Annotated in this window: 116 protein-coding genes, 4 tRNA genes and 1 pseudogene (1 of these 121 cut by a window edge); 82 read left to right on the top strand and 39 right to left on the bottom strand. The window is 69.3% G+C overall.

The window, feature by feature from the left end; translation table 11 throughout:
* Both ACZ5SK_RS40235 and ACZ5SK_RS40230 read left to right on the top strand, forming a co-directional pair.
* On the top strand, positions 1–287 hold the 3' portion of the coding sequence (locus tag ACZ5SK_RS40235) for an ABC transporter ATP-binding protein (RefSeq protein WP_334577874.1). The gene continues 715 nt to the left of window position 1, outside the view; only the last 287 of its 1,002 coding nucleotides appear in the window; its start codon lies off the left edge, out of view; the stop codon is at positions 285–287.
* Positions 274–1,212, top strand: a complete 939-nt coding sequence (locus ACZ5SK_RS40230) for an ABC transporter permease (RefSeq protein ID WP_334577873.1) — start codon at positions 274–276, stop codon at positions 1,210–1,212. Before ACZ5SK_RS40235 ends, ACZ5SK_RS40230 begins: the two co-directional genes overlap by 14 nt.
* Positions 1,213–1,243: 31 nt before the next feature.
* Here ACZ5SK_RS40230 and ACZ5SK_RS40225 read toward each other — a convergent pair whose 3' ends face one another.
* From ACZ5SK_RS40225 to ACZ5SK_RS40215, 3 genes are all read right to left on the bottom strand, one after another.
* Positions 1,244–1,831, bottom strand: a complete 588-nt coding sequence (locus ACZ5SK_RS40225) for a flavodoxin family protein (protein WP_334577872.1) — start codon at positions 1,829–1,831, stop codon at positions 1,244–1,246.
* Between the two features lie 72 nt (positions 1,832–1,903).
* The gene (locus ACZ5SK_RS40220) at positions 1,904–3,160 is read right to left on the bottom strand and encodes an amidase (protein ID WP_334577871.1); all 1,257 of its coding nucleotides are present in this window, start codon (positions 3,158–3,160) and stop codon (positions 1,904–1,906) included.
* Between the two features lie 23 nt (positions 3,161–3,183).
* Positions 3,184–3,684, bottom strand: a complete 501-nt coding sequence (locus ACZ5SK_RS40215; RefSeq protein ID WP_334577870.1) for a DUF6668 family protein — start codon at positions 3,682–3,684, stop codon at positions 3,184–3,186.
* Positions 3,685–3,903: 219 nt separating this feature from the next.
* Here ACZ5SK_RS40215 and ACZ5SK_RS40210 point away from each other — a divergent pair, with 219 nt between their 5' ends.
* Positions 3,904–5,430, top strand: coding sequence for a tetratricopeptide repeat protein (locus ACZ5SK_RS40210; RefSeq protein ID WP_468577387.1), 1,527 nt, complete (start codon positions 3,904–3,906; stop codon positions 5,428–5,430).
* Positions 5,431–5,536: 106 nt separating this feature from the next.
* Here the strand turns inward: ACZ5SK_RS40210 and ACZ5SK_RS40205 are convergent, their stop codons facing one another.
* The 9 genes from ACZ5SK_RS40205 to ACZ5SK_RS40165 form a co-directional block, all read right to left on the bottom strand.
* Positions 5,537–6,496, bottom strand: a complete 960-nt coding sequence (locus ACZ5SK_RS40205; RefSeq protein ID WP_334581207.1) for a M28 family metallopeptidase — start codon at positions 6,494–6,496, stop codon at positions 5,537–5,539.
* A 185-nt stretch (positions 6,497–6,681) separates the two neighbouring features.
* Positions 6,682–7,185: a VOC family protein gene (locus ACZ5SK_RS40200; protein WP_334577868.1), complete on the bottom strand. Its 504-nt coding sequence runs from the start codon at positions 7,183–7,185 to the stop codon at positions 6,682–6,684.
* Between the two features lie 93 nt (positions 7,186–7,278).
* Entirely contained in the window at positions 7,279–8,310 is a 1,032-nt protein-coding gene (rarD, locus tag ACZ5SK_RS40195) for an EamA family transporter RarD (RefSeq protein ID WP_468577385.1), read from the bottom strand.
* A 144-nt stretch (positions 8,311–8,454) separates the two neighbouring features.
* A complete protein-coding gene (locus tag ACZ5SK_RS40190) occupies positions 8,455–9,309 on the bottom strand; it encodes an SDR family oxidoreductase (protein ID WP_457495273.1) in 855 nt (284 codons plus the stop codon).
* Positions 9,310–9,566: 257 nt separating this feature from the next.
* Positions 9,567–10,646 (bottom strand): 2-oxoacid:ferredoxin oxidoreductase subunit beta, encoded by a 1,080-nt coding sequence (locus tag ACZ5SK_RS40185; protein ID WP_334577865.1) that lies wholly within the window; start codon positions 10,644–10,646, stop codon positions 9,567–9,569.
* A complete protein-coding gene (locus ACZ5SK_RS40180) occupies positions 10,639–12,585 on the bottom strand; it encodes a 2-oxoacid:acceptor oxidoreductase subunit alpha (RefSeq protein WP_334577864.1) in 1,947 nt (648 codons plus the stop codon). Before ACZ5SK_RS40180 ends, ACZ5SK_RS40185 begins: the two co-directional genes overlap by 8 nt.
* A 263-nt stretch (positions 12,586–12,848) precedes the next feature.
* Positions 12,849–13,520: a response regulator transcription factor gene (locus ACZ5SK_RS40175; protein WP_079660474.1), complete on the bottom strand. Its 672-nt coding sequence runs from the start codon at positions 13,518–13,520 to the stop codon at positions 12,849–12,851.
* Positions 13,521–13,855: 335 nt separating this feature from the next.
* Positions 13,856–15,265 (bottom strand): sensor histidine kinase, encoded by a 1,410-nt coding sequence (locus ACZ5SK_RS40170; RefSeq protein ID WP_457495274.1) that lies wholly within the window; start codon positions 15,263–15,265, stop codon positions 13,856–13,858.
* Positions 15,266–15,391: 126 nt separating this feature from the next.
* Complete coding sequence (locus tag ACZ5SK_RS40165; protein WP_468577382.1) at positions 15,392–16,630, bottom strand: sensor histidine kinase; 1,239 nt, start codon at positions 16,628–16,630, stop codon at positions 15,392–15,394.
* A gap of 183 nt (positions 16,631–16,813) precedes the next feature.
* Between ACZ5SK_RS40165 and ACZ5SK_RS40160 the strand changes: the two genes are divergently transcribed.
* The 11 genes from ACZ5SK_RS40160 (at position 16,814) to htpX (ending at position 28,213) form a co-directional block, all read left to right on the top strand.
* Complete coding sequence (locus ACZ5SK_RS40160) at positions 16,814–17,209, top strand: NADH-quinone oxidoreductase subunit A (RefSeq protein ID WP_334577860.1); 396 nt, start codon at positions 16,814–16,816, stop codon at positions 17,207–17,209.
* Positions 17,200–17,877: an NADH-quinone oxidoreductase subunit B gene (locus ACZ5SK_RS40155; RefSeq protein WP_334577859.1), complete on the top strand. Its 678-nt coding sequence runs from the start codon at positions 17,200–17,202 to the stop codon at positions 17,875–17,877. The genes ACZ5SK_RS40160 and ACZ5SK_RS40155 overlap by 10 nt, the downstream gene beginning before the upstream one ends.
* Positions 17,874–19,436, top strand: coding sequence for an NADH-quinone oxidoreductase subunit C (locus ACZ5SK_RS40150; protein WP_468577380.1), 1,563 nt, complete (start codon positions 17,874–17,876; stop codon positions 19,434–19,436). The genes ACZ5SK_RS40155 and ACZ5SK_RS40150 overlap by 4 nt, the downstream gene beginning before the upstream one ends.
* Positions 19,433–20,401: a complex I subunit 1/NuoH family protein gene (locus ACZ5SK_RS40145; protein ID WP_334577857.1), complete on the top strand. Its 969-nt coding sequence runs from the start codon at positions 19,433–19,435 to the stop codon at positions 20,399–20,401. The genes ACZ5SK_RS40150 and ACZ5SK_RS40145 overlap by 4 nt, the downstream gene beginning before the upstream one ends.
* A 2-nt stretch (positions 20,402–20,403) precedes the next feature.
* Positions 20,404–20,964: a NuoI/complex I 23 kDa subunit family protein gene (locus tag ACZ5SK_RS40140; protein WP_334577856.1), complete on the top strand. Its 561-nt coding sequence runs from the start codon at positions 20,404–20,406 to the stop codon at positions 20,962–20,964.
* Entirely contained in the window at positions 20,961–21,638 is a 678-nt protein-coding gene (locus ACZ5SK_RS40135) for an NADH-quinone oxidoreductase subunit J family protein (protein ID WP_334577855.1), read from the top strand. The genes ACZ5SK_RS40140 and ACZ5SK_RS40135 overlap by 4 nt, the downstream gene beginning before the upstream one ends.
* A complete protein-coding gene (gene nuoK / locus ACZ5SK_RS40130; RefSeq protein WP_079660466.1) occupies positions 21,638–22,039 on the top strand; it encodes an NADH-quinone oxidoreductase subunit NuoK in 402 nt (133 codons plus the stop codon). The genes ACZ5SK_RS40135 and nuoK overlap by 1 nt, the downstream gene beginning before the upstream one ends.
* Positions 22,036–24,030 carry an NADH-quinone oxidoreductase subunit 5 family protein gene (locus ACZ5SK_RS40125; RefSeq protein WP_334577854.1) on the top strand — a complete coding sequence of 665 codons (1,995 nt, stop codon included), beginning with the start codon at positions 22,036–22,038 and terminating at the stop codon, positions 24,028–24,030. Before nuoK ends, ACZ5SK_RS40125 begins: the two co-directional genes overlap by 4 nt.
* Before the next feature lie 6 nt (positions 24,031–24,036).
* The gene (locus ACZ5SK_RS40120; RefSeq protein WP_334577853.1) at positions 24,037–25,611 is read left to right on the top strand and encodes a complex I subunit 4 family protein; all 1,575 of its coding nucleotides are present in this window, start codon (positions 24,037–24,039) and stop codon (positions 25,609–25,611) included.
* Positions 25,608–27,146, top strand: coding sequence for an NADH-quinone oxidoreductase subunit N (locus tag ACZ5SK_RS40115; protein ID WP_457495277.1), 1,539 nt, complete (start codon positions 25,608–25,610; stop codon positions 27,144–27,146). Before ACZ5SK_RS40120 ends, ACZ5SK_RS40115 begins: the two co-directional genes overlap by 4 nt.
* Before the next feature lie 203 nt (positions 27,147–27,349).
* On the top strand, positions 27,350–28,213 hold the full coding sequence (gene htpX / locus ACZ5SK_RS40110; RefSeq protein ID WP_468577378.1) for a zinc metalloprotease HtpX: 864 nt from the start codon (positions 27,350–27,352) through the stop codon (positions 28,211–28,213).
* A gap of 984 nt (positions 28,214–29,197) precedes the next feature.
* Here the strand turns inward: htpX and ACZ5SK_RS40105 are convergent.
* Together ACZ5SK_RS40105 and ACZ5SK_RS40100 are read right to left on the bottom strand one after the other, a co-directional pair.
* Positions 29,198–29,647, bottom strand: a complete 450-nt coding sequence (locus tag ACZ5SK_RS40105) for a replication initiator (protein ID WP_334577850.1) — start codon at positions 29,645–29,647, stop codon at positions 29,198–29,200.
* Positions 29,648–29,720: 73 nt separating this feature from the next.
* Positions 29,721–30,122, bottom strand: a complete 402-nt coding sequence (locus ACZ5SK_RS40100; protein WP_334577849.1) for a YccF domain-containing protein — start codon at positions 30,120–30,122, stop codon at positions 29,721–29,723.
* A 117-nt stretch (positions 30,123–30,239) separates the two neighbouring features.
* On the opposite strand from ACZ5SK_RS40100, the pseudogene ACZ5SK_RS40095 reads away from it, so the two are divergent.
* Positions 30,240–30,473 (top strand): annotated as a pseudogene (locus ACZ5SK_RS40095) (YccF domain-containing protein); the annotation flags it as partial.
* Positions 30,474–30,597: 124 nt separating this feature from the next.
* The gene (locus tag ACZ5SK_RS40090; protein ID WP_334577847.1) at positions 30,598–31,161 is read left to right on the top strand and encodes an SMI1/KNR4 family protein; all 564 of its coding nucleotides are present in this window, start codon (positions 30,598–30,600) and stop codon (positions 31,159–31,161) included.
* Positions 31,162–31,437: 276 nt separating this feature from the next.
* Here the strand turns inward: ACZ5SK_RS40090 and ACZ5SK_RS40085 are convergent, their stop codons facing one another.
* Complete coding sequence (locus tag ACZ5SK_RS40085; protein WP_468577375.1) at positions 31,438–32,712, bottom strand: APC family permease; 1,275 nt, start codon at positions 32,710–32,712, stop codon at positions 31,438–31,440.
* A 192-nt stretch (positions 32,713–32,904) separates the two neighbouring features.
* Between ACZ5SK_RS40085 and ACZ5SK_RS40080 the strand changes: the two genes are divergently transcribed.
* Positions 32,905–33,171, top strand: a complete 267-nt coding sequence (locus ACZ5SK_RS40080) for a GlsB/YeaQ/YmgE family stress response membrane protein (RefSeq protein WP_079660458.1) — start codon at positions 32,905–32,907, stop codon at positions 33,169–33,171.
* Between the two features lie 76 nt (positions 33,172–33,247).
* Here ACZ5SK_RS40080 and ACZ5SK_RS40075 read toward each other — a convergent pair whose 3' ends face one another.
* On the bottom strand, positions 33,248–33,736 hold the full coding sequence (locus tag ACZ5SK_RS40075; RefSeq protein ID WP_334577845.1) for a YajQ family cyclic di-GMP-binding protein: 489 nt from the start codon (positions 33,734–33,736) through the stop codon (positions 33,248–33,250).
* Positions 33,737–33,972: 236 nt separating this feature from the next.
* On the opposite strand from ACZ5SK_RS40075, the gene ACZ5SK_RS40070 reads away from it, so the two are divergent.
* Positions 33,973–34,054, top strand: a tRNA-Tyr gene (locus ACZ5SK_RS40070).
* A gap of 100 nt (positions 34,055–34,154) precedes the next feature.
* Here the strand turns inward: ACZ5SK_RS40070 and ACZ5SK_RS40065 are convergent.
* Complete coding sequence (locus ACZ5SK_RS40065; protein WP_334577844.1) at positions 34,155–34,454, bottom strand: hypothetical protein; 300 nt, start codon at positions 34,452–34,454, stop codon at positions 34,155–34,157.
* A 98-nt stretch (positions 34,455–34,552) separates the two neighbouring features.
* Between ACZ5SK_RS40065 and ACZ5SK_RS40060 the strand changes: the two genes are divergently transcribed.
* Complete coding sequence (locus ACZ5SK_RS40060) at positions 34,553–34,783, top strand: hypothetical protein (protein ID WP_334577843.1); 231 nt, start codon at positions 34,553–34,555, stop codon at positions 34,781–34,783.
* Positions 34,784–34,805: 22 nt separating this feature from the next.
* On the opposite strand, the gene ACZ5SK_RS40055 is transcribed toward ACZ5SK_RS40060, so the two are convergent.
* Both ACZ5SK_RS40055 and ACZ5SK_RS40050 read right to left on the bottom strand, forming a co-directional pair.
* Positions 34,806–35,462: an SDR family oxidoreductase gene (locus ACZ5SK_RS40055; RefSeq protein ID WP_319334160.1), complete on the bottom strand. Its 657-nt coding sequence runs from the start codon at positions 35,460–35,462 to the stop codon at positions 34,806–34,808.
* A 176-nt stretch (positions 35,463–35,638) separates the two neighbouring features.
* Positions 35,639–36,955: an amidohydrolase family protein gene (locus tag ACZ5SK_RS40050; RefSeq protein WP_361708088.1), complete on the bottom strand. Its 1,317-nt coding sequence runs from the start codon at positions 36,953–36,955 to the stop codon at positions 35,639–35,641.
* Between the two features lie 257 nt (positions 36,956–37,212).
* On the opposite strand from ACZ5SK_RS40050, the gene ACZ5SK_RS40045 reads away from it, so the two are divergent.
* The 7 genes from ACZ5SK_RS40045 to ACZ5SK_RS40015 all read left to right on the top strand — a co-directional run bounded on the left by ACZ5SK_RS40045 (position 37,213) and on the right by ACZ5SK_RS40015 (position 40,318).
* Positions 37,213–37,285 (top strand) — tRNA-Thr (locus tag ACZ5SK_RS40045).
* A 46-nt stretch (positions 37,286–37,331) separates the two neighbouring features.
* Positions 37,332–37,404, top strand: a tRNA-Met gene (locus ACZ5SK_RS40040).
* A gap of 88 nt (positions 37,405–37,492) precedes the next feature.
* Complete coding sequence (gene rpmG / locus ACZ5SK_RS40035) at positions 37,493–37,657, top strand: 50S ribosomal protein L33 (RefSeq protein WP_003948671.1); 165 nt, start codon at positions 37,493–37,495, stop codon at positions 37,655–37,657.
* 181 nt (positions 37,658–37,838) lie between these two features.
* A complete protein-coding gene (locus tag ACZ5SK_RS40030; RefSeq protein WP_334577841.1) occupies positions 37,839–38,327 on the top strand; it encodes a MaoC family dehydratase N-terminal domain-containing protein in 489 nt (162 codons plus the stop codon).
* Positions 38,328–38,334: 7 nt separating this feature from the next.
* Positions 38,335–38,763 carry a MaoC family dehydratase gene (locus ACZ5SK_RS40025; protein WP_319334151.1) on the top strand — a complete coding sequence of 143 codons (429 nt, stop codon included), beginning with the start codon at positions 38,335–38,337 and terminating at the stop codon, positions 38,761–38,763.
* Between the two features lie 217 nt (positions 38,764–38,980).
* Positions 38,981–39,178, top strand: a complete 198-nt coding sequence (locus ACZ5SK_RS40020; protein ID WP_334581418.1) for a hypothetical protein — start codon at positions 38,981–38,983, stop codon at positions 39,176–39,178.
* An 84-nt stretch (positions 39,179–39,262) separates the two neighbouring features.
* Positions 39,263–40,318, top strand: coding sequence for a UDP-N-acetylmuramate dehydrogenase (locus ACZ5SK_RS40015; RefSeq protein ID WP_334577840.1), 1,056 nt, complete (start codon positions 39,263–39,265; stop codon positions 40,316–40,318).
* A gap of 103 nt (positions 40,319–40,421) precedes the next feature.
* Here ACZ5SK_RS40015 and ACZ5SK_RS40010 read toward each other — a convergent pair whose 3' ends face one another.
* Positions 40,422–41,054 (bottom strand): NAD(P)-dependent oxidoreductase, encoded by a 633-nt coding sequence (locus ACZ5SK_RS40010; RefSeq protein ID WP_334577839.1) that lies wholly within the window; start codon positions 41,052–41,054, stop codon positions 40,422–40,424.
* Between the two features lie 98 nt (positions 41,055–41,152).
* Here ACZ5SK_RS40010 and ACZ5SK_RS40005 point away from each other — a divergent pair, with 98 nt between their 5' ends.
* Positions 41,153–41,740 (top strand): TetR/AcrR family transcriptional regulator, encoded by a 588-nt coding sequence (locus ACZ5SK_RS40005; RefSeq protein ID WP_361708080.1) that lies wholly within the window; start codon positions 41,153–41,155, stop codon positions 41,738–41,740.
* 4 nt (positions 41,741–41,744) lie between these two features.
* On the opposite strand, the gene ACZ5SK_RS40000 is transcribed toward ACZ5SK_RS40005, so the two are convergent.
* Complete coding sequence (locus tag ACZ5SK_RS40000) at positions 41,745–42,776, bottom strand: adenosine deaminase (protein ID WP_334577837.1); 1,032 nt, start codon at positions 42,774–42,776, stop codon at positions 41,745–41,747.
* 124 nt (positions 42,777–42,900) lie between these two features.
* Positions 42,901–44,127: a pyridoxal phosphate-dependent aminotransferase gene (locus tag ACZ5SK_RS39995; RefSeq protein ID WP_319334140.1), complete on the bottom strand. Its 1,227-nt coding sequence runs from the start codon at positions 44,125–44,127 to the stop codon at positions 42,901–42,903.
* Positions 44,128–44,368: 241 nt separating this feature from the next.
* Here ACZ5SK_RS39995 and ACZ5SK_RS39990 point away from each other — a divergent pair.
* The 11 genes from ACZ5SK_RS39990 (at position 44,369) to ACZ5SK_RS39940 (ending at position 58,572) form a co-directional block, all read left to right on the top strand.
* Positions 44,369–44,441, top strand: a tRNA-Trp gene (locus ACZ5SK_RS39990).
* A gap of 116 nt (positions 44,442–44,557) precedes the next feature.
* Positions 44,558–44,845: a preprotein translocase subunit SecE gene (gene secE, locus ACZ5SK_RS39985; protein WP_079660434.1), complete on the top strand. Its 288-nt coding sequence runs from the start codon at positions 44,558–44,560 to the stop codon at positions 44,843–44,845.
* A gap of 80 nt (positions 44,846–44,925) precedes the next feature.
* Positions 44,926–45,783, top strand: coding sequence for a transcription termination/antitermination protein NusG (gene nusG / locus ACZ5SK_RS39980; RefSeq protein WP_319673714.1), 858 nt, complete (start codon positions 44,926–44,928; stop codon positions 45,781–45,783).
* Positions 45,784–45,942: 159 nt separating this feature from the next.
* On the top strand, positions 45,943–46,377 hold the full coding sequence (gene rplK, locus ACZ5SK_RS39975; RefSeq protein WP_019072313.1) for a 50S ribosomal protein L11: 435 nt from the start codon (positions 45,943–45,945) through the stop codon (positions 46,375–46,377).
* Positions 46,378–46,460: 83 nt separating this feature from the next.
* Positions 46,461–47,186, top strand: coding sequence for a 50S ribosomal protein L1 (gene rplA / locus ACZ5SK_RS39970; RefSeq protein ID WP_334577836.1), 726 nt, complete (start codon positions 46,461–46,463; stop codon positions 47,184–47,186).
* Between the two features lie 131 nt (positions 47,187–47,317).
* Positions 47,318–48,253, top strand: coding sequence for an SCO4651 family lipoprotein (locus tag ACZ5SK_RS39965; protein ID WP_334577835.1), 936 nt, complete (start codon positions 47,318–47,320; stop codon positions 48,251–48,253).
* 92 nt (positions 48,254–48,345) lie between these two features.
* The gene (locus ACZ5SK_RS39960) at positions 48,346–49,167 is read left to right on the top strand and encodes an SCO4651 family lipoprotein (RefSeq protein WP_334577834.1); all 822 of its coding nucleotides are present in this window, start codon (positions 48,346–48,348) and stop codon (positions 49,165–49,167) included.
* A gap of 295 nt (positions 49,168–49,462) precedes the next feature.
* Positions 49,463–49,993: a 50S ribosomal protein L10 gene (gene rplJ, locus ACZ5SK_RS39955; protein WP_079660430.1), complete on the top strand. Its 531-nt coding sequence runs from the start codon at positions 49,463–49,465 to the stop codon at positions 49,991–49,993.
* Positions 49,994–50,120: 127 nt separating this feature from the next.
* On the top strand, positions 50,121–50,501 hold the full coding sequence (rplL, locus tag ACZ5SK_RS39950) for a 50S ribosomal protein L7/L12 (RefSeq protein ID WP_079660429.1): 381 nt from the start codon (positions 50,121–50,123) through the stop codon (positions 50,499–50,501).
* Between the two features lie 575 nt (positions 50,502–51,076).
* On the top strand, positions 51,077–54,562 hold the full coding sequence (gene rpoB, locus ACZ5SK_RS39945) for a DNA-directed RNA polymerase subunit beta (protein ID WP_334577833.1): 3,486 nt from the start codon (positions 51,077–51,079) through the stop codon (positions 54,560–54,562).
* 110 nt (positions 54,563–54,672) lie between these two features.
* A complete protein-coding gene (locus ACZ5SK_RS39940) occupies positions 54,673–58,572 on the top strand; it encodes a DNA-directed RNA polymerase subunit beta' (protein ID WP_319673709.1) in 3,900 nt (1,299 codons plus the stop codon).
* 101 nt (positions 58,573–58,673) lie between these two features.
* Here the strand turns inward: ACZ5SK_RS39940 and ACZ5SK_RS39935 are convergent, their stop codons facing one another.
* Positions 58,674–59,951, bottom strand: coding sequence for a hypothetical protein (locus ACZ5SK_RS39935; protein ID WP_334577832.1), 1,278 nt, complete (start codon positions 59,949–59,951; stop codon positions 58,674–58,676).
* A 146-nt stretch (positions 59,952–60,097) separates the two neighbouring features.
* On the opposite strand from ACZ5SK_RS39935, the gene ACZ5SK_RS39930 reads away from it, so the two are divergent.
* The 5 genes from ACZ5SK_RS39930 (at position 60,098) to tuf (ending at position 65,743) form a co-directional block, all read left to right on the top strand.
* Positions 60,098–61,117 carry a glycosyltransferase family 2 protein gene (locus ACZ5SK_RS39930; RefSeq protein ID WP_334577831.1) on the top strand — a complete coding sequence of 340 codons (1,020 nt, stop codon included), beginning with the start codon at positions 60,098–60,100 and terminating at the stop codon, positions 61,115–61,117.
* Positions 61,118–61,373: 256 nt separating this feature from the next.
* Positions 61,374–61,745, top strand: a complete 372-nt coding sequence (gene rpsL, locus ACZ5SK_RS39925; protein ID WP_003948652.1) for a 30S ribosomal protein S12 — start codon at positions 61,374–61,376, stop codon at positions 61,743–61,745.
* 3 nt (positions 61,746–61,748) lie between these two features.
* A complete protein-coding gene (gene rpsG, locus ACZ5SK_RS39920; RefSeq protein ID WP_189712345.1) occupies positions 61,749–62,219 on the top strand; it encodes a 30S ribosomal protein S7 in 471 nt (156 codons plus the stop codon).
* A 39-nt stretch (positions 62,220–62,258) separates the two neighbouring features.
* Positions 62,259–64,385, top strand: coding sequence for an elongation factor G (gene fusA / locus ACZ5SK_RS39915; RefSeq protein WP_334577830.1), 2,127 nt, complete (start codon positions 62,259–62,261; stop codon positions 64,383–64,385).
* Between the two features lie 164 nt (positions 64,386–64,549).
* The gene (gene tuf, locus ACZ5SK_RS39910; protein ID WP_334577829.1) at positions 64,550–65,743 is read left to right on the top strand and encodes an elongation factor Tu; all 1,194 of its coding nucleotides are present in this window, start codon (positions 64,550–64,552) and stop codon (positions 65,741–65,743) included.
* Positions 65,744–65,852: 109 nt separating this feature from the next.
* Here the strand turns inward: tuf and ACZ5SK_RS39905 are convergent, their stop codons facing one another.
* Positions 65,853–66,320, bottom strand: a complete 468-nt coding sequence (locus ACZ5SK_RS39905; protein ID WP_334577828.1) for a hypothetical protein — start codon at positions 66,318–66,320, stop codon at positions 65,853–65,855.
* Positions 66,321–66,498: 178 nt separating this feature from the next.
* On the opposite strand from ACZ5SK_RS39905, the gene ACZ5SK_RS39900 reads away from it, so the two are divergent.
* Positions 66,499–67,629 (top strand): acyltransferase family protein, encoded by a 1,131-nt coding sequence (locus tag ACZ5SK_RS39900; RefSeq protein WP_334581206.1) that lies wholly within the window; start codon positions 66,499–66,501, stop codon positions 67,627–67,629.
* On the opposite strand, the gene ACZ5SK_RS39895 is transcribed toward ACZ5SK_RS39900, so the two are convergent.
* The 8 genes from ACZ5SK_RS39895 to ACZ5SK_RS39860 all read right to left on the bottom strand — a co-directional run bounded on the left by ACZ5SK_RS39895 (position 67,617) and on the right by ACZ5SK_RS39860 (position 74,542).
* A complete protein-coding gene (locus ACZ5SK_RS39895) occupies positions 67,617–68,210 on the bottom strand; it encodes a Uma2 family endonuclease (protein ID WP_334577826.1) in 594 nt (197 codons plus the stop codon). The genes ACZ5SK_RS39900 and ACZ5SK_RS39895 overlap by 13 nt on opposite strands.
* Before the next feature lie 49 nt (positions 68,211–68,259).
* On the bottom strand, positions 68,260–69,099 hold the full coding sequence (locus ACZ5SK_RS39890; protein WP_361708062.1) for a helix-turn-helix domain-containing protein: 840 nt from the start codon (positions 69,097–69,099) through the stop codon (positions 68,260–68,262).
* A 407-nt stretch (positions 69,100–69,506) separates the two neighbouring features.
* Entirely contained in the window at positions 69,507–69,791 is a 285-nt protein-coding gene (locus ACZ5SK_RS39885; RefSeq protein WP_334577824.1) for a hypothetical protein, read from the bottom strand.
* 175 nt (positions 69,792–69,966) lie between these two features.
* Positions 69,967–71,262, bottom strand: coding sequence for a YrhB domain-containing protein (locus tag ACZ5SK_RS39880; RefSeq protein WP_334577823.1), 1,296 nt, complete (start codon positions 71,260–71,262; stop codon positions 69,967–69,969).
* A 9-nt stretch (positions 71,263–71,271) separates the two neighbouring features.
* Positions 71,272–71,568, bottom strand: a complete 297-nt coding sequence (locus tag ACZ5SK_RS39875) for a YrhB domain-containing protein (protein WP_334577822.1) — start codon at positions 71,566–71,568, stop codon at positions 71,272–71,274.
* Entirely contained in the window at positions 71,569–73,299 is a 1,731-nt protein-coding gene (locus tag ACZ5SK_RS39870; RefSeq protein ID WP_334577821.1) for a putative T7SS-secreted protein, read from the bottom strand.
* Positions 73,299–73,979 carry a hypothetical protein gene (locus ACZ5SK_RS39865; RefSeq protein ID WP_468158610.1) on the bottom strand — a complete coding sequence of 227 codons (681 nt, stop codon included), beginning with the start codon at positions 73,977–73,979 and terminating at the stop codon, positions 73,299–73,301. Before ACZ5SK_RS39865 ends, ACZ5SK_RS39870 begins: the two co-directional genes overlap by 1 nt.
* Complete coding sequence (locus tag ACZ5SK_RS39860; RefSeq protein WP_468577363.1) at positions 73,976–74,542, bottom strand: hypothetical protein; 567 nt, start codon at positions 74,540–74,542, stop codon at positions 73,976–73,978. Before ACZ5SK_RS39860 ends, ACZ5SK_RS39865 begins: the two co-directional genes overlap by 4 nt.
* A 500-nt stretch (positions 74,543–75,042) precedes the next feature.
* Here ACZ5SK_RS39860 and rpsJ point away from each other — a divergent pair, with 500 nt between their 5' ends.
* From rpsJ to truA, 31 genes are all read left to right on the top strand, one after another.
* Complete coding sequence (gene rpsJ / locus ACZ5SK_RS39855) at positions 75,043–75,351, top strand: 30S ribosomal protein S10 (protein ID WP_003948644.1); 309 nt, start codon at positions 75,043–75,045, stop codon at positions 75,349–75,351.
* Between the two features lie 17 nt (positions 75,352–75,368).
* The gene (gene rplC, locus ACZ5SK_RS39850) at positions 75,369–76,013 is read left to right on the top strand and encodes a 50S ribosomal protein L3 (RefSeq protein WP_334577818.1); all 645 of its coding nucleotides are present in this window, start codon (positions 75,369–75,371) and stop codon (positions 76,011–76,013) included.
* A gap of 8 nt (positions 76,014–76,021) precedes the next feature.
* Positions 76,022–76,681 (top strand): 50S ribosomal protein L4, encoded by a 660-nt coding sequence (rplD, locus tag ACZ5SK_RS39845; RefSeq protein WP_334577817.1) that lies wholly within the window; start codon positions 76,022–76,024, stop codon positions 76,679–76,681.
* Entirely contained in the window at positions 76,681–77,100 is a 420-nt protein-coding gene (gene rplW, locus ACZ5SK_RS39840) for a 50S ribosomal protein L23 (protein WP_334577816.1), read from the top strand. Before rplD ends, rplW begins: the two co-directional genes overlap by 1 nt.
* A gap of 40 nt (positions 77,101–77,140) precedes the next feature.
* A complete protein-coding gene (rplB, locus tag ACZ5SK_RS39835; RefSeq protein WP_334577815.1) occupies positions 77,141–77,977 on the top strand; it encodes a 50S ribosomal protein L2 in 837 nt (278 codons plus the stop codon).
* Between the two features lie 12 nt (positions 77,978–77,989).
* Positions 77,990–78,271 (top strand): 30S ribosomal protein S19, encoded by a 282-nt coding sequence (gene rpsS / locus ACZ5SK_RS39830; protein ID WP_018528354.1) that lies wholly within the window; start codon positions 77,990–77,992, stop codon positions 78,269–78,271.
* A 42-nt stretch (positions 78,272–78,313) separates the two neighbouring features.
* Complete coding sequence (rplV, locus tag ACZ5SK_RS39825) at positions 78,314–78,661, top strand: 50S ribosomal protein L22 (protein ID WP_003974262.1); 348 nt, start codon at positions 78,314–78,316, stop codon at positions 78,659–78,661.
* Positions 78,661–79,500: a 30S ribosomal protein S3 gene (gene rpsC / locus ACZ5SK_RS39820; RefSeq protein ID WP_334577814.1), complete on the top strand. Its 840-nt coding sequence runs from the start codon at positions 78,661–78,663 to the stop codon at positions 79,498–79,500. The genes rplV and rpsC overlap by 1 nt, the downstream gene beginning before the upstream one ends.
* Before the next feature lie 5 nt (positions 79,501–79,505).
* Positions 79,506–79,925, top strand: a complete 420-nt coding sequence (gene rplP / locus ACZ5SK_RS39815; protein ID WP_006140905.1) for a 50S ribosomal protein L16 — start codon at positions 79,506–79,508, stop codon at positions 79,923–79,925.
* Positions 79,925–80,149 carry a 50S ribosomal protein L29 gene (gene rpmC, locus ACZ5SK_RS39810; protein ID WP_003998824.1) on the top strand — a complete coding sequence of 75 codons (225 nt, stop codon included), beginning with the start codon at positions 79,925–79,927 and terminating at the stop codon, positions 80,147–80,149. Before rplP ends, rpmC begins: the two co-directional genes overlap by 1 nt.
* Positions 80,149–80,436, top strand: a complete 288-nt coding sequence (rpsQ, locus tag ACZ5SK_RS39805; RefSeq protein WP_079660412.1) for a 30S ribosomal protein S17 — start codon at positions 80,149–80,151, stop codon at positions 80,434–80,436. Before rpmC ends, rpsQ begins: the two co-directional genes overlap by 1 nt.
* Before the next feature lie 125 nt (positions 80,437–80,561).
* Positions 80,562–80,930, top strand: coding sequence for a 50S ribosomal protein L14 (gene rplN, locus ACZ5SK_RS39800; protein ID WP_003998823.1), 369 nt, complete (start codon positions 80,562–80,564; stop codon positions 80,928–80,930).
* Between the two features lie 2 nt (positions 80,931–80,932).
* Positions 80,933–81,256 (top strand): 50S ribosomal protein L24, encoded by a 324-nt coding sequence (gene rplX / locus ACZ5SK_RS39795; protein WP_030039760.1) that lies wholly within the window; start codon positions 80,933–80,935, stop codon positions 81,254–81,256.
* Positions 81,256–81,813, top strand: a complete 558-nt coding sequence (gene rplE / locus ACZ5SK_RS39790; RefSeq protein ID WP_030788262.1) for a 50S ribosomal protein L5 — start codon at positions 81,256–81,258, stop codon at positions 81,811–81,813. Before rplX ends, rplE begins: the two co-directional genes overlap by 1 nt.
* Before the next feature lie 5 nt (positions 81,814–81,818).
* Complete coding sequence (locus tag ACZ5SK_RS39785; RefSeq protein WP_030890724.1) at positions 81,819–82,004, top strand: type Z 30S ribosomal protein S14; 186 nt, start codon at positions 81,819–81,821, stop codon at positions 82,002–82,004.
* A 209-nt stretch (positions 82,005–82,213) separates the two neighbouring features.
* Positions 82,214–82,612 carry a 30S ribosomal protein S8 gene (rpsH, locus tag ACZ5SK_RS39780; RefSeq protein ID WP_055592171.1) on the top strand — a complete coding sequence of 133 codons (399 nt, stop codon included), beginning with the start codon at positions 82,214–82,216 and terminating at the stop codon, positions 82,610–82,612.
* Positions 82,613–82,636: 24 nt separating this feature from the next.
* Positions 82,637–83,176, top strand: coding sequence for a 50S ribosomal protein L6 (rplF, locus tag ACZ5SK_RS39775; protein ID WP_334577813.1), 540 nt, complete (start codon positions 82,637–82,639; stop codon positions 83,174–83,176).
* Between the two features lie 3 nt (positions 83,177–83,179).
* The gene (gene rplR, locus ACZ5SK_RS39770; protein ID WP_334577812.1) at positions 83,180–83,563 is read left to right on the top strand and encodes a 50S ribosomal protein L18; all 384 of its coding nucleotides are present in this window, start codon (positions 83,180–83,182) and stop codon (positions 83,561–83,563) included.
* Between the two features lie 36 nt (positions 83,564–83,599).
* A complete protein-coding gene (gene rpsE / locus ACZ5SK_RS39765) occupies positions 83,600–84,208 on the top strand; it encodes a 30S ribosomal protein S5 (protein WP_010354225.1) in 609 nt (202 codons plus the stop codon).
* Positions 84,208–84,390, top strand: coding sequence for a 50S ribosomal protein L30 (gene rpmD / locus ACZ5SK_RS39760; RefSeq protein ID WP_060901490.1), 183 nt, complete (start codon positions 84,208–84,210; stop codon positions 84,388–84,390). The genes rpsE and rpmD overlap by 1 nt, the downstream gene beginning before the upstream one ends.
* Before the next feature lie 2 nt (positions 84,391–84,392).
* Entirely contained in the window at positions 84,393–84,848 is a 456-nt protein-coding gene (gene rplO, locus ACZ5SK_RS39755) for a 50S ribosomal protein L15 (protein WP_079660409.1), read from the top strand.
* 258 nt (positions 84,849–85,106) lie between these two features.
* A complete protein-coding gene (gene secY, locus ACZ5SK_RS39750; RefSeq protein ID WP_334577811.1) occupies positions 85,107–86,420 on the top strand; it encodes a preprotein translocase subunit SecY in 1,314 nt (437 codons plus the stop codon).
* On the top strand, positions 86,420–87,082 hold the full coding sequence (locus ACZ5SK_RS39745; RefSeq protein ID WP_334577810.1) for an adenylate kinase: 663 nt from the start codon (positions 86,420–86,422) through the stop codon (positions 87,080–87,082). The genes secY and ACZ5SK_RS39745 overlap by 1 nt, the downstream gene beginning before the upstream one ends.
* Positions 87,083–87,186: 104 nt before the next feature.
* Positions 87,187–88,023, top strand: coding sequence for a type I methionyl aminopeptidase (gene map, locus ACZ5SK_RS39740; protein ID WP_361708037.1), 837 nt, complete (start codon positions 87,187–87,189; stop codon positions 88,021–88,023).
* A gap of 305 nt (positions 88,024–88,328) precedes the next feature.
* The gene (infA, locus tag ACZ5SK_RS39735) at positions 88,329–88,550 is read left to right on the top strand and encodes a translation initiation factor IF-1 (protein WP_003948620.1); all 222 of its coding nucleotides are present in this window, start codon (positions 88,329–88,331) and stop codon (positions 88,548–88,550) included.
* Positions 88,551–88,623: 73 nt separating this feature from the next.
* Positions 88,624–88,737, top strand: a complete 114-nt coding sequence (gene rpmJ, locus ACZ5SK_RS39730) for a 50S ribosomal protein L36 (protein ID WP_003998809.1) — start codon at positions 88,624–88,626, stop codon at positions 88,735–88,737.
* A 215-nt stretch (positions 88,738–88,952) separates the two neighbouring features.
* The gene (gene rpsM, locus ACZ5SK_RS39725; RefSeq protein ID WP_057584669.1) at positions 88,953–89,333 is read left to right on the top strand and encodes a 30S ribosomal protein S13; all 381 of its coding nucleotides are present in this window, start codon (positions 88,953–88,955) and stop codon (positions 89,331–89,333) included.
* Positions 89,334–89,403: 70 nt separating this feature from the next.
* On the top strand, positions 89,404–89,808 hold the full coding sequence (gene rpsK, locus ACZ5SK_RS39720; RefSeq protein ID WP_010354218.1) for a 30S ribosomal protein S11: 405 nt from the start codon (positions 89,404–89,406) through the stop codon (positions 89,806–89,808).
* 124 nt (positions 89,809–89,932) lie between these two features.
* Positions 89,933–90,955, top strand: coding sequence for a DNA-directed RNA polymerase subunit alpha (locus ACZ5SK_RS39715; RefSeq protein WP_003966937.1), 1,023 nt, complete (start codon positions 89,933–89,935; stop codon positions 90,953–90,955).
* Positions 90,956–91,116: 161 nt separating this feature from the next.
* Positions 91,117–91,611, top strand: coding sequence for a 50S ribosomal protein L17 (gene rplQ / locus ACZ5SK_RS39710; protein WP_334577808.1), 495 nt, complete (start codon positions 91,117–91,119; stop codon positions 91,609–91,611).
* Between the two features lie 89 nt (positions 91,612–91,700).
* Entirely contained in the window at positions 91,701–92,558 is an 858-nt protein-coding gene (truA, locus tag ACZ5SK_RS39705; protein ID WP_361708031.1) for a tRNA pseudouridine(38-40) synthase TruA, read from the top strand.
* Between the two features lie 28 nt (positions 92,559–92,586).
* Here truA and ACZ5SK_RS39700 read toward each other — a convergent pair whose 3' ends face one another.
* Positions 92,587–93,462 carry a hypothetical protein gene (locus tag ACZ5SK_RS39700; protein WP_334577806.1) on the bottom strand — a complete coding sequence of 292 codons (876 nt, stop codon included), beginning with the start codon at positions 93,460–93,462 and terminating at the stop codon, positions 92,587–92,589.
* A 399-nt stretch (positions 93,463–93,861) separates the two neighbouring features.
* Between ACZ5SK_RS39700 and rplM the strand changes: the two genes are divergently transcribed.
* The 3 genes from rplM (at position 93,862) to glmM (ending at position 96,481) form a co-directional block, all read left to right on the top strand.
* On the top strand, positions 93,862–94,305 hold the full coding sequence (gene rplM / locus ACZ5SK_RS39695) for a 50S ribosomal protein L13 (RefSeq protein ID WP_020132189.1): 444 nt from the start codon (positions 93,862–93,864) through the stop codon (positions 94,303–94,305).
* A gap of 44 nt (positions 94,306–94,349) precedes the next feature.
* The gene (gene rpsI, locus ACZ5SK_RS39690; protein ID WP_079660402.1) at positions 94,350–94,871 is read left to right on the top strand and encodes a 30S ribosomal protein S9; all 522 of its coding nucleotides are present in this window, start codon (positions 94,350–94,352) and stop codon (positions 94,869–94,871) included.
* A 251-nt stretch (positions 94,872–95,122) separates the two neighbouring features.
* Positions 95,123–96,481, top strand: a complete 1,359-nt coding sequence (glmM, locus tag ACZ5SK_RS39685) for a phosphoglucosamine mutase (protein WP_361708026.1) — start codon at positions 95,123–95,125, stop codon at positions 96,479–96,481.
* A 31-nt stretch (positions 96,482–96,512) separates the two neighbouring features.
* Here glmM and ACZ5SK_RS39680 read toward each other — a convergent pair whose 3' ends face one another.
* Entirely contained in the window at positions 96,513–97,451 is a 939-nt protein-coding gene (locus tag ACZ5SK_RS39680) for a DUF389 domain-containing protein (protein ID WP_468577357.1), read from the bottom strand.
* Between the two features lie 16 nt (positions 97,452–97,467).
* On the bottom strand, positions 97,468–98,436 hold the full coding sequence (gene coaA / locus ACZ5SK_RS39675) for a type I pantothenate kinase (RefSeq protein WP_334577803.1): 969 nt from the start codon (positions 98,434–98,436) through the stop codon (positions 97,468–97,470).
* 174 nt (positions 98,437–98,610) lie between these two features.
* On the opposite strand from coaA, the gene glmS reads away from it, so the two are divergent.
* The gene (gene glmS, locus ACZ5SK_RS39670; RefSeq protein ID WP_334577802.1) at positions 98,611–100,458 is read left to right on the top strand and encodes a glutamine--fructose-6-phosphate transaminase (isomerizing); all 1,848 of its coding nucleotides are present in this window, start codon (positions 98,611–98,613) and stop codon (positions 100,456–100,458) included.
* An 87-nt stretch (positions 100,459–100,545) separates the two neighbouring features.
* Positions 100,546–100,881 (top strand): hypothetical protein, encoded by a 336-nt coding sequence (locus ACZ5SK_RS39665; protein WP_334577801.1) that lies wholly within the window; start codon positions 100,546–100,548, stop codon positions 100,879–100,881.
* 57 nt (positions 100,882–100,938) lie between these two features.
* On the opposite strand, the gene ACZ5SK_RS39660 is transcribed toward ACZ5SK_RS39665, so the two are convergent.
* A complete protein-coding gene (locus ACZ5SK_RS39660; RefSeq protein ID WP_334577800.1) occupies positions 100,939–102,666 on the bottom strand; it encodes a M16 family metallopeptidase in 1,728 nt (575 codons plus the stop codon).
* Between the two features lie 6 nt (positions 102,667–102,672).
* Complete coding sequence (locus ACZ5SK_RS39655) at positions 102,673–103,626, bottom strand: hypothetical protein (protein WP_361708021.1); 954 nt, start codon at positions 103,624–103,626, stop codon at positions 102,673–102,675.
* A 147-nt stretch (positions 103,627–103,773) separates the two neighbouring features.
* On the opposite strand from ACZ5SK_RS39655, the gene ACZ5SK_RS39650 reads away from it, so the two are divergent.
* Both ACZ5SK_RS39650 and ACZ5SK_RS39645 read left to right on the top strand, forming a co-directional pair.
* A complete protein-coding gene (locus ACZ5SK_RS39650; protein WP_334577797.1) occupies positions 103,774–104,145 on the top strand; it encodes a holo-ACP synthase in 372 nt (123 codons plus the stop codon).
* A gap of 45 nt (positions 104,146–104,190) precedes the next feature.
* Entirely contained in the window at positions 104,191–105,630 is a 1,440-nt protein-coding gene (locus ACZ5SK_RS39645) for an NAD(P)H-hydrate dehydratase (protein ID WP_334577796.1), read from the top strand.
* 59 nt (positions 105,631–105,689) lie between these two features.
* Here ACZ5SK_RS39645 and ACZ5SK_RS39640 read toward each other — a convergent pair whose 3' ends face one another.
* Entirely contained in the window at positions 105,690–105,914 is a 225-nt protein-coding gene (locus ACZ5SK_RS39640; protein WP_334577795.1) for a hypothetical protein, read from the bottom strand.
* Positions 105,896–110,647: RHS repeat domain-containing protein (locus tag ACZ5SK_RS39635; protein ID WP_468577354.1), on the bottom strand; the 4,752-nt coding region annotated here is incomplete at its 5' end. The genes ACZ5SK_RS39635 and ACZ5SK_RS39640, both read right to left, overlap by 19 nt.

The following is a 110,647-nucleotide window of genomic DNA, read 5'->3' as shown; positions in this document are numbered from 1 at the left end:
AGGGCTCGGTGGCGGACCTCGCGGCGGGGACCCGCGGCCGGCTGGTCGTGACGACCCCGGACCCGGCGGACGCGGCCCGGGTGCTGAAGGAGCAGGGCGTGGGCGACGTCGTCGTCGCCGAGGACCGGGTGAGCGCGGAGGCTCCGCCCGCGGAGCGCGAGCTCGCCGACCTGAACGCCGCGTTGGTGACGGCGGGGGTCCGCGTTCGCGGCTTCGCCGTCGAACGGGCCTCCCTGGAGGACGCGTTCGTGGCGCTCACGGGGGAGGGGTTCGATGTCGCGGGCTGAAGCGGAAGTGAGCAAGACCCGGAGCGGAACTTCCCGCGAGGATTCCTCGTCGACCCGCACCAGGTCCTGGACCTGGACGTTCGGGCTCCTGCGCAGCGAGTTGCTGACCACCTTCCGGCGCTGGCGCACCCTCGCGCTGCTGGCTGTGCTGGCGGCCGTGCCGGTCCTGGTCGGGATCGCCGTGAAGATCGAGACGAGCGACGGCTCGTCCGCGGGTCCCGGTGGCGGCGGGGGAGGGGGCGGTGGGGGCGGCGGCCCGGCGTTCATCTCGCAGGTCACCAACAACGGCCTGTTCCTGGTCTTCACCGCGCTGGCCGTGACACTGCCGTTCTTCCTGCCGATGGCGATCGGTGTGATCGCGGGCGACGCGATCGCGGGAGAGGCGAACGCGGGCACGCTCCGCTACCTCCTGGTCGCCCCCGCCGGCCGCACCCGCCTCCTCCTGGCCAAGTACGCGACCGTCATGATCTTCTGCCTGGCGGCCACGCTCGTGGTCGCCCTCTCGGCGCTGACGGTCGGTGCGCTGCTCTTCCCGCTCGGCGACCTGACGACGATCTCCGGCACCCGGATCGGCTTCGGCGACGGTCTGCTGCGTGCGCTGCTGATGGCCCTGGTCGTCGCCGTGTCCCTGATCGGCGTGGCGGCGCTCGGACTGTTCGTCTCCACGCTGACGAGCAGCGGCATCGCGGCGATGGCGACGACCGTGGGCCTGCTGATCACGATCCAGATCCTCGACCAGATCCCCCAGTTGCACGCGCTCCAGCCGTACTTCTTCTCGCACTACTGGCTGTCCTTCGCCGACCTCATGCGCGAGCCGGTCTACTGGGACGACCTCCAGAAGAACCTCGGCCTGCAGGCCCTGTACGCGGCGGTCTTCGGCTCGGCGGCCTGGGCGCGCTTCACGACGAAGGACGTCACCGCCTGACAGAGCGTTGCCGGCCGAGGCCCAGGGCGTGTCAGACCGTCTCGTGGGCGAACCGGGCGAGGGGCGCCTCCTGTGCGAAGAACGTCTTCGCGCGTGTCAGCGCCTGCGTGTCCTTCCGGATGTCGCCCGGCTTGCTGCCGTTGCCGAGCAGCACTCCGCCGAAACGCATCCGCAGGTACGCGGCCGAGTTGTGGAGCGTGCCGATGAGCGGATCGGCGACCACGGGCTGGTCGTCCGCGAGCACGGACACGCCCCAGAGGGTGCGCCCGGCGAGCGTCGCCTTGAAGTCGACGCCGGGGGTGCGCAGCCAGCCCGACCAGTGGTCCAGATAGCGCTTGGTCTGGCCGGACACCGAGTACCAGTACAGCGGGGACGCGATCACGATGTCCGTCGCGGCGAGCGTGGCGTCGAGCAGCAGCGCCGGGCTGCCCTCGGTGGGGCGGATGTGGTCGCTGTCGTGGCGCAGGTCCTCGAAGTCGGGCAGCGGGTGCCGGGCGAGGCTGATCCAGCTCTGCTCGATGTCGGAGGGCAACTGCTCGGCGGCCTCGCGGGCCAGCAGCTCGGTGTTGCCGTCCGGTCGACTGCTGCCCAGCACGAACAGGAAACTGCGGTGCGTCATGATCCGATCCCCCAAGAGTAGTCGGCGTGCGACGCTAGTCTGCCTCTGCATTATATGTTCATGCAAGTAATTTTAGAGTGGGGCCTGCGGGACCTGGGGGAGGGGCGCGCTCTTTGCGACCGCCAGCAACGTCGCCTCCGCGCCGTGGGCCGCGACCGCCTGCAACCCCACCGGACAACCGTCCGCGCCGACCCCCGCCGGAAGGCTGATCGCCGGGTGCCCGCTGAGGTTGAACGCCCAGGTGAGCGCCGTCGAGTAGCGGTCGCCGGGGCCGTCGTGACCGTGCGCGGCGGTCGGGGTCGTCGGCGTCAGCAGCAGGTCGGCACGGGAGAAGAAGCCGGACAGCAGCCGGTCGTTCACCTCCCTGACCCGTGCGGCCGCGCGGAGGTCGGAGTCCGGCGTGCGCAGCGCGAGCCAGGCCGGCCCGGGGTCCTCCAGACACAAGGGCGTGTCATGGACCGGCAGCCGTACGACACCGGCGGCGGCCAGGTGTTCAGCGGCGGCACGGGCGAGGGCGAGCGGCTCGGGGTCGGGCGCGGCGAAGCCCAGATCGGGGGAGAAGACGGCGAGGGGCGGAGCGGAAACCGCAGTCCCCACCCCTTGCACCGGAGTCGTCCCTTGCACGGGAGCCGCCCCTTGCATCGGAGCCGCCCCTCGCACGGGAGCCGTCCCTTGCACCGGCGTCGGCGTCGAGGGGCGCCCCGAGGACGCCGCCTCCGGGGCCATGACCCGCCAGTACGCCTCGGCGTCCACCGCGTACCGAACGAGGACGCCGGGCGCCGCCAGACCCGTACGGTCAGGAGGCGGCCGGTCCTCGGCGGGCGCTCGCCCGTTCGTCGTCTTCAGGCCGATCACGCCGCACCACGCGGCCGGGATGCGTACCGAGCCCGCGCCGTCGCTGCCGGTGGCCAGGGGGACGAGGCCGGCGGCCACCGCCGCCGCGGAGCCGGCCGAGGAACCGCCGGGCGTGCGGTCGGCACGCCAGGGGTTGACGGTGCGGCCGTGGGCGCCGAGGCCCCAGGTCTGCCAGGGAGTGCCCGGTCCGGGGACGGCGGTCGCCCCGACGGGCACGCATCCGGCGGCGATCAGCGGGGCCGCCGTACGCAGCCCGTGACGGCCCTTCACGCCGATCGGCACCCCGGCCAGCGGCAGGCTCTCGCCCGCGGCGATCCGTACGTCGACTTCACGGGCCCACGCCCGCGCCCGCTCCTCCCACACCGCGGCGAACGCGCACAGGGAGCGGTCGACCCGGGCGATCCGTCCGAGCGCCTCGCCTACGACGTCCACGGCCGGCAGCCGGCCGGCCCGCACGGCCGCGGCGATCTCCACGGCCGGCGGCCACGCCGCGGGCGTCACCCCCCGGTGAGCCGGGCCAGCGCCGCCGTCTCCCGGGGCGGGCTGCCGCCCAGGTCACCGAGGCGCCAGTCCGTCACCCAGGGGACGCGGTACACGTCGATGAGCGATTCGATCACCCGCGCCCGCTGGACGAGCGGCCGGGGCAACCGGCCGGGCGCGTCCGCGACGAGGACCACCGCGTCCAGATCGAGCCCCTGCGGAGCCTCCCCGCGCCGGAAGACGTCCACCGCCCGCAGGACGGACTCCAGCCCCGCCGCATGCGTGCGGGCGACCAGCAGCACGGACGGCGGATCACCGGCGCCGGGCCACTCCCGCCCGCAGTCGTGGCCGCCGTACACCGCGGCGAGCGTGGAGGCGCCGGCCCCGCCGTGTGCGGCGACCCAGGAGAAGCGCCGGGGCGTGGCGGTGGAGACGTACGGCATCGGAACCGGATCGGGCGCGGCCACCGGCCCCCGGATCCAGATCTCCGGCCCCCGTTGCCCGTCCGTCGTCCGCATGAACCGTGCCCCTCCCAGTCGTCGCCGTCCCTCCGGGGCGCCGCCCTGATCCTGGCTGGTCCTGGGGCGGCCCCGGCCGCGAGGCGTGGGTTCCTGGAACGAGGCTGTGACGTCGCGGTGACGTGAGGACCGGGAGCGCTCGGAGAGACTCAACAGTACGTGTACTCGTACACGGACCTGGACGACCGGATCGTGACGACGCATCCGAGTGAGGAACCGATGTCTCGACTCAGCCGCGAGAAGAAGCGGGAACAGAAGCACGCCGGCCGGCCGGCCGCCGTGGTGGCGCCGCTCGACGTCCATGTCCGCGGGGGCGGGACGGCGACGATAGGCGGCGTACCGGTCGCGGCGGTCGACGGCGAGGAGATCCAGCGCGCCGTGCTGAGCCACCTGCACCGCATCGCCCTCGCCACCGGCCACCCCGTCCTCGCCACGGTCCACGACGAACGCATCGGCTACGTCGTCCCCCTGCGCGTGGACCCCGACGGCTCCAGCCACTTCACGGCGCAACCCTTGCGTACGACTGCGGCCCCGGGCGCGCAGATCAGCGACCCCGCCCCAGCGGCCGCCCCCGCCCCCGTCGAGGACGAGGAGCCTGTGCGGCCGCGAAACGACGAGGCCACGCACTTGCTGCGCCAGGTACCCGAGCCGGTACGGGACGCGGCGCCGACGTTCCCGTTGCGCGCGATCCCGGAGTCGGCGGCCGAGCAGGGACCGCAGTCGGCGCCGGTACCCGATTCGGCGCCCACGTATGCGATCCGGGTGGTCCCGGAACCTCGGGACGACATCCCGGCCCCCGGGACGGTCACCGCCCCGACGGGCGTGTTCGGCCCACCTCCGACGATGGACGACCAGCCGAACAACGAGCCGCCGAACCCGGACGCCGACCCCACCTCGCCCCCCAACTCAACCCCGACTTCGCCCCCCACGTCGACGCCGACTCCGATCCCCACGTCGACCCCCACCTTGAACCCCACGTCGACCCCGGCCCCGCCCGCGACGCCGCCCTCAACCCCGCCCCTGACCTCGACCCCGCCCCTCGCCTCCGCCCCTGCCCCGATCCTCAGCCCAACCCCGCTCCTTGCCTCGGCGCCGATCCCGCTTCCGTTGCCGGTCCCCGCCTCGCCCCCCGTATCCCCGGCCCCCACCCCCCTCCTCCCCGACGACCTCGTCTCCGAATCGGCCTACGACCTCGACTCCAAGCCCACCCCCGCCCGTGGCTTCGACGCGGTGGCGGAGGCGGTGCTCGGTGACGATCCCCGGACCCTTCAGGGCGACGACGGCGGCCCCGCCCTCCTCGGGGAACCGATGGCGCGGGTCAACGAGGCCGTGCGGGCCGGCCGGATAGACGCGGCGGCCGCTCTCGCGGAGCAGACGGTGCTGGAGGCGTCCGGGACGCTGGGGCCGGAGCACCCCGAGGTGCTCCGGTTGCGCGAACTCGGCGCGTACATCGCCTACTTGGCGGGCGACCCGCTCCGCGCCTTCCACGTCTCCCTCGACCTGGCCCGGATCCGCCGCAGCGCCCGGGACGGCGAGGCCGCGTACGGCAACGTCCAGAGCGCGGCGGCGGCCTGGCGCGCCGTACGCGACCCCGTGCAGGGGCTGAACCTGGGGACCGAACTCCTCGGCCTGTGGACGGAGCTCACCGCCGAGGAGGGCCCGGCCGCCGAAGACGTCGAGCAGCTGGAGTCGGCCCGCGCGCGCATGCTCCGCCTGGCCGAACGCGCCCGCAGCTCGGGCGCGTAGCGGCCTCGGCCGCCGATCGGCATCGGTTCGTTCCGATCAGAAGGAGCCGGTCGGAAGGAGCCGATCAGAAGGAGCCGATCAGAAGGAGCCGGTCGGAAGGAGCCGGTCAGGAGGACAGCGCCCAGACCGCGTAGGCGACGGCGTCCGCGTTGCGGTCCAGGGCGGTGTCGTTGATGTTGGCCGTGGTGTCGCAGGAGGAGTGGTAGCAGCGGTCGAAGGCCTGCCCGGCCGTACCGCCCCACTTGGCCGCCTGCGCCGCCGTCTTGACGTAGTCGGCACCGCTGAACAGGCCGCCCACCGGGACGCCGGCGTTCTTGAAGGGAGCGTGGTCGGAGCGGCCGTCGCCCTCGGTCTCGATCTCCGTCGCGACGCCCAGGCCCGTGAAGTAGTCCTTGAAGGTCTTCTCGATGGTCGGGTCGTCGTCGTAGACGAAGTAGCCGGGGTTCGGCGAGCCGATCATGTCGAAGTTGAGGTAGCCGCTGATGCGGGCGCGGTTCGCCGAGGACAGGTTGTTGACGTAGTACTTGGACCCGACCAGGCCCAGTTCCTCCGCGCCCCACCAGGCGAACCGCAGGTGTTTGGTGGGCTGGTAGCCGGCCCGGGCCACGGCCAGGGCCGTCTCCAGTACGGCTGCTGAGCCGGAGCCGTTGTCGTTGATCCCGGCGCCGGAGGTCACGGAGTCCAGATGGGACCCCGCCATGACGACCTTGCCGGTGTCGCCGCCGGGCCAGTCGGCGATGAGGTTGTAGCCGGTGCGGCCGGAGGAGGTGAACTGCTGGACGGTGGTGGTGAATCCGGCGGCGTCCAGCTTGGCCTTCACGTAGTCGAGCGAGGCCTTGTAGCCGGTACGGCCATGGGCGCGGTTGCCGCCGTTGGCGGTGGCGATGGACTGCAACTGCGTCAGATGCGCCTTGACGTTGGCCACGGAGATGTCGGGAGCGGCGGCGAGAGCGGCGGACCCGTGCGCAGGTGCGGGCGCCGCGCCGACTATCGATCCGCAAGTCAGGAGCATGACAATCGAGACGGCGCCGACGGCCGCCGTACGCCCGGAAACGGGAAGCTTCATGGCGGGGAGCTGCATGTGGGGGGGCTCCGAATTCCTCGGGAATCGCCGGGTCACAGGGATTCCACAGTGAATGGGGTTCCAGGATGGTGAACGGGGAGCCAACTCCGCGTCAAGAGCGGTATCAGGACACGGGGTTCACATACCGGACATCGAGAGCCCCTCCGGGTCTCCGGCTTCCCGCTCGGCTAATTCACGCAGAACTCGTTGCCCTCCGGGTCCTTCATCACCACCCACGCTCCGGACGGCTCGTTCACCTCCCGCACCACGCTCGCCCCCAGCGCCTTCAGCCGCTCGACCTCCCCGGCCCGCAGGTGCGCACCGGGATGCAGATCGAGATGCAGCCGGTTCTTCACCGTCTTCGGCTCCGGCACCCGCTGGAACAGCAGCCGCCGCCCGAGACCGGTCCCGCTGTCGGGGTCGTACGGGTCGGCGGGGTGGCGTACGGCGATCAGGTCCCGGAAGGCGGGACGGCCGTGGAACTCCACCGTCGCAGCGCCCGGCAGCGCGCCGAGCTCGAGCAGCCGCTCGATGAGCGCGCTGTTGTCCTCGACCGCGTAGTGCAGCGCGGCGGCCCAGAAGTCGGCCTGGGCATGCGGGTCGGCGGAATCGACGACGACCTTCCAGTGCACGGGCGCGGGTACGGCCTCGGAGGCTGACGGTGTCTCGGATGCGGCGGGAGTCTCGGTCATGCAGCCACTTGTAGCAGGACCACGCCGGGTCGGCCTCCCGCACGCCGTACTCCGCCCGACTCGGCGATCGGGATCCCCGCCGAGAAGCGCGGCCTACGGCCTGGCGGCGGGGGTAGCGGGGGCGGCGGCCGCCGCGCCCTCGGCCTTCCGTACGGCGTCGTCCGGGGTGTCGAGGGCGTCGAGAGCGTCGAGGGCCTCCTGGGCGTCGGCGATGCCGGTGGCGAGGGCGCGGGCCGCCCGGCGCGAGGTGCGCAACGCGTCCCCCGTGAGCAGCACCAGCGCCAGCCATACCAGCGCGAAGCCGGCCCACCGCTCGGGCGGCATGTCCTCCCCGAAGTAGAGGACGCCGAGGATGAACTGCAGGACGGGCGCGAGGTACTGCAGCAGCCCCAGGGTGGACAGCGGTACGCGGATCGCCGCCGCGCCGAAGCAGACGAGGGGGAGCGCGGTGACGATGCCGGTGGAGGCGAGCAGGGCGGCGTGTCCGGCGCCCTCGGTCGTGAAGGTGGCGTCGCCGTGCGCGGACAGCCACAGCAGGTAGCCCAGCGCGGGCAGGAACTGGACGGCGGTCTCGGCGGTCAGCGACTCGACCCCGCCCAGGTTGACCTTCTTCTTGACCAGCCCGTAGGTGGCGAAGGAGAAGGCGAGGACCAGGGAGATCCACGGCGGGTGGCCGTAGCCGATGGCCAGAACCAGCACCGCGGTGAAGCCGACGCCGACCGCCGCCCACTGCACGGGCCGCAGCCGCTCCTTGAGGATCAGCACGCCCATCGCGATGGTGACCAGCGGGTTGATGAAGTACCCGAGGGACGCCTCGACGGCATGGCCGCTGTTCACGGCCCAGATGTAGACGCCCCAGTTCACGGTGATGAGGGCCGCGGCGATCACCACGAGACAGAGCCGGCGCGGCTGTCGCAGCAGCTCACCGGCCCACGCCCAGCGCCGTACGACGAGCAGCGCGGCGGCGACGAAGGCGAGGGACCACACCATGCGGTTCGCGAGGATCTCGGTCGCCCCGGCGGGCTTGAGCAGGGGCCAGAAGAGGGGCACCAGCCCCCACATCCCGTATGCCGCGAAGCCGTTCAGCAGACCGGTCCGGCCCTCACTCCTCGACATCCCGGCCACGGGGTCCCTCTTTCTCACGTTCAGGCATGCGTGGTCGAAGGTAACGCCGAGCACCCCCGTCTGTCATGTCCGTATCGCAATACGGTCATGACAGGCGGGGGTGGGGTGACTCAAGGGACCCGCACGGAAGTCCTCAGGGGAGGGTCAGCCCTTGAGCGCCGCCGTGATCGCCTCGGCGAGCGGGGTGGTCGGGCGGCCGGCGAGGCGGGCCAGGTCACCGCTGGAGACGACCAGCTCGCCCTGCTCGATCGACGCGTCCACGCCGGCGAAGACCTCGGCGAGCGGCTCGGGCAGCCCCGCGCCGGTCATGATGCCGATCAGCACCTCGGTCGGCACGGCGTTGTAGGTGATCTCCTTGCCGGTCTGCTTGCTCAGCTCGGCCGCGTACTCGGCGAAGCTCCACGCCTCGTCGCCGCCCAGCTCGTACGTCTTGTTCTCGTGGCCCTCGCCGGTCAGCACGGCGACGGCGGCGGCCGCGTAGTCGGCGCGGGAGGCGGAGGAGACCCGGCCCTCACCGGCGGCCGCGACGACGGCGTTGTGCTCCAGCACCGGGGCGAGCTGCTCGGTGTAGTTCTCGTGGTACCAGCCGTTGCGCAGCAGCGTGTACGGCAGGCCGGAGGCGAGCAGCGCCTTTTCGGTGGCGCGGTGGTCGTCGGCCAGCGCCGCGGTCAGGGTGCCCGAGGCGCTCGTGTACGCGAGGAGCGCGACCCCGGCGGCCTTCGCGGCGTCGATGACGACCTGGTGCTGGGCCGGGCGGCCCTTGTCGAACTCGTTGCCCGAGATCAGCAGCACCTTGTCGCCGGAGGCGAAGAGGCTGCCGAACGTCTCGGGGGCGTTGTAGTCGGCGACGGCGAGCTTGACGCCGCGGGCCGCGAGGTCGGAGGCCTTGGCCTCGTCGCGGACGACGGCGGTGATCTGCTCGGCCGGGACCTTCTCCAGCAGCTGCTCGACTACGTGGCGGCCGAGGTGTCCGGTGGCTCCGGTGACGACGATGCTCATGGCTTCAGGAACTCCTAGTGCGGATGCGGGGGTCTTCCACTAACCCTAGGAGGTGCGCTTACTCAACGAAAGTACCCACTTTGAAGTAAGCCACTTACGTCGAGGTAAGTGTGAGGAGGGGCGTCGAGTGAGCAGCGGCGCCGAATGAGCAGAGGCAAGCACCGAGCCGGGTCCACGTACCCGAAGAGGCCCGGGAGAAGAGGCCCGGGACTGGAGGAGCTCCAGTCCCGGGCCTCACTGCCGGTCGGCCTCCCGCGTCAGCCGACGACCGTCCAGGTGTCCCCGCCCGCCAGTAGCGCCGCCAGGTCGCCCTTGCCGTGCTGTTCGATCGCCGTGTCGAGCTGGTCGGCCATCTGGGTGTCGTAGACCGGCCGCTCGACCGAGCGCAGCACACCGATCGGCGTGTGGTGCAGGCTGTCCGGATCGGCCAGGCGCGACAGGGCGAACGCGGTGGTCGGGGACGCGGCATGCGCGTCATGGACCAGCACGTCCGCCTCGTTCTGCGGGGTCACCGTGACGACCTTCAGATCCCCGGTCGCCGCATCGCGCACGACCCCCCGCGCGCCGTCCGCCCCGAACCTGATCGGCTGCCCGTGCTCCAGCCGGATCACCGCCTCCTCGGCCGACGCCCGGTCCTTCAGCGCCTCGAACGCACCGTCGTTGAAGATGTTGCAGTTCTGGTAGATCTCGACCAGCGCCGTGCCCGGGTGGGCGGCGGCCTGGCGCAGCACCTCCGTCAGGTGCTTGCGGTCGGAGTCGATGGTCCGGGCGACGAAGGAGGCTTCGGCGCCGATGGCCAGGGAGACCGGGTTGAAGGGCGCGTCCAGTGAGCCCATCGGCGTCGACTTGGTGATCTTGCCGACCTCGGAGGTGGGCGAGTACTGGCCCTTGGTGAGGCCGTAGATACGGTTGTTGAAGAGCAGGATCTTCAGGTTCACGTTGCGGCGCAGGGCGTGGATGAGATGGTTGCCGCCGATGGACAGCGCGTCGCCGTCGCCGGTCACCACCCACACGCTCAGATCGCGCCTGCTGGCGGCCAGCCCGGTCGCGATCGCCGGGGCCCGCCCGTGAATCGAATGCATCCCGTAGGTGTTCATGTAGTACGGGAAGCGCGACGAGCAGCCGATGCCCGAGACGAAGACGATGTTCTCCTTGGCCAGGCCGAGTTCGGGCATGAAGCCCTGGACGGCCGCCAGGATCGCGTAGTCACCGCAGCCGGGGCACCAGCGCACTTCCTGATCGGACTTGAAGTCCTTCATGGACTGCCTGGCCTCGGCCTTGGGGACGAGCGAGAGCGCCTCGATCGTGTCCGTGCCTTCCGCTGAGGTCTCAGCCATCGATGGCCTCCTTGAGCGCCGTGGCGAGCTGCTCCGCCTTGAACGGCATGCCGTTGACCTGGTTGTAGGAGTGGGCGTCGACCAGGTATCTCGCCCGGACGAGGGTGGCGAGCTGGCCGAGGTTCATCTCGGGAATGACGACCTTGCCGTAACGCCCCAGGACCGTGCCGAGGTTGCGCGGGAACGGGTTCAGATGCCGCAGATGGGCCTGCGCGATGGCCTCCCCCGCCGTCCGCAGCCTTCTAACGGCCGCGGTGATGGGCCCGTAGGTGGAACCCCAGCCGAGCACCAGGGTGCTCGCCCCGTGCGGATCGTCGACCTCCACATCCGGGACGTCGATGCCGTCGATCTTGGCCTGGCGGGTGCGGACCATGAAGTCGTGGTTGGCGGGGGCGTAGGAGATGTTCCCGGTGCCGTCCTCCTTCTCGATCCCGCCGATACGGTGCTCCAGCCCCGGCGTGCCCGGGATCGCCCACGGCCGGGCGAGGGTCTGGGGGTCACGCTTGTACGGCCAGAAGACCTCGGTGCCGTCGTCCAGCGTGTGGTTCGGCCCCTGCGCGAACTGCACGCGCAGATCCGGCAGCTCGTCCAGCTCGGGGATGCGCCACGGCTCGGAGCCGTTGGCGAGGTAGCCGTCCGACAGGAGCATCACCGGCGTGCGGTAGGTCAGCGCGATCCGCGCGGCTTCCAGCGCTGCGTCGAAGCAGTCGGCGGGCGTGCGGGGCGCGACGATCGGCACCGGCGCCTCGCCGTTGCGCCCGAACATGGCCTGGAGCAGGTCGGCCTGCTCGGTCTTGGTCGGCAGACCGGTCGACGGCCCGCCCCGCTGGATGTCGATGACCAGCAGCGGCAGCTCCAGCGAGACGGCGAGCCCGATGGTCTCGGACTTCAGCGCCACGCCGGGCCCGGAGGTGGTGGTGACGGCGAGAGACCCGCCGAAGGCCGCCCCGAGCGCCGCGCCGATCCCCGCGATCTCGTCCTCCGCCTGGAAGGTCCGCACACCGAAGTTCTTGTGGCGGCTGAGCTCGTGCAGGATGTCGGAGGCCGGAGTGATCGGGTACGACCCGAGGAACAGCGGCAGATCAGCCTGCCGGGAGGCGCTGACCAGGCCGTACGCCAGAGCCAGGTTCCCGGAGATGTTCCGGTAGGTGCCGACGGGAAAGGCCTTCGCGGCCGGGGCGACCTCATAACTGACCGCGAAGTCCTCGGTCGTCTCCCCGAAGTTCCACCCGGCGCGGAACGCGGCGATGTTGGCGGCGGCGATGTCGGGCTTCTTCGCGAACTTCGACTTCAGGAACTTCTCGGTGCCCTCGGTGGGCCGGTGGTACATCCACGACAAGAGGCCGAGCGCGAACATGTTCTTGCTGCGCTCGGCCTCCTTGCGGGTGAGGTCGAATTCCTTCAGTGCCTCGACGGTCAAGGTGGTCAGCGGGACCGGATGGAGCTGGTAACCGTCGAGGGATCCATCCTCCAGCGGCGAGGCCGCGTACCCCACCTTCTGCATCGCCCGCTTGGTGAACTCGTCCGTGTTGACGATGATCTCCGCACCCCGCGGCACATCGGCGATGTTCGCCTTCAGCGCGGCCGGGTTCATCGCCACCAGCACATTGGGCGCGTCACCGGGGGTCAGGATGTCGTGGTCGGCGAAGTGCAGCTGGAACGAGGAGACGCCGGGCAGGGTGCCGGCGGGCGCGCGGATCTCGGCGGGGAAGTTCGGCAGGGTGGAGAGGTCGTTCCCGAAGGAAGCCGTCTCCGAGGTGAAACGGTCACCGGTGAGCTGCATACCGTCACCCGAGTCACCCGCGAACCTGATGATCACCCGGTCGAGACGGCGTACGTCCTTCGTCCCGTCCGGTTGGCGCTGTTCTCCCACGACGGCCGCGTCCGCTCCGCCGGTTCCGTCGGCCTGTTCCGCTGGGCTGCTGACCTGACTGGTCACTGAACTGGACCTCCCTCGAGGTGGCTGTCCCGGAGGGGCCTTCCCGAAGACCCTCCATGGATCAACCCTACGTCGGTAAGGGTCGCCTTCCCTCGGCCATTTCGTGTGACTGTCAGCTGACTGTCAGCGCCCCGACACGGCCCGGCACCCCCGTTGCCATGATTTCCCGCCCCCCGGCGTCGTACTGGTTAGACGCACCGGCCAGAAGACGTGGTCACCCGAGACGCGTGGTCACCCGTGACGACTGGCACAGTGCCACTTCGTCATGAGTTGAGATAGGTGAGGACCGCGAGAACGCGACGGTGATCCCCGTCACTCGGGGACAGGCCGAGCTTCAGGAAAATGTTGCTGACGTGCTTCTCCACCGCCCCGTCGCTGACGACCAGCTGCCGGGCGATCGCGGAGTTCGTGCGCCCCTCGGCCATCAGCCCCAGGACCTCCCGCTCGCGCGGGGTCAGTCCCGCCAGCACGTCCTGCTTCCTGCTGCGCCCGAGCAGCTGCGCGACGACCTCCGGGTCCAGGGCGGTGCCGCCCTGCGCGACCCGCACCACGGCGTCGACGAACTCCCGCACCTCGGCCACCCGGTCCTTGAGCAGATACCCGACCCCGCGACTGGAACCGGCCAACAGTTCGGTGGCGTACCGCTCCTCCACGTACTGCGACAACACCAGCACCCCGAGCCCCGGATGCGCCCTGCGCAGCTGTACGGCGGCCCGCACCCCTTCGTCGGTGTGAGTGGGCGGCATCCGTACGTCCGCGACGACGACATCAGGCAGCGCACCCTCGTCGTCCAGCTCGGTAATGGTCTTGACCAGCGCCTCCGCGTCCCCGACCCCGGCGACCACGTCATGCCCCCGGTCGGTCAGCAATCGGGTCAGCCCCTCCCGCAACAGCACCGAATCCTCGGCGATGACCACCCGCACCCTGTCCTCCACGCTCCTCGGCCCCCCAGCCGTCCACCCGTCGGTCGAACCAGTCAAGCATTCCAGCTTCTGGCTCGTCTGCACCCGACAACAGTGGTGCCAGACCCGAGGACGGCGCGAATACAGCCACGACCCACCCACTTTCGGCCGATCCGCAGCTCGGGAACGGGGCCCTCGGCCGGAGGGGGCCGGCCCATTCAGCCCGTCCGGCGTGTGAGGACGAGGCCCCTCAAGGGCCGACAGCGGGGGGGCGGGGGGCTGGGGGCGCAGCCCCCTTGGGACGGATGGGAACGGCTAGGCGCGGCGGGGGCGAGAGAAAACCGCCCCCTCAGACCACTTCCGCCCCCTCAGACCCCTTCCGCCCGCCAGGGCAACTCCGCGGTGATCCGAGTGGGCCCGCCCACCGGCGAGTCCACCACCAGAATCCCGTCCACCGAGTCCAACCGCCCCGCAAGCCCGGCCAACCCCGACCCACCCCCGGCCCCCCCGCCGGAGGCATCCGCTCCGCCCACCCCGTCATCCACCACCTGCAACATCAACCGATCCTCCACCCGCCACACATCCACCGCGGCCGACCGCGCCCCACTGTGCTTGCTGATGTTCTGCAGCAGCTCCGACACGGTGAAGTACGCGATCCCCTCGATCGCCGGCGCCGGCCGCTCCACCAGATCCACCTCCACCCGCACCGGCACCACGCACCGCGACGCCACCGCCGACAACGCCGCGTCCAGCCCCCGGTCCGTCAGCACCGCCGGATGAATCCCCCGCGCCAGATCCCGCAGCTCCTGCAGCGCCGTCTTCACCTCACCGTGCGCGTCGTCCACCATCCGCGCCGCCGCCTGCGGATTCTCCCGCAGCGTCTCCTTCGCCACCCCAAGATCCATCGCCAGCGCCACCAGCCGGGCCTGTGCCCCGTCGTGCAGATCGCGCTCGATGCGCCGAAGATCGGCGGCCGCCGTGTCCACCACGACGCCCCGGTCCGACTCCAGCTCCACCACCCGCGCCCCCAGCGACGACGGCCCGAGCAGCCCGTGCACCAGCAGCCGGTCCACCGTCGTCAGAGCCCGCACGATCCACGGCGTGGCCAGCGTGATCAGCAGGCCCACCAGCGCCGTCACAGCGATCTCGAACGGGTTGTCGAGGTAGACGCTGTGCTGCTCGTCGCCGTACAGCTGAAGCCCGCCCTGACCGCCGTACATCGGGAAGACCCAGAACCACAGCGGATACGTCAGCATGCTCCAGCCGAACGACCACACCGTCACGGTGACGCCGAAGGAGAACACCGCCCACGGGAACTGCACCACCGCATACAGCACGTTCCGCCACGACGTGCCGCTCTTGAGAACGGCGCCCATCCAGGCCATCGGGCCGCTGCCGCGCGGCCGCAGCGGCTCGGGCGCGTCGACCTCCAGGCCGAGCAGCCCGCGCGCCCTCGCACGCTCCACCGCCCCGAAGCCCCGGCATGCGGCGAGCCCCGCCGCCAGCACCGGAACACCGAGGAACGTCACCAGCAGGCCCGCGCCCAGCGACAGCATCGTGACCGCGAAGGTGAACAGCACGACGCCGATCGGCAGACCGAGCAGGATGTAGAGGAGCTCACGCCAGTGGCGGGCCGTGAGCGGCTCACGCAGCCCCGACGGCAACAGATGCCGGCGCTCCCCGTCCCGGCGCCCGGACTCGGGTCCGTGCTCGTCGTACCGGTCGTACTGGTCGTACTCGTCGTAGTACTGCCCGTACTGCCCGTACTGCGTGGCCATCGGCGTCGTCCGTTCTACTCGTTCGTACCTGCACGTCGCGCAGCTGTCGATCCGTACCTCCAACCCTCCTCGGCGGCGGGCCCGCGGACCATGGAGGCCGTCGGCCTCTTGGACGGGGGGTTTTCCCTACCTCCCACGGTCGCCGGCTCCCCGGTCCCGCCAGGGGAGTTCCGCGGTCACCGTCGTCGGACCGCCCGCCGGCGACTCCACGACGAAGATCCCGTCGACGGCGTCCAGCCGCTCCGCCAGCCCGCGCATCCCCGACCCGCCGTCGAGCCGTGCGCCGCCCCGGCCGTCGTCCCACACCTGGATGAGCAGCCGGTCGTCCGACCGCCACACGTCCACCGATGCCGACCGGGCCCCGCTGTGCTTGCTGATGTTCTGCAGCAGCTCCGAGACGGTGAAGTAGGCGATGCCCTCGATGGCCTGCGCCGGCCTGGACGTCAGGTCGGCGGTCACCTTCACCGGCACCGTGCAGCGCGAGGCCACCGACGACAGTGCCGCGTCCAGCCCCCGGTCGGTCAGGACGGCCGGATGGATCCCGCGCGCGAGGTCCCGCAGCTCCTGCAGCGCGAGCTTCACCTCGCCGTGCGCCTCCTCCACCATCGCCGCCACGGCGTCGTCGGCCTGCCCCTCCAGCAGCTTCTCCTTCGCCAGACCCAGCCCCATCGCCAGATTGACCAGCCGGGCCTGCGCCCCGTCGTGCAGATCACGCTCGATGCGCCGCAGATCGGCGGCCGCCGTGTCCACCACGACGCCCCGGTCCGACTCCAGCTCCGCGATCCGCCGCTCCAACTCGTCGGAGGGCGACAGCAGCCCCCGCACCATCGCCCGGTCCACGTTCGTCAGCCCGCGCGCCAGGAACGGCAGCACCGGCCACAGCACGAACAGCGAGGGCACGACCACGCTGAACGTCAGAACCCCCCAGGGCAGCCGGACGAGGTCGTACAGCACCGTGCGCCAGGCCACCGGATCCTTCAGCGCCAGCCACATCCGCTGGAAGAAGCCGCCCGCCCTGCGCAGCGGCAGCGGGCTCGGCTCGTCGACCCGCACCCCGAGCAGCCGACGCGCCCGCCCGCGCTCGAACCGGCCCATCAGCCGCGCCCCCGCCAGACCGAGCGCCAGCAACGGGAACCCGACCACGGTGACGGTCATCGCGGCCCCGGTGACGATCACCGTCATCACATACGTGAACCCCAACAACGACATCGGCAGGTTCGCCAGAAGATGCGCGATCTCCTTCCATGTCTGCGAGTCGTAGGCGAAGCGGGCCGGCGGCGGACGATCGTCGTCGTGCCCCGTTCCACCCTGGAGGCCCTGGAGGCTTTGAAGACCCTGACGGGAGGAGGGCTGGGAAGTGGTCATATGGGCTAGCGTGCCGCGCCGCGGGCCGCCGCGCCATGAGGTCATCCGCCTCCGTCGCCTGGGGAAAACCCCCGCCCCGCATCCCGAAGCGTGACGGGCTGCTTACCGTCCCTTTATCAGGGCCTAGACTCCCGTCCGTACAGATCGTCGAAGACGCTGAGGTCAGGGAGCGAGGGGACGGACGTGCGGGAACCGAGCGTCGAAGTCGCGGCGGACTACTTCCAGTCCTATTCCGTCGTCGGACTGCTCGCCCTGGTCGGCGTGCTGTTCGTCGCCGTCGCCTTCGGCGCGGGACGCCTGCTGCGCCCGGTGGTCCCCACCCCCGAGAAGCTCCTGACGTACGAGTGCGGCGTCGACCCGGTCGGCGAGGGCTGGGCCCACACCCAGGTCCGCTACTACGTCTATGCCTTCCTCTACGTGATCTTCGCGGTCGACTCGATCTTCCTCTTTCCCTGGGCGACGGTGTTTGCTGGAGACGGGTACGGCGCGACGACGCTCGTCGAGATGTTCATCTTCCTCGGCTTCCTGGCCGTGGGCCTGCTGTACGCATACAAGAAGGGCGTCCTGACATGGACGTGACCCCAGAAGCGACTTCCCCGACCGTGACTTCTCCGGAAGCGACGTCCTCCGGGCCGGTGCTGCTGCCCGAGCCGAAGCGCCTGGGCACCCTGGCCCGCCTCGCCCCCGAGCCGATGAAGGTGGTCCTGAACTGGGGCCGCCGCTACTCGCTCTGGGTCTTCAACTTCGGCCTCGCCTGCTGCGCGATCGAGTTCATCGCCGCGTCGATGGCCCGCCACGACTTCATCCGCCTCGGCGTCATCCCCTTCGCGCCCGGCCCGCGCCAGGCCGACCTGATGGTCGTCTCCGGCACGGTCACGGACAAGATGGCCCCAGCCGTGAAGCGCCTCTACGAGCAGATGCCCGAGCCGAAGTACGTCATCTCCTTCGGCGCGTGCAGCAACTGCGGCGGCCCCTACTGGGACTCCTACTCCGTGACGAAGGGCGTCGACCAGATCATCCCGGTGGACGTCTACGTCCCGGGCTGCCCCCCGCGCCCCGAAGCCCTGCTCCAGGGCATCCTCAAGCTCCAGGAGAAGATCGCGCGCGAGTCCCTGGACGACCGCTACGCCACGCCCGCCCCCCGCCCGGCCGCCCCCCGCCCCTCGACGGCGGCCCTGCAGAGCGCCCTGGTACAGCCGCCCCAGGCCCCGTCTCCTCCGGCGCCGGGGGAGAGGGAGGGCCGATGAGCACGGTCGGCTGGCTCCCGGCCCCCGCCGAGGAACTCTTCGGCCCGCAGGCCACGGCCGAGGAGTCCTACGACGTCCTGACGGTGGACGTCCCGCCGACGTCCTGGACCGCTGCGCTGCGCGTCGCCCGCGACCGGCTGTCCTGCACCTACTTCGACTGGCTGAGCGCGGTCGACGAACCCGGCACCGGCTTCCGAGTATCGGCCCACCTGGTCGCCCTGTCCCCGGTCCGCCGCCTCCTCGTGCGCACGACGATCCCGCACGAGGCGCCGACCCTCGCCTCCGCCGTCGACGTCTACGCCGGCGCCGCCTGGCACGAACGTGAGACGCACGAAATGTTCGGCGTCGACTTCGAGGGCCACCCCGCCCTGAACCACCTCCTCCTCCCGGAGACCTTCGAAGGCCACCCCCTGCGCAAGGACTTCGTCCTCGCGGCCCGCGTCGCCAAGGCCTGGCCCGGCGCGAAGGAACCCGGCGAGTCCGAGCACGGCGGCCCCAAGCGCCGCCAGATGCTCCCCCCAGGCGTCCCCGACCCGAACGAATGGGGCCCCCTGAAGGGCCAACTCCCCCCCGCCCCGGCCCGCCCGACCCGAGCAGCGGCAGGACGCCCGGCCGGCGACCGCCCGGTCCGCCGCGCCCGCACCACAGCAGAGGGCTCAGCAAGCCAGACCCCGACGCCGACACCCCCGACCGAGACAACCGCAACACCCTCAACCGGCCCCCGCCGCACCCGAAGCGCAACCACGGGTTCGGCATCACAGAGGGCGGCGACCGCGGGGCCTGCGGCGACCGCGGGGCCTGCGGGGCCTGCGGGGCCCGAGTCTGCCGCAGACACGACGTCCGCCACGGAACCGACGTCCGCCGAGCCCCCGGCGCCTTCGCAGCCCCCGGCCGGCCCCCGCCGCGCCCGAAGCGCAACCGCGGGTTCGGCGTCACAGCGGGCAGCCGCCCCGGAACCCGCAAGCGCTGTGGAAGCCGCGGAGACTGCTGGAGCCGAGGGCGCCGCGGAGGCGGGACCCACGGTCCCCGAGTCGACCCCGCAGCCCCTGGCCGGCCCCCGCCGCGCGCGCAGCGCCTCCCAGGGCTCGGCCTCCCAGCGCCCCCAGCCGCCGACGACCTCACCGGACACCCCCACCCGCCCCGCCACGCCCCACCGCAGCTCCGACGCCCCCTGGCATCACGCCCGCCCAGCATTCGACGAGCCAAAGCCGGACCCGAAGCCGGAGCGGCAGCAGAAGCCACATCCGGAGCCGGACCCGAAGCCGGACCCCAGGCGCGGAGTGTCGTCGGAGCCGGAGCCTGGGCGCGGAGTGTCGTCGGAGCGGGAGCCCGGGCGCGGAGTGTCGCCGGAGCCGGAGCCGGAGCCGGAGCCGGAGCCCGGGCCGGACCCGGAGCTCAGGAATGGGGCAGAGCCCCAGCCGGAGCCCAGGAACGGCGCACAGCCCGTGCAAGAGCCAGAGCAGTCCCGTGCCGAGCAGTCGGCCACCGGAGGGAAGCCGGCGCCCGTCGAAGAGACCGAACGCCCCGCCCCCGACGACCCCGCAGGAGGCCAGCAGTGAACGACGCTCTCGACGTCGCCCTGCGACTTCTGGTCGTGTTCGTCGTCTTCCTCACTTTCCCCCTGATCGTCGGCCAGACCGAGCACAAGGTGATGGCCCACATGCAGGGCCGCCTGGGTCCGATGTACGCGGGCGGCTTCCACGGCTGGGCCCAGCTCATCGCGGACGGTGTGAAGTTCGCGCAGAAGGAGGACATCGTCCCCGCGGGCGCGGACCGCCGTATCTTTCAGCTCGCCCCTGCCGTGGCCCTCCTCCCGTATCTCCTCGTCCTTCTCGCCATCCCCGTCGGCCCCGGAGAGGGCGCCGTCGGCCAGGTCCTGGACGCGGGCATCTTCTTCGTGCTCGCCGTGATGGGCGTCGGAGTCCTCGGCTCCCTCATGGCCGGCTGGGCCAGCGCCAACAAGTTCTCCCTCCTCGGCGGCCTGCGCACCGCCGCTCAGCTCCTCGCCTACGAGCTCCCGATGCTGCTCACCGCCGCCTCGGTGGCGATGGCGGCCGGCACGGTCTCCCTGCCCGGCATCGTCGACGCCTTCGAGTGGTGGTGGCTGCCCTGGCAGATCACCGGCGCGATCGTCTTCTTCGTCGCCGGCCTCGCCGAACTCCAGCGCCCGCCCTTCGACATGCCGGTCGCCGACTCGGAGATCATCTTCGGCGCGTACACCGAGTACACCGGTCTTCGCTTCGCTCTCTTCCTCCTCGCCGAGTACGCCGGAATCGTCGTCCTGTGCGGGCTGACCACCGTCCTCTTCCTGGGAGGCTGGCACGGCCCCGGGGGCGCCGACGGCCTCGGCTGGGTCTGGACCCTCCTCAAGACGGCCGTCCTCGCCTTCGTCGTGATCTGGCTCCGCGTCACCTATCCCCGCCTGCGCGAGGACCAGCTCCAGAAGCTCTCCTGGACCCTCCTCGTCCCCCTCTCCCTCGCCCAGATCGCCCTCACCGGCGTCGTCAAGGTGGTGATCCAGTAACCATGGCCCCCATTCCCGGTAGTGGCCTCGCCAAAGGCCTGGCCGTCACCCTTCGCACGATGACGCGCAAGACCGTCACCGAGCAGTACCCGGACGCCCAGCCCGACCTCCCGCCCCGGACCCGGGGCGTCATCGGCCTGTTCGAGGAGAACTGCACGGTCTGCATGCTGTGCGCCCGTGAGTGCCCCGACTGGTGCATCTACATCGACTCCCACAAGGAGACGGTGCCGCCCGCCGCCCCGGGCGGCCGTGAGCGCAGCCGCAACGTCCTCGACCGGTTCGCCATCGACTTCTCCCTGTGCATGTACTGCGGTATCTGCATCGAGGTGTGTCCTTTCGACGCCCTGTTCTGGTCCCCGGAGTTCGAGTACGCCGAGACCGACATCCACGAACTCACCCACGAACGCGACAAGCTCCGCGAGTGGATGTGGACCGTCCCGGCCCCGCCCGCCCTCGACTCCGCTGCCGAGGAGCCAAAGGAGATCGCGGCAGCCCGCAAGACGGCCGAGAAGCTGGCGGCGGCCAAGGCCGAGCCGAACGAAGCCCAGGGAGGAGCATCGTGACCCTCTCTCAGGCGCCCCACGGCTTCCTCTCCCCGACCGGCGTCGAGATCGCCTTCCTGCTGGTCGGCCTGGTCACCTTCGGCGCAGCCCTCGTCACCGTCACCACCAAGCAGCTCGTGCACGCCGCCCTGTGGCTCGTGGTCACCCTCGGCGGTCTCGCTGTCGAGTACCTCCTGCTCACCGCCGAGTTCATCGCCTGGGTGCAGGTCCTCATCTATGTCGGTTCCGTCGTCGTCCTCCTCCTCTTCGGTCTGATGCTCACCAAGGCCCCCATCGGCCGCTCCTCGGACGCGGACTCCGGCAACCGCTGGGCCGCCCTCACCGTCGCCGTCGCTGCCGCGGCCGCCCTGATCTGGGTGGTCGTCGACGCCTTCCGCGCCACCTGGATCGACCTGGACGGCCCCGCCGCCGGCTCCACCGAGGTCACCGGAGCGAGCCTCTTCCAGAACTGGGTGCTTCCCTTCGAGGCCCTCTCCGTACTTCTCCTCGCGGCACTGGTCGGCGCGATCGTCCTGTCCCGCAAAGCGAAGGCGGAGTCGAGCTCTCCCCCTGTGAACGCCCGGCCCACCACCAAGAGTTCCCCTCCGGTCACGGAGAGTTCCGAAAAATCTGGGAGCCCCTCGGCCGTCCCGGACAGCCGCGCGAACCCGACCGAGCAGGAAGGCGCCCGCTGATGCACCTCGCCTATCCCGCCGTCCTCTCCGCCCTCCTCTTCTGCACCGGCCTGTACGGCGTCCTCGCCCGCCGCAACGCGATCCTGGTCCTGATGTCGGTCGAGCTGATGCTCAACGCCGTCAACCTCAACCTGGTCGCCTTCGACGTCTGGCTCAGCAAGGCCGCCGAGGAGACCCTCCACTCCGGCCAGGCCCTGACCCTGTTCACCATCGCCATCGCCGCCGCCGAGATCGGCATCGGCCTGGCGATCGTCCTCGCCGTCCACCGCAATCGCGGCACCGCGGACATCGACCGGCTCCGCGACACCGCCGAGGGCCACGAGAGCCCCGGAGCCGACGGCCCCGACAGCGACACCCCCGCGACCGGAACGGCCACCGAGAAGGCTGAGGCCACCGCGTGACCACGACCACCCTCGCCGTCCTCGTCCCCCTCCTTCCGTTCCTCGGCGCCGCCGCCGGACTGCTCCTGGGCCGCACCACCCCCGGATTCGTCCGCCCCCTCGCTGTCCTGCCGACCCTCGCCGCCCTCGTGCTGGCCGCGGTCGTCGCCGTACGCCAGGGCGGGGAAGCCTCCGTCGACGCGGCCACCGAGCTGACCCCCACCGGTTCCGTCCCCGTCGAACTCGCCCTGCACATCGACGGCTTCGCCGCGCTTGTCGCCGTCCTGGTCGGCATGGTCGCCATCTGCGTGCAGATCTACTCGACCGGCTACCTGCGCGAGGACCCGCGCTACCCCTCCTACGCCGCGCTCGTCTCCCTGTTCACCTCCGCGATGCTGCTGGTCGTCTACTCCGGCGATCTGATCGTGCTGCTGGTCGGCTGGGAAATCATGGGCATCTGCTCCTACTTCCTGGTCGGCCACTACTGGGAGACCCCGGAGGCCCGCGCCGCCTCAATCAAGGCCTTCCTGGTCACGAAACTCGGCGATGTCCCCTTCCTCATCGGCCTGTTCGCCCTCGCCACCGACGCCGGCTCCTTCGAGATCACGAAGGTCCTCAGCACCGTCGCCCACGGCGGACTCGACCATCCGACTGTCGTCGCCCTGCTGCTCCTCGCGGGTGTCGCCGGCAAGTCCGCGCAGTTCCCGCTGCACACCTGGCTCCCGGACGCGATGGCGGGCCCCACACCCGTCTCCGCACTGATCCACGCCGCGACGATGGTCGCCGCCGGTGTCTACTTCATCGCCCGCCTCCTCCCGGTCTTCGAGGCCTCCTCGGCCGCGATGCTGGTCCTCGCCGTGATGGCCGCCGTGACGATGGTCGGCTCAGGCCTGGCCGCGCTCGCCCAGGACGACATCAAGCGCGTCCTCGCCTACTCGACGATCGGCCAACTCGGCTACATGACCGGCGCCCTCGCCGTCGGCGACCGCGGTGCCGCCGTCTTCCATCTCCTCTCGCACGGTGCTTTCAAGGCGCTGCTGTTCCTCGCCGCCGGCGTGATCATCCATGCCGCCGGAACCAACTCGCTGGCCGCCATGTCCCGCATGAGCCACCTGCGCGACCGCATCCCCGACGCCTACTGGACGATGACCGTCGCGCTCCTCGCGCTCGCCGCGATCCCGCCGTTCAGCGGCTTCTTCTCCAAGGAGTCCGTCCTCGGCGCCGCCGAGGACGCCATCACCGGACACAGCGAGCACGTCCCCGGCGCTGCTGGTTGGCTCGTCCTCGTCGCCGGCCTGCTCACCGCCTTCCTCACGGCCGCCTACGCGGCGCGTCTGTGGCTGCTGGCCTTCTGCGGCCGGGGCGCCGAAGCCCCCGACCACGGACGCCAGCCCCTGACCATGACCGTGGTGCTGTGGGTGTTGGCCATCCCGTCGCTAGCCCTCGGCGGGTTCGCCTACCGCACGCTCCCCGACTGGTTCGACGGCAACGATCTCGCGCCGACCCTCACCACCTCCGTCCTCGGCACAGGCGTGGCCCTGGCCGGCGGACTCCTCACGTATGGGGCCTGGCGCCACCTCACCGGACTCGCCGCGCGCGTCCCCATCGGCGCGGTCGCCGCCCATCCCGAGGGCGACGCGGCCCAGGTCGAGGCCGAGGCCATCGCGACGCACGCGCCCGCCTACGGAGACGTGGCCTCCGCCCCCGACCCGGCGGACCCCGGGCGGCTCCTGCTCGGCCCGCTGCACCGCCACGCCGCCGCCGGCTTCCACCTCGACGCCGTCTACCAGGCGCTGTTCGTCCGCCCCGTGCAGGCCGGTGCGAGCCTCGTGCGCTTCCTCGACCGCGAGGTCGTCGACACCTACGTACGCGGCGCGGGCGCCCTGCCCCGCTGGCTGGGGGCCGCCGTACGGCGCGCCCAGACCGGCAACGTCCAGACCTATGTGAGCGCGCTGCTCGCCGGCACCGTCGTCCTGGCGGTCGCCGCCCTTCTCGTAGCCTCGGGAGCGTGAGCAGGCGTGATCGATATCAACGAGTCCGTGATGCAGTTCCTTCTGGCGTTCATCGTGGTCGGTCCGCTCCTCGGCGCCGCCGCCGCTCTCCTCCCGGCCCCGCCCGGACTGAAGGGCAGGTCACCCGAGCAGGCCGTGCTCCGGCACGGCGTGACCGTGACCGGCGTGATCCTCATCGCGGCGATCGTCCTCGCGCTCGGCTTCGACCACGACCATCCCTCGAAGATGCAGGCCAGCACGGACATCAGCTGGATCCCCGCACTCGACGTGCGCATCCACCTCGGCATCGACGGCATCTCCCTCCCCCTGCTGGTCCTGACCGCGCTGCTGACCTTCCTCTGCGCGCTCTACTCCTACTTCAAGATGCCTGCGGGCCCGTCCCCGAAGGCCTTCGTCGCTCTCGTGCTCGTCCTCGAGTCCGGCACCCTCGCGACCTTCGCCGTCCTCGATCTGCTGCTGTTCTTCCTCGCCTTCGAGATGGTCCTCATCCCGATGTACTTCCTCATCGCCCGCTGGGGCGGCGCAGGCCGGACCCAGGCGGCCTGGAAGTTCATCCTGTTCACACTGCTCGGATCCGTGGTCATGCTGCTCGGCCTGCTCCTGATCGGAATCAAGGCGGGCACCTTCGACATGGTGGCACTCGCCACTGACAACGGCCGGTCGCTGACTACATCCGTGCAGGTCATCGCTGTTCTGGCGATCGGGATCGGGCTCGCGGTCAAGACGCCGATGTGGCCCCTGCACAGCTGGCTGCCCGACGCCCACACCGCCGCCCCGACCGTCGGCTCGGTCCTGCTGGCCGGCGTTCTGCTGAAGATGGGCACATACGGGTTCGTCCGGATTCTTCTGCCGATTGCGCCCGACGGCTTCCGCACCTTCGCGCCCTACCTCGCCGCGTTCGCCGTCGTCGGGATCATCTACGGATCCCTCGCCTGCCTGGCCCTCGCCAAACAGGGCGCGAAGGGCGACCTGAAACGCCTGATCGCCTACTCCTCCGTCGGTCACATGGGCTTCGTCCTGCTCGGCATCGCGACCATGACCCCGACCGGTGTGAACGGCGCCCTGTTCGCCAACATCGCCCACGGCCTCATCACCGGCCTGCTCTTCTTCCTGGTCGGAGCCCTGAAGGACCGAACGGGCACGACCGATCTGGACACCCTCGCCGAGCAGACCGGCGCCGCCCTGTACGGCAGGACCCCCCGCCTCGGCGGCCTCCTCGCCTTCGCGGCCGTCGCCTCGCTCGGCCTGCCGGGACTCGCCGGGTTCTGGGGCGAGATGCTGGCCCTGTTCGGCGCCTTCGACCCCGCCGACGACCTCAGCCGCCCCGCCTTCCTCACCTTCACGGCGGTAGCCGCGTTCGGCACGCTGCTGACGGCCGCCTACCTGCTCACCGTGGTCCGCCGGGTCTGCATGGGCACCGTCCCGCAGGACGCCCCACACCTCGCCGACGTGCAGACCTACGAGTTCGCGGCCTGGACCCCGCTCGTCGCCCTCACCGTCGTCGCCGGCCTGTGGCCCAAGGCCCTCCTCGGCCTGACCGACCCGGCCGTGCAGCAGCTCCTCGCAGGAGGCACCCGATGAGCTCCTTGGTCCAGCCTTCGGTCGCCCAGCCCCTGGCCGAGTCGGTGGTCCAGTCCGTCGACTGGCAGGCCATCGCGCCGCCCACCCTCGCGGCGGTCGTCGCGCTCGTGGTCCTCGTCGCCGACCTCTTCGTCGGCGAAGCCCGCAAGCCGCTTCTCGGCTGGCTCTCCGTCGCGGGCCTCACGGCCTCCGCGGCCCTCCTCCTGCCCCTCCTGGACGGCGACCGCTCCACCTTCTGCCTCACCGGCGACCCCAGCGCGTGCAGCTACACCGCCGACCGCTTCACCCTCGTCATCCAGTTCCTGGTGCTCGGCGGAGCACTGCTGGCGGCCCTCCTGTCGGTCACCGCCCTGAAGGACGCGCGCGGGAGACTCCCCGAAGGGGAGTTCTGGTTCCTGCTGCTGTCCTCCGCCGCCGGCGCCGCCCTCCTGCCCGCCTCCCGCGACCTCGCCACCCTCGTCGTCGCCCTGGAGGTCGCCTCCCTGCCCGCCTTCGCCCTCGTCGGCATCAGGCACGGCGACCGCAGGTCCTCCGAGGCGGCCCTGAAGTTCTTCCTGTCGTCCGTCACCGCGACCACCGTCAGCCTCCTGGGCATCAGCTTCGTGTACGCGACGACCGGAACCCTGTACCTGACCCAGGTCGCCGACCGCATCCAGCACGTCGACGGCCAACTGCACACCCTGGCCCAGACCGGCGTGGTCCTCACCCTCATCGGCTTCGCCTTCAAGACAGCCGCCGTCCCCTTCCACTTCTGGGTCCCCGACACCTACGTCGGCGCCCCCCTGCCCGTCGCGGCCTACCTGTCGGTCGTCGGCAAGGCCGTCGGCTTCTCCGGCCTCATCCTCGTCACCGTCATCGGCTTCCCCTCCTACGCCGACGTCTGGGGCCCCGCCCTCGCCGCGCTGGCCGCCCTCACCATGACCGCCGGCAACGTCGGCGCCCTCCGCCAACAAGCCACGCGCGCGTACAGCGCCGTACGCCTCCTCGCCTGGTCCTCCGTCGGCCAGGCCGGCTACCTCCTCGTACCGATCGCCGCCGCCGCGTACTCCGACGACGCCGAACACGCGATCGGCTCCACCGTCGCGTACGCCCTCATGTATGCCGCCGTGAACCTCGGCGCCTTCGCGGTGGCCGCCCTGGTGGGCCGTACGAGCACGACGAACCGGATCACCGACTACCGGGGCCTCTACGCCAGAAACCCCGCGGCAGCCCTCCTTCTGGCCTTCTTCCTGCTCTGCCTCGCAGGACTGCCGCCCGGCATCATCGGCCTCTTCGCGAAAGTCACCGTCTTCTCCGCGGCCGTCGACGCCGGCCTCGGCTGGCTCGCCGTCGTCATGGCCGTCAACGTGGTGATCGCCCTGTACTACTACCTCCAGTGGACGGCCCTGCTTTTCCGTGCCCCCGAGGGAGAGTCGGAGAAACACCGCGTCCCCGCCCCCCTCACAGCCGCGATCACCCTCACCGCGGCCCTCGGCATCGCCCTGTCCGGAGCACCCCAACTGGTCCTGCGCTTCGCCGACACCGGCCTCTTCTGAGCCTCCACGCGCGCGTACACCCCGTCCGCACCCGGACGGCCCACGCCCCTGCCCCCCAGGCACAAGGGAACTAGTGCCTCCCGCCTGGCGTTGACCAGTACGGGAAGGTGCACTGGATGTGACACCACGGCACCAGTGCCACCGGAGAACAGCAAGATCCGCAAGCAAAGGGTTCCCCTGCTGCACGACTTGGAGGGCGTACCGTGCACCGCCGGCACAACGGGCTCAGGACCGCAGTACTCCTCGGGGGACTGTCCGCACTCATCATCGTCATCGGCAGCTTCTTCGGCCGCACCGGGCTCGTCGTCGCAGTCCTGATCGCGCTCGGCACCAACGCGTTCGCGTACTGGAACAGCGACAAGCTGGCGCTACGCGCGATGCGCGCCCGCCCGGTGAGCGAGTTCGAGGCCCCCGCCCTCTACCGGATGGTCCGCGAGCTCTCCACCCAGGCCCGCCAGCCCATGCCCCGCCTGTACATCTCCCCGACCGAAGCGCCCAACGCCTTCGCGACCGGCCGCAACCCGCGCAACGCCGCCGTGTGCTGCACGGACGGCATCCTGCGCCTCCTCGACGAGCGCGAACTGCGCGGCGTCATCGGTCACGAGCTCAGCCACGTCTACAACCGCGACATCCTCATCTCCTCGGTCGCCGGCGCGCTCGCCTCCGTGATCATGTTCCTGGTCAACTTCGCCTGGCTGATCCCGATCGGCCGCTCCGACGACGATGACGGCCCCGGCATCCTCGGCATGCTCCTGATCATGATCCTGGGCCCGCTCGCCGCAAGTCTCATCCAGCTCGCGATCAGCCGCTCCCGGGAGTACGAGGCGGACGCCTCGGGCGCCCAGCTCACCGGTGACCCACTGGCCCTCGCGAGCGCCCTGCGCAAGCTGGAGACGGGCACCAAGCAGCTTCCGCTGCCCCCTGAGCCCCGCATCGAGACCGCGAGCCACATGATGATCGCGAACCCCTTCCGCCCGGGTCAGGGAATCTCCAAAATGTTCTCGACGCACCCGCCGATGGCGGACCGCATCGCCCGGCTCGAGAAAATGGCTGGTCGCCACCATTGAAGACCATCCTGAACGTCATCTGGCTGATCCTGAGCGGCTGAAGCTTCGGAAGAGAGACTTTTCCACGCCGACAAGGCAGCGTTCACGCGACTCCAGGTGCCGTCTGACGCCCAGGTGTTGAATTGCTTCGAGGCTTGGATCGTGGCACCCGTTTCCTTGGGCACGTTGGGCCACGACTTACCGGCCCGTGCCGTGCCTTGTGGAAGATCGCCTCTACAGAACGATGGACCGTGCCCCCGTGCCCCTCGGGCAGTAGGGGACACCACCGCGCCTGTCATCAGGCACCGCGCCCGTGATGGTGACCTTCAGTTCCAGCATGGACAAGACGGCCGCTAGTTGCGCTGGAGCCATGTCCGGTAAGGACTTCTTCGCCATGCTCGCCGGCGCGCAGCCGCAGGACTGCCGGCTGGTGTCTTTGGGCGCGTTACCGGTTGCACCGGTAGATCCATCGTTGGCCGCTACTGAGCTTCGCTGTTTCGGCGAGCTTGCGTCGTAGCTCTGCTCTTTGTTCCTCGGTCAGGATCCGAGGCAAGTCGATCCTGACTGAGTCTCCCCAGAGGGGATCGCCGTTCTCGTCCTTCCTGGCATGCTTCCCACTTCCCAGGTCTTGCCGGAGCGTGCAGTGGTCACTTCGCTGACGAGGCGAATGGTGGCTTTCCGCAGGTTGAGCCCCTCGCCGACCACTAGGTCGTACACGCGCTTGACGACCTTTGCCTCGTCCCCGTCGTTCACCACGTACGAGCCAGGAGTCCCCTTGTTGGCGATGCGGTAGCCGCAAGAAGCGCGCCCACATCTTCTTGCGCCCCTCGGTGGTGGTGTTGTCGTAGTCGTCGGCGACGACGGAGACGAAGACGCCGATGTCTTCCAGAGCCCAGACCCAGAGCCAGACGGCACGGCCCTTGCGACCGATCACACGGCCGTCCGGCACGACCACGATGCCGAAGGGACGCGGGGTGTGCTTCTATCGGGCGCGTCGACTCCTAGTCAGTCGGCCGGCCCCGGGGCGGTGGCAGCGGCTGCCGGGGGTTTGTCTGAACTCCCAAGGTAGCGCGTGTTTCTGACGTTGCGTCGGGTTTTCTGCGGGTTCGTCCGCCGAAGTGTCTGTGGTCCGAACGGAACTCGCAGGATGGACCCGCGCGGTGGCAGAAGAGGGCGTTTGTCTGGGAGCCAGATGGCCTTCGTCTCAGTCACTGGATCCACGCCCGTTGTTGCGCCGGCTCCCGGCTCAACGCCCGCGTATCGCCACCGGGCACCCGTGATCGTGTCGGAAATGCCGGTGTGGCCGACGTGGTGAGCGCGTTCGGCGCGGAGTGCTGCGTAGGTGGTGGAGCAGGCGCGGGATTTGGTGAGGATGTGGTCCCGGCAGCCGAGGGTGTGGGTCCTGGCCCGGAGGCGGCGAGACTCGTACTCGGGAGACGGCCGAGCCGCCAACACACGCGCAGGAGAACGCGAACGTGTTCGCTCACGGGTACCTGGGTCGATGCCGTCCCAGTAGGCGACTTTGTGGTCAGCGTTCGCCGAACCGCTGATCTGTCGGCACAACCTCGCGCCCCAGCGGCATGAGCGAGATCGGGATCAGCTTCAGATTGGCCCACCCGAACGGGATCCCGATGATCGACAGGAACAGCGGGATGCTCGTGACGAGGTGAGCCAGAGCCAGCCACCAGCCCGCGAAGATCACCCAGATCACGTTCCCGATGAACGACCCGGCTCCAGCGCCCGGCCGCTCCACAGTGGTGCGGCCGAACGGCCAGATGACGAAGCCGGCGATACGCAGCGACGCGATGCCGAATGGGATGGTGATGATCAAGACGAAGCAGATGATCGCCGCGATCAGGTAGCCGATCGCCATCCAGATGCCACAGAAGACGAGCCAAATGATGTTCAACAGCAGGTTGAAGAGCTTCATGGTCGGTACCTCTCCAGGTCAGTCCATCGGCATGCCTGCTGTCACCAGTATCAGCCGGTCAGGCGTTCAGGCGGAACCGCAGCGCCCTTGTGGCGTGATCGGGAACGTACGGAGACCATCCCGCTCGGTATCGCCGCCTTTCGGATCGGGATCTTCGCTCTCTCGCTGTCGGCTACACGACGGTCGAGCGCCGCGACGGGGGCCATCGGCGACATCGTCACCGGCCTCCTCCTCGGCGTCGCGATCATCGGAATTCCGTTCGACATCGCGAACTTCAAGCTGATTCCGGTCTCGCTGTTCCCCCTCGGCCGCGAAAACGTGACCACCGACCGGCTGTTCGCCTCGCGCTGACTGCGTCGGCCCGAGCTGCTCGCCGTCCATAACCGGTCCGTGTTGCGCCGCGGTCGGTTGTCCACAATGAGCGAGTTATCCACAGGCCGGCCCGACTGTCAGTGGCGGCTTGCATCATGAATGCATGACCGAGAACGAGCAGTTGCTGGCAAGGGTGGCGGCCAAGGCGGCCACCGCCCGCCCGTGGGGCTGGCCTTCGCTCCCCGACCCCGTGGACGAGGCCACCCTCTCCCGTGCCGAGGCCGCCCTCGGCTTCCGCCTGCCCCCACTGCTCGCCGACCTCTACCTGCGCATAGGAGACGGCGGATTCGGCCCGGAGTACGGCCTGCTGCCCCTGTTCGACAGCCCTCCGGCCGGCGAACCCGCCGCCGTCACCCAATACCTCGCCAACCGCGAGAGCGGCCGCCAGGACCCCGACTGGCCCTGGCCCGAGGGCCTCCTGCCGATATCCCACTGGGGCTGCGCGATGTACGCGTGCGTGGACTGCCACTTCCCCCAGGCGACGGTCCTGCTGTTCGAACCCAACCCGGGCGACCCCGACCACGCCTGGTTCGTCGACGCCCCCAGCCTCACGGACTGGCTGCACGCCTGGCTCGACGGCACCGGCTGGTACGACGTCATGGATGAGGACCTCAGTCTGACGCCCTGGACCGAGTTCCGAATACGCACGCCGGCGACCCGGACCTGACGTCACACAGAACACAGGAGAGGTGCGCGAGGGGAGAGGGCGTAGAGCAATTCGGCACCGTGGACGGCAGCAGCAGCCGGCTGCCGCGCGCGCGTAGACCGGAGGCCTCCCACCGCCGTCCGCGCGACCGCACGTCCATTGAGCGCGCCCTACGAGAACCCGCTCACCCGGCGCCCCACAGGAACCCGCTCATCCGCCGCCCTACGGGAACCGCACAGCCCACCTTCGGCCCCGCAGTCCCGACCCCGACTCCGACCTTTGCCCGACCCCCTACGGCTATCGCGCGCCCGACCGCCGCCGTACCCCGTATGCGAGCACGCCCACAGTGAGCACCCCCGTACCCACGACCACCGAAGTCCCCGGCAGCGCGAATGCGAGGACTGCGCAGCCCAGGAGCCCCACGGCGGGCAGTACCCGCCTGGCGGGGGCCGAATCCAGCGTCCAGGCCGACGCGTTGGCCACCGCGTAGTACGCCAGCACACCGAAGGAGGAGAACCCGATAGCGCCCCGGACATCCACCGTGGCGGCCAGGACCGCGACCACCGAGCCCACAGCGAGCTCGGCGCGGTGCGGCACCTGGAAGCGCGGATGGACGGCCGACAGGACGCCGGGCAGGTGCCCGTCCCTCGCCATCGCCAGCGTCGTGCGCGAGACGCCCAGGATGAGGGCGAGCAGTGAGCCCAGCGCGGCCACGGCCGCGCCGACCCGCACCACAGGCACCAGCCCGGGCACCCCCGCCGCCCGCACCGCGTCGGCCAGCGGCGCACCGGCCCGTCCGAGGCCGTCCACTCCCAGCACGGAAAGGACAGCGACCGCCACACACGCATACACAGCCAGCGCGATCCCCAGGGCCAACGGGATCGCGCGGGGGATGGTGCGCGCGGGGTCCCGCACCTCCTCGCCGAGGGTCGCGATGCGCGCGTACCCGGCGAAGGCGAAGAACAGCAGGCCGCCGGCCTGCAGTACCCCGCCGACACCCCCGGAGACTCCGATGTCCAGCCGCCCCGCGTCGGCAGCGCCGGACGACAGGCACACGACCACCACGGAAGCGAGGACCGCCAGGACCACCGCCACGATCGCCCGCGTCAGCCAGGCCGACTTCTGGATGCCGCCGTAGTTCACCGCGGTCAGCGCCACCACTGCCCCGACGGCCACCGCGTGCGCCTGCCCCGGCCAGACGTACGCCCCGACCGTCAGCGCCATCGCCGCACAGGAGGCCGTCTTCCCGACCACGAACGACCAACCAGCCAGATACCCCCAGAAGGCGCCGAGCCGCTCGCGCCCGTACACATAGGTGCCGCCCGAGGCCGGATACAACGCTGCGAGTCGCGCCGACGACATGGCGTTGCAGTAGGCGACCAGTGCGGCGAGCGCGAGGGAGAGAAGCAGCCCGGAGCCCGCCGCGTGCGCGGCGGGAGCGAGGGCGGCGAAGACGCCCGCACCGATCATCGAGCCGAGCCCGATGACCACGGCGTCGCCGACGCCCAGTGTCCGCCGCAGCTCGGCAGGCGAACCGGCAGGCGAACCCGCGGGCGATCCGGACTGAGTCATGGGCCGCACCCTACTGACCGACGGAACCACCGGGTGCCGTCGTGGCGTCGTCCACATCAACACCGCACGAACCCGCGTGCGACGAAGCACGCGGGGCACGGGGCACGGCGAGACGAGCACGGCCCGTCCGGAGCGAGCGACATCACAGTGCCCGGACGGCACGGGCACAGCACGGAAGGGCAGGTTCAGGACATGAGCATCATCAGCTGGATCATCCTCGGCCTGTTGGCCGGAGTCATCGCCAAGGTCCTGCTGCCTGGTCGTGACCCAGGCGGCTTCATCGGTACGACCCTCATCGGCATCGCGGGCGCGTTCATCGGCGGCTGGATATCGGCCCGCTGGCTGGACCACCCCATCACCAAGGACTTCTACGACGGCGCCACCTGGGCCGCGGCGATCGGCGGTTCGCTGGTGCTCCTGATCGTCTACCGCCTGCTGTTCGGCAACTCGCGCGACTGAGCCCCACGCGGAGCAGTCCTGACGGCGGACGGGAGGACCACAAGGGTGGGCACCCGGCGGGCGCCCACCCGGCCGACTACCGGTAGTTCACGAACTGCAGCGCGAAGTCGAAGTCCTGGCCCTTGAGAAGGGTGATGACGGCCTGAAGGTCATCGCGGCTCTTGGAGCTGACGCGCAGCTCCTCGCCCTGCACCTGGGCCTTCACACCCTTGGGGCCCTCGTCGCGGATGAGCTTCGCGACCTTCTTCGCGTTCTCCTGGGAGATGCCCTCCTTGATCTCCGCGAAGAGCTTGTACTCCTTGCCGGAGAGCTGAGGCTCGCCCGCCTCCAGCGCCTTGAGCGAGATCCCGCGCTTGATCAGCTTGGACTGGAAGACGTCGAGGACAGCGTTCACCCGGTCCTCGGAGTTCGCCTCCATGAGGATCTTGTCACCGGACCACGAGATCGAGGCGCCGACGCCCTTGAAGTCGTAGCGCTGCGAGATCTCCTTGGCGGCCTGGTTGAGGGCGTTGTCGACCTCCTGCCGCTCGACCTTCGAGACGATGTCGAAACTGGAGTCGGCCATGTCCTGTGGCTCCTTGTATCGGGGTTGTATCGGAGTGCGTGTCGGGCGGGTATCGGCGTACGTGGGGATGACCGCCGAGCCCGGCGTGATCCCGGGCCGCATCCGGACAAGCCTAGCCACCCCGCTCGCCCCGGGCGGCGAGGAATCAGGTGGCGAAGCACCCCGGTGCATCGGGTATCGTTTACGTCGTTGCCAGGGAGCACCGCCGAAAAGCGGTTCGAATGGGCAGCAATCCCGGCGGTGTGCCCGAGCGGCCAAAGGGAGCAGACTGTAAATCTGCCGGCTCAGCCTTCCCAGGTTCGAATCCTGGCGCCGCCACGCTGAGAGAGGGAACCCCTCCGTACTGCGAAAACGCAGGATGGAGGGGTTTCTTCGTGTTGCGGGGGGAAGTGCGCGGGGCGACCGCGCTTCACTCGCCCTACTCTCCCTCGGGCGATGTTTGCGAGCTGTCTCCCGGTGGCTTCCCCGCCCTTTTCACCTCCGCCTCGACGTCGGTACGCGGTTTGTTCTCGTCCTTGGCGTACTCGGTCACCGCGGCCTGGACGTCACGGGCGAGGTCGCGCCAGGCACGCCAGGCGGTTTCGTAGGTGTCCGTCTGGATCTCCGACCAGGGGGTGGCCGTGGGTGCGCCGTACGCGTCCCGCAGCTCTTCGACCCTCGCGTGCGCCTCGTCGGCCGCGCGCTGCTTCTCCACGAGTTCCTCGAAGGTATGTGCCACGTGTACGGATGCTAAGCAGGTGACCGCACTTCCGCGCGGCGAGCGGGGCGCGTCCCGCCACGGGATACCCGCGTGGCCCACTGGGGCAGACTGGCCCCATGTCCAGCACGTCCAGCACGTCCAGCCGTCGTAGAACCTGCCCCGAGTGCCGTCGCGAGATCGCCGTGGTCGCCGGACGGTTCGCCCGGCACGACCCGCCGGGCGCGCGGGAGAGCGGGGAGCTCGTCTCCTGCCCCGGCTCCCGCAGGACGGCGCAACTCGGCGCCGCCCAGCCGTCGTTGGACGGATATACAGTCCCGGAGTTCCCGGGACAGCTGCCTCTCTTCTAGCGTCGTCGGCGCGCGGCTGCCCTCAGTTCCCCGCCACCGCCTTCACCGCCACCGACACCGGTGCCGAGCCGCTGATCAGCTCCAGGGTGAGGCCGGACGTCGCCGGGGTGTCCAGCAGCTCAGCCAGCACGGCCGCCACGTCGTCGCGCGGGACGGGACCACGGCCCGTACGGGCCTCCAGGCGGACCAGACCGGTGCCGGCGTCGTCCGTCAGCGCGCCCGGCCGCAGGATCGTCCAGTCGAGGGAGCCCAGGCCCTGCACGTACGCGTCCGCCTCGCCCTTGGCGCGCTGGTAGACGTCGAAGACCTCGTCGCCCTGGTGATCGGCGTCCGCGCCCATGGACGACACGACCACGAAGCGCCGTACGCCCGCCCGGACCGCGGCGTCCGCGAACAGCACTGCCGCGCCCCTGTCCACCGTGTCCTTGCGGGCCGTCCCGCTGCCCGGGCCCGCGCCCGCCGCGAACACCGCCGCGTCCGCGCCGCGCAGCCGCTCCGCGACCTCCTCGACGGACGCCGACTCCAGGTCCAGGACCACCGGTTCGGCACCGGCCGCCCGCAGGTCGTCGGCCTGCTCGGCCTTGCGGATGATCCCCGCGACCTCGTCTCCGCGCGCGGCGAGCAGACGCTCCAGCCGCAGCGCGATCTGACCATGTCCACCAGCGATGACAATGCGCATGCTTCCGACCGTACGCCCGGACAGCCCCATCCGCCGCATGACTTCGGCCAGACCCCGCCCGTATCCCCGACCGCACGCCAGAACGCCAAAACGCCCCTTCCGGCTGTGCCGCGGCCCCAACTCCTCTGCGGCGTCGGCGTCCTCTGGTCCTGTGCCTCCTCTGCGCCCTCTGCGTTCTACGAAAGTTCTCCCCGGCCCTGCCTCGGCAGGCCCAACTCCGTTGCGGCCGTCGAGTTGCAGTACTCGCGGACCGCGCTGGTGCGGGCCACCACGCGCCCCCGGTGGATCACGATCCGGCTGTACGCCAGCGACAGGACGCCCGCCAGCCGGTCGCCGCGGACGGCCAGCAGATCGGCCGGGAATCCCGCCTCCACGCGAACCTCGGGCAGGCCCAGAGCGGCCCGTGCGGACGTGCTCACGGCGTCGTAGGCGTCCTCGGGGCGCAGGCCGTGGCGGGAGGCGAGCAGGTAGGCCGCCTCCAGGGGGTCGCCGCGGCCGACCGGGTTGGAGACGTCCCGCAACGCCCCGCTGCCGGCCGCCACCCGCACCCCGGCCGCACGCAACAGCCGTACGGGTGCCCCGCCCCGTCGTGGGGCGGAGCCGCAGCCGCCCTGGGGGAGGCAGACCACCGTCACGCCGGCGGCGGCCAGTTGGCCGGCGGCGCGGCCGGCCGCCTCGGCGGAAAGGTGGTCGAGACCGCCGCAGGGGCTGAGGGTGACGCCGGGGCGCAGGCCGCCGGCCATCGAGGCGAGGCGGGCGAGACGCGCCGGGTCGGCTGCGTCGGTGTGCAGGTCGACGGGGCAACCGTGCTCGGAGGCGACCTCCAGGACGGCCTCCACGTAGCCCGTCGGATCGGGGTCCAGGTCCGGGCAGCCGCCCACCACCGAGGCGCCCATCTTCACCGCGTCGTGCAGCATCGCGAGCCCGTCCGCCCCCGCTGCCCCCGTCAGCACCCGGGGAACCGCCACCGCCGTCAGCTCGGCGAGCCCGCGCAGCGAACGCCCGGCCTGGAGAACGGCGGCCAGCGCGCCGAGGCCCTGGACGTCGCCCACGCGCACATGGGCGCGCAGCGCCGTCGCGCCATGGCCGAGCTGCAGCAGCGCGGCCTCAATGGCACGACGCTGGACGTCCACAGGGGCGTACGAGACGGGGCCGTCGGTGTCGGCCGTGAGCGCGGTGTCGGCGTGCGCGTGCGGCTCGGCGGGGGCGGGCAGCAGGAGGTAGCCCCCGAGGTCCAGGCGCGTGCCGCCGGGGGACGGGCCGGTCGCCGGGCCCACGGTCAGGCTGCCGGCCGTGCCGACCGCCTCGATGCGTCCGCGGCCCAGTCGTACGTCCACGGTCCGGCCGTCCGCCAGACGCGCCCCGCACAACAGGAGAGGGGCCGGCTCCGGTGAGCCTCCCGAAGCACCGGACCAGGACGACCGGGACGACTGGGGCGACCAGGACGACCAGGACGACCACGAGGGGGGCGGCTGCGGCTGGCTGTCGGGCATCGCGCTCCATGGGCTCGGCGACTGTGTCGTACGAGATCACGCGGGAACGCAAGATCACGCAGAGTGAGTCGAGCCTAGGACGGCGGTTCGGGACGGGCGGGGAGGAGCGAAATAGTCATACCGGTGTGGTCGGACATGCCGGAGGGGCTCAGGAGACCGCCGGGACCTTGGGGAAACGGCCCCCTCGGCGGCCCCGTAGGGCCTCGCGAAACGGATTTGGGTGAACGGCTGCGGACCGTGTAATGTCTTCATCGCTCGCCCCAATAGCTCAGTCGGTAGAGCGTCTCCATGGTAAGGAGAAGGTCTACGGTTCGATTCCGTATTGGGGCTCTGGTGGGTGAGGTTCCCGTCGCAAGGCGGGACCTGATCCCATCAAAGCGGTGTAGCTCAGTCGGTAGAGCAAGCGGCTCATAATCGCTGTGTCACCGGTTCAAGTCCGGTCACCGCTACTGACAGTAGCCGATTGTGGGGTCGGTCCTTCGATCGGCTACTCTTGTATGCGTTAATCGTCCCATCCGTTCGTCAAGGAGCACTCCTGTGGCTGCCACCGACGTCCGCCCGAAGATCACGCTGGCCTGCGTGGAGTGCAAGGAGCGGAACTACATCACCAAGAAGAACCGGCGTAACAACCCGGACCGACTGGAGATGAAGAAGCACTGCCCGCGTTGCAACGCGCACACCGCGCACCGCGAGACGCGATAAACCAGGCTCGTATGCGAGGCCGTCCCCGAGTGATCGGGGGCGGCCTCGTGTCGTTGAGTGACCCGTACCGGTTGGTAAGCCTGATCGGTGGACCCGGTCGGTGAAGCCGGCCAGTAATGCAACGCAGCCAGTGACGCAACGCAGCGCAATCACGCAGAGCAACCAGGAGGTGCCGAGGCCCATGGCGCTCGACCAGTCCTTCGTGGGGCGGACCTACCCGCCCACCGATCCCTATGAGATCGGCCGGGAGAAGATCCGCGAGTTCGCCGAGGCCGTGGGCGACGCCAACCCGGCGTACACCGACCCGGACGCCGCCAAGGCGCTCGGATACGCCGATGTGATCGCGCCGCCGACCTTCGTGTTCTCGATCACCTTCAAGGCGGCGGGACAGGTCGTCCGGGACCCTCAGCTGGGCCTCGACTACAACCGCGTCGTGCACGGCGACCAGAAGTTCGCCTACAAGCGTCCGGTGCGCGCCGGTGACCGGCTCACGGTCACTTCGACCATCGAGGCCGTCAAGTCCATGGCCGGCAACGACATCCTGGACATCCGTGGCGAGGTCCACGACGAGTCCGGCGAGCACGTCGTCACCGCCTGGACCAAACTGGTCGCCCGCGCGGCGGAGCCTGAGCAGGCATCGACGCCCGCAGAAGCAGACGGGGAGGCGTGAGGAACCGATGACGGCGAAGATCGCTTACGACGACGTCGAGGTCGGCACCGAGCTGCCGGCCCAGTCCTTCCCTGTGAACCGCGCCACGCTCGTGCAGTACGCGGGCGCCTCGGGGGACTTCAACCCCATCCACTGGAACGAGAAGTTCGCCAAGGAGGTGGGCCTGCCGGACGTCATCGCGCACGGCATGTTCACCATGGCCGAGGCGATCCGCGTCGTCACCGACTGGACCGGCGACCCGGGCGCGCTCGTCGACTACGGCGTCCGCTTCACCAGGCCGGTCGTGGTCCCGAACGACGACCAGGGCGCGGTGATCGAGGTCACCGGCAAGGTCGGCGCCAAGCTCGACGACAACACCGTGCGGGTCGACCTGACCGTGACCAGCGGCGGCCAGAAGGTGCTCGGGATGTCCCGGGCGGTCGTGCGGCTGGGCTGACGTCGGGCGGCTGCGCGCAGGTACGTGAGTAACGCGCAGGCACGTGAGTAAGGGGCGTTCTCCATTGCGGGGCGCTCCTTACTGTTTGCGGCCCCCTACCTGCCCCAACGGGCGAGGTCGGGACGGCGTTCCGTCGGCCCCTTGGCACAGGTCCTCGCAGCGCCGCCCCAGCCCCCTCCCGGCCCCCTCCTCGGCTCCTCCCCTCAGCCGCGTCGGCATGGCGTCGTTCTTCGCCCCGGCCTCCGGCCTGGTGATGTCCGGCGTCCGTCCGCAGGAGCAGGGGAGCGCGTCAGGCGCCGACAACGCGCTGCGGGAGGTCGGCGGCGCCCGCTCCGGAGAGCGCCGCCCGCTGAGACACCAGCAATCACCCAGCACGCGCGCGTGCATCGACGGACGGAAGACGGACGACGGGTGACGGGTGACGGGTGACGGGCGGTCGACGGCCGTGCGGGCGGGACGGCGGGCGGGGCTGTCGGTGGTGTCTCGTACGCTTGGGCGCGTGCAGGAACTCCAGGACGCCCCGCTCGCCCCGCTGACCACCTTCCGGCTGGGCGGTCCCGCCACCAGGCTGGTGACCGCGACCACCGACGCCGAGGTGATCGCCGCCGTGCGCGAGGCCGACGCCGACGGCACACCGTTGCTCGTCGTCGGCGGCGGCTCCAACCTCGTCATCGGCGACAAGGGTTTCGAGGGCACCGCCCTGCGCATCGCCACCCGAGGCTTCGAACTCCTCGGGACCCGGCTGGAACTGGCCGCCGGCGAGGTCTGGACCGACGCCGTCGCCCGCACCGTGGAGGCCGGGCTCGCCGGCGTCGAGTGCCTGGCCGGCATCCCCGGCTCGGCGGGCGCCACGCCGATCCAGAACGTCGGGGCGTACGGCCAGGAGGTCTCCTCCACGATCACCGAGGTCATCGCCTACGACCGCCGGGCGGGCGAGACGGTCGCGCTCACCAACGAGGAGTGCGCCTTCTCCTACCGTCACAGCCGCTTCAAGGCCGACCCCGAGCGGTATGTCGTCCTGCGCGTCCGCTTCGAACTGGCCGACGCGGGCGGGCTGTCGGCGCCCCTGAAGTACGCCGAGACGGCACGGGCGCTGGGCGTCGAGCCGGGGGACCGGGTGCCGCTCGCGCAGGCGCGCGAGACCGTGCTGAAGCTGCGCGCCGGGAAGGGCATGGTCCTCGACGCCGAGGACCACGACACCTGGTCGGCCGGTTCGTTCTTCACCAACCCGATCGTCACCGACGCCGATTTCGCCGTGTTCCACGCGCGCGTGCGCGAACGGCTGGGCGACGGCGTGGAGCCGCCCGCCTATCCGGCCGGCGAGGGCCACACTAAGACCTCCGCTGCCTGGCTGATCGACAAGGCGGGCTTCACCAAGGGATACGGCAGCGGCCCCGCCCGCATCTCCAGCAAGCACACCCTCGCCCTCACCAACCGCGGCACGGCCACCACGGAGGACCTGCTGGCGCTGGCCCGCGAGGTCGTGACCGGTGTGCGCGAGGCCTTCGGGATCACCCTGGTCAACGAGCCGGTGATGGTGGGCGTCAGCCTGTAGGCGCCCATCGAGCGGCCGCCGGCCCCCTGGGAAACCGCCGCCAGTGAGAGGACGCGGTCCATAGGAGGATGTCCCCGGTCGGCCCACCCCCGTAACCCGCCCTCTAGTAAGCCACCCCCACCCCCTGCTTCACCGTCCCCGCGTCCTCCACCATCGCCAGCATCGCGTGCGCCACGTCCGCCCGCCCGATGAACCGGCCCTTGCGCGGGAAGCCGCCCACGACGGTCCGGTACGCCCCGGTCACCGGCTTGTCCTGCAGCCGGGGCGGTCGTACCACCGTCCAGTCGGTGGCGCTGCGCGCCAGTTCCGCCTCCATCTCCCGCAGGTCGGCGTACACGTCCTTCAGGGCAGCCGAGACGAGGCCGCGCACCGTTCGGTCCAGGGCGCCGTCGCCCTCGGGCTCGGGGCCGATCGGACCGGCGCTCACCACGAGCAGCCGGCGCACGCCCTCCGCCTCCAGGGCCGACAGGACCGTACGCGTCAGCCGGGCCGCGACGCCCGCGTCCTTGCGGCGGCGCGCGCCGAGCCCGGACAGGACCGCGTCCCGGCCGGTCACGGCGGGGCGCAGCGCCTCCGGGTCGGTGAGGTCGGCGCGGACCACCTCCAGGCGTCCGCCGGTGACGGCGAGCCGGGCGGGATCCCGTACGACGGCCGTGACCTCGTGGCCCGCGTCCAGGGCCTGACGGACCAGCTCCCGGCCGATGCCTCCGGTGGCGCCGAAAACGGTGAACTTCATGGCGTGCTCCCATTCCCCCTAGGTGGGTGAGCATTCACTCACCCCTGCTTCCCCTAGAGTGGGTAAGCATTCACCCACCCGTCAAGAGGGGAACCCGCATGGATCGACCGGCCCGCGTCCGCATCCTCGACGCCGCGCACGAGCTGATGCTCACCGTCGGACTGGCCCGTGCCACCACCAAGGAGATCGCGAAGGCGGCCGGCTGCTCCGAGGCGGCGCTCTACAAGTACTTCGCGAGCAAGGAGGAGCTGTTCATCCGCGTCCTCGCGGAGCGGCTGCCCCGGCTGACCCCGATGCTGAGCAGCCTGGCCGCGGAGCCCGGCCGGGGCACGCTGGAGGGGAACCTCACCGAGATCGCCCGCCAGGCGGCGCTCTTCTACGAGCAGAGCTTCCCGATCGCGGCCTCCCTGTACGCCGAGACCCAGCTCAAGCGGCGGCACGACGAGGCCATGCGGGAGCTGGGCGCGGGCCCTCACGTGCCGATCGAGCAGCTCGCGGCGTATCTGCGGGCCGAGCAGGGCGTGGGCCGGGTCCGGCCGGAGGCGGACGTGTTCGCAGCGGCCTCGCTGCTGATGGGAGCCTGTGCCCAGCGGGCGTTCGCCTACGACGCGCTGGGGGAGCGGCCGGAGGCGGCCGACTTCGCCGTACGCCTGGCCCGCACCGTGCTGGCCGGCATCGCCGGCTGAGGGCTCAGGACGCCAGCCAGTCGTCCACGCCCGACAGCAGCTTCGCCTGCACGTCCTGCGGCGCCGCCGATCCCCGTACCGACTGCCGGGCCAGTTCCGCCAACTCCTCGTCCGTGAAGGCGTGGTGGTGGCGGGCGAGGTCGTACTGGGCCGCCAGCCGCGAGCCGAACAGCAGCGGGTCGTCGGCGCCCAGGGCCATGGGGACGCCCGCGTCGAACAGGGTCCGCAGCGGAACGTCCTCCGGCTTCTCGTAGACGCCGAGCGCCACGTTCGACGCCGGGCACACCTCGCAGGTCACGCCCCGGTCGGCGAGCTTCTTCAGCAGCCGCGGATCCTCGGCCGCCCGCACCCCGTGCCCCAGCCGGTTCGCGTGCAGATCGTCCAGGCAGTCGCGCACGGACGCAGGCCCCGTCAACTCGCCGCCGTGCGGGGCGGACAGCAGACCGCCCTCCCGCGCGATGGCGAACGCCCGGTCGAAGTCCCGGGCCATGCCCCGGCGTTCGTCGTTCGAGAGCCCGAACCCGACCACCCCCCGGTCCGCGTACCGCACGGCCAGCCGGGCCAGGGTGCGGGCGTCCAGCGGATGCTTCATGCGGTTCGCCGCCACCAGCACCCGCATGCCGAGCCCGGTGTCGCGCGAGGCCGACTCCACCGCGTCCAGGATGATCTCCAGCGCCGGGATCAGCCCGCCCAGCCGGGGCGCGTACGACGTCGGGTCCACCTGGATCTCCAGCCAGCCCGAGCCGTCCTTCAGGTCCTCCTCCGCGGCCTCCCGCACCAGCCGCTGGATGTCCTCCGGCTCCCTGAGGCACGAGCGCGCCGCGTCGTACAGGCGCTGGAAGCGGAACCAGCCCCGCTCGTCGGTGGCCCGCAGCTTCGGGGGCTCCCCGCTCGTCAGCGCCTCGGTCAGCGCCTCGGGCAGGCGCACGCCGTACTTGTCGGCCAGTTCCAGCACGGTGGCCGGCCGCATCGAACCGGTGAAGTGCAGGTGCAGATGGGCCTTCGGCAGCTCAGAGACATCACGTACACGCTCCATCTGGGAATCCTGCCGCACGTTCCCGTCGTCCTGGTACCACTTTCCCCGATAGTGGTCTTGCTCGCACAAAGCAGCGGGCCGCCTCCCGAAGGAGACGGCCCGCAACCTGCTCTTGAGAGCAGGGTCAGTCCCTGGCCTCCGCCAGCAGCTTCTGGATGCGGCTCACGCCCTCGACGAGGTCCTCGTCGCCCAGCGCGTACGACAGACGCAGATAGCCCGGCGTGCCGAAGGCCTCGCCCGGCACCACCGCGACCTCGGCCTCCTCCAGGATGAGCGCGGCGAGCTCGACCGAGTCCTGCGGGCGCTTGCCGCGGATCTCCTTGCCGAGCAGCCCCTTCACCGACGGGTAGGCGTAGAACGCGCCCTCGGGCTCCGGGCAGAGGACGCCGTCGATCTCGTTGAGCATCCGCACGATGGTCTTGCGGCGCCGGTCGAAGGCCTCGCGCATCTTCGCGACGGCCTCCAGGTCACCGGAGACGGCGGCCAGCGCGGCGACCTGCGCCACGTTGGAGACGTTCGACGTGGCATGCGACTGCAGGTTCGTCGCGGCCTTGACGACGTCCTTCGGACCGATGATCCAGCCCACCCGCCAGCCCGTCATCGCGTACGTCTTGGCGACACCGTTGACGACGATGCACTTGTCGCGCAGCTCGGGGAGGATCGCGGGCAGCGAGGTGAACGTCGCGTCGCCGTAGACCAGGTGCTCGTAGATCTCGTCCGTCATCACCCACAGGCCGTGCTCCACGGCCCAGCGGCCGATCGCCTCGGCGTCCTCGGCGCTGTAGACCGCGCCGGTCGGGTTGGAGGGCGAGACGAAGAGGACGACCTTCGTGTTCTCGGTGCGCGCCGCCTCCAGCTGCTCGACGGAGACCCGGTAGCCGGTCGTCTCGTCGGCGACGACCTCCACCGGGACACCGCCGGCCAGCCGGATCGACTCCGGGTACGTGGTCCAGTACGGCGCCGGGACGATGACCTCGTCGCCCGGGTCGAGGATCGCGGCGAACGCCTCGTAGATCGCCTGCTTGCCGCCGTTGGTCACCAGGATCTGGGACGCGTCGACCTCGTAGCCGGAGTCGCGCAGCGTCTTCGCGGCGATCGCGGCCTTCAGCTCGGGCAGACCGCCGGCCGGCGTGTACCGGTGGTACTTCGGGTTCTTGCAGGCCTCGATCGCGGCCTCGACGATGTAGTCCGGAGTCGGGAAGTCGGGCTCACCGGCGCCGAAGCCGATCACCGGCCGCCCGGCGGCCTTCAGGGCCTTGGCCTTGGCGTCCACGGCGAGAGTGGCGGACTCGGAGATCGCGCCGACTCGGGCGGAGACCCGGCGCTCGGTGGGAGGGGTTGCAGCGCTCATGGGGTCCATGGTTTCAGACCGGAAACCCGCCCGGCACACGGGTTTCACGGACTGGTCAGCCGACGGGCCATCAGCGTGAACATCGCGGTGAACAGCGGAGCGAATCCGATCAAGAACGCTTTCCGTTCGACGAGGGGCCCAAGACCACGTACACTCACACGTCGTTGGCCTTCAACAGCCGCGCCACAACAGGTGCACACCGAGCACCCGGTCGGATGCGGTACGTTGGGGAACACAACAAAGGGTCGTAGCTCAATTGGTAGAGCACTGGTCTCCAAAACCAGCGGTTGGGGGTTCAAGTCCCTCCGGCCCTGCTACACACACCATCACCAGGATGTGTGCGCAGCGCATGTACGTACAGCAGCAATGCACCGCCGTGCGGCTCAGACCGGGCGCGGCACGGCCACGACCCGGGAACAGGTGAGGACGAATGGCGGACGCCGTGGGCTCCATCGACACGCCTGATGCCCAGGACGAGGTGCCTGAGGCGCAGAAGAAGACCCGCAAGGGCGGCAAGCGCGCCAAGAAGGGCCCGCTGAAGCGTCTGGCCATCTTCTATCGGCAGATCGTCGCGGAGCTCCGCAAGGTCGTATGGCCCACGCGGAGCCAGCTGACGACGTACACGACCGTGGTGATCGTCTTCGTTGTCATCATGATCGGCCTGGTGACCGTGATTGACTATGGACTCAGCCACGCCGCCAAGTACGTCTTCGGCTGATCCAATCGCGAAGGGCGCCGAGGTATCCGGCGCCCCTTTCGCATGTTCCACCCCTATGTATCCAGGAAGAAGCAGCCACCGTGTCTGACCAGAACCTGAACGAGGACGTCGAGTCCGTGGACGACGAGCTCGACATCGTCGAGGGCGCGGACGAGGACCTGGACGAGTTCGAGGCTGCCGAGGCCGAGGCGGGCGAGCCCGCTGAGGAAGCCGCGCTCCACGTCGAGGACGAGGAAGCCGAGGGCGAGGAAGCCGACGAGGACGTCGAGGACGAGGACGTCGTCGCCGACGAGGCCGAGGAAGCAGAGCCGGCCGAGCCCGTCGATCCCGTCGTCGCCCTGCGCGAAGAGCTGCGCACCCTCCCCGGCGAGTGGTACGTGATCCACACGTACGCCGGTTACGAGAACCGCGTGAAGACCAACCTGGAGCAGCGCGCCGTCTCGCTGAACGTCGAGGACTACATCTTCCAGGCCGAGGTGCCGCAGGAAGAGGTCGTCCAGATCAAGAACGGCGACCGCAAGACGATCCGTCAGAACAAGCTCCCCGGCTATGTGCTGGTGCGCATGGACCTGACGAACGAGTCCTGGGGCGTCGTCCGCAACACTCCCGGCGTCACCGGCTTCGTGGGCAACGCCTACGACCCGTACCCGCTGACCCTGGACGAGATCGTCAAGATGCTCGCCCCGGAGGCCGAGGAGAAGGCCGCCCGCGAGGCCGCCGAGGCCGAGGGCAAGCCGGCTCCGGCCCGCAAGGTCGAGGTCCAGGTGCTGGACTTCGAGGTCGGCGACTCGGTCACCGTCACCGACGGCCCGTTCGCCACGCTGCAGGCCACGATCAACGAGATCAACGCCGACTCGAAGAAGGTCAAGGGCCTCGTCGAGATCTTCGGCCGCGAGACCCCGGTCGAGCTCAGCTTCGACCAGATCCAGAAGAACTAGATCTCAACTCTTCCGACCAGGTCAGGCGGGCTGCCTCAGCTTGCCTGACCTGCTCGGTTTTTGGCCGCGCATCTATACCCGTTATCGTTGTGCGGTATGCCTGCGTTCGGTTGGTTCCCTGGCGCGGGCATGGACCCGAATGAAAGGACCCGGAGAGCAATGCCTCCCAAGAAGAAGAAGGTCACGGGGCTCATCAAGCTCCAGATCAACGCCGGTGCGGCGAACCCGGCCCCGCCGGTCGGCCCCGCGCTCGGTCAGCACGGCGTCAACATCATGGAGTTCTGCAAGGCCTACAACGCCGCGACCGAGTCGCAGCGTGGCTGGGTGATCCCGGTTGAGATCACGGTCTACGAGGACCGTTCCTTCACCTTCGTCACCAAGACGCCGCCGGCCGCGAAGATGATCCTCAAGGCCGCCGGTGTCGAGAAGGGCTCGGGCGAGCCGCACAAGACCAAGGTCGCCAAGATCACCCAGGCGCAGGTCCGTGAGATCGCCACGACCAAGCTGCCCGACCTGAACGCCAACGACCTGGACGCCGCGTCGAAGATCATCGCCGGCACCGCCCGTTCCATGGGCATCACCGTCGAGGGCTGACCTCACCCCCCCCGTACCAAGCAGACGTGTGGAAGGGCCTGCTCGGCCCGTACCACGACTCCTCAGAATCACCAGGAGCAGTAGTGAGCAAGCGCAGCAAGTCTCTCCGCGCTGCGGACGCCAAGATCGACCGGGAGAAGCTGTACGCCCCGCTCGAGGCCGTCCGTCTCGCCAAGGAGACCTCCACGAGCAAGTTCGACGGCACCGTCGAGGTCGCCTTCCGCCTGGGTGTCGACCCGCGCAAGGCCGACCAGATGGTCCGTGGCACCGTGAACCTGCCGCACGGCACCGGCAAGACCGCCCGGGTCCTGGTCTTCGCGACCGGTGACCGTGCTGCGGCCGCGGAGGCCGCGGGCGCCGACATCGTCGGCTCCGACGAACTGATCGACGAGGTCGCGAAGGGCCGCCTGGACTTCGACGCCGTCGTCGCCACCCCGGACCTCATGGGCAAGGTCGGCCGCCTCGGCCGCGTGCTCGGTCCGCGTGGTCTGATGCCGAACCCGAAGACCGGCACCGTCACCCCCGACGTGGCCAAGGCCGTCACGGAGATCAAGGGCGGCAAGATCGAGTTCCGCGTCGACAAGCACTCGAACCTGCACTTCATCATCGGCAAGTCGTCCTTCGACGACACCCAGCTGGTGGAGAACTACGGCGCGGCCCTGGAGGAGATCCTCCGTCTGAAGCCGTCCGCCGCCAAGGGTCGCTACATCAAGAAGGCCGCTCTCAGCACCACGATCGGCCCCGGCATCCAGCTCGACCCGAACCGCACCCGCAACCTCCTCGTCGAGGAGGACCCGGCCGCGGTCTGAACCTGACGGTTCGCCCTGAGTCGGCGACGAGCCCCGCAACCTTTCGAGGTGCGGGGCTCGTCCCTTTCGCCGTACGGGTGTCAGTGCTGTGCGTTAGCGTGCAGTCACGGGAATCCTTGGGGGTGGGGCGAGTGAAGCGTGCGACCGTGCGCCGGGCGAGTCTGTCGATCGTTGCGATGACGCTGTTCGCGGGGGTGGCCGCCTGCAGCTCCGGCGGTTCGGGCGGGTCCGCGAGCTCCGCAAGCCCCGGCGGCTCCGCCAGGGGCGGCAACGGCGGCGAGGACGGCAGCCCGCGGCTCAGCCCCATAGCGGCCCTGCGCACCGCCGAGAAGTCCACCGACGGCGCCGACTCCGCCAAGGTCGAGTCGACCACCACGATGGGCTCGGTGATGTCGATGACCGCCGACGGCGCCCTCGGCTGGGGCGACGGCCTCACCGGCACCCTCACCATCACCTACACCGGCGGCACCATGGCCGACACCATGCGGCAGATGGGCACCACGTCGATGGAGGCCCGCTATCTGCCCGACGCCTACTACGCCAGGATGGGCGACACCTTCGCCACCCAGGCCGGCGGCCGGCACTGGATCAAGTACGCCTACGACGACCTGGAGAGCCTCGGCGGCAGCTCCGGTGCGTATCTGAAGGACCAGATGCAGAACACCACCCCCAACCAGTCGGTGAAGCTTCTGCTGGCCTCCGGGGACGTGCGGGAGGTCGGCGAGGAGAAGGTGCGAGGGCAGCACACCACGCACTACTCGGGGACCCTCGCTGTGGCCGACCTCGCCGAGAAGAACTCCAGCCTCACCCGCAGCCAGCTCGACGACCTGCGCAAGACGCTGCAACAGGCAGGCGTCACCACCGAGACCGTCGACATCTGGGTCGACGACCGGGACCTGCTGGTCAAGAAGATCGAGAAGGGCGAGACCACGGCGGGCGCCTACTCCCAGACCGCGTACTACAGCGACTACGGCACCAAGGTCTCCGCCCGGACGCCCCCGGCCAGCGACACCGCCGACTTCACGGAGCTGGTGAAGCAGCAGAAGGGAACAGGCGTCGGCTCGTAATTCACGAGACCTCCCCGACCCCTCCGGGATACCTTCACGGTCTTGCTGTGCATCGACCGTGTGTTCTCTGTATGGGGTTCTGGGGGAAATGAATGAGATCTTCCGTAGGCGTCCTCGGGCTGTCCGCGCTGCTCGTCGCCGGATGCGCGGCCGCGGGCGGCACGGACAGCGGCGGTGACTCGGGGGCCGCGGCCGCCGTCACCCGCGCCGCGAAGAAGGCGGAGCAGCCCGTCTCCCTGCGCTACCGCATGACCGGCCGGACACCGGAGGAGGGCCGGATCAAGGCCGAGGCCGCCATCGGCGTCAAGCCGCCGGCCATGAGCCTGAAATCCACCGTGCTCAGCGGGCCGGACCAGGGCACGGGCGAGTACCGGATGGTCGACGGAGCCCTGTACGTGGGCACCGACGAGGCCAACGAGGACGGCAAGCACTGGGTCAAGTTCGGTGCGCCGGGCAAGTCCGGCACACCGAGCGGCATCAAGGTCGACACCGGCACGGCGGCCGACAAGGTCCGCGACAACCCCTCCCACGAGAGCGGCTTCCTCACCGCGGCCGACGACCTGAAGAAGGCCGGCGCCGAGACCGTCGAGGGCGTCCGAACCACCCACTACACGGGCACGGCCGCCATCGACGAGATCCGCGCCGCCCACAAGGGCGACGCCGCCGCCGTCCGGCAGCGGACCGAGAAGAGTCTCGCGCAGTACGAGAAGCTGGGTGTCGACGAGCTCACCATGGACCTGTGGGTCGACGCCGACGACCGCACGCGGCAGCTGCGCATGCAGGGCATGGGGCGGCACGGCCAGCTCGACCTCACCATCACGTTCCTCGACATCGGCAAGCCCGTGACCGTGAAGGCGCCGCCCGCCTCCGACACCGTCGACATGGCCAAGGAGCTGAAGGAGGCCCGCGGCTGAGCCGGAAGAGGGCCCGTCCGGGCGGATTTGCCTCACCGAGACCCGTTCACGTAGTCTTCCCCAGAAGCCAAAGACCGCTGGTCGTTGCCGTGCTCTCGGACAGAGGGGGCGGTGGCCGAAGGATCCGCTGCAACGCGGACGACCCGCGCAGGTGTCAGTGGATGTGCTCCCGGACCGAACTCCTTCCATGGAATTCGTTCGGTCGAGCTACGCCCCGTGCGCCTGCGCCGGGGCGTTTCGTCTGTCACAGCCCCTTCTGAGCGGTCCTCATCACCCGGAAGGAGGCCGACGCTCTATGGCAAGGCCCGACAAGGCTGCCGCGGTAGCCGAGCTGACGGAGTCGTTCCGCAGCTCGAACGCCGCCGTGCTGACCGAGTACCGGGGTCTCACCGTGGCGCAGCTCAAGACGCTGCGTCGTTCGCTCGGTGAGAACGCCCAGTACGCCGTGGTGAAGAACACGCTGACCAAGATTGCGGCCAACGAGGCCGGGATCAACACGCTCGACGACCTGTTCAACGGTCCGACGGCGGTCGCCTTCATCACCGGTGACCCGGTGGAGTCGGCGAAGGGTCTTCGTGACTTCGCCAAGGACAACCCGAACCTCGTCATCAAGGGCGGTGTCCTTGACGGCAAGGCGCTGTCCGCCGACGAGATCAAGAAGCTTGCGGACCTCGAGTCCCGCGAGGTTCTGCTCAGCAAGCTGGCGGGTGCCTTCAAGGGCAAGCAGTCTCAGGCTGCTCAGCTCTTCCAGGCGCTTCCCTCGAAGCTCGTCCGCACCGTGGACGCTCTTCGCGCCAAGCAGGCCGAGCAGGGCGGTGCCGAGTAATTCGGCTCCCGAAATGACCGTCGTCTTCCGGCAGTCCGCCTGAAGCAGCGGTCGTTAGCGGGCCGAACGTACGCCCGCCAGACATGTACACACCGGCACCAGCCGAATTAGTGGAAGGAAAGCCGTCATGGCTCTCACCCAGGACGAACTGCTCGCCGAGTTCGAGGGCATGACCCTCATCCAGCTCTCCGAGTTCGTGAAGGCGTTCGAGGAGAAGTTCGACGTCACCGCCGCCGCCGCGGTCGCCGTCGCGGGCCCCGCCGCCCCGGGCGCCCCGGTCGAGGCCGCTGAGGAGCAGGACGAGTTCGACGTCGTCCTCACCGGCGCCGGCGAGAAGAAGATCCAGGTCATCAAGGTCGTGCGTGAGCTGACCTCCCTGGGTCTGAAGGAGGCCAAGGACCTCGTGGACGGCGCCCCGAAGCCCGTTCTCGAGAAGGTCGCCAAGGAGGCCGCTGAGAAGGCCGCCGAGTCCCTCAAGGCCGCCGGCGCCTCGGTCGAGGTCAAGTAACACCCCACGGTCGGCGACGACCGTACGCGAAGGCTGAATCAGTCCCTCTGGGGCTGTAACGCCGACGCACCGAAGAGCGATCATCCATCTGGGTGGTCGCTCTTCGTCGTTCCTGGGGGCGCGGCCACGGTTACCTCACACCCCTGTGAGCGGGGGGTATGGTGATCTTCGTCGTGTCTCCGAGCGCCCCGGTCAGCGCAGGGGGGCCTTGACGAACCGCACGCAGCGCGCAATTCTCAGGACGCGTCGTCACAAGGATCCGAATCCGAGGCATGGATCGGCGACGAAGAGGGCAGTATCACCGTGCGTTGAGGACGAGCAGACCGAGGGCGTTGAGAACTACGAGGGTCTCGAAGAACCCGCACTGGACATCAGTGTGCCAAGTGGCTACACTGACCCTTTGCGCTGCCTGTTAGCTGTCCCCTGCCCGTCACCAGGGGCATGCCCTCCCTTGGGCCCGGACGACCAGACCTTCCTGACCTGGCCCTTTTCGCCAGATCCGGAAAGCTGTCTCCGTGCACAGGAGAGGGGCCGGTACGCGCGTAGTGAGTCCGAGCCCTCGGAAGGACCCCCTCTTGGCCGCCTCGCGCAACGCCTCGACCGCGAATACGAACAACGCTGCCAGCACCGCCCCGCTGCGCATCTCCTTTGCAAAGATCAAGGAGCCCCTCGAGGTTCCCAACCTGCTCGCGTTGCAGACCGAGAGCTTTGACTGGCTGCTCGGGAACACCGCCTGGCAGAGTCGGGTCGAGGCGGCTCTGGAGTCGGGTCAGGACGTCCCCACGAAGTCCGGTCTGGAGGAGATCTTCGAGGAGATCTCCCCGATCGAGGACTTCTCCGGGTCGATGTCGCTGACCTTCCGCGACCACCGTTTCGAGCCGCCTAAGAACAGCATCGACGAGTGCAAGGACCGTGACTTCACGTACGCGGCCCCGCTCTTCGTGACGGCCGAGTTCACGAACAACGAGACCGGCGAGATCAAGTCCCAGACGGTCTTCATGGGCGACTTCCCGCTCATGACGAACAAGGGCACCTTCGTCATCAACGGCACCGAGCGTGTCGTGGTGTCCCAGCTGGTTCGTTCGCCGGGTGTCTACTTCGACTCCTCCATCGACAAGACGTCCGACAAGGACATCTTCTCCGCCAAGATCATCCCCTCCCGGGGTGCCTGGCTGGAGATGGAGATCGACAAGCGCGACATGGTCGGTGTGCGCATCGACCGCAAGCGCAAGCAGTCCGTCACCGTCCTCCTGAAGGCTCTCGGCTGGACCACCGAGCAGATCCTCGAGGAGTTCGGCGAGTACGAGTCCATGCGCGCCACCCTGGAGAAGGACCACACCCAGGGCCAGGACGACGCGCTGCTCGACATCTACCGCAAGCTGCGTCCGGGCGAGCCCCCCACGCGTGAGGCCGCGCAGACGCTGCTCGAGAACCTCTACTTCAACCCCAAGCGCTACGACCTCGCGAAGGTCGGCCGCTACAAGGTCAACAAGAAGCTGGGTGCGGACGCTCCGCTGGACGCGGGCGTCCTGACCGTCGAGGACGTCATCTCGACGATCAAGTACCTGGTCAAGCTGCACGCCGGCGAGACCGAGACGGCTGCGGACAACGGCCAGACGATCGTCGTCGAGACCGACGACATCGACCACTTCGGCAACCGTCGTCTGCGCAGCGTCGGCGAGCTCATCCAGAACCAGGTCCGTACGGGTCTGGCGCGTATGGAGCGAGTCGTCCGCGAGCGGATGACGACCCAGGACGTCGAGGCGATCACGCCGCAGACCCTGATCAACATCCGGCCGGTCGTCGCCTCCATCAAGGAGTTCTTCGGCACCAGCCAGCTGTCGCAGTTCATGGACCAGAACAACCCGCTGTCGGGTCTCACCCACAAGCGCCGCCTGTCGGCGCTCGGCCCGGGTGGTCTCTCCCGTGAGCGGGCCGGCTTCGAGGTCCGTGACGTGCACCCGTCCCACTACGGACGCATGTGCCCGATCGAGACCCCCGAAGGCCCGAACATCGGCCTGATCGGTTCGCTCGCCTCCTACGGCCGCGTCAACGCGTTCGGTTTCGTGGAGACGCCGTACCGCAAGGTCGTCGACGGCCAGGTCACCGACGAGGTCGACTACCTGACGGCCGACGAGGAGGACCGCTACGTCATCGCGCAGGCCAACGCCACGCTGAACGACGACATGCAGTTCACCGAGGCCCGCGTCCTGGTCCGCCGCCGTGGCGGCGAGGTCGACTACGTCGCCGGTGACGACGTGGACTACATGGACGTCTCGCCGCGCCAGATGGTGTCGGTCGCGACCGCCATGATCCCGTTCCTCGAGCACGACGACGCCAACCGTGCCCTGATGGGCGCGAACATGATGCGTCAGGCCGTGCCGCTCATCAAGAGCGAGTCCCCGCTCGTCGGCACCGGCATGGAGTACCGCTCCGCCGTCGACGCCGGCGACGTGGTCAAGGCCGAGAAGGCGGGTGTGGTCCAGGAGGTCTCCGCGGACTACATCACCACCACCAACGACGACGGCACGTACATCACGTACCGCCTGGCCAAGTTCGCCCGCTCCAACCAGGGCACCTCGGTCAACCAGAAGGTCATCGTCAACGAGGGCGACCGGATCATCGAGGGCCAGGTCCTGGCCGACGGTCCGGCCACCGAGAACGGCGAGATGGCGCTGGGCAAGAACCTGCTCGTGGCGTTCATGCCGTGGGAGGGTCACAACTACGAGGACGCGATCATCCTGTCGCAGCGCCTCGTGCAGGACGACGTCCTCTCCTCGATCCACATCGAGGAGCACGAGGTCGACGCCCGTGACACCAAGCTCGGCCCCGAGGAGATCACCCGGGACATCCCGAACGTCTCCGAGGAGGTCCTCGCCGACCTCGACGAGCGCGGCATCATCCGCATCGGCGCCGAGGTCGTCGCCGGTGACATCCTGGTCGGCAAGGTCACGCCCAAGGGCGAGACCGAGCTGACCCCGGAGGAGCGCCTGCTGCGCGCGATCTTCGGTGAGAAGGCCCGTGAGGTCCGTGACACCTCGCTGAAGGTGCCGCACGGCGAGATCGGCAAGGTCATCGGCGTCCGCGTCTTCGACCGTGAAGAGGGCGACGAGCTGCCGCCGGGCGTGAACCAGCTGGTTCGTGTCTACGTGGCGCAGAAGCGCAAGATCACGGACGGTGACAAGCTCGCCGGCCGTCACGGCAACAAGGGCGTCATCTCCAAGATCCTGCCCATCGAGGACATGCCGTTCCTCGAGGACGGGACTCCGGTCGACATCATCCTCAACCCGCTGGGTGTGCCGTCCCGAATGAACCCGGGACAGGTGCTGGAGATCCACCTCGGCTGGCTCGCCAGCCGCGGCTGGGACGTCTCCGGGCTCGGCGAGGAGTGGGCGCAGCGTCTGCAGGTGATCGGCGCCGACGCGGTCGCCCCCGGCACCAACGTCGCCACCCCGGTCTTCGACGGCGCGCGTGAGGACGAGCTGGCGGGTCTGCTGCAGCACACCATCCCGAACCGCGACGGCGAGCGCATGGTGCAGCCGACCGGTAAGGCGCGGCTGTTCGACGGCCGCTCCGGTGAGCCGTTCCCGGACCCGATCTCCATCGGCTACATGTACATCCTGAAGCTGCACCACCTGGTCGACGACAAGCTGCACGCCCGTTCGACCGGTCCGTACTCGATGATCACCCAGCAGCCGCTGGGTGGTAAGGCGCAGTTCGGCGGTCAGCGCTTCGGTGAGATGGAGGTGTGGGCGCTGGAGGCATACGGCGCCGCGTACGCCCTCCAGGAGCTCCTGACCATCAAGTCCGACGACGTGACCGGCCGCGTGAAGGTCTACGAGGCCATCGTCAAGGGCGAGAACATCCCCGAGCCCGGCATCCCCGAGTCCTTCAAGGTGCTCATCAAGGAGATGCAGTCTCTCTGCCTGAACGTGGAGGTGCTGTCCAGCGACGGTATGTCCATCGAGATGCGTGACACCGACGAGGACGTCTTCCGCGCGGCGGAGGAGCTCGGCATCGACCTGTCCCGGCGCGAGCCGAGCAGCGTCGAAGAGGTCTGACGGGAGTCCGGTCCGGAGGTTCAGCGATGAAGATCCCTGAGCCTCTGGCCGGCCCCGGGACCCCCGTATCAGACCCCAAGACTTACAACCCTGAGAGGGATTGACGCATAGTGCTCGACGTCAACTTCTTCGACGAGCTCCGGATCGGCCTGGCCACCGCGGACGACATCCGTCAGTGGAGCCACGGCGAGGTCAAGAAGCCCGAGACGATCAACTACCGCACGCTCAAGCCGGAAAAGGACGGACTCTTCTGCGAGAAGATCTTCGGTCCGACCCGGGACTGGGAGTGCTACTGCGGCAAGTACAAGCGTGTCCGGTTCAAGGGCATCATCTGCGAGCGCTGCGGCGTCGAGGTCACTCGCGCCAAGGTGCGTCGTGAGCGGATGGGCCACATCGAGCTGGCCGCCCCCGTCACGCACATCTGGTACTTCAAGGGCGTTCCGTCGCGCCTCGGCTACCTGCTCGACCTCGCCCCGAAGGACCTCGAGAAGGTCATCTACTTCGCGGCGTACATGATCACGTTCGTCGACGACGAGCGCCGTACGCGTGACCTGCCCTCGCTGGAGGCGCACGTCTCCGTCGAGCGTCAGCAGATCGAGAACCGTCGCGACGCCGACCTCGAGGCCCGCGCCAAGAAGCTCGAGACCGACCTGGCCGAGCTGGAGGCCGAGGGCGCCAAGGCCGACGTGCGCCGCAAGGTGCGCGAAGGCGCCGAGCGGGAGATGAAGCAGCTGCGCGACCGTGCGCAGCGCGAGATCGACCGTCTCGACGAGGTGTGGACCCGCTTCAAGAACCTCAAGGTCCAGGACCTGGAGGGCGACGAGCTCCTCTACCGCGAGCTGCGTGACCGCTTCGGCACGTACTTCGACGGTTCGATGGGCGCCGCGGCGCTTCAGAAGCGCCTGGAGTCCTTCGACCTGGACGAGGAGGCCGAGCGCCTCCGCGAGATCATCCGTACCGGCAAGGGCCAGAAGAAGACCCGTGCGCTCAAGCGCCTGAAGGTCGTCTCCGCGTTCCTGCAGACCAGCAACAGCCCCAAGGGCATGGTGCTCGACTGCGTGCCGGTCATCCCGCCGGACCTTCGCCCGATGGTGCAGCTGGACGGTGGCCGCTTCGCGACCTCCGACCTGAACGACCTGTACCGCCGTGTGATCAACCGCAACAACCGCCTGAAGCGCCTTCTCGACCTCGGTGCGCCCGAGATCATCGTGAACAACGAGAAGCGCATGCTCCAGGAGGCCGTGGACGCGCTGTTCGACAACGGCCGTCGTGGCCGTCCGGTCACCGGTCCCGGCAACCGCCCGCTGAAGTCCCTCAGCGACATGCTGAAGGGCAAGCAGGGTCGATTCCGTCAGAACCTGCTCGGCAAGCGTGTGGACTACTCCGCGCGTTCCGTGATCGTCGTCGGTCCGCAGCTGAAGCTGCACCAGTGCGGTCTGCCGAAGGCGATGGCGCTGGAGCTGTTCAAGCCGTTCGTGATGAAGCGCCTGGTCGACCTGAACCACGCGCAGAACATCAAGAGCGCCAAGCGCATGGTGGAGCGCGGCCGCACCGTTGTGTACGACGTCCTCGAAGAGGTCATCGCCGAGCACCCGGTGCTGCTCAACCGTGCTCCCACCCTGCACCGCCTCGGCATCCAGGCCTTCGAGCCGCAGCTGGTCGAGGGCAAGGCCATCCAGATCCACCCGCTCGTCTGCACCGCGTTCAACGCGGACTTCGACGGTGACCAGATGGCCGTCCACCTGCCGCTCTCCGCGGAGGCGCAGGCCGAGGCCCGCATCCTGATGCTGTCCTCGAACAACATCCTCAAGCCCGCCGACGGCCGTCCGGTGACGATGCCGACCCAGGACATGGTCCTCGGTCTGTTCTTCCTCACCACCGACGGCGAGCTGCGTGACACCAAGGGCGAGGGCCGGTCGTTCGGCTCCACGGCCGAGGCGATCATGGCGTTCGACGCCGGTGAGCTCGCGCTGCAGTCGCCGATCGACATCCGCTTCCCGGTGGGCACCATCCCGCCGCGTGGCTGGACGCCGCCGGTGCGCGAGGAGGGCGAGCCCGAGTGGCAGCAGGGGGACACCTTCCGCCTGCGCACCACTTTGGGCCGCGCGCTCTTCAACGAGCTGCTGCCCGAGGACTACCCGTTCGTCGACTACTCGGTGGGCAAGAAGCAGCTCTCCGAGATCGTCAACGACCTGGCCGAGCGCTACCCCAAGGTCATCGTGGCGGCGACGCTCGACAACCTGAAGGCGGCCGGCTTCTACTGGGCGACCCGTTCCGGTGTCACCGTGGCCATCTCCGACGTCGTCGTTCCCGAGGCGAAGAAGGAGATCGTCAAGGGCTACGAGGCGCAGGACGAGAAGGTCCAGAAGCAGTACGAGCGCGGTCTGATCACCAAGGAAGAGCGCACGCAGGAGCTCATCGCGATCTGGACCAAGGCGACCAACGAGGTCGCCGAGGCGATGAACGCGAACTTCCCCAAGACCAACCCCATCTTCATGATGGTTGACTCGGGTGCCCGAGGAAACATGATGCAGATGCGGCAGATCGCCGGTATGCGCGGTCTGGTGTCGAACGCGAAGAACGAGACCATCCCGCGTCCGATCAAGGCGTCCTTCCGTGAGGGCCTGTCGGTGCTGGAGTACTTCATCTCCACGCACGGCGCCCGTAAGGGTCTGGCGGACACCGCCCTGCGTACCGCCGACTCGGGTTACCTGACCCGTCGTCTGGTGGACGTCTCGCAGGACGTCATCATCCGCGAGGAGGACTGCGGCACCGAGCGCGGTCTGAAGCTGAAGATCGCGGTCCGCGGCGAGGACGGCGTCCTGCGCAAGACGGACGACGTCGAGACCAGCGTCTACGCCCGCATGCTCGCCGAGGACGTCGTCATCGACGGCAAGGTGATCGCGCCGGCCAACGTGGACTTGGGCGACGTGCTCATCGACCAGCTCGTGCGCCACGGCGTCGAGGAGGTCAAGACCCGCTCGATCCTGACCTGTGAGTCGCAGGTCGGCACGTGTGCCATGTGCTACGGCCGCTCGCTGGCCACCGGCAAGCTGGTCGACATCGGTGAGGCGGTCGGCATCATCGCCGCCCAGTCCATCGGTGAGCCCGGCACCCAGCTGACGATGCGTACCTTCCACACCGGTGGTGTGGCCGGTGACGACATCACCCAGGGTCTGCCGCGTGTCGTCGAGCTCTTCGAGGCCCGTACCCCGAAGGGTGTCGCCCCGATCTCCGAGGCCTCCGGCCGCGTGCGGATCGAGGAGACCGAGAAGACCAAGAAGATCGTCATCACGCCGGACGACGGCAGCGACGAGACGGCGTTCCCGATCTCGAAGCGCGCCCGTCTTCTGGTCAGCGAGGGCGAGCACGTCGAGGTGGGCCAGAAGCTCACCGTGGGTGCCACCAACCCGCACGACGTGCTGCGCATCCTGGGTCAGCGTGCCGTCCAGGTCCACCTGGTCGGCGAGGTCCAGAAGGTGTACAACTCGCAGGGTGTGTCGATCCACGACAAGCACATCGAGATCATCATCCGGCAGATGCTGCGCCGTGTGACGATCATCGAGTCCGGCGACGCCGAGCTGCTGCCCGGCGAGCTCGTCGAGCGCTCGAAGTTCGAGGTCGAGAACCGTCGTGTGGTCCAGGAGGGCGGTCACCCGGCCTCCGGTCGCCCGCAGCTCATGGGTATCACCAAGGCCTCGCTGGCGACGGAATCCTGGCTGTCGGCCGCCTCCTTCCAGGAGACGACCCGAGTCCTGACGGACGCGGCGATCAACGCCAAGTCCGACAGCCTCATCGGCCTCAAGGAGAACGTCATCATCGGTAAGCTCATCCCGGCCGGTACGGGTCTGTCCCGCTACCGCAACATCCGGGTCGAGCCGACCGAGGAGGCCAAGGCCGCGATGTACTCGGCCGTCGGCTACGACGACATCGACTACTCGCCGTTCGGCACGGGCTCCGGCCAGGCCGTTCCGCTGGAGGACTACGACTACGGTCCGTACAACCAGTAAGCGGTGAGCGATCGCCAGAAGGGCGCCCACTCCGTCTCGTACGGGGTGGGCGCCCTTCGGCGTTCCTACGGAATTTCCGGCTTCTAGGGAACTTCCGGCTTCTACGGGATGCCGAGTTCGAAGATCACGTAGTGCGCGTACCAGCCCGACGCGATGGACGCCGTCGCGAAGAACACCGCCAGGCTCGGCCACTTCAGCCGGCTCAGGGCCGCCGCCGGGGCCAGCAGCAGGGGGAAGGCCGGGAGCAGGTAGCGGCCCGTGTTGCCGAACATCTGCTGGGTGCCCAGCACGGTGATCACGCTCGCCAGCGTGTACGCGACCAGCACCAGCGGCGGCCTCTTGCGCAGCATCAGCGCGATCAGGAAGGGCAGCGCCAGGACGATCTGAACGGCCAGCAGGTCGGGGACCGTGAACGCGAACAGGTAGTCGTGGCGGCCGACGGCCGTGTTGCGCAGCACGTCGAGGGTGTAGGCGCCGAAGTCGAAGTAGTGCGCCCACCCCTCGCGCTGGAGCGTGAAGTACGCGGTGAGGTCGCCCATGCTGAGGCCGACCCAGGTGATGTAGGTGAGCAGGCCGAGCGGCGCGGCGATCATCGCGTAGACGGGACCGGAGATCCCGTGCTCGCGCCTGCTGTCGCGCCGGGCGAGGGTCACGATCGCGGCCAGCCCGACGGCGCCGATGAGCGCGGCGGAGGTCGGCCGGTTGAGTCCGGCGAGGAAGGCGAGGAGCCCGGCGGCCACCCAGCGGCCCTTCATCACGCAGTAGCAGCACCAGGCCGCTATGGCGACGAACACCGACTCCGAGTAGAGCGCCCACTCCACGCCCGCGCCGGGCGCCACCGCCCACAGTCCGGCCGCGATGGTGCCCGCCCGCACCCCGGCGAGCGTCGAGACGACGGCGTAGATGCCGGCGGCGGCGAGGAAGGAGGCCAGGACGGACACGAGGATCCCGGAGCCGTAGAGGCCCAGTCCTGTGATCTCGGACACGCCTCGGATCAGGCCCGGGTAGAGCGGGAAGAAGGCGACCGAGTCCTGCTTGACCGTGAACAGGCCGCCCGGATCGAGCCGTTGGAGCGGCTTGGGGTCGTAGCCCTTCTCGGCGACCTGTAGGTACCACCAGCCGTCCCAGGTGGCGAGGACGTCCCACCAGTGGGCGCCGCCGCCGAAGCGCGGGTTCTTCTTCTGGTACTCGCCGGCCCACTCCAGGAGCCAGGCGAACACGGTCAGCCCGACGAGCTTCATCGTGCCGTAGAGGAGCAGCGGGGCGAGGTACGGTCGTACCCCGTCCGGCAGGGTGAGGCGGCGGAGCCTCGAGAGCCGCTCCTCTCGCCCGCCGGGCACGGCGGAGCCCGTCGCCGTGTCCTTGGAAGCCGTGCTCATGGCTGGGGTCCCCCCTCGGCCGATCGCCGGACACCAGGGCGAGGCGGCAGAGCTGTCCGGTTGATCGTGAAGTCTGGTCATAAGAATGTGGTCATAAGATCGCGCAACAGAGTCGCACATGTGCGCCACAGGTTGGGGGAGGACGGGTGACCGAAGCGCGAACCGCCGAGGACACGGCGACCGTGTTGTCGGTCGTCATACCCATGTACAACGAGGAAGAGGTCCTTCCGGCGCTGGTCAGTCGGTTGCGACCGGTCCTTGCGGGTCTCGGCGTCCGCTACGAGGTCGTCGCGGTGGACGACGGCAGCGCCGACCGCACGGCCGAGCTGCTCGCCGCCTTCCGGCTTGGCTGGCCGGAACTGCGCATCATCGGTCTGCGCCGCAACTCCGGCCACCAGGCGGCCCTCACCGCCGGCCTCGACCGGGCGCTCGGCGCGTACGTCGTCAGCATCGACGCCGACCTCCAGGACCCGCCCGAGAAGATCGCCGACATGCTCGCCCTGGCCCGCGCCGAGAACCTCGACATCGTCTACGGCATCCGCGCGGACCGGGCCAGCGACACCGGCTTCAAGCGGTGGACGGCGGGCCTGTACTACCGTCTCGTGCGCCGGCTCGCGGGGGAGGACGTCCCGGCCCAGGCCGGTGACTTCAGGCTGCTGAGCAGGGCCGCGGTGGACGCCCTGAAGGCCCTGCCCGACCAGCAGCGCGTCTACCGGCTCCTGGTGCCCTGGCTGGGCTTCCCCAGCGGTGAGGTCACCTATGAGCGCGCGCCGCGGCCGGCGGGCGAGAGCAAGTACCCCCTGGGCCGGATGATCCGGCTGGCCGTCGACAGCGTCACCGGGTTCTCCGCGGCCCCCCTGCGCATCGCCACCTGGCTGGGCGGCTTCGCCTTCCTGGTCTGCCTCGCGCTGATGGGCTACACCCTGACCGCCTACGCCCTGGGTCGCACCGTGCCCGGCTGGACGTCCCTGTTCATCGGCGTGATGTTCGTCGGCGCGGTCCAGCTGATCTGCGTGGGGCTGCTCGGCGAGTACGTCGGGCGCATCTACACGGCCGTACAGAACCGTCCGACGTACTTCGTCGGACGGGACACGGCGCAGGACGAGGCACAGGACGCGGCGCAGGGGAGCGATCCGCTACCACAGAGCCTGCGGCAGGGCTCGTAAACCTTCGGCGTGTCGGTGGCGGGGCCTTTGTTTTGACCGAAGTGAATGCGCTAGGTACGCTCAGACCTTGTGCCTGGGGTGTGCCCTGGCCCGTGTGCGTGTCTTCAACCGCACAGGGGTCTAACGAAGTGGCCACCGCGATCTGCGTCTCTTTCTGCCTCGCAGCGGAAATCCGCGGGTTCGACACACCCGACCGCGTGGGTCGGCGAAGTTCCAGGTTAGCTGTACAAATCGGCACACAGAAACCGGAGAAGTAGTGCCTACGATCCAGCAGCTGGTCCGTAAGGGCCGGCAGGACAAGGTCGAGAAGAACAAGACGCCCGCACTCGAGGGTTCCCCTCAGCGCCGCGGCGTCTGCACGCGTGTGTTCACGACCACCCCGAAGAAGCCGAACTCGGCCCTGCGTAAGGTCGCGCGTGTGCGTCTGACCAGCGGGATCGAGGTCACCGCTTACATTCCGGGTGAGGGACACAACCTGCAGGAGCACTCCATCGTGCTCGTGCGCGGTGGTCGTGTGAAGGACCTGCCGGGTGTTCGCTACAAGATCATCCGCGGCTCCCTCGACACCCAGGGTGTCAAGAACCGCAAGCAGGCCCGCAGCCGCTACGGCGCCAAGAAGGAGAAGTAAGAAATGCCTCGTAAGGGCCCTGCCCCGAAGCGCCCGGTCATCATCGACCCGGTCTACGGTTCTCCTCTTGTCACGTCGCTCATCAACAAGGTGCTGCTGAACGGCAAGCGCTCCACCGCCGAGCGCATCGTCTACGGCGCCATGGAGGGCCTGAAGGAGAAGACCGGCAACGACCCGGTCATCACCCTGAAGCGCGCTCTCGAGAACATCAAGCCGACCATCGAGGTCAAGTCCCGCCGTGTCGGTGGCGCGACCTACCAGGTTCCGGTCGAGGTCAAGCCGGGCCGCGCGAGCACCCTGGCGCTGCGCTGGCTCGTGGGCTACTCCCGCGCCCGTCGCGAGAAGACCATGACCGAACGCCTGCTCAACGAGCTTCTCGACGCGTCCAACGGCCTCGGCGCCGCTGTGAAGAAGCGTGAGGACACCCACAAGATGGCCGAGTCCAACAAGGCCTTCGCGCACTACCGCTGGTAGTCGCTACCCACATCGAGACCGAGAGAAGACGAAAGCCTTATGGCTACCACTTCACTTGACCTGGCCAAGGTCCGCAACATCGGGATCATGGCCCACATCGACGCGGGCAAGACGACCACCACCGAGCGGATCCTGTTCTACACCGGCGTCTCCTACAAGATCGGTGAGGTCCACGACGGCGCCGCGACCATGGACTGGATGGAGCAGGAGCAGGAGCGTGGCATCACGATCACCTCTGCTGCCACCACCTGTCACTGGCCGCTCGAGGACGTCGACCACACCATCAACATCATCGACACCCCGGGTCACGTCGACTTCACCGTCGAGGTAGAGCGTTCCCTGCGTGTGCTCGACGGTGCCGTGACGGTGTTCGACGGCGTTGCCGGCGTCGAGCCCCAGTCCGAGACGGTGTGGCGTCAGGCGGACCGCTACGGCGTCCCGCGCATCTGCTTCGTCAACAAGCTCGACCGGACCGGTGCCGAGTTCCACCGCTGTGTCGACATGATCAGCAGCCGCCTCGGCGCGACGCCGATCGTCATGCAGCTGCCGATCGGTGCCGAGGCCGACTTCAAGGGCGTCGTCGACCTGGTCACGATGAAGGCCTTCGTGTGGTCCGCCGAGGCGGAGAAGGGCGAGATGTACGACGTCGTCGACATCCCGGCCACCCACACCGAGGCTGCCGAGGAGTACCGCGGCAAGCTCGTCGAGACCGTCGCCGAGAACGACGACGAGATCATGGAGCTGTACCTGGAGGGCCAGGAGCCTTCCGTGGAGCAGCTGTACGCCGCGATCCGTCGTATCACCATCGCGTCCGGCAAGTCCGACGGCGTCACCGTCACCCCGGTGTTCTGTGGCACCGCGTTCAAGAACAAGGGCGTCCAGCCCCTGCTCGACGCGGTCGTGCGCTACCTGCCCTCCCCCCTGGACGTCGAGGCCATCGAGGGCCACGACGTGAAGGACCCGGAGGTCGTGGTCAAGCGCAAGCCGTCCGACGACGAGCCGCTGTCCGCGCTCGCGTTCAAGATCATGAGCGACCCGCACCTGGGCAAGCTCACCTTCGTCCGGGTCTACTCGGGCCGCCTGGTGTCCGGCACTGCCGTGCTGAACTCCGTCAAGGGCAAGAAGGAGCGCATCGGCAAGATCTACCGCATGCACGCGAACAAGCGTGAGGAGATCGAGGCGGTCGGCGCCGGCGACATCGTCGCCGTCATGGGTCTGAAGCAGACCACGACCGGTGAGACGCTGTGCGACGACAAGGCTCCCGTGATCCTGGAGTCCATGGACTTCCCGGCTCCGGTCATCCAGGTCGCCATCGAGCCCAAGTCGAAGGGCGACCAGGAGAAGCTGGGCATCGCGATCCAGCGCCTGGCCGAGGAGGACCCGTCGTTCCAGGTCCACTCGGACGAGGAGACCGGCCAGACCATCATCGGCGGCATGGGCGAACTGCACCTCGAGGTGCTGGTCGACCGTATGCGCCGTGAGTTCAAGGTCGAGGCCAACGTCGGCAAGCCGCAGGTCGCCTACCGCGAGACCATCCGCAAGGCGGTCGACCGGGTCGACTACACGCACAAGAAGCAGACTGGTGGTACCGGCCAGTTCGCCAAGGTGCAGATCGCGATCGAGCCGATCGAGGGCGGCGACGCCTCGTACGAGTTCGTGAACAAGGTGACCGGTGGTCGTATCCCGAAGGAGTACATCCCTTCGGTCGACGCCGGTGCGCAGGAGGCCATGCAGTTCGGCATCCTCGCCGGTTACGAGATGACCGGCGTGCGCGTCACCCTGCTCGACGGTGGTTACCACGAGGTGGACTCCTCCGAGCTCGCCTTCAAGATCGCCGGTTCGCAGGCCTTCAAGGAGGCCGCGCGCAAGGCCAGCCCCGTGCTGCTCGAGCCGATGATGGCCGTCGAGGTCACCACGCCCGAGGACTACATGGGCGAGGTCATCGGCGACATCAACTCCCGCCGTGGTCAGATCCAGGCCATGGAGGAGCGGGCCGGTGCCCGTGTCGTCAAGGGCCTGGTGCCCCTGTCGGAGATGTTCGGCTACGTCGGCGACCTCCGCAGCAAGACGTCGGGTCGCGCGAGCTACTCGATGCAGTTCGACTCCTACGCCGAGGTTCCCCGGAACGTCGCCGAGGAGATCATCGCGAAGGCCAAGGGCGAGTAACGCACCGCGTTCACACGCTTTAGGCTTGACTCCGGAGCCTCTGGGGCAACCACCCGCATTCGTCAAGGATCGTGGGTGTTTGCCCCGGGCCCGGGCTTTGACAGCAAAGATCACCTGGCGCCGATGAAGTAAGGCGTACCAGAACCACTCCCAGGAGGACCCCAGTGGCGAAGGCGAAGTTCGAGCGGACTAAGCCGCACGTCAACATCGGCACCATCGGTCACATCGACCACGGTAAGACGACCCTCACGGCCGCCATTACCAAGGTGCTGCACGACGCGTTCCCGGACCTGAACGAGGCATCGGCGTTCGACCAGATCGACAAGGCTCCCGAGGAGCGCCAGCGCGGTATCACCATCTCCATCGCGCACGTCGAGTACCAGACGGAGACGCGTCACTACGCGCACGTCGACTGCCCGGGTCACGCGGACTACATCAAGAACATGATCACGGGTGCCGCGCAGATGGACGGCGCGATCCTCGTGGTTGCCGCCACCGACGGCCCGATGCCGCAGACCAAGGAGCACGTGCTCCTGGCCCGCCAGGTCGGCGTTCCGTACATCGTCGTCGCCCTGAACAAGGCCGACATGGTGGACGACGAGGAGATCCTGGAGCTCGTCGAGCTCGAGGTCCGTGAGCTCCTCTCCGAGTACGAGTTCCCGGGCGACGACCTGCCGGTCGTCAAGGTCTCGGCGCTCAAGGCGCTCGAGGGCGACGCCGAGTGGGGCCAGAGCGTTCTGGACCTGATGGCCGCCGTCGACGAGTCGATCCCGACCCCCGAGCGTGACGTCGACAAGCCGTTCCTCATGCCCGTCGAGGACGTCTTCACGATCACCGGTCGCGGTACGGTCGTCACCGGCCGTATCGAGCGTGGTGTCCTGAAGGTCAACGAGACCGTTGACATCATCGGCATCAAGCAGGACAAGACCACCACCACGGTCACCGGTATCGAGATGTTCCGCAAGCTGCTCGACGAGGGCCAGGCCGGTGAGAACGTCGGTCTGCTGCTCCGTGGCATCAAGCGCGAGGACGTCGAGCGCGGCCAGGTCATCATCAAGCCCGGTTCGGTCACCCCGCACACCGAGTTCGAGGCCCAGGCCTACATCCTGTCGAAGGACGAGGGTGGTCGTCACACCCCCTTCTTCAACAACTACCGTCCGCAGTTCTACTTCCGTACGACGGACGTGACCGGCGTCGTGACCCTCCCCGAGGGCACCGAGATGGTCATGCCGGGTGACAACACCGAGATGAAGGTGGAGCTCATCCAGCCCGTCGCCATGGAAGAGGGCCTGAAGTTCGCCATCCGTGAGGGTGGCCGGACGGTCGGCGCCGGCCAGGTCACCAAGATCAACAAGTAAGTCTTGTTGTTCGACCTGGTAGCTCCAGCCTGAGCTGAGCACCTGAGAGGGCCCGTACGACTCCGGTCGTACGGGCCCTTTCGCCATGTGGCTGCGGGTTGCCGTGAGCTCAGATGCGCGCGAGCACCTGCCGGACGGGATGCCCGAGCGCCGCGCCGAGAGCGATCAGCTCCCCGTCGTCGAACGGCTCCCGGTCCGGATTCCACACGGCGATCTCGAACCGGGCGAAGCCGCAGGGACCGTCGTACTCCAGCGCGTCCAGCGTCTCGGCCGCCCCGCAGCAGGGGACCTTCACGGCGAGGCCGGCGAAGCCGTCGTCGCCGTGGGCTTCGAGGAGGTCCTGGTACCACTCGTCGGAGATCGTCGCACCGCACTGCGGGCAGCCGATCCGGACGAGGTTCTCGCCGCAGTCGACGGCCATGACGGCGTCGTACCAGTCGACGTCGATCTCGGAGTCGAAGCCGGCGTCGTCCTCCGGGACGAGCCGGGCGACGAGTGCGGCGGTGCGGTCGGCCGCGGCTTGGTCGGGCTGCCAGTGCGGGTCTGTCGGAATGACCGAGAGGACGTTGTCGCTCATGAGTTCACTCGAATCGTCGAAGTCGTCAAGGGTCGTAGTCGTCGGGTGAAGTGTCGGCGAAGCCTGCGCGACGGGCCGACGAGGGGTCGGTCAACCTTGCTCGGCGGGTGCGCGGAATGCTCACTTCTGCTCCCTGTGTGGTGATTGTGACGGCCGTAATGTCACGCGGGTGACTGGCCTGGCTCTCCCCTCGCCCGCCGTACAGCCGGAGCAGCGCCCCGGCACCCCCGGCCGGCGGCGGGAACGTCCCCGTCTGTACGCCGTCGACGGAATCCGCCTGCTGGCGGCGCTCATGGTGGCCCTCCACCACTACGCCGGCACCCGCCGCGCGAACATGCCGGACAACCTGATCTGGGACCGCCCGGTGTCGGACATCATGCCGACGGTCTTCCACGTGGCGGCCTACGGCTGGATCGGCGTCGAGATCTTCTTCGTGATCAGCGGCTTCGTGATCTGCATGTCCTGCTGGGGTCGCACGCCGAGGCAGTTCTTCGTGTCGCGGGTGATCCGCCTCTACCCGGCGTACTGGTTCGCGGTGCTGTTCACGACGGCCGTGCCGGCGGCGCTGCCGGGCGTGTGGGAGCAGCTGCGGGCGCGGGATGTCCTCCTGAACCTGACGATGCTGCAGTCGGGTTCGGGAGTGCGCAACGTCGACGGCGTGTACTGGACGCTCTGGTCGGAGCTCCGCTTCTATCTGCTGTTCCTGGCGGTCGTGTGGAGGGGCCTGACGTATCGCAGGGTGGTGGTGTTCTGCTGTGTGTGGGGTGCGGCGGCGATGCCGGCGCCGGTGGCGGACTTCCCGCTGCTGGATCTGCTGGCGGCCCCGGAGAGCGCCTGGTACTTCATCGCCGGCCTGGCCCTGTACCTGATGCACCGTTTCGGCCAGGACCTGCTGCTGTGGGGCATCCTCGGCATGGCCTGGCTGATGGCCCAGAAGGAGCTCGGCGACCGCATCGACGAGGTCGAGCACGTGTCCGGCTGGCGGGGGGCGGTGCTGGTCTTCACGGTCTTCCTGCTGGTGATGGTCGCGGTCGCGCTCGGCTGGACGGACCGCGTCCGGTGGCGGTGGCTGGTGACGGCCGGGAGCCTGACGTATCCCCTGTACCTCATGCACTACGCGGCGGGGACGGCGCTGATCAGCCGCCTGCGCGACGAGATGGACGCGCGGTTGCTGGTCGCGGTGGTCCTGGCCGGGTTCCTGCTGTTGAGCTGGGCGGCGCACCGGTTCGTGGAGCGGCCGGTGGCGGGGGCGGTGAAGCGGGGGCTGGAGGGGGCGTTCGTGCGGCTGCGCGCCGATCAGGCGGGGTAGCGGGGGAGGTCTTCGGTGGAGATCGTCCACTCCGCGATGGTGACGTCCTCGCCGTAGACGAAGTCCTTGCGGGTCGCGTAACGGGGGCCGTCGGGGGTGGGGTGGATGTCGGTGAGGACGGCGCCGGAGCCGGTGCGGGGGTCGAAGATCGCGTAGACGGGGATACCCATGAGGGGGTAGTCGCGCACCTTGCTGACCCAGTCGTTGTCAGGGTTGGAGCGGGAGACGATTTCGATGGCGGCGATGAGCGTTCGAGGGTCGAAGGTCCCTGGGACGTCCATGTCCGCCATGGCGATCACGATCACGTCGGGGCGCCGCAGAATGCGTTCGGCTCCGTCCTCGACATCGGGTTCGCCCGTGTGGGCCACGATCTCTTCCGGCATCCCCTTTTCGAGGCGCCTTCGAAGGTGCAGTGCGGTCAGCTCGTGCGGACCGACGGGCGCCATCATGTCGTGAACGATCCCTTCCTTGGTGACCTCGAATTTGCCGGGCAGGGTGTCTTCCACGGACTGCACGAAGTCCCGCAGGGCCCGGTACCGGTTGGAAGCGCTCTGCCGCGCGTCGTCCGGGGCGATGGTCATGGCGCTCGCTCCTCGTCTGTGCCCTGGGGCAAGGATCGTCGCTTTCATGCTAGGCGGCCTCACAGAGATTGGGTCGGCAGTCGCGGCAGAGCCCTGGGGTCGGTGAGCGGAAGGGGCGGTCGCAGCCGTCGCAGGTCGGGGACGGGCCTCGCGCGGGCGGCGGAGGCTCCGGTGTCCGGAAGGGCGGTGGGGGCGGGAGTTGGGCGGCGAGGCGGTGGGCCAGGAGGGCGGCCGGTCGGCGTAGCGGGTCCGGGAGGTCCGCGGTGAGGGCTTGCACCACGGCTACGGGGCCGACGTCCCGTTCCAGCCAGGCGGCGACTCCGGGGGCGAGGTGCTCCACGTCCGTGGCGGAGAGCAGGAGGCGGGAGTCGTGGCGGCGGAGGCGGGCGAGGAGGTCGGTCGCCGTCTGGAGGAGTGTGGGGTGGGGGTGTGCGGGCTTCGGTACGGCGGGGAGGGCCTTGCGGGGTGCCGCCGCCGGCTTCCTGGGAGTGTGGTCCGCTGCCGGACGGCGGTCCCGGTGGCCGGGCTGGTTGCAGGAGACCGTGCGGGTGATGATCCGGCCGCCGGGGATGCGGGAACGTTCGCGGCGGAGGTAACCGTGGGCCTCCAGCTCGCGCAGAGCGGCGGCGATGCGGACCGAGCCCTCGGGGAAGCGGGCGGTGAGGGTCTTGATGTCGACGCGGACGCCCGACGGGAGCGACTGGAGGTGTACGGCCAGGCCGATCGCCAGGAGCGACAACTCCTGGTGCTGGGCGAGGTGGTTGCCGATCACCGTGAAGCGTTCGGTGTGGCGGGCGTTCTCGTGGATGAGTCCGCCCGCGTGGGGGTGGTTTTTGCCCGGGATGCGGGACTCGGCGCATGGGGGCGCGCTAGGGTTTTCCGTGTCCATCAGGAAGTTTTCGCCTTCCTCGGTGGGGCCATCGGGAAGTTTGTGCCTTCCTCGGTGGTCAGGCCCTCGCATGGGATTGCACTCCCGGCGGGGGCCGTCGCATGTCTGCGGTGGGTGGTGGTGATGCTGCGCTGAGCGTAGGGCAGGCAACCCGCCCCAAATCCACTCCAGTTGGCATATTCACTCGCGGGAGTGAGTTTGCGCTGCGGGCGGGAGGGGTGGGGCTTGGTGGGGTCATTTCACCTGGGTGGTCCTTGGAAAGAGAGCGCCCCTACCACCGAAGGGCAGAGAATCGGGTTCCGGTGCCGATGGCCTACGGACCTCCGCCCGGACCGTCTTACGCGGACGCAGGCCGCCGCGCCCAAGGGCAGCCCCTAGGAGCGCAGTTGGGGTTCGTGGCGTATGCCTCAGCTCGTGGTCATCAGCGCGCTGAGCAGCAGGAGGAGTGTCACCGGCAGGAGTGTGATGGCCAGGGCTGCTCCGGCCGTCAGGATGCGGAGCGTTCTGAAGGAGCGGCGGTGGGGGAGGGCCCAGGTCGTGGCGAACAGCGCGAGGGCCCAGTAGATCAGCGCTCCGTATTGGCCCATGCCCGCCTGCGCCCGGATCGCGCCGAACTCCAGTACGAGGACCGGTAGGCCGAGCGCCGAGGCCGCCAGGGGGATCCTCCACCAGGTCGGGTGATGTTCCGTCATGGCCTCCACACCATCACCGCCGCCCGCCCAACGGCATCGGACGATGTACTCAGCACCGTCCTGCGTGCCTACTCAGGATCGGGCCAAGGCCGAGTAGTTCAGGGTCCCGTACGGCCCAGCCCGTGTTCGCCGTCCGCGCGGGCAGGGCCCGGGGGCCGGCCCGGCATCAGGTGTTTCAGCGGTAGCGGATCACGTGCAGACGGTGGACTCCTGCCGGGTCGAGTGACAGGGGAGCGCCGGACGAACCGTCGAGCAGCATCACGCCCTCCGCCGTCATGACGGCGTTCAGCAGCCACCCCACCGCTTCTCGCGACCGGCCGTCCGTACGCCGTACCCAGACCAGTGCCCGCGCTCCGGCGGGCAGAGCCGACAAGGCGTCCGCCGTGGTCTGCCAGTCCTCGTGCTCGGAAGTGGACAGGACGGTGCCCAGCTCCGCGAGCGTCGGCTCGAACCAGTGGGCACGGCCGGGCGGGGGCGGCGTGGGGAAGTCCTTCGGACCCGGGTTCTCGCCCGCGTTCCAGCGGGCCAGCCAGGCCCAGGGCTCCGCGTTGGGCAGGCCGAACGGGGCGCCGGCGTCCTTGGGGACGACGATCGTCGCGTCGAGCAGGGCGTCCTGCCAGCGTCCGCCGTCCAGGAACCGCCGGGTGTTGCAGGAGAAGACCCAGCCCCGCCGGATCTCGTCCTCGGCCGTCGGCGCCACCAGATCGACCTGTCCGTGGTAGGCGTCGTCGAGCCAGAGCCGGGCCTTGGAGGCCGCGGAGGCGAAGTCGTGCGCCTCCCGCTCCCAGGCCTGCCGCGCGGCCTCCTGCGCCGCGGGCAGGGAGCGCAGGAGGACCAACTCGTGGACCAGGTCCCTGTCGAGTCTGGCGAGAGACGAGGTCAGGCCGTCCAGCAGGACCACCTGGCCGTTGTTGTTGTGTGCGTAGAGCAGGTTTCCGGACGCCTCGACTCCGCCGAGCGCGCGGCGGACCCACACCACGCCCCGCGTGTCGGGGCCCGGCTCGGTCATGGCTCCGATCACGGAGTCCCAGCCGCTCACGGCAACACGCTCGAACGACGGGAAGTAGCGCCGGGTCAGCCTGGACCACCAGCCGGGTGCCTCGTCGGAGGGCTGCCAGGGCAACGGGACCGACGGGGCACGCTCGACGGCGGAGTGCAGGGCCACCACGCAGCCGCGCGCGTTGATCCTGCGTGCCTGGTCGGTGACCCTGAGAGCCGCCTGCTGAGGGTCGACCGCGTCCAGGTCCCCGAGGGGATCGCTGGCCGACGGGTGGAAGGGCGGGCTGCCGTCCTTCGGGACGACGACCGAGGCCGCGAGCATGGGCGTGGCCGGGTAGCCCGGCTGGGTCATGGTCCGGCAGGAGAACATCCAGGCGGTGGGAGTCTCGTGCACCGGGTGCGGGACGGAGAGTTCGACCAGACCCCGGTATGTGTCGGTCAGCCACGCTGCCGCTCGGGTGTCAGGGCTCATCACGGCTGCCTACTCCTTGGGGGGCCAGTTACCCGAAGCGCGTCGGGACATGTAGTCGTCCACCGGAAAGGCGCTCGGCGGGAAGTGGGCCTTTCCCCCGTCGTGCGGCACGATGACCACACTGGTGATCGGCGACAGCAGCCAGTCCCCGGTCTCGAGGTGCTCTTTCCAGTCGAAGGCAATCGCCCAGCCGTAGGCGTACTCGACGGACTTCTCCGGAATCATGACCAGCGATTCCGTCTTCTCTGGATAGATCTTCCTGAGAAGCGCGGCCGCGGAATCCAGCGCCTCGTCTCTGCTCGGCATCTACTTGACTACCTTTTCGTAGGGGACGTGCTGGATTTCCACCACGTTCTTCTCCAGGTTGGCGAGTTTTCCGGTCTGCCCGTCGAGGAAAACCACTCCGTGGTCGGTGTTCACCGCGTTGAAGAAGTGTCCCGAATTTCCCCGGCCGATGAAGACGGCACTCTTCGCCCCGTCGCCGCGAGCCTGTAGGTCGCGGATGAGGTCATCGTAGCTGTCGGCCTTTCGCCAGGGCTGGGTCTCGTCCAGGACCTTGAACGGCTCCAGCGGAAGATGGCCGGGACCCTCCCGGCGCGCCGCGCTGACCTCGATGTCCTCCATCCGGCGCGCGGTCGAGATCGTGGTGTACGCGCAGTTCTGCGTGTATCCGTCCTCCCAGCGGTTGTTGATGTCCTTCAACCACGGATACTGGTCGTCGAGGAATTCCTGGGCCACCTTCGGATCCACGGAGTCGGCGTGAATAGCCCTCTCCGACACGTGATCCGTGCTGCGGGCGAGACCACTCCAGTCCTTGGGGGCCTCCGCGGCCGCCTTCGCGGCTTTCTGCCCGGCGGCGAGTTCGTCCCCGTATTTGAGGCCTTGCGCCGCGCTGCTCTCCAGGCCCTCCTTCATCCCCAGCCGCAACCCGCCGCGGGCCAGTCCCGCGCCCTTTGTCCCGATCAGTTCGGGCAGGAGTCTGCCGGTGAACTCGGAGGGGTCCTTCTTGAAGCCGTCCACGGTCGCCTGGACGATGCGTTCGGGGTGGGCGGCGGTGGAGACGAGTCCGGCGAGCGTCATGTTGACGTTCTGGAGGTATGCGGCCGGATGCGTGAGGTTGTAGGGGTCCGTGGGGTTCAGTCCGCGGACGAAGTTCAGCAGCCCCGCAGTGCCCTTGAGGGCGCCGCCGACGACATGGGTGAGCTCGGTGTTGTAGGCCTGGTAGCCGTCGGTCAGGTCGTTGCCGAGCCGGTCCAGCGGCGGTGGTTCGGCGGGAGCGTGGGCGAGCGCCGCCTTGACCTTCGTCTGCACCTCGGTGGCGACGGAGTTGCGCTGCTTTCGGGCCTGGGCGAGCCGGTCTCGCGCCGCCCTGATGTCGTCGATACCCGGATCGTGGAAGGGCTCGGGCTGCGGCCCGGGATCCTGATCGGCCTTGATCTTGGCGTTGTAGGCGTCGACCTTCTTGTTGTACGCCTCCACGGCGTCCACGGAGGCCTTTTTGCCCTTCTTGTACAGCTCGATGGCGTCGTGGGCCTGCTGTTGGGCCCACTCGACCGTCTCCGCGTAGGCGTCCAGCGCCACCCCGGCCGCCTCACAGGCGTCGGCCGCGTACAGCCACTTCATGGGATGCACACCGAACTTCTCGCGGAAGGCGTCGCCGCTCGCCCCCTTCCAGCCGGCCGCGTCGACCTTCTTCATGCCGGTGCCGACCTTGTCGAACGCGGCCTGGAAGTCCTTGAGGTGCTTGGCGCTCGCCCGGATCTTCCCGGGGTTGCCGTGGACGAGCTCCTTGGCCTCCTCGGTCTGGCCGAGCTGCTGCTCCCCGGGGGTGGCGCCGAGGTCGGAGGCGAGTTCGTCGCCGAAGTCCTCCACCGCGTCGGCGGCGTCGTGCAGGCCCACGCGGTCGAGCCCGTCGCCGACCTTGTCGGTGGCGTAGTCGACGCCCTCGCCGAGCTTCTTCTTGCCCTCGTCGACGAGTTTCTCGCCGAACTCCAGGCCGGTGTTCAGACCGCCCTTGATGTCGTCGACGATCCCCATCAGCCCTGACCGCCCTGCTGCTGGGCCGCCTGGGCCGCCTGGGCGCGGGCCTCCGGCGAGGGGCCGAAGGTGTCGTCCAGCATCTGGTCGTACTCGGAGTCCGAGACCCCGAAGGTCTCGTGCAGGTTCTCGGGGCCGAGGCCGAGAGGCCCGACGGTGTGCGAGGTCATCACATCGCGGCCGGCGTCCTTCCAGCCCTGCTTGATGTTCTCCCCCGCCTGGTCGAAGGACTCCTTGCTGTAGTCGACGTCGCCGCCGAGGACACCGGAGGTGGCGATGTCGCCCCAGCCCATCCCGGTGACCTCGTCCTCGGAGGCGTACGGATTGCCGATGAGGGAGTTGGTCACCACCTTGAAGGTGCCCCCGACGTATTCCTCGGTCTCGTGGAGGGTGCCGGCCGCGAGTCCGGTCTTGACGGCGAACCCGTTGCCCTCGTTGATCAGCGAGCGCACGCCCCACTCCCAGCGCTCGCAGAACGAGCCGAACGTCTCGGTCAGCCCCTCATGCCCCAGTTCCAGCCCCGACAGGGAGAGATCGCCGAAGCCGCGCCCGGCACCTGCCATGCCGACCATGCCGAGCTCCTTGAGCTCGCCCAGCGCCTCGGTCAGACCCTTGGCGATCAGATCCAGGCCGACGGCCTTGAGGTCAGGCTCCCCGCCCCCGCCCCCGCCCCCGCTCACCGGACACCCCCCTGCTCACGATCCACGGCCACCTCGTCCGGTACGACGCCCCTGACCGGTGGGAACACCGCGCCGTCCGGCCCGTCCGCGCAGTCCAGCGCCACCCCGCAGGGCACTCCCGCCGCGGGCACGGCCACATCCAGCAGCCGTGCGCCGAGGATCGTCTGGTAGGTCCACTCGCGGTGGTACTCCCCGCGGGCCAGGGCATACCGGGACAGCGCGTGTTCGTCGGAGAACGCCAGGATGAACCGGACGCCACCCATGTCGGCGGTGAGCAGGCCCCGTTCGTCCTCGGGGCCGGGCCCGTCGCCGAGCGGGACCAGCACCGCCGTCTGCCGGAACTCCTCCAGCAGATCGACGAACCACCGCCGCCGGGCCTCGGCCTCGGGGTCCGCCACGGCCGGCTCGGGCGCGGGCCCGGCCACCGGCTCCGGTTCGGGCGGTGTCGCCCGCTCCTCGGACGCCGCCCGGGGCGGGACCGTCATCTCCGCGTAGTCCTCGAGGCGCGACCTGGGAACCCTGTTCTCGGGCGGTTCGCTCGCCCTGTCCCCGTACTCAGACATGCCGACGATTATGGCGAGGACCTGCCATCGCAGGACAGTTCCGGGAGGAGTGGGCACCTCGCTCGCACACACTCTTTACAGCCTGCGTTTGACCTGCGTCACGTGCGGGGTATTGTCTCCGGCTCGATTGGCCAGGCCCCTGCCCCATATGGCAGACTGTCGGAGTTGCTCGGTCGAGTGTTGATGCTGCGCGCCTCCCGCCGGGAGGACCGGAAGCGAGTCCCACAGTACTCGTCGCCCTAACTGCCTGATGGCAGCGCTGGGGCGGACGTACGGGAATCTTTCGGGAAGTGTCAGTGCGGCGCCGACCAGGCACCCGGTGGGCCTTTCGTCCCCGGCTTGCGGTTCCGGAAGGGCCGTGCTTTCCCAGCAGGGATGTTCGAGCAAGGGGCATCTGTGTCGGTGAGAGCGCGACACACCCGACCGCGTGGGTCGGAGAACGAAGTGAAACGGACCATCTGGTTCCAGAGCGTTAGAAGAGACAGGACTACTGAGTAGCCATGGCGGGACAGAAGATCCGCATCCGGCTCAAGGCCTACGACCACGAGGTCATCGACAGCTCGGCGAAGAAGATCGTCGAGACGGTGACGCGTACTGGTGCGTCGGTCGCGGGCCCGGTGCCGCTGCCCACTGAGAAGAACGTGTACTGCGTCATCAAGTCGCCGCACAAGTACAAGGACTCGCGCGAGCACTTCGAGATGCGCACGCACAAGCGCCTGATCGACATTCTCGACCCGACCCCCAAGACCGTTGACTCTCTGATGCGACTCGACCTCCCGGCCGGTGTCGACATCGAGATCAAGCTCTGAGGGCTGGTGATCTGAGAATGGCTAAGCAGATCAAGGGCATCCTGGGCGAGAAGCTCGGCATGACGCAGGTGTGGGACGAGAACAACCGTGTTGTTCCGGTCACCGTCGTCAAGGCCGGCCCGAACGTCGTGACCCAGGTCCGCACGAACGACAGCGACGGCTACGAGTCGGTCCAGATCGCCTTCGGCGAGATCGACCCGCGCAAGGTGAACAAGCCCCTCAAGGGCCACTTCGCCAAGGCCGACGTCACGCCCCGTCGCCACCTCGTCGAGATCCGGACGGCCGATGCCACCGAGTACACGCTCGGTCAGGAAATCACCGCCGAGGTCTTCGAGGCCGGCGTGAAGGTCGACGTGACCGGCAAGAGCAAGGGCAAGGGCTTCGCCGGTGTCATGAAGCGTCACAACTTCAAGGGCCTCGGCGCCGGACACGGCACCCAGCGCAAGCACCGCTCTCCCGGTTCCATCGGTGGCTGCGCCACCCCGGGCCGCGTGTTCAAGGGCCTCCGCATGGCGGGTCGCATGGGCAACGAGCGCGTCACCACCCAGAACCTGACCGTCCACGCCGTTGACGCGGAGAAGGGTCTGCTGCTCATCAAGGGCGCTGTCCCCGGTCCGAACGGCGGCCTCGTCCTGGTCCGCACCGCGGCCAAGGGGGCCTGAGGTAACCGATGAGCACTGTTGACATCCTTTCGCCTGCCGGCGAGAAGACCGGTAGCGTCGAGCTCCCCGCGGAGATCTTCGGCGTGGAGAAGGTCAGCATCCCGCTGATCCACCAGGTCGTCGTCGCGCAGAACGCTGCTGCCCGTCAGGGCACGCACAAGACCAAGACCCGCGGCGAGGTTCGTGGTGGCGGTAAAAAGCCTTACCGTCAGAAGGGCACCGGCCGTGCGCGCCAGGGCTCGACCCGCGCGCCGCAGTTCGCCGGCGGTGGCGTCGTCCACGGCCCGCAGCCGCGTGACTACTCGCAGCGGACCCCGAAGAAGATGAAGGCTGCCGCTCTGCGTCACGCCCTCACCGACCGGGCCCGCCACAACCGCATTCACGTCGTCACCGGCGTGATCGAGGGCGAGACCCCCTCCACCAAGGCCGCTCGCACGCTGTTCGGCAAGATCTCGGAGCGCAAGAACCTGCTCCTGGTCGTCGACCGCGCCGACGAGGCCGCGTGGCTGTCCGCCCGCAACCTGCCCCAGGTGCACATCCTGGAGCCGGGCCAGCTGAACACGTACGACGTGATCGTCTCGGACGACGTGGTCTTCACCCAGGCCGCTCTTGAGTCCTTCGTGTCCGGCCCGAACAAGGCCAACGACACCGAAGGGAGTGACGCCTGATGGCTACGCGTCACCCGAGCATCGCCCCCAAGGCGGCCAAGGCCGCCAAGGCCGCGCGCGTCGCCAAGGCGAAGCGCCACGCCGCCGAGGGCAAGAACACCGTCGTCACCGCGCCCAGCAAGGCGTACACGGACCCCCGTGACGTGCTGCTGAAGCCGGTCGTGTCGGAGAAGAGCTACGCGCTCCTCGACGAGAACAAGTACACGTTCATCGTCGACCCGAACGCCAACAAGACCCAGATCAAGCAGGCCGTCCAGGCGGTCTTCTCGGTCAAGGTCACCGGGGTCAACACGATCAACCGCATCGGCAAGCGCAAGCGCACGAAGACCGGTTTCGGTCAGCGTGCCGCCACCAAGCGAGCGATCGTGACCCTTGCTGAGGGCGACCGTATCGACATCTTCGGCGGTCCGACCGCCTAAGGGCGGTCCGGATCGTCCGATATCGGACGAGGACTGAAAAATGGGAATCCGCAAGTACAAGCCGACTACGCCGGGCCGTCGTGGCTCCAGCGTCGCCGACTTCGTCGAGGTCACGCGGTCCACGCCGGAGAAGTCGCTGGTCCGCCCGCTGCACAGCAAGGGCGGCCGTAACAACGCCGGTCGTGTGACCGTTCGCCACCAGGGTGGCGGACACAAGCGCGCCTACCGTGTCATCGACTTCCGTCGCCATGACAAGGACGGCGTGCCGGCGAAGGTCGCGCACATCGAGTACGACCCCAACCGCACCGCGCGCATCGCGCTGCTGCACTACGCCGACGGCGAGAAGCGCTACATCATCGCCCCGCGCAACCTGCAGCAGGGCGACCGCGTCGAGAACGGTCCCGGGGCCGACATCAAGCCGGGCAACAACCTGGCGCTCCGCAACATCCCGGTCGGTACCACGATCCACGCGATCGAGCTCCGTCCCGGTGGCGGCGCCAAGTTCGCCCGCTCCGCCGGCGCCTCCGTGCAGCTGCTCGCGAAGGAGGGCTCGATGGCCCACCTCCGCATGCCGTCCGGTGAGATCCGCCTGGTCGACCAGCGCTGCCGCGCCACGGTCGGCGAGGTCGGCAACGCCGAGCAGAGCAACATCAACTGGGGCAAGGCCGGCCGCAAGCGCTGGCTGGGCGTCCGCCCGACCGTTCGCGGTGTGGCGATGAACCCGGTTGACCACCCCCACGGTGGTGGTGAGGGCAAGACCTCCGGTGGTCGCCACCCGGTCAGCCCCTGGGGTCAGAAGGAGGGTCGTACTCGTTCGCCGAAGAAGGCTTCGAACAAGTACATCGTCCGCCGCCGCAAGACGAACAAGAAGCGCTAGGAGCGGGTTTAGATGCCGCGCAGTCTCAAGAAGGGGCCCTTCGTCGACGGACACCTCGTAAAGAAGGTGGACGCCCAGAACGAAGCCGGTTCCAAGAACGTCATCAAGACCTGGTCCCGTCGCTCGATGATCATTCCCAGCATGCTGGGCCACACGATCGCGGTGCACAACGGCAAGACCCACATTCCGGTGTTTGTCACCGAGTCGATGGTCGGCCACAAGCTCGGCGAGTTCTCGCCGACGCGCACCTTCCGGGGTCACGTCAAGGACGACCGGAAGTCGAAGCGCCGCTAGTAGCGGGGTGGAATGACCATGACAGACACTGGAAGGACAACCATGGAAGCCAGGGCCCAGGCGCGGTACATCCGCGTCACGCCCATGAAGGCCCGCCGGGTGGTGGACCTTATCCGTGGCATGGACGCCACGGAGGCTCAGGCGGTCCTGCGTTTCGCCCCGCAGGCCGCGAGCGTGCCGGTCGGCAAGGTGCTGGACAGCGCCATCGCCAACGCCGCGCACAACTACGACCACACTGACGCCGACAGCCTCTTCATCTCCGAGGCCTACGTCGACGAGGGCCCGACCCTGAAGCGGTTCCGTCCGCGCGCCCAGGGCCGCGCCTACCGGATCCGCAAGCGGACCAGCCACATCACCGTGGTCGTCAGCAGCAAGGAAGGGACCCGGTAATGGGCCAGAAGGTTAACCCGCATGGGTTCCGGCTCGGCATCACCACGGACTTCAAGTCCCGCTGGTACGCCGACAAGTCGTACAAGGAATACGTCGGAGAAGACGTCGCCATCCGTCGGATGATGACGTCCGGCATGGAGCGCGCCGGCATCTCGAAGGTGGAGATCGAGCGCACCCGTGACCGGGTCCGCGTCGACATCCACACCGCGCGTCCGGGCATCGTCATCGGCCGCCGCGGCGCCGAGGCCGACCGTATCCGCGGCGACCTGGAGAAGCTGACCAAGAAGCAGGTCCAGCTGAACATCCTCGAGGTCAAGAACCCCGAGGTCGACGCTCAGCTGGTGGCCCAGGCCGTCGCCGAGCAGCTCTCCTCCCGCGTCTCCTTCCGTCGCGCCATGCGTAAGAGCATGCAGTCGGCGATGAAGGCGGGCGCCAAGGGCATCAAGATCCAGTGCGGTGGCCGCCTCGGCGGCGCCGAGATGTCCCGCTCGGAGTTCTACCGCGAGGGCCGTGTGCCCCTGCACACGCTCCGCGCGAACGTGGACTACGGCTTCTTCGAGGCCAAGACGACCTTCGGCCGCATCGGCGTGAAGGTCTGGATCTACAAGGGCGATGTCAAGAACATCGCCGAGGTCCGCGCCGAGAACGCCGCTGCCCGCGCCGGCAACCGCCCGGCCCGTGGTGGCGGCGGCGCCGACCGCCCGGCCCGTGGTGGCCGTGGCGGCGAGCGCGGCGGTCGCGGTCGCAAGCCGCAGCAGGCTGCTCCCGCTGCCGAGGCCCCCAAGGCCGAGGCTCCGGCGGCTGCCGCTCCGGCTGAGAGCACCGGAACGGAGGCCTGACCGACATGCTGATCCCCCGTAGGGTCAAGCACCGCAAGCAGCACCACCCGAAGCGCCGTGGTCAGGCCAAGGGCGGTACGACGGTCTCGTTCGGCGAGTACGGCATTCAGGCCCTCACGCCGGCGTACGTGACCAACCGCCAGATCGAGGCGGCCCGTATCGCGATGACCCGTCACATCAAGCGTGGCGGCAAGGTCTGGATCAACATCTACCCGGACCGCCCGCTGACGAAGAAGCCTGCCGAGACCCGCATGGGTTCCGGTAAGGGTTCTCCCGAGTGGTGGATCGCGAACGTGCACCCGGGCCGGGTCATGTTCGAGCTGTCCTACCCCAACGAGAAGATCGCCCGTGAGGCCCTGACTCGCGCAGCCCACAAGCTGCCGATGAAGTGCCGGATCGTCAAGCGCGAGGCAGGTGAAGCGTGATGTCGGCCGGTACCAAGGCGTCCGAGCTGCGCGAACTGGGTGACGAGGAGCTTCTGGCGAAGCTTCGCGAAGCCAAGGAAGAGCTGTTCAACCTCCGCTTCCAGGCGGCGACGGGTCAGCTCGAGAACCACGGTCGGCTCAAGGCCGTCCGTAAGGACATCGCGCGGATCTACACCCTGATGCGTGAGCGCGAGCTGGGCATCGAGACGGTGGAGAGCGCCTGATGAGTGAGAACAACGTGACTGAGCAGACTGCAGAGGCCCGCGGCTTCCGCAAGACCCGTGAGGGTCTCGTCGTCAGCGACAAGATGGACAAGACCGTCGTCGTCGCTGTCGAGGACCGCGTCAAGCACGCGCTGTACGGCAAGGTCATCCGCCGTACGAACAAGCTCAAGGCGCACGACGAGCAGAACGCTGCGGGCGTCGGCGACCGTGTCCTCCTCGCGGAGACCCGGCCGCTGTCCGCCACGAAGCGCTGGCGCATCGTCGAGATCCTCGAGAAGGCCAAGTAGGTAATTCCCGCAAGGGAATTCCAAAAAGTACGCCTGCGGGCAAACTCGCAGGACAGTTCCGCCAGGCTCCGGGAGCCGCTTGCTGAGCGGCTCCCGGGGAACCGGCAGACAAACAGGAGATAGACGTGATCCAGCAGGAGTCGCGACTGCGTGTCGCCGACAACACTGGTGCGAAGGAAATCCTTTGCATCCGTGTGCTCGGTGGCTCCGGTCGCCGCTACGCGGGCATCGGTGACGTCATCGTCGCCACCGTCAAGGACGCGATCCCCGGTGGCAACGTGAAGAAGGGTGACGTCGTCAAGGCGGTCATCGTTCGCACCGTCAAGGAGCGCCGCCGTCCGGACGGCTCGTACATCCGCTTCGACGAGAACGCCGCCGTCATTCTGAAGAACGACGGCGACCCTCGCGGCACCCGCATCTTCGGCCCGGTCGGGCGTGAGCTGCGCGAGAAGAAGTTCATGAAGATCATCTCGCTGGCTCCGGAGGTGCTGTAAGCATGAAGATCAAGAAGGGCGACCTGGTCCAGGTCATCACCGGTAAGGACAAGGGCAAGCAGGGCAAGGTCATCGCGGCCTTCCCCCGTGAGGACCGCGTCCTGGTCGAGGGTGTCAACCGGGTCAAGAAGCACACGAAGGCCGGTCCGACCGCCAAGGGCTCGCAGGCCGGCGGCATCGTGACCACCGAGGCCCCGATCCACGTGTCCAACGTTCAGCTGGTTGTGGAGAAGGACGGCAACAAGGTCGTCACGCGCGTCGGTTACCGCTTCGACGACGAGGGCAACAAGATCCGCGTTGCCAAGCGGACGGGTGAGGACATCTGATGGCTACCACCACGACTCCGCGTCTGAAGACGAAGTACCGCGAGGAGATCGCGGGCAAGCTGCGTGAGGAGTTCTCCTACGAGAACGTCATGCAGATCCCCGGCCTCGTCAAGATCGTGGTCAACATGGGTGTGGGCGACGCCGCCCGCGACTCCAAGCTGATCGAGGGCGCCATCCGCGACCTCACCACGATCACCGGTCAGAAGCCGGCCGTCACCAAGGCCCGCAAGTCCATCGCGCAGTTCAAGCTGCGCGAGGGTCAGCCGATCGGTGCCCACGTCACGCTTCGTGGCGACCGCATGTGGGAGTTCCTGGACCGCACCCTGTCGCTCGCGCTCCCGCGCATCCGCGACTTCCGCGGCCTGTCCCCCAAGCAGTTCGACGGCCGTGGCAACTACACCTTCGGTCTCACGGAGCAGGTCATGTTCCACGAGATCGACCAGGACAAGATCGACCGCGTCCGGGGTATGGACATCACCGTGGTCACCACGGCGACCAACGACGCTGAGGGCCGCGCGCTCCTTCGTCACCTCGGCTTCCCCTTCAAGGAGGCGTGAGCGAGATGGCGAAGAAGGCTCTGATCGCGAAGGCTGCTCGTAAGCCCAAGTTCGCTGTGCGGGCTTACAACCGCTGCCAGCGCTGCGGTCGTCCGCACTCCGTGTACCGCAAGTTCGGCCTCTGCCGTGTGTGCCTTCGTGAGATGGCTCACCGCGGCGAGCTGCCGGGCGTGACCAAGAGCTCCTGGTAAACCCCTAAACAGGGTTCCAGAGGCTCTCGGTAAGTAAAGGGCAGTGTCAGGTGCCCGTCCCTCCATGGCGTAGGCTAGGAGGGTTGGGCGCCTGACGCCCGTACGACTTACTACGCCGTAGGTCCACCGCGCCGCACCCGTCCCGTCTCGGATCGGGGAGAGGGATGGCGCACCAGGAAACCCCGGCGAGAGAGGCCACAGGCCAATTCATGACCATGACTGATCCGATCGCAGACATGCTTACGCGTCTGCGGAACGCGAACTCGGCGTACCACGACTCCGTGACGATGCCGGCATCGAAGATCAAGTCTCACATCGCGGAGATCCTCCAGCAGGAGGGCTTCATCACGGGTTGGAAGACCGAGGACGCCGAGGTCGGCAAGAACCTCGTTCTCGAGCTGAAGTTCGGCCCGAACCGTGAGCGCTCCATCGCGGGCATCAAGCGGATCTCCAAGCCCGGTCTCCGGGTTTACGCGAAGTCCACCTCCCTGCCCAAGGTGCTCGGTGGCCTCGGCGTGGCGATCATCTCCACGTCGCACGGTCTCCTCACCGACAAGCAGGCCGGCAAGAAGGGCGTAGGCGGAGAAGTTCTCGCCTACGTCTGGTAACGGAAGGGAACGGAGGAAACAGCTATGTCGCGCATTGGCAAGCTCCCCATCACGGTTCCCGCCGGCGTGGACGTCACCATCGACGGCCAGACGGTCTCGGTCAAGGGCCCCAAGGGCTCGTTGTCCCACACCGTCGTTTCGCCGATCGAGATCGCCAAGGGTGAGGACGGCGTTCTGAACGTCACCCGCCCCAACGACGAGCGTCAGAGCAAGGCCCTGCACGGCCTGTCCCGCACGCTGGTGGCGAACATGATCACCGGCGTGACCCAGGGTTACGTGAAGAAGCTCGAGATCAGTGGTGTCGGTTACCGCGTGACCGCGAAGGGCTCGAACCTCGAGTTCGCGCTCGGTTACAGCCACCCGATCACCGTCGAGGCGCCCGAGGGAATCACCTTCAAGGTGGAGACCCCGACCCGCTTCCAGGTCGAGGGCATCGACAAGCAGAAGGTCGGCGAGGTTGCGGCCAACATCCGCAAGCTGCGCAAGCCCGACCCGTACAAGGCCAAGGGTGTCAAGTACGAGGGCGAAGTCATCCGCCGCAAGGTCGGAAAGGCGGGTAAGTAAGCCATGGCATACGGGCAGAAGATCCTGAAGGGCGACGCCTACAAGCGTGCCGCGATCAAGCGCCGTCACATCCGGATCCGCAAGCGGATCGCCGGTACGGCGGAGCGTCCCCGTCTGGTCGTTACCCGCTCCAACCGCCACATCGTGGCGCAGGTGATCGACGACCTCAAGGGCCACACCGTGGCCTCGGCGTCCACGCTGGACACCTCGATCCGCGGTGCCGAGGGCGACAAGTCCGCCCAGGCCAAGCAGGTCGGCGCCCTGGTCGCCGAGCGCGCCAAGGCCGCCGGTGTCGAGGCAGTCGTGTTCGACCGTGGTGGTAACCAGTACGCCGGGCGCATCGCCGCCCTGGCGGACGCCGCCCGCGAGGCCGGGCTCAAGTTCTGAGCCGCTTGTAGCTAGCGGAAAGAGAGAGGTAATCCAATGGCTGGACCCCAGCGCCGTGGAAGCGGTGCCGGTGGCGGCGAGCGGCGGGACCGGAAGGGCCGTGACGGCGGCGCTGCTGCCGCCGAGAAGACCGCGTACGTTGAGCGCGTCGTCGCGATCAACCGTGTCGCCAAGGTTGTGAAGGGTGGTCGTCGCTTCAGCTTCACCGCGCTGGTCGTGGTGGGCGACGGTGACGGCACCGTGGGTGTCGGTTACGGCAAGGCCAAGGAGGTGCCGGCCGCCATCGCCAAGGGTGTTGAGGAGGCCAAGAAGCACTTCTTCAAGGTCCCCCGTATCCAGGGCACCATCCCGCACCCGATCACGGGTGAGAAGGCGGCGGGCGTCGTCCTGCTCAAGCCGGCGTCCCCCGGTACCGGCGTTATCGCCGGTGGCCCGGTGCGTGCCGTGCTCGAGTGCGCCGGCGTGCACGACATCCTGTCGAAGTCGCTCGGCTCGTCGAACGCGATCAACATCGTGCACGCGACCGTGGAGGCCCTGAAGGGCCTGCAGCGTCCCGAGGAGATCGCGGCCCGCCGCGGTCTGCCCCTCGAGGACGTCGCTCCCGCGGCTCTGCTTCGTGCGCGTGCCGGGGCTGGTGCTGCGTAATGGCTCAGCTCAGGATCACGCAGACGAAGTCGTACATCGGCAGCAAGCAGAACCACCGTGACACCCTGCGTTCGCTCGGGCTCAAGCGCCTGAACGACGTGGTCGTCAAGGAGGACCGCCCCGAGTTCCGCGGCATGGTGCACACCGTCCGCCACCTCGTGACGGTCGAGGAGGTCGACTGATCATGGCGGAGAACAACCCGCTCAAGATCCACAACCTCCGTCCCGCCCCGGGCGCCAAGACCGCCAAGACCCGTGTGGGTCGTGGTGAGGCGTCGAAGGGTAAGACGGCCGGTCGTGGTACCAAGGGCACGAAGGCCCGCTACCAGGTTCCGGAGCGCTTCGAGGGTGGGCAGATGCCCCTCCACATGCGTCTTCCGAAGCTGAAGGGCTTCAAGAACCCGTTCAAGACCGAGTTCCAGGTCGTGAACCTCGACAAGCTGGCCGCGCTGTACCCGGAGGGTGGCGAGGTCACCGTCGAGGGTCTCGTCGCCAAGGGTGCCGTTCGCAAGAACAGCCTCGTCAAGGTCCTCGGCCAGGGCGAGATCTCCGTCGCGCTGCAGGTTTCGGTTGACGCCGTCTCCGGCTCCGCCAAGGAGAAGATCACCGCCGCCGGCGGTACCGTCACCGAGCTCATCTGACCCAGTCAGGCGTCTCGATGACTTGAGCGATCCCGACCGGGGATACCCCACAAATGGGGTATCCCCGGTTGGTCGTTCCTAGGGTGGCGGTCTCGCCGGTAAGGTGACCAGCACTGCCCACTTTTCACAAGGTGCTTCCCATGGGGCACCTTGAGCGGCAGTCGACCGTTACACATGTCGTTGTCGCTGTCGTTGTTCTTATTGGACCCTCAAGACCGTCACCCTTGACGCAGATGCGCGGGGGTCGCAGGAGGCACCGTGCTCACCGCGTTCGCCCGGGCGTTCAAGACGCCCGACCTGCGCAAGAAGCTGCTCTTCACGCTCGGGATCATCGTGATCTACCGGGTCGGCACGCACATCCCGATCCCCGGTGTCGACTACACGTCCGTTCAGAAGTGCGTGGACGAGGCGTCCGGCAACCAGGGCCTCTTCGGTCTGGTGAACATGTTCAGCGGCGGCGCGCTGCTGCAGATCACCATCTTCGCGCTGGGCATCATGCCGTACATCACGGCGAGCATCATCCTTCAGCTGCTGACCGTGGTCATCCCGCGTCTGGAAGCCCTGAAGAAGGAGGGCCAGGCCGGTACGGCGAAGATCACGCAGTACACCCGGTACCTCACCGTGGCGCTCGCCATCCTGCAGGGCACCGGCCTGGTGGCCACCGCCCGCAGCGGCGCCCTGTTCTCCGGTTGCTCGGTCGCTTCGAGCATCGTCCCGGACCGCGCGATCTTCACCACCATCACCATGGTCATCTGCATGACCGCCGGTACGGCCATGGTCATGTGGCTCGGTGAGCTCATCACCGACCGCGGCATCGGCAACGGCATGTCGATCCTGATGTTCATCTCGATCGCCGCGACGTTCCCGTCCGCGCTGTGGGCCATCAAGAAGCAGGGCACCCTGGCCGGCGGCTGGATCGAGTTCGGCACCGTCATCCTGGTCGGCCTGGTCATGGTCGGTCTGGTGGTCTTCGTCGAGCAGGCCCAGCGCCGGATCCCCGTGCAGTACGCCAAGCGCATGATCGGCCGCCGGTCCTACGGCGGCACCTCGACGTACATCCCGCTCAAGGTGAACCAGGCCGGTGTGATCCCGGTCATCTTCGCCTCGTCGCTGCTCTACATCCCGGCCCTCGTCGCCCAGTTCTCCAGCGGTCAGTCCAGCTGGAAGACCTGGATCGAGACGAATCTGACCAAGGGCGACCACCCGATCTACATCAGCATGTACTTCTTGCTGATCGTTTTCTTCGCGTTCTTCTACGTGGCGATCTCCTTCAACCCCGAGGAAGTCGCCGACAACATGAAGAAGTATGGTGGCTTCATCCCGGGCATCCGGGCTGGCCGACCGACCGCTGAGTACCTGTCGTACGTGCTCAACCGGATCACCTGGCCGGGTTCGCTGTATCTGGGTCTGATCGCTCTTGTACCGACGATGGCGTTGGTTGGCTTCGGGGCAAGCCAGAACTTCCCGTTCGGTGGTACCAGCATCCTGATCATCGTGGGTGTCGGTCTCGAAACGGTGAAGCAGATCGAGAGCCAGCTCCAGCAGCGCAATTACGAAGGGTTCCTCCGCTGATGCGTATCGTCCTCGTCGGGCCGCCGGGCGCCGGAAAGGGAACGCAGGCCACTCGTCTGGCAGAGAAGCTGCGCGTTCCCCACATCTCCACGGGCGACCTGTTCCGCGCCAACATCAGCCGGCAGACGGAACTCGGGAAACTCGCGAAGTCCTACATGGACGCCGGCAACCTCGTCCCCGACGAGGTCACCATCGCCATGGCCAAGGACCGCATGGAGCAGCCGGACGCCGAGCGCGGCTTCCTGCTGGACGGTTTCCCGCGCAACGTCTCGCAGGCGGAGGCGCTGGACGAGCTCCTCACCACCGAGGGCATCAAGCTGGACGCGGTACTGGACCTGGAGGCCCCGGAGGAGGAGGTCGTCAAGCGGATCGCCGGCCGGCGCATCTGCCGCAACGACTCCTCGCACGTCTTCCACGTGTCGTACAAGAAGCCGGCGACGGACGGCGTCTGTGACGTCTGCGGCGGCGAGCTGTACCAGCGGGACGACGACTCCGAGGAAACCGTCCGCACCCGGCTCGAGGTCTACCACACGCAGACCGAGCCGATCATCGACTACTACAAGGCGCAGGGCCTGGTAGTGACCATCGAGGCCATGGGCCCGGTGGACGAGGTCACCGGCCGTGCGCTGGCGGCGCTGAAGCGCGAGGGCGACGACCAGTAGTCGTCGGCCCTGATACGGCCGTGGAGTCCTCCGGGACGCCACGGCCGTAGTGTTGTGTACGTACATGACCGACCCACCTGAGTGACGGAGAGCGCAGGCCCCCCATGGTGCAGATCAAGAGCCCCGAGCAGATCGCCAAGATGCGAGCGGCGGGGCTGGTCGTCGCCGCCATCCACGCGGCGACGCGGGAAGCGGCGGTGCCCGGGGCGACGACGAAGGACCTGGACGAGGTGGCCCGCAAGGTCCTGGCGGAGAACGGCGCCAAGTCGAACTTCCTCGGGTACGGCGGTTTCCCGGCCACGATCTGCACGTCCGTGAACGACGTCGTCGTCCACGGCATCCCCTCCGACGAGGTCGTCCTCAAGGACGGCGACATCATCTCCATCGACTGCGGCGCGATCGTGGACGGCTGGCACGGCGACGCGGCCTACACGGCGTTCGTCGGCTCCGGACACGCTCCGGAGCTCATCGAGCTGTCCCGGGTGACGGAGGAGTCGATGTGGGCCGGTATCGCGGCAATGAAGCAGGGCAGCCGGCTGGTGGACGTGTCGCGGGCCATCGAGACGTACATCCGTCGCCAGCCCAAGCCCGGCGGCGGCCGGTACGGGATCATCGAGGACTACGGCGGCCACGGCATCGGCACCGAGATGCACATGGACCCGCATCTGCTGAACTACGTCGACCGGCGGCGGGGCAAGGGGCCGAAGCTGGTCCCCGGGTTCTGCCTGGCGATCGAGCCGATGGTGTCGCTCGGGACCCCGCGGACCGAGGTGCTTCAGGACGACTGGACCGTCATCACGACGGACGGGACCTGGTCCTCGCACTGGGAGCACTCGGTGGCGTTGACGGAGGCGGGGCCGCTCGTGCTGACGTCTCCCGACGGGGGGAAGGCGAAGCTTGCCGAGCACGGGATCGTGGCCGCGCCGGATCCGCTGGGCTGAGCCCCGGCTTTTTCGCCCCCGCCGCCCCTACCCGTCCCGTCCCTGGGGGCTGCCGCACCCAGACCCCCGCTTCGGCCCTTGAAGGGCCTCGTCCTCAAACTCCCCCAGAGGGGGCACCCCCAACGTGCTGGGAATGCCGGGAGTCTCGCTTAAGGATCTCCGGGGTGGGGCAGGCTTCTCGATTCGTGTTTCTGCAAGGGCTGACGTAGACTGACTCGTCGGCTCTCGTGCACCCGCATGTCCGCATGCGTCCCTAAGGGAAAAGCAGGGGAGTCGATCAAGGTAGTCGATTCGAAGGGCGAAGCGTGGCCAAGAAGCAAGGTGCCATCGAGATCGAGGGCACTGTCGTCGAGTCTCTTCCGAACGCCATGTTCAAGGTCGAGCTCCAGAACGGCCACCAGGTCCTGGCACACATCAGCGGCAAGATGCGTATGCACTACATCCGTATCCTCCCTGACGACCGGGTCGTGGTGGAGCTGTCTCCGTACGACCTGACGCGTGGCCGGATCGTCTACCGGTACAAGTAGATCTTGCCCGTACCTTCGTGCGCCCTCTCGGGCGTTCGGGGCTGTTGGCAACTGACCCGGAGAACCTCACCCAATGAAGGTCAAGCCGAGCGTCAAGAAGATCTGCGACAAGTGCAGGGTGATCCGCCGTCACGGTCGGGTCATGGTCATTTGCGAGAACCCGCGCCACAAGCAGCGCCAGGGCTGATCGCTCACGGATCACACCCTCTGCATCGATATCGCAGAGACTTCGCGCGACGCGAGCTGAATATGTTCATACGCAGAGCCCGGACGGGACCTCCCGTCTGACACCCCCGGTTCGGAGGCCGGGGACCCAGTCCGTACCAAATCTTCTGAGCGAAGAGGCCGGCGGCTGGGATCCGGTTCTGCGGAAGACCTCCGAGGATCAACTGGAGCCATTGAATGGCACGCGTTTCCGGTGTCGACATCCCGCGCGAAAAGCGTGTGGAGGTCGCCCTCACCTACGTGTTCGGCATCGGCCGGACCCTTTCCCAGGAGACGCTGGCAGCGACCGGCGTCGACCCGAACACCCGCGTTCGCGACCTCTCCGAGGAGCAGCTCGTCGCGATCCGCGAGTACGTGGACGCCAACATCAAGACTGAGGGTGACCTTCGTCGCGAGGTCCAGGCCGACATCCGCCGCAAGGTGGAGATCGGCTGCTACCAGGGTCTCCGTCACCGTCGTGGTCTGCCCGTCCGCGGTCAGCGCACCAGCACGAACGCTCGTACCCGCAAGGGCCCGCGTCGCGCCATCGCCGGCAAGAAGAAGCCGGGCAAGAAGTAGTCCTCAGCGGACAACGCTTCATCAGCGGTCTTCGCTGTAGGACCGACCACCTCCCCGTAGGAGTTTGTAGATGCCCCCCAAGGGTCGTCAGGGCGCTGCCAAGAAGGTGCGCCGCAAGGAAAAGAAGAACGTCGCGCACGGCCAGGCGCACATCAAGAGCACGTTCAACAACACGATCGTGTCCATCACGGACCCGGCCGGAAACGTGATCTCCTGGGCCTCCGCCGGCCACGTCGGCTTCAAGGGCTCGCGCAAGTCCACGCCGTTCGCCGCGCAGATGGCCGCCGAGTCGGCTGCCCGTCGCGCGCAGGAGCACGGCATGCGCAAGGTCGACGTGTTCGTCAAGGGCCCGGGCGCCGGTCGTGAGACCGCCATCCGCTCCCTGCAGGCCACGGGCCTCGAGGTCGGCTCCATCCAGGACGTCACCCCGACCCCGCACAACGGCTGCCGTCCGCCCAAGCGTCGCCGCGTCTGATCTGACGTACGGCTGCTTGGACTGAGGATTTCGGGCGGTACGGGCCTTCGGGGCCGTATCGCCCGTACCCTTGTCTCATCTCAGGGCGTCAAATAGCGGGCGCCCCTGACTGAAGGATCGCAACATGCTGATTGCTCAGCGTCCCTCGTTGACCGAAGAGGTCGTCGACGAGTTCCGCTCCCGGTTCGTGATCGAGCCGCTGGAGCCGGGCTTCGGCTACACCCTCGGCAACTCCCTCCGCCGTACGCTCCTGTCCTCGATCCCCGGCGCTGCTGTCACCAGCATCCGGATCGACGGCGTGCTGCACGAGTTCACCACCGTGCCGGGCGTCAAGGAGGACGTCACCGACCTGATCCTCAACATCAAGCAGCTGGTCGTGTCGTCCGAGCACGACGAGCCCGTGGTGATGTACCTGCGCAAGCAGGGTCCGGGTCTGGTCACCGCCGCCGACATCGCGCCCCCGGCCGGTGTCGAGGTGCACAACCCCGACCTCGTCCTCGCCACGCTCAACGGCAAGGGCAAGCTGGAGATGGAGCTGACCGTCGAGCGCGGTCGCGGTTACGTCTCCGCCGTGCAGAACAAGCAGGTCGGTCAGGAGATCGGGCGCATCCCGGTCGACTCGATCTACTCGCCGGTTCTCAAGGTCACGTACAAGGTCGAGGCGACGCGTGTCGAGCAGCGCACCGACTTCGACAAGCTGATCGTCGACGTCGAGACCAAGCAGGCCATGCGTCCGCGTGACGCCATGGCGTCCGCCGGTAAGACGCTGGTCGAGCTGTTCGGTCTCGCCCGCGAGCTGAACATCGACGCCGAGGGCATCGACATGGGTCCGTCCCCGACGGACGCCGCCCTCGCCGCTGATCTGGCGCTGCCGATCGAGGAGCTCGAGCTCACCGTTCGGTCGTACAACTGCCTCAAGCGTGAGGGCATCCACTCCGTGGGTGAGCTCGTCGCCCGCTCCGAGGCCGACCTCCTGGACATCCGCAACTTCGGTGCGAAGTCCATCGACGAGGTCAAGGCGAAGCTGGCCGGCATGGGCCTGGCCCTGAAGGACAGCCCGCCCGGATTCGACCCGACCGCTGCGGCCGACGCGTTCGGCGCGGACGACGACGCGGACGCCGGCTTCGTCGAGACCGAGCAGTACTAAGCGCTCGGGACCGACTTCCGGTTCTTGGCTGCGGGCCCGCTGTGGCTGGCCGCGCAGTTCCCCGCGCCCCTTTGGGGCGCGGGTCTCCGACAGGCGACCGCTTGCTCGGATACTGACCCCGGTACCTGATACGGCCGGGGCAGACACCTAGGAGAAAGACCATGCCGAAGCCCACCAAGGGTGCCCGTATGGGCGGCAGCGCCGCGCACGAGAAGCTGCTCCTCGCGAACCTCGCGAAGCAGCTGTTCGAGCACGGCCGCATCACCACCACCGAGTCGAAGGCGCGCAAGCTGCGCCCGTACGCCGAGCGTCTGGTCACCAAGGCGAAGAAGGGCGACCTTCACAACCGCCGTCAGGTGCTCCAGGTGATCACGGACAAGAGCATCGTGCACACGCTCTTCACCGAGATCGGCCCGCGCTACGAGAACCGTCCCGGTGGCTACACCCGCATCACCAAGATCGGTAACCGCCGTGGCGACAACGCGCCCATGGCCGTCATCGAGCTGGTCGAGGCGCTGACCGTGGCGCAGCAGGCGACCGGCGAGGCCGAGGCCGCCACCAAGCGTGCGGTCAAGGAGGCCGACGAGGCCAAGGCGGAGGAGACCACCGAGGCTCCGGCCGAGGAGGCCGCCGCCGAGGAGTCCAAGGACGCCTGAGGTTCTGCCTCGCAGTGAACGGGTCCGCCCTTTTGAGGGCGGGCCCGTTCCGCGTTCCCCGGAGGTTGCAGTGCTGAGAGGATCCAAGGGTGAGTGACGAAGTACAGCCCGGACATGTGCGGATGCGGCTCGACCTTTCCTATGACGGGACCGAGTTCTCCGGGTGGGCCAAGCAGGCCGGCGGCCGGCGGACCGTGCAGGGAGAGATCGAGGACGCCCTGCGGACCGTGACGCGGTCCCGTGAGACGTACGAGCTGACCGTGGCCGGGCGCACCGATGCCGGGGTGCACGCCCGGGGGCAGGTCGCCCATGTCGATCTGCCGCGGGAGGTCTGGGTGGAGCACCACGAGAAGCTGCTGAAGCGGCTCGCCGGGCGGCTGCCGAGGGATGTGCGGGTGTGGGCCCTGCGGGAGGCCCCCAGCGGCTTCAACGCGCGGTTCTCGGCCGTCTGGCGGCGGTACGCGTACCGGGTCACCGACAACCCCGGGGGCGTCGACCCGCTGCTGCGGGGGCACGTCCTGTGGCACGACTGGCCGCTCGACGTCGACGCCATGAACGACGCTGCGCGGCGGCTGCTCGGCGAGCACGACTTCGCCGCCTACTGCAAGCGGCGGGAGGGCGCGACCACCATCCGCACCCTCCAGGAGCTCAGCCTCGTGCGGGGGGACGACGGGATCATCACCGCGACCGTCCGCGCCGACGCCTTCTGCCACAACATGGTGCGCTCGCTGATCGGGGCGCTGCTGTTCGTGGGGGACGGGCACCGGGGGCCCGAGTGGCCGGGGAAGGTGCTCGCCGCGGGCGTACGGGACTCGGCCGTGCATGTCGTACGGCCGCACGGGCTGACGCTGGAGGAGGTCGGCTACCCGGCCGACGAGCTGCTCGCCGCGCGCAACAAGGAGGCGCGGAACAGGCGGTCGCTGCCCGGTGCGGCCGGGTGCTGCTGAAACCCGGCGTCGGCGTCGGCGCGGGCGGTCAGCCGTTGGCCGCTGCCGACGCCTGGGCCTCGCCGCGCTGGCGGATCCGCTGGAACGCGAACTCGGCGAGGTCGTCGCCCGTGGTGAAGGCGGCCGTGTCCTTCGTCGTCACGTCCTTGCCGTCGGTGAAGCCGGTGATCGTGAAGTAGGCGTACCGGCCATAGGAGTTGGTCGTCGAGCGGCAGACCGCGCCGTTGCAGAAGGCCTTGACGCCGCCGCCGGTGAGGGCCTTGACGATGCTCTTCGCGTCGGACTGACTCTTGACCTTGAGGGCCTGCGCCTCGGTGTCGAAGACGGCCACGCCGACCGTCACCGCGAGACCGTCCTTGGTGTACGTCACGCGCATCATGCGGGTGCAGCCGTTGTCGGCGAGGACCTTGCCGAGGGTGCCGGCGGCGCCCGTGGCGCAGGTGGTGCTGTCCGCCTTGGGGCCCTTCTTGTACACGGCGGAGCCCATGGTGAGCTGGGTGCCGGGGAAGAGGAGGTCGGGTCCGTTGGGCGCGGTGTCCTTGGCCTTGCTGGCCACGAACTCCTTCGGGTCCAGCGGGGGCGGGGCGCTGGTCGGCGCGAAGGACGGGGTGGTGGACGCGCTCGGCAGGCCGCCGGTCGCCGGCAGTGAGGACGTCGGCTTGTTCGCCTCGTCCTTGCCGTTCGCCGACACCACGGCCATGGCCACGGCGGTGCCGATGGCGAGGGTGGCGAGCGCGCCGCCGCCTATGAAGAGCAGCCGACGGCGTTTGTTGCGCGTCTCGGACGCCTCGGCGAGCGCGGCCCAGTCCGGGGTCCGGCCGTCATCGCCGGTGGCCCACGGCTGCTGGGAGTTCGGTTTCCACGGATCCCACTGGGACTGAGGTCCCCCCTGCCCATAGCTCATGGGCCGCATCTTAGACGGGGAGCGGGGGGTCCTGTTCCGCCCGGACAAGCGCCGAAGCCCCCGGCTTCCCGAACGGGAGTACGGGCAAACGTGACATCTCCGGGTGGTTGGTGCGGCGTTTCTCCAGGCGGCCCTCGTGCGTGTGGCGCGGGCCACTCGGGCGGCGGTTTCGGTGGGTGGTCGGCCTCGTTTTGACCCGGCCCCCAGGACACGGGTATTCTGCTTCTTCGTTGTGTATTGGCGCGCTCTTCTCACGGGACGGGCCCTTACACCGGTCCACCGGGCCGATGACCAGCGACCAGCACGCGGTTTGCGTCACCGCAGTGCGGTCTGGGCTGTCGTGATCGTCTTCGGTGACCTTGTCAGGACCATTCACTGAAGAAGCGAAGGCTACGAACCGTGCGTACGTACAGCCCCAAGCCCGGCGATGTGACGCGCCAGTGGCACGTCATCGACGCTCAGGACATCGTCCTGGGCCGTCTCGCCACCACTGCCGCGTCCCTCCTCCGGGGCAAGCACAAGCCGATCTACGCGCCCCACGTCGACACCGGTGACTTCGTCATCATCATCAACGCCGACAAGGTGCACCTCTCCGGCAACAAGCGGACCCAGAAGATGGCCTACCGCCACTCCGGTTACCCGGGCGGTCTGCGCTCCGTGCGCTACGACGACCTGCTGGCGAACAACCCGGAGAAGGCCGTCGAGAAGGCCGTCAAGGGCATGCTCCCCAAGAACACGCTCGGCCGTCAGATGCTCTCGAAGCTGAAGGTCTACAAGGGTGACGTGCACCCGCACGCGGCGCAGCAGCCTGTGCCGTTCGAGATCACCCAGGTCGCGCAGTAAGTCCGGCCACACCACCCCAAGCTGAAGAGAATCTGAGGAGAACCGTGGCCGAGACCACTGCCGAGCAGCCGCTCGAAGAGACCGAGCTCGTCGACATCGACAGCTACACCACCGAGTCCGAGGTCCCCGTCGAGGGTGAGTACACCTCGGAGTCCCTGGCCTCCCGCTTCGGCGAGCCCCAGCCGGCCGCCGGCCTGGGTCGTCGCAAGAACGCCATTGCCCGCGTCCGGATCGTTCCGGGCTCCGGCAAGTGGAAGATCAACGGTCGCACCCTCGAGGACTACTTCCCGAACAAGGTGCACCAGCAGGAAGTCAACGAGCCCTTCAAGGTGCTCGAGCTCGAAGGCCGTTACGACGTCATCGCCCGTATCTCGGGTGGCGGTGTCTCCGGTCAGGCCGGTGCGCTCCGTCTCGGTGTCGCCCGCGCGCTGAACGAGGCCGACGTCGACAACAACCGCGGCGCCCTGAAGAAGGCCGGCTTCCTCACGCGTGACGACCGTGCGGTCGAGCGCAAGAAGGCCGGTCTCAAGAAGGCCCGCAAGGCCCCGCAGTACAGCAAGCGTTAAGCTTCGCTGCCTGCTCGTACGTATGTGGAGCGAGCTCCGGCTCACTCGCTCGTACTCCGAACGCCCCGGCGGCACGCCATTGTGCCGTCGGGGCGTTCGTTTTATCGCAAGTCTGGGCGTATAACGGCACAAGGTGCTCAAAGGGTTGTGTGATCGGATGTTCAGGGCATCCAATGCCTGGATGCGGGAGCCGCTCCGGCATCGAATCTGACCGCACAGTCTTTGAAACCGACGCTTCCTCAGGAGGACAAGTGGGACGACTCTTCGGCACGGACGGCGTGCGCGGTGTCGCCAACGCGGATCTGACGGCGGAGATGGCCCTCGGCCTGTCCGTCGCCGCGGCGCACGTGCTGGCCGAGGCGGGCACCTTCCAGGGCCACCGGCCGGTGGCCGTGGTCGGACGGGACCCGCGTGCGTCCGGGGAGTTCCTGGAAGCCGCCGTGGTGGCGGGCCTCGCGAGCGCGGGTGTGGACGTGCTGAAGGTCGGCGTGCTGCCCACGCCCGCCGTCGCGTACCTCACCGGCGTGCTCGGCGCGGACCTCGGTGTGATGCTCTCCGCCAGCCACAACGCCATGCCCGACAACGGCGTCAAGTTCTTCGCCCGCGGTGGGCACAAGCTCGCCGACCAGCTCGAGGACCGCATCGAGTCCGTCTACGAGGAGCACCGCACCGGCGCGCCATGGGACCGGCCGACCGGTTCCGGCGTCGGCCGCGTGCGCACCTACGACGAGGGGTTCGACCGGTACGTCGCCCACCTCATCGCCGTCCTGCCGAACCGGCTCGACGGGCTGAAGATCGTCCTGGACGAGGCGCACGGCGCTGCCGCCCGGGTGTCGCCGGAGGCGTTCACGCGGGCCGGCGCGGAGATCGTGACCATCGGGGCCGAGCCGGACGGGCTCAACATCAACGACGGCTGCGGGTCCACGCACCTGGACAAGCTGAAGGCCGCGGTCATCGAGCACGGGGCCGACTTCGGCGTCGCGCACGACGGGGACGCCGACCGGTGCCTCGCCGTGGACCACACCGGCGAGGAGATCGACGGGGACCAGATCCTCGCCGTGCTGGCCCTGTCCATGCGGGAGCGGGGCGTGCTGCGCTCGGACACCGTCGTCGCCACCGTCATGTCCAACCTCGGCTTCAAGCTGGCCATGGAGCGCGAGGGGATCCGGCTGGTGCAGGCCGCCGTCGGCGACCGGTATGTGCTGGAGGAGATGAAGGAGCACGGGTACGCGCTCGGCGGTGAGCAGTCCGGGCACGTGATCATCCTCGACCATGCGACGACGGGTGACGGGACGCTGACGGGGCTCATGCTGGCGGCGCGGGTCGCCGAGAGCGGGCGGTCGCTGCGCGAGCTGGCCTCGGTGATGGAGCGGCTGCCCCAGGTGCTGATCAATGTGCCCGACGTCGACAGGTCGCGGGTCGCGGACTCGGCCGAGCTGGCGACTGCCGTCGGTGAGGCGGAGCGGGAACTCGGGGCCACCGGGCGGGTGTTGCTTCGGCCTTCCGGGACCGAGCCGTTGGTTCGGGTCATGGTCGAGGCCGCGGACATCGATCAGGCTCGGGCTGTCGCCGGGCGGCTGGCCGATGTGGTGAAGTCGGCGCTGGGTTAAGGGCCGCAAGATTTGACAGAGCCCCGCGCACCTAGGTGAGTTGCCCCGACCGGCGTTGTCTGGCCCAGAGGTACTTCTGGGCCAGCAGGGTCAGGGTGCCGGCCAGGATGATGCCGAGGAGGTTCAGCAGGAGTTGTTCTGTTGAGCCCCAGGTTTGTTTCGTGTCGCCGTAGCTGAGGGCTACGGCGGCGTTGGCGGCGGCCGGGACCGTGGTGACCGAGATGGCCACGCCGACCAGGGCGCCGGACTTCGCGGAGGTCAGGGAGAGGGTGCCGGCGGCGCCCGCCAGGACGGCCACGATGAAGGAGAACGCGTCGGGGGCGTAGACGAAGCCGGTCTGGGGGCGGGCGCCGTCCAACTGTTCCTGGCTGAACTGGCCGAGGGCGTTCATCAGGAGGCTGAAGCCCACCGTCGCCGCCATCGCCACCGCGAAGCCCACCAGCAGGGCGATCAGGGAGCGCAGGGCCAGGCGGGGAGCGCGCCGCACGATCGACGTGGAGACGCCGGCCAGCGGGCCGAACTCGGGGCCCACGGCCATCGCGCCCACGATCAGGATCGCGTTGTCGAGGACCACACCGCAGGCCGCGATCATCGTGGCGAGGGTGATGAAGGCGACGTAGGTGATGGAGAGCGTCGACTCCTCGTGGGTGGCTTCTGTGAGGTGCTCCCACAGGACGGCGTCGGCGCCCTCGCCGGGGGCCTCCGCCTCGGCCTTGTCGGCGCGCAGGGACAGCGACAGGTCGATGTTCTCCACGGCGATCGAGCCGGTCTTGTCCAGGCCCAACTCCTGGAGCCCGGTGAGGAGTTCGTCCCCCGCCTCGCGTGCCACGTCGCACATGACGACATCGCCGGCCGGGTTGCGGGCGGCGCCCGGCATGACGACGAGATGCGTGGTGCCGACGGTGTTCTCGATCAGGCGGACCACGGCGTCGGTCCCGTCGGCCGGGGTGATCAGGCGCAGGTGCAGCATGGGGGCAGGGTAGCCGTCAGAGTTTGCGCAGGCTGAGGCGCTGCACCTTGTGGTCCTGGCCCTTGCGGACGACGAGGGTGGCGCGGCCGCGGGTGGGGGCGATGTTCTCCACCAGGTTGGGCTTGTTGATGGTGCGCCAGAGGGTGCGGGCGTAGTCGACGGCCTCCTCCTCGGAGACCTGGGTGTACTTCCTGAAGTAGGAGTCCGGGTTCTGGAAGGCGGTCTGACGCAGTTTCCGGAACCGGTTGAGGTACCAGCGCTCGATGTCTTCGGCGCTCGCGTCGACGTACACGCTGAAGTCGAAGTAGTCGGCGAGGCCGACGCGGGTGCGGCCGTCCTTGCCGGGCAGGGCGGGCTGCAGGACGTTCAGGCCCTCGACGATGAGGATGTCGGGGCGGCGGACGGTGAGCTTGCGGTCGGGCACGATGTCGTAGATCAGGTGGGAGTAGACGGGGGCCGTGACCTCGTCCTTGCCCGCCTTGATGTCGGCCACGAAGCGGGTCAGCGCGCGGCGGTCGTAGGAATCGGGGAAACCTTTCCGCGACATCAGGCCGCGGGCCTCCAGTTCCCGGGTGGGCAGGAGGAAGCCGTCCGTGGTCACCAACTCCACGCGGGGGTGTTCCGGCCAGCGGGAGAGGAGGGCCTGGAGGAGGCGGGCGACCGTGGACTTCCCCACGGCCACCGAGCCCGCGACGCCTATGACGAACGGGGTGCCGGACTGGGAGCCCTGTTCGCCGAGGAAGGTGTTCAGGGCGCCGCGCAGACCGTCCGTCGCGCCCACGTAGAGGTTGAGGAGGCGGGAGAGCGGGAGGTAGATGTCGCGGACCTCGTCGAGGTCGATGACGTCACCGAGTCCGCGCAGTTTCTCGACCTCCTCGGCCGTCAGCGGCAGCGGTGTCTTCTCGCGCAGCGCGCTCCACTCGCTTCGGGTGAGGTCGACGTAGGGAGTCGCCTCCGGCCTGTGCCGGTGGGCGCTCCGGGGCATCGGGGAGACCGGAGAGATCACACTCCATTGTTAACGGAGTTTGAACGGGGCGGTGGGTGGGGTCCGTCACGCTCTCGCCGGTTCTGCCGTGCAGGGGCGTACAGCCGTGGGAATTTCCGAAATCGGGCACGTGGAGGCCCTTTCGGGGCGGGATTCGGTCGTAGGCTGCCGCGCATGTGCGGAATCGTGGGATACGTGGGGTCTCAGTCGGCGCTCGACGTCGTCATGGCCGGGCTGAAGCGGCTGGAGTACCGGGGGTACGACTCGGCGGGGGTCGCCGTGCCGGCCGACGGGGGGCTCGCCGCGGCCAGGAAGGCGGGCAAGCTCGTCAATCTGGAGAAGGAGCTGACGGAACGGCCGCTGCCGGCCGGGACGACGGGCATCGGGCACACGCGCTGGGCCACGCACGGCGGGCCCACCGACGCCAACGCCCATCCTCATCTCGACAACGCGGGACGCGTCGCCGTCGTGCACAACGGGATCATCGAGAACTTCGCGGTGCTGCGGGCCGAGCTGGCCGAGCGGGGGCACGAGTTGCTCTCCGAGACCGACACCGAGGTCGTGGCGCATCTGCTCGCCGAGGAGTTCTCCGTGACCTCCGACCTGGCGGAGGCCATGCGGCTGGTGTGCCGGCGGCTGGAAGGGGCGTTCACGCTGGTCGCGGTGCATGCGGACGAGCCCGGCGTGGTGGTCGGGGCGCGGCGGAACTCACCGCTGGTGGTGGGCGTTGGAGAGGGTGAGGCCTTTCTCGCCTCGGACGTCGCCGCGTTCATCGCCCACACGCGGTCGGCGATCGAGCTGGGTCAGGACCAGGTGGTGGAGCTGCGCCGGGACGGCGTGACGGTGACCGGGTTCGACGGCAGTCCGGCGGACGTGCGCGCCTACCACGTCGACTGGGACGCGTCGGCCGCGGAAAAGGGGGGTTATGACTACTTCATGCTCAAGGAGATCGCCGAGCAGCCCAAGGCTGTCGCCGATACCCTGCTGGGCCGCATCGACGCCTCGGGGGCGCTGACCCTCGACGAGGTGCGGATCCCGCCGTCGGAGCTGCGGGAGGTCGACAAGGTCGTCATCGTCGCGTGCGGTACGGCCTTCCACTCGGGCCTCATCGCCAAGTACGCCATCGAGCACTGGACGCGGATCCCGTGCGAGGTGGAGCTGGCCAGCGAGTTCCGGTACCGGGATCCGATCCTGGGCTCACGGTCGCTCGTCATCGCCATCTCCCAGTCCGGCGAGACGATGGACACGCTGATGGCGCTGCGGCATGCGCGCGAGCAGGGGTCCAAGGTGCTGGCCATCTGCAACACCAACGGCTCGACCATCCCGCGTGAGTCGGACGCGGTGCTCTACACGCACGCCGGGCCGGAGGTGGCGGTCGCCTCGACGAAGGCGTTCCTGACGCAGTTGGTCGCCTGCTATCTGGTCGCCCTGTACCTCGGCCAGGTGCGCGGCACCAAGTGGGGGGACGAGATCCAGTCCGTCATCCGGGACCTCGCGCGGATCTCGGGCGCGGTCGATCAGGTGCTGGAGACCATGGAGCCGGTGCGGGAGCTGGCGCGCTCGCTCGCCCACAAGGACACGGTGCTGTTCCTGGGGCGGCACGTGGGGTATCCCGTCGCCCTGGAGGGTGCGCTGAAGCTGAAGGAGTTGGCGTACATGCACGCCGAAGGGTTCGCCGCGGGGGAGCTGAAGCACGGGCCGATCGCTCTCATCGAGGAGGACCTGCCGGTGGTGGTGGTCGTGCCGTCGCCGCGCGGGCGGTCCGTCCTCCACGACAAGATCGTGTCCAACATCCAGGAGATCCGGGCGCGGGGCGCGCGGACCATCGTCATCGCGGAGGAGGGCGACGAGGCGGTCGTGCCGTACGCCGACCATCTTGTGTGGATTCCGGTGACGCCGACGCTGCTGCAACCGCTGGTGGCCACGGTCCCGTTGCAGGTGTTCGCGTGCGAGCTGGCGACGGCCCGGGGCAACGAGGTGGACCAGCCGCGCAACCTGGCGAAGTCGGTGACGGTGGAGTAGCCGGCGTCCCGGCGACCGATGCTCTGAGGCTCTGAGGCTGCTCAAGTCCCTTGGCCGGTGCGGAAGGTGACGGTCAGGATGATCCGCATGACATCAATCGTGGGACTGGGCGGGAAGCAGGACGTCGTGCTGGTCATCCGGGACGCCGACGTGGTCGCGGCGGCGTTGCGGCAGGCGGTGGCCGGGGCTTCGGACGGGGAGCGGGCGGGGCTGGAGCGTGCTGTCGCGCTCGTCGAGGCCACCGCCGCCGCCGGCGAGGCTCAGTTGCGTGCCCGCTGGGTGCGCTCCCGGTGGGACGCCGTCGGTTTCGCCGGGGACATCGGCTCGGTCGCGGCGGTGAAGGCACTGCGTCAGGCGGAGCCGAGGCTGAGTCTCCTGGCGGCGGTCCAGTTGCAGAAGGACGCGGTGGCCCATCCGGAGTGATCCCGTATCACTCCGGACGGGGCCGGGGGCGGGCCGGGGGCACGCCCTGGTCCAGGGCTAGCCGCGCCTGCGGGTCTTGCGGGCCGTGTACAGCTTCCAGGTGGCGAAGACCAGGGGGAGTTCCAGGATCCAGACGCCGACGACCGCGTCCCACTCCGGGTCGGCGGCCCCCGACTCGTCGCCGGTGATCACCGCGCAGAGCAGGCCCCAGGTCGCCGCCAGCAGGCCCACGACCCAGAGAGCCGCGGTCCAGGCCCAGGTGGAGCGGGCGGTGGCCGAGGACTGGGGTGCGGACGTCCGTTTGCGGGGCTGGGGGATGTGGTCGGGCTCGCGGGCCGGCATCCGTACCGTCGCCTGCGCGGGGACCGCCGCGTCCAGCGCCGCTATCCGGTCCGGGGTCACTCCCCGGTACAGGGTGGGTTCCACCGTGACCGAGAACCCGTCGTGGCCGGTGAGGGTGCGGGCGCCGTCGGGGCGGGCGCCCATCGCCGAGCAGGCGTCGTAGCGGACGGTGATCGGGCCCCTCGGCGTCAGCAGGCTCACGCCCTCGGCGCCGATGACCAGGGTGACCTGCTCGTCCTCCAGGGACTGGTGACGGGTGCCGGTGACCGAGGTCGTGGAGAACTGGGGGGCGAGGGTGAAGCCCGCCCAGTCGACGCCCCGGCCGGGGACCTGGAGCAGCGCGCCGTCCCAGGCCTCGCGGGCGACCTCGCGCAGGTCCTCCAGCGTCACCGCGTTCAGCTCCGCCCTGTGCTGCTCGGGGGTGAGGATGCGGTGCCCGAGCAGCAGGCTGAGCGCGTACGAGGGGAGGGCGGCGGCGCCGAGGTCGGGGGTGTCGTACACCTTGAGGAGCTTGGTGCGGGCCGAGTCGAGTTCCGTCTGCTCGATGCGGCCCGCGCGCAGGCGGGCGAGCGTGTCGACGAAGCCGCCGACGACCGCGTCCTGCTTCTGCGGGAGAGAGTCGGCGTAGGCGGTGAGGGTGGCGAAGTCGGCGTCGCGCGGGCTGTAGTCGGCCTCCGCGGAGTAGGAGTAGCCGCCCTCCTGACGCAGGTCCTGGAAGAGGGCCCGGCCGAGGACGTCCGCGAAGACGCTGGCCGCGGTGGAGCGGCGCAGCACGGAGGTGAGGACCACATGGCCGTCGTCGCCGCTGATGTACGCGGGGGTCGTGGGCAGGGCGCTGGTCGCGGCGGGGGCGGGGAAGCGGGCGCCCTCGGGGAGGGTGAGGTCGAGGCCCTCGGGGACGTGGTCGCTGGTGATCCACAGCACCGCGTTGTCCCGGGTGAAGCGGGTCTGCGCCCAGTGGCGTACCTGGTCGGGCGTCAGGCTCCAGGTGCCCAGCTCGTTGTAGCTGGTCAGGCCGTAGCTCTGCGCGCCGTAGCGCCACAGGGGCATCTGGTGCTGGGGGCCGCCGCCGCGGCCGGCCGCCTCCGTGCGGAGGATCTCCTTCTCCGTCTCCAGCCGCTCCATCGGCAGGTCGCGCAGCCCCGCGCACACGCTGTTGAGGTACGTGACGACCTCCTCCTCGCTGCCGGTGACGTGGAAGAGGGTGTACGCGTTCGCCGTCGCGCCGTTGTAGTGCAGGTCGGACAGGCCGAGGCGGTGCAGGGCGAGATGCTCGACGAGATGGGTGAGGCCGGCGGTGGCCAGGGTCTCGTCGGCGCGGCCCACCCGGAAGAAGAGACCGGCGGTGATCTCTTTGCCGGAGGCGGGGGCGTAGAGGGTGGGGATGTGGTCGGTGGTGGTGTGCGAGATCAGGCCGTCGAGGGCGTGCAGTTCGGTGGTCATCGGTGCTCAGGCCCCCAGCGCGGACTTGCGGAACTTCAGGAACGCCGACTTCTGGTCGGGCAGGTACTGCCACGGGAACTCGGTCGCGCGGTCGCCGAGGAAGGCGAAGTGCGGGGCCGCGTCCGCGAAGTGGCCGCCGATCGAGAAGGCGAACGCGAACGCGCTGTGCGCGCCGATCGAGTTCCAGTCGGGCCGGTGACCGGCGTGCAGTACGGAGACCCGGGCGGCGTTGCGCAGATCGTCGCGGACCGGGAGGCCCCGCATGTACGCGGTGCGCTCGCCGCTGTCCAGGTCGAGCCAGTGCTCGATGTGGGCGAGGGCGACCAGGGCGCCGGAGTTCGCGCCGTCGGGGGCGGCGGTCGCGCACTCGCGGGCGAAGCCGTGCGCCGCGTCCCAGGAGCCGCCCCACTTCGGGCACAGCTGCTGGAGCAGCTGCGTCTGGGCGCGGTAGTGGTGCGGGTGGTGGGCGGACAGCCGGTCGTAGCGGCGGCGGGCCTCCGCCTGGCCCAGTTGCAGGCCGCGCGCGGTCATCAGACGGGCGGTCCAGGCGGGGGCGTACGCGGGCTGCTCGGCGCACACCTCGATCAGGAGCTGCTCGGCCCGGCGCAGCCAGTCGTGGAACTGGGTGAACTGGTCCTGCGAGACGTGCTGGGCGCGGGCGCCGCTGCGGATGTCCCAGCCGATGTAGACGTACCGCTCGGCGAGGAGTGTGCGGGGCAGCGGGTCGCCGGGGAGGTCGGCGGCCGCCCGCTCCAGGAAGTTCTCCACGCCGTCGATGTCGGCGACGAGACTGGAGGCGGAGGCGAGCTGGTCGACCGAGTCGAGCGCCGCGAAGCAGGCCCGCACGGCCCGCCAGTCCCCGGCCTGCGCGGCGGTGCGCAGCGGGATCAGCTCGGGTGTGTTGTCGTACGGGTCGAACGTCGGACCCGAAGAGCCCGCGCTCATGGCTGTGCTGGTCATTCCTCCGCGCCCCCTGGCGTTGCTGTCCGCGGCGCGCGGGCTGGCCCCCCAGGGCGCGCGGCGGTGAAAGTCTGCTTTCGACTTGACGTGATCAAGTCGCCGCAGGCTAGCAGCCGCCTGTGACAGCCCGGCCTTAGGGTGCTCGGCATGAGCATCATCGGGGTCGGTATCGACGTGGCCGAGATCGAGCGGTTCGCCGCGTCGCTGGAACGGACGCCGGGGCTCGCCCAGCGGTTGTTCCTGGACAGCGAGCTGTTGCTGCCGAGCGGGGAGCGCCGGGGGGTCGCCTCGCTGGCGGCGCGGTTCGCGGCGAAGGAAGCGCTCGCCAAGGCGCTGGGGGCGCCGCCGGGGCTGTTGTGGACGGACGCGGAGGTGTACGTCGAGGACAGCGGGCGGCCGCGGCTGCGGGTGCGGGGGAGTGTCGCCGCGCGGGCGGCCGAACTGGGGGTGACGGGGTGGCATGTGTCGTTGAGTCATGATGCGGGCGTCGCTTCGGCGGTGGTGGTGGCCGAGGGGTGAGCCGACCGGGTGCGGCGGTGGGGGCGGGCGGGGCAGACTCGACGTATGCGTACTGCCTACTGCGTCGAGACCGTCCGTCGTGCCGAGCGGGAGCTGATGGCCCGGGTTCCTGAAGGGGCCCTGATGCAGCGGGCCGCCGCGGGGCTGGCCGCCTCCTGCGCGGATCTGCTCGGGCGGGTGTACGGGCGGCGGGTCGTGCTGCTGGTGGGCAGCGGGGACAACGGGGGTGACGCCCTGTACGCCGGGGCTCGGCTGGCCCGGCGGGGGGCGGGGGTGAGCGCGGTGCTGCTCGCGCCCGAGCGCACGCATGCCGGGGGGCTGGCGGCGCTGCGGCGGGCCGGTGGGCGCACGGTCGCGCCCGGCGGCGCCGAGGAGGTCCTGCGGCGGGCCGATCTCGTGCTGGACGGCATCGTCGGGATCGGCGGGAAGGGCGGACTGCGGCCGGACGCCGCCGCGCTGGCCGCGGTCGTCGCCGGGACGCGGGCCCTCGTCGTCGCCGTCGACCTGCCCAGCGGAGTCGACGCCGACACCGGCGAGGTGCACGGGAGTGCGGTCCGCGCCGATCTGACCGTCACCTTCGGCACGCACAAGCCGGGGCTGCTCGTCGATCCCGCGCGGGAGTACGCCGGGTCGGTGCGGCTCGTCGACATCGGGCTGGGGGACGCGCTGCCTGCCGCGTCCGAGCTGGAGGCCCTGCAGCACGCGGACGTCGCGGCCCTGCTGCCGGTGCCGGGCGGGGAGAGCGACAAGTACCGGCGGGGGGTCGTGGGGATCGCCGCCGGGTCCGCCCGGTATCCGGGGGCCGCCGTGCTGGCCGTGGCGGGGGCGCTGCGGGGCGGGGCGGGGGCCGTGCGGTACGTCGGGCCGGCCGGGGACGCGGTCATCGCGCGGTTTCCCGAGACGCTCGTGTCCGAACGGGGGCCGAAGCAGGCCGGGCGGGTGCAGGCCTGGGTCGTCGGGCCGGGGGCCGGGGACGACGCGGGGACGGTGGCGGAGGTGCTGGCCGCTCAGGTGCCGGTGCTGATCGACGCGGACGGGCTGCGGCTGGCGGACGCGAGTGCGGTGCGGGGGCGTGGCGCGCCCACGTTGATGACGCCGCACGCAGGGGAGGCGGCCGCGTTGCTGGGCGTGGCGCGGGAGGAGGTGGAGGGGGCCCGGCTGGCCTCGGTGCGGGAGCTGGCGGCGCGGTACGGGGCGACCGTGCTGCTGAAGGGGGCGACGACGTTGGTCGCGCAGGCCGGGGGCGAGGGCGTGGTGCGGGTGAACGCCACGGGGACGGCCTGGCTGGCGACGGCCGGCAGCGGGGACGTCCTGTCGGGGCTGGCGGGGTCGTTGCTGGCGGCCGGGCTGAGCGCGCTGGACGCGGGCAGCGTCGGAGCGTATCTGCACGGTCTGGCCGGACGCTTCGCGGCTCAGGGAGCACCGGCGGGCGCCCACGACGTGGCCGAGGCGATTCAAGAGGCCTGGCGGGACGTACGGGACTGAGCGGGGCTGGTGGGGCCGGACCGGAGACTGGGTCTGCGGTCCGGCCCCGTGGGCCGGGGTCAGCCGGTCCGGTGGTTCAGGACGGCCTCCCTCGCCTTGTGCAGGGCGAAGCCGATGATCGGGATGAACACCACGAAGCACACGTCACGTGCGGTGCCGGGGGACATCACGAGGTGCGTCAGCGCGTCCGAGGCGAGGACGGCGAGCACGAAGATCAGCGTGTCCGCCCCGATCCTCTTCCAGTCGGTCTTCCTGCCGTTGTCCGTCACGTCTTCGCCTTCCACTTCTTGAAGATCTTCCAGATCCTTGCGAAGAACTTCTCCTGCTTCGCCTTGGTGAGCCCGAATCCGGTGAGGCAGCCGAGGGCCGCGTACCTGATCTTCGTCTTGAGGTTGCCGGACTTGAACAGGAACGCGACGCACGCGCCGGCCACACAGTCCGCGATCTCCGTGCGGTAGGGCAGAAGATACGGTGCCCACTCGCCGATCGCCCAGTACACGAACACCTTCAGCGCCCCGGACAGGGCCGCCTTGAGGACGTCCTTGAGCCAGCCCCACATGTGGCCGTCGAGGTCCGTCATGTTGACCGGGTCCGACGGGTATCCGTAGTGGTTCGGGGAGCCCGAGGCGACCGGGTCGGCCTGTAGGAAGCGGCCGGTGGCCGGGTCGTAGAGGCGGCTGCCCATGACCGTGTAGTCGGAGAGGGTGTCGCCGGAGCGCTGCGCGGTCCCGAGCCAGCCGTAGGTCGTGGCCGCGGTGGCGTCGAGCGCGTTGCCGTACTCGTCGTAGTGCTGGACCGTGCTGGCCGCGGACGTGTCCAGCGGCTGCTGGACCACGATGTCGCCGTGCAGGTCGGCGAGTTGCAGGACCGTGTTGCCGGTGGCCGAGGTGAGGGCGCCGAGGGAGCCCGTCAGGTCCGTCACGTCACGGCTGACGGCGCTGCCGTTCTGGCTCCACGACGGGGTGTCCGTCGCCCCGCCGTAGTGCTGGGTGGTGGTGCCGGTGGTGGTCCAGGTGCCGTCGGCGGCCTGGGTCTGGGCGGAGCGGACGGCGAGGCGTCCGGCGGCGTCCAGGGTCCAGGTGTTGCGGGCGGCGCCCAGGGTCTCGGTGCGGACCAGGTCGTTCGTGTAGTACGTCAGGGCGGTGTTGCCGCTGGTGGTGGTGCGGCCGAAGGCGTCGTAGACGTAGCCGGGGTTCACCAGGCGGTCGGCCTTGTCGTAGGCGTACGACGTGGTGGTCGAGGTGGTGTCGGAGGTGCTGCTGTCGCAGTCGTCCGAGCTGGTGGTCAGCTGGGTGCGGTTGCGGTCCGCGTCGAAGGAGTAGGCGCGGGTGGTGCAGCCGCCGGCGGTGGTGTCGGCGGCCTTGATGAGGTTGCCGGCGTTGTCGTAGGTGTAGGCGGACTGGGTGGTGGAGCCGTCGGTCCGGGTGTGGCCCGCCCGGCGGCCGTCGATGGTGTATCCGGCGCTGTCGGAGGCGACGGCCGTTCCGTCGGACGCGGTGTAGGCGCGGTCGGTCTGCTGACCGGCCGGGTCGGTGGCCTGGGTGAGGGTGTAGCTGCCGGGCAGGGTCTCGGTGGTGAGGTTGCCGTCGGCGTCGTAGCTGCCGGTGAAGGTGCCCGCGACCGAGTCGGTCAGGGTCGCGAGGTCGCCGGCGGTGCTGTAGGCGAACGTGGTGGTGGAGGGCGCCGAGTCGGTGTTCTTCACGGGGCGGTCCAGGATGTCGTACGCCGTGGTGGTGGTGTTTCCGGCGCCGTCGGCGTAGGAGATCTGGCGGCCCAGGTCGTCGTAGCCGTAGGTGATGGTCTGCCCGTTGGACGCCCGGGTGACGAGCTGCCCGTTGGTCTGGCTGTAGCCGAAGGTCGTGGCGGGGGTGGCCGTGCCGGTTCCGCCGGTGACGGCCGTCGTGGTGAGGCGGCCCGCGCCGTCCACGGTGGCGGTGGTCGTGCGGGTCACGCCGTTGGCGGTCTCCGCCTTGGTCGCGACCTGACCCCAGCGGTCGTAGGTGTAGACGGTGGTGACGGCGTCGGTCGGGTTGCTGCCGCCGCCGGTGATGGCGGCCGCGGGCGCGGTCCTGCAGAGCAGGCCGTCCCACTCGACGGAGGCGCAGACGCCGCTGCCGGACGCGCTGTAGTAGGTGTGGTTCAGGGTGTTCGCGTCCGAGCCGGAGGATCCGGCGGTGCGGGTGGAGGCCACCCGGCCGGCGCTGTCGTAGGTGGTCACCGGGTCGGTGCTGCCGATGCCGGTGGTGGTCTGCTGCGCGCCCGTCGCCCAGTTGTAGGTGGCGGTGGTCGTGGTGGTGTCGGTGTCGGCGACGTGGCCCGCGATCGCGGCGCCGGTCGTCGTGGTGGTGGGCAGGTCGGCGACCGCCGCGCCGGACGGCCGGTTCTCGTCGTAGGTGTACGACGTGTGCTCACGGGCCGGGACGACCGAGCCGGCCGGCAGGGTCGACTCGGCGTCGGAGCCGGTCAGTTCCGTGGCCAGGGTGGTCTGGTGCAGGGGGCCGTACTCGTCGGTGAGGCGCTTGCCGTCCGCCGAGTAGGTGGAGACCGTGGCCAGTTGCCGGGCCCGGTCCGCGGTCGGCAGGGCGGCGAGGCCGAGCTCCGTGAGGGTGTCGGAGGAGCCGGCGAGGGCCAGCGCCCGGTTGCCGGCGGTCAGTTCGAAGACGGTGTTGCCGAATTCGTCGTGGCCGGTCGTGGAGATCGCTCCGCCGGGCTTGGCGGTGTTCGTCTCCGCGCCGTCCGCGTCGATGTAGGTGACGGTGGCCCGGCCGTACGAGGACGACGTCAGGCCGGAGCCGGCGTTGGCGGAGGGCACGCTGTCGGCCGGGAAGACGGCCGTGGCGTCCGTGGGCGCCTCGTCCTGACCCCAGCCGGCCACGGTGGCGGCGTCCATCTGGTACGGGGCGGTGGAGCCGGACAGCGGCACGTCGTAGACGACGGTGGTGGCCGCCGTGCCCGACGTGGTGCTCGCGCTGCCCTGGGCCAGACCCGGCCGGGAGGCCTTCAGCAGCATGCCCGCGCCCGCGGTGAGCGTGGAGCCGGCCGTGCCGTAGGTGAACGTCCAGGGCAGCTCGCCGGGCTTGGTGAGCGTGGCGACGCGGCCGTCGGAGCCGTAGGTGTACTGCGTCTTCAGCGCGGGGCTGATGCGCGGGTCCCACTCCTGGCGCAGGTGGCCGGAGCCGTCGTAGGCGTAGGAGGCGATGGTCTCGGCGGTCGCGGCGGAGGCGCCGGGCGTCGTCGCCCACAGCTTGATCGACGAGACCTGGTCCTTGTAGTCGCCCGGCACGCTGTCCGTGGCGGTCGTGGAGCCGGCGTAGACGAACTCCAGGACCCGGCAGCCCTTGGTGGCGGGCGCGGCCTGGCAGGCGGCGGAGGTGACGGCCCCGGTCGGGGAGATCACGTACTTGGGGCGGGCCAGGGTCTTCGTGCCGGACGCCACCGTCTGCGAGGCGACGGTGACCGTCGTGTCGCTGACGGCCGCCGCGGTCGACGCCAGGGTCCAGGTGGTCGTGCCGGTGCCGGCCTTGGCGAAGACGCTGACGTCGGCGGCGGAGTCCTTCAGGGTGAAGGTGTCGCCGGACGAGGCGTAGGTGAGGGTCAGGTCCTCCGCGCCCGGCTGGGGCTGCCAGCCGCCGCCGTTGGTGGCCGTGAAGGCGACCGTGTCGCCGTCGGCGGCGAGGAGCTCCACCGAGGTGCCGGAGGTGCTGCGGATCTGCGTGTAGGCGTGGTCCGCGCTCGCGCCGGTGACGGAGGAGGCCCAGCCGGGTCCGAAGATCTGCGCCTGGCCCTCGCTGTCGTTGGCGTTGGCGCGGGAGGAGTAGGTCCGCTCGACGTTCGCCTCGAACTGCGCGGCGTCGGTCGCCGTCAGGGTGTAGTCGCCGGTGAGCTCGTTGACCTCGCCGGGGCCGACCTGGGCGGTCGGGGCGGTGCCGGCGTCGCGGTCCAGGGTGACGCCGACGGTCTGCGAGTAGCCGGTGGAGGCGCCGTCGGTGAACGCGGCGCGCAGCTCGATCACGCCGTCCTCGGCCAGGCTGGAGACGGTGTTCCAGACCAGCTTGGTGGCGGTGCCGGAGGTGACGGCGACCGGCCAGGCGGAGACCGCGTTGCCGGCGGCGGTGACGTCGCCGACCGGGACGGTGTGCCAGCCGTCGGTCTCGCCGCGCCGGTACTGCCAGGTGACCCCGGTGTAGGTGGACAGGCCCTTCGCGGCCAGCGTCAGCCGGCGGGCGGTGGTGTCGCCGGCCTGCGGGGACAGGATCGCGGCGCCGTCCGCGCCGACGCCGAAGCTGTACGCGGTCGTCGTTGAGGAAACGTTTCCGCCGGAGTCGACGGTCCTGGCGTAGAGCGTGTGCCAGCCGTTCGCCGGGTCGATGCTGATCGTCTGCGCGTCACCGCCGCTGCCGTCGGTGGTGTCCAGCTTCTGGTTCGGCGTGGCCGGGTCGTCCAGCCCCCAGTAGTAGCCCGCGCCGTCCGTGGAGGTGGTGTCGAGGGTGCACGAGACCGCGCCGCTCGCCTTCGCCGTCCAGCCGTTCTCGCCGTACGTGGCACAGCTGACCGTCGGGGCCGTCGGCAGGCCGGTGTTCAGCACGAACGTGGTGTAGCCCGTCCAGGAGCCGTAGTCCGTGCCGTCGTACGCCCGCGCCCGGTAGCGCAGGTGGGCGCCCGACGGGAACGCGTTCGCGGAAGGGATCGTCAGCTTGGCGGTGGAGCCGGAGGTGACCGACGAACTGGTGCCGGTGTACGAGTACGTCGTGTCCGCGTACGCCGGGTCCGCCGTGACCTCGAACTGCGCCTTCGTGGCCGAGCCGTCCGGATCGGCCACCTTCGCCGACAGGGTGGGCGTCAGCGAGGTGACGTACCGCTTGCCGTTGTAGGTGTTGACCTGCGACGGCGAAACCGCGAGGGAACTCGGCGTCGACGGGTAGGAGTTGTAGGTGACGACGAGTTTGGGTGCGTAGCCGGTGGTGGAGTAGTTGGCGGAGCGGAAGCGGCGCCAGGTGGTGGAGTCGGTCTCGTCGGC

The organism is Streptomyces sp. NPDC031474, from assembly GCF_055581185.1.
Note: the sequence above shows the minus strand (reverse complement) of the source record. Positions and strands in the feature narration are given on the sequence as shown.

Excerpts from the sequence above, each read along its gene's own strand:
- rpsK (WP_010354218.1), top strand. The coding sequence starts at position 89,404 with ATGCCCCCCAAGGGTCGTCAGGGCGCTGCCAAGAAGGTGCGCCGCAAG.
- ACZ5SK_RS39875 (WP_334577822.1), bottom strand. The coding sequence starts at position 71,568 with ATGCCGAGCAGAGACGAGGCGCTGGATTCCGCGGCCGCGCTTCTCAGG.
- ACZ5SK_RS40010 (WP_334577839.1), bottom strand. The coding sequence starts at position 41,054 with ATGAAGTTCACCGTTTTCGGCGCCACCGGAGGCATCGGCCGGGAGCTG.
- ACZ5SK_RS39905 (WP_334577828.1), bottom strand. The coding sequence starts at position 66,320 with ATGAGCGACAACGTCCTCTCGGTCATTCCGACAGACCCGCACTGGCAG.
- ACZ5SK_RS39935 (WP_334577832.1), bottom strand. The coding sequence starts at position 59,951 with ATGAGCACGGCTTCCAAGGACACGGCGACGGGCTCCGCCGTGCCCGGC.
- rpmD (WP_060901490.1), top strand. The coding sequence starts at position 84,208 with ATGGCTCAGCTCAGGATCACGCAGACGAAGTCGTACATCGGCAGCAAG.
- ACZ5SK_RS39650 (WP_334577797.1), top strand. The coding sequence starts at position 103,774 with ATGAGCATCATCGGGGTCGGTATCGACGTGGCCGAGATCGAGCGGTTC.
- ACZ5SK_RS40185 (WP_334577865.1), bottom strand. The coding sequence starts at position 10,646 with ATGGCTGAGACCTCAGCGGAAGGCACGGACACGATCGAGGCGCTCTCG.
- rplD (WP_334577817.1), top strand. The coding sequence starts at position 76,022 with ATGAGCACTGTTGACATCCTTTCGCCTGCCGGCGAGAAGACCGGTAGC.
- ACZ5SK_RS39860 (WP_468577363.1), bottom strand. The coding sequence starts at position 74,542 with ATGTCTGAGTACGGGGACAGGGCGAGCGAACCGCCCGAGAACAGGGTT.
- rplC (WP_334577818.1), top strand. The coding sequence starts at position 75,369 with ATGGCTAAGCAGATCAAGGGCATCCTGGGCGAGAAGCTCGGCATGACG.
- ACZ5SK_RS40020 (WP_334581418.1), top strand. The coding sequence starts at position 38,981 with ATGGCGTCGTTCTTCGCCCCGGCCTCCGGCCTGGTGATGTCCGGCGTC.
- rplQ (WP_334577808.1), top strand. The coding sequence starts at position 91,117 with ATGCCGAAGCCCACCAAGGGTGCCCGTATGGGCGGCAGCGCCGCGCAC.
- ACZ5SK_RS40225 (WP_334577872.1), bottom strand. The coding sequence starts at position 1,831 with ATGACGCACCGCAGTTTCCTGTTCGTGCTGGGCAGCAGTCGACCGGAC.
- ACZ5SK_RS40215 (WP_334577870.1), bottom strand. The coding sequence starts at position 3,684 with ATGCGGACGACGGACGGGCAACGGGGGCCGGAGATCTGGATCCGGGGG.
- coaA (WP_334577803.1), bottom strand. The coding sequence starts at position 98,436 with ATGCCCCGGAGCGCCCACCGGCACAGGCCGGAGGCGACTCCCTACGTC.
- rplE (WP_030788262.1), top strand. The coding sequence starts at position 81,256 with ATGGCTACCACCACGACTCCGCGTCTGAAGACGAAGTACCGCGAGGAG.
- rplB (WP_334577815.1), top strand. The coding sequence starts at position 77,141 with ATGGGAATCCGCAAGTACAAGCCGACTACGCCGGGCCGTCGTGGCTCC.
- ACZ5SK_RS40210 (WP_468577387.1), top strand. The coding sequence starts at position 3,904 with ATGTCTCGACTCAGCCGCGAGAAGAAGCGGGAACAGAAGCACGCCGGC.
- rplO (WP_079660409.1), top strand. The coding sequence starts at position 84,393 with ATGGCGGAGAACAACCCGCTCAAGATCCACAACCTCCGTCCCGCCCCG.
- ACZ5SK_RS39655 (WP_361708021.1), bottom strand. The coding sequence starts at position 103,626 with ATGACCAGCACAGCCATGAGCGCGGGCTCTTCGGGTCCGACGTTCGAC.
- ACZ5SK_RS39645 (WP_334577796.1), top strand. The coding sequence starts at position 104,191 with ATGCGTACTGCCTACTGCGTCGAGACCGTCCGTCGTGCCGAGCGGGAG.
- ACZ5SK_RS40075 (WP_334577845.1), bottom strand. The coding sequence starts at position 33,736 with ATGGCCGACTCCAGTTTCGACATCGTCTCGAAGGTCGAGCGGCAGGAG.
- ACZ5SK_RS39680 (WP_468577357.1), bottom strand. The coding sequence starts at position 97,451 with ATGCTGCACCTGCGCCTGATCACCCCGGCCGACGGGACCGACGCCGTG.
- rpsH (WP_055592171.1), top strand. The coding sequence starts at position 82,214 with ATGACCATGACTGATCCGATCGCAGACATGCTTACGCGTCTGCGGAAC.
- fusA (WP_334577830.1), top strand. The coding sequence starts at position 62,259 with ATGGCTACCACTTCACTTGACCTGGCCAAGGTCCGCAACATCGGGATC.
- ACZ5SK_RS40205 (WP_334581207.1), bottom strand. The coding sequence starts at position 6,496 with ATGAAGCTTCCCGTTTCCGGGCGTACGGCGGCCGTCGGCGCCGTCTCG.
- ACZ5SK_RS39870 (WP_334577821.1), bottom strand. The coding sequence starts at position 73,299 with ATGGGGATCGTCGACGACATCAAGGGCGGTCTGAACACCGGCCTGGAG.
- ACZ5SK_RS40165 (WP_468577382.1), bottom strand. The coding sequence starts at position 16,630 with ATGACCACTTCCCAGCCCTCCTCCCGTCAGGGTCTTCAAAGCCTCCAG.
- ACZ5SK_RS39880 (WP_334577823.1), bottom strand. The coding sequence starts at position 71,262 with ATGAGCCCTGACACCCGAGCGGCAGCGTGGCTGACCGACACATACCGG.
- nuoK (WP_079660466.1), top strand. The coding sequence starts at position 21,638 with ATGCACCTCGCCTATCCCGCCGTCCTCTCCGCCCTCCTCTTCTGCACC.
- rplJ (WP_079660430.1), top strand. The coding sequence starts at position 49,463 with ATGGCAAGGCCCGACAAGGCTGCCGCGGTAGCCGAGCTGACGGAGTCG.
- rplK (WP_019072313.1), top strand. The coding sequence starts at position 45,943 with ATGCCTCCCAAGAAGAAGAAGGTCACGGGGCTCATCAAGCTCCAGATC.
- rplP (WP_006140905.1), top strand. The coding sequence starts at position 79,506 with ATGCTGATCCCCCGTAGGGTCAAGCACCGCAAGCAGCACCACCCGAAG.
- ACZ5SK_RS40115 (WP_457495277.1), top strand. The coding sequence starts at position 25,608 with ATGAGCTCCTTGGTCCAGCCTTCGGTCGCCCAGCCCCTGGCCGAGTCG.
- ACZ5SK_RS40090 (WP_334577847.1), top strand. The coding sequence starts at position 30,598 with ATGACCGAGAACGAGCAGTTGCTGGCAAGGGTGGCGGCCAAGGCGGCC.
- ACZ5SK_RS39660 (WP_334577800.1), bottom strand. The coding sequence starts at position 102,666 with ATGACCACCGAACTGCACGCCCTCGACGGCCTGATCTCGCACACCACC.
- ACZ5SK_RS39995 (WP_319334140.1), bottom strand. The coding sequence starts at position 44,127 with ATGAGCGCTGCAACCCCTCCCACCGAGCGCCGGGTCTCCGCCCGAGTC.
- ACZ5SK_RS39665 (WP_334577801.1), top strand. The coding sequence starts at position 100,546 with ATGACATCAATCGTGGGACTGGGCGGGAAGCAGGACGTCGTGCTGGTC.
- map (WP_361708037.1), top strand. The coding sequence starts at position 87,187 with ATGGTGCAGATCAAGAGCCCCGAGCAGATCGCCAAGATGCGAGCGGCG.
- ACZ5SK_RS40230 (WP_334577873.1), top strand. The coding sequence starts at position 274 with ATGTCGCGGGCTGAAGCGGAAGTGAGCAAGACCCGGAGCGGAACTTCC.
- ACZ5SK_RS39745 (WP_334577810.1), top strand. The coding sequence starts at position 86,420 with ATGCGTATCGTCCTCGTCGGGCCGCCGGGCGCCGGAAAGGGAACGCAG.
- ACZ5SK_RS40050 (WP_361708088.1), bottom strand. The coding sequence starts at position 36,955 with ATGCCCGACAGCCAGCCGCAGCCGCCCCCCTCGTGGTCGTCCTGGTCG.
- ACZ5SK_RS39785 (WP_030890724.1), top strand. The coding sequence starts at position 81,819 with ATGGCGAAGAAGGCTCTGATCGCGAAGGCTGCTCGTAAGCCCAAGTTC.
- ACZ5SK_RS40085 (WP_468577375.1), bottom strand. The coding sequence starts at position 32,712 with ATGACTCAGTCCGGATCGCCCGCGGGTTCGCCTGCCGGTTCGCCTGCC.
- rplV (WP_003974262.1), top strand. The coding sequence starts at position 78,314 with ATGGAAGCCAGGGCCCAGGCGCGGTACATCCGCGTCACGCCCATGAAG.
- rplR (WP_334577812.1), top strand. The coding sequence starts at position 83,180 with ATGGCATACGGGCAGAAGATCCTGAAGGGCGACGCCTACAAGCGTGCC.
- ACZ5SK_RS40025 (WP_319334151.1), top strand. The coding sequence starts at position 38,335 with ATGACGGCGAAGATCGCTTACGACGACGTCGAGGTCGGCACCGAGCTG.
- ACZ5SK_RS40055 (WP_319334160.1), bottom strand. The coding sequence starts at position 35,462 with ATGCGCATTGTCATCGCTGGTGGACATGGTCAGATCGCGCTGCGGCTG.
- rplW (WP_334577816.1), top strand. The coding sequence starts at position 76,681 with ATGGCTACGCGTCACCCGAGCATCGCCCCCAAGGCGGCCAAGGCCGCC.
- ACZ5SK_RS39895 (WP_334577826.1), bottom strand. The coding sequence starts at position 68,210 with ATGACCATCGCCCCGGACGACGCGCGGCAGAGCGCTTCCAACCGGTAC.
- secE (WP_079660434.1), top strand. The coding sequence starts at position 44,558 with ATGGCGGACGCCGTGGGCTCCATCGACACGCCTGATGCCCAGGACGAG.
- ACZ5SK_RS39960 (WP_334577834.1), top strand. The coding sequence starts at position 48,346 with ATGAGATCTTCCGTAGGCGTCCTCGGGCTGTCCGCGCTGCTCGTCGCC.
- rpsS (WP_018528354.1), top strand. The coding sequence starts at position 77,990 with ATGCCGCGCAGTCTCAAGAAGGGGCCCTTCGTCGACGGACACCTCGTA.
- ACZ5SK_RS40080 (WP_079660458.1), top strand. The coding sequence starts at position 32,905 with ATGAGCATCATCAGCTGGATCATCCTCGGCCTGTTGGCCGGAGTCATC.
- ACZ5SK_RS40150 (WP_468577380.1), top strand. The coding sequence starts at position 17,874 with ATGAGCACGGTCGGCTGGCTCCCGGCCCCCGCCGAGGAACTCTTCGGC.
- rplF (WP_334577813.1), top strand. The coding sequence starts at position 82,637 with ATGTCGCGCATTGGCAAGCTCCCCATCACGGTTCCCGCCGGCGTGGAC.
- ACZ5SK_RS40190 (WP_457495273.1), bottom strand. The coding sequence starts at position 9,309 with ATGAGCATCGTCGTCACCGGAGCCACCGGACACCTCGGCCGCCACGTA.
- ACZ5SK_RS40200 (WP_334577868.1), bottom strand. The coding sequence starts at position 7,185 with ATGACCGAGACTCCCGCCGCATCCGAGACACCGTCAGCCTCCGAGGCC.
- ACZ5SK_RS40060 (WP_334577843.1), top strand. The coding sequence starts at position 34,553 with ATGTCCAGCACGTCCAGCACGTCCAGCCGTCGTAGAACCTGCCCCGAG.
- rpsQ (WP_079660412.1), top strand. The coding sequence starts at position 80,149 with ATGAGTGAGAACAACGTGACTGAGCAGACTGCAGAGGCCCGCGGCTTC.
- rpsG (WP_189712345.1), top strand. The coding sequence starts at position 61,749 with ATGCCTCGTAAGGGCCCTGCCCCGAAGCGCCCGGTCATCATCGACCCG.
- ACZ5SK_RS40000 (WP_334577837.1), bottom strand. The coding sequence starts at position 42,776 with ATGGAGCGTGTACGTGATGTCTCTGAGCTGCCGAAGGCCCATCTGCAC.
- rpmJ (WP_003998809.1), top strand. The coding sequence starts at position 88,624 with ATGAAGGTCAAGCCGAGCGTCAAGAAGATCTGCGACAAGTGCAGGGTG.
- rpsE (WP_010354225.1), top strand. The coding sequence starts at position 83,600 with ATGGCTGGACCCCAGCGCCGTGGAAGCGGTGCCGGTGGCGGCGAGCGG.
- ACZ5SK_RS39715 (WP_003966937.1), top strand. The coding sequence starts at position 89,933 with ATGCTGATTGCTCAGCGTCCCTCGTTGACCGAAGAGGTCGTCGACGAG.
- ACZ5SK_RS39890 (WP_361708062.1), bottom strand. The coding sequence starts at position 69,099 with ATGGACACGGAAAACCCTAGCGCGCCCCCATGCGCCGAGTCCCGCATC.
- ACZ5SK_RS39700 (WP_334577806.1), bottom strand. The coding sequence starts at position 93,462 with ATGAGCTATGGGCAGGGGGGACCTCAGTCCCAGTGGGATCCGTGGAAA.
- ACZ5SK_RS40170 (WP_457495274.1), bottom strand. The coding sequence starts at position 15,265 with ATGGCCACGCAGTACGGGCAGTACGGGCAGTACTACGACGAGTACGAC.
- ACZ5SK_RS40030 (WP_334577841.1), top strand. The coding sequence starts at position 37,839 with ATGGCGCTCGACCAGTCCTTCGTGGGGCGGACCTACCCGCCCACCGAT.
- ACZ5SK_RS40155 (WP_334577859.1), top strand. The coding sequence starts at position 17,200 with ATGGACGTGACCCCAGAAGCGACTTCCCCGACCGTGACTTCTCCGGAA.
- glmS (WP_334577802.1), top strand. The coding sequence starts at position 98,611 with ATGTGCGGAATCGTGGGATACGTGGGGTCTCAGTCGGCGCTCGACGTC.
- rpsM (WP_057584669.1), top strand. The coding sequence starts at position 88,953 with ATGGCACGCGTTTCCGGTGTCGACATCCCGCGCGAAAAGCGTGTGGAG.
- rpmC (WP_003998824.1), top strand. The coding sequence starts at position 79,925 with ATGTCGGCCGGTACCAAGGCGTCCGAGCTGCGCGAACTGGGTGACGAG.
- rplX (WP_030039760.1), top strand. The coding sequence starts at position 80,933 with ATGAAGATCAAGAAGGGCGACCTGGTCCAGGTCATCACCGGTAAGGAC.
- ACZ5SK_RS40100 (WP_334577849.1), bottom strand. The coding sequence starts at position 30,122 with ATGAAGCTCTTCAACCTGCTGTTGAACATCATTTGGCTCGTCTTCTGT.
- rplL (WP_079660429.1), top strand. The coding sequence starts at position 50,121 with ATGGCTCTCACCCAGGACGAACTGCTCGCCGAGTTCGAGGGCATGACC.
- ACZ5SK_RS39885 (WP_334577824.1), bottom strand. The coding sequence starts at position 69,791 with ATGACGGAACATCACCCGACCTGGTGGAGGATCCCCCTGGCGGCCTCG.
- ACZ5SK_RS40005 (WP_361708080.1), top strand. The coding sequence starts at position 41,153 with ATGGATCGACCGGCCCGCGTCCGCATCCTCGACGCCGCGCACGAGCTG.
- rpsJ (WP_003948644.1), top strand. The coding sequence starts at position 75,043 with ATGGCGGGACAGAAGATCCGCATCCGGCTCAAGGCCTACGACCACGAG.
- rpsC (WP_334577814.1), top strand. The coding sequence starts at position 78,661 with ATGGGCCAGAAGGTTAACCCGCATGGGTTCCGGCTCGGCATCACCACG.
- ACZ5SK_RS40140 (WP_334577856.1), top strand. The coding sequence starts at position 20,404 with ATGGCCCCCATTCCCGGTAGTGGCCTCGCCAAAGGCCTGGCCGTCACC.